Consider the following 112,041-nt stretch of genomic DNA (forward strand, 5'->3'; position numbering starts at 1 on the left):
CCAGCAGCGTGCGCTAACCGAAACACCGCAAACCCTGTGTGGGAGCGGGCTCGCTCTCACATTGGTTTCTTGTGGTATCAGGTCTAGCGGCGGAAGGGTCATCCGCCATTTGCCGTTTTTTTCACATCGTCTCTGGATAATTCCGCGGATCCGGGCCTCCCAGCCGGCCCACTTGTGCTATTACCTTTAGCCTGAATTTCTGGAACGGACCCTGAATGGCCACCCAACCGCTGCCCACTTTCAAAACTGCCCGTCGCTCACGGTTCGTCTTGCGTTGGTATATCTGGCTGCTGGTGGCGGCCATCGCATACGGCGTCGCCTTTGCGATGCATTGGGATGATCGCGGCGTACTCTGGGTGAAAGAGCAATTCAAGAGCCCGGCCGAGCGTCAGGCCAGTGTCTGGCTACCGGATTACCGAGCGGTGATCGACGGTAAATTGCTGCCGGGTATGGAAAAGGACGAAGCCTCGGACCTGGCCTACGATCCACAGACCAAGACTCTGTTTTCGGTCATGGGCAAGAACCCGTTCCTCGTCGAGCTGACCCTGCAAGGCGACGTGCTGCGCAAAATGCCTTTGGTGGGCTGGAGCAACCCGGAAGGCGTCACCGTACTGGGCAATGGCCTGCTGGCGATTGTCGATGAGCGCTCGCACTTGATTACTATCGTCAAGGTCGATGCCGACACCCGTGAATTGAACATCGCCAATTTTACGAAGTACGATCTTGGGCCTTCGAAAGACCAGAACAAGGCCTTTGAAGGTGTCACCTGGGATTCGCAAAACCAACAGCTGCTGCTGGGCGAAGAGCGTCCGCCGGCATTGTTTGCCTGGAAAGGTGACGGCCGAGTCCTTACCGGTGACAAGCTGAAGCTGGCCAGCCATGCGCTGGACATGCGCAACTTGTCGGCCCTGGCCATCGACCCGCGCACCGGCCACATGCTGGTGCTGTCCGCCGACTCTCACATGTTGATGGAGCTGGACAAAAAGGGCGAACAAGTCAGTTTCATCGCCCTGTTGGGTGGCTTCAACGGCCTGAAGAACACCATTCCACGCGCCGAAGGCGTGACCATGGACGAGGCGGGTAACTTGTATATGGTGAGTGAACCGAACCTGTTTTACCGCTTCGAAAAACAGAAGTAATCGCCACAATCCTGCTGTTGTGGTCGCAAGCCACTGGCCATTAAGCTTGAGTTCACACGGGCGTGATATTTCATCCGCCCGTTTTGTTTTCGAGCTCGCCTGAATGCGTCGACTTGCGCGTCCCAAACCCCTCCTTTTGATCCTGTCAGTGATTACGCTGATCGCTCTGGTTGCGGTCGGCCAATACATGCGCTTGTTCGAGCGTGCGTGGTTCAACCTGAATACGCTTTGGCAGCCGCAGAGCAGCGAATCCATCGGTCTGGATCAATTCCGAGTGGACATTGACGCGCGGGTGATCGACGGGCTGGACGATAATGTCTCCGCGCTGACGTTTGATCCGGTGCGTAAAAGCCTGTTTACGGTCACCAACAAAAAATCAGAGCTGGTCGAGCTGTCCCTTGAAGGCAAAATCCTGCGGCGCGTGGCGTTGATTGGTTTTGGCGACCCGGAAGCGGTGGAATTCATCAGCGCCGACACCTACGTGATCACCGACGAGAGCCAGCAACGGCTGATCAAGATTCACCTTGAGAAGGACACGGCGTTCCTCGATGCTGCGGATGCCGAGCAGATGATCCTCGGCGTGCACATGGGCAGCAACAAGGGCTTCGAAGGCCTGGCTTACGACTCGGTGGGCAAGCGTCTGTTTGTGGCCAAGGAGCGCGACCCGATGTTGATCTACGAGGTGCAGGGCTTCCCGCATTACACCCCGGAGAAATCCTACGCCGTGCACGTGGTCAACAACCCCAAGCGTGATGCCGGAATGTTCGTGCGAGACCTGTCGAGCCTGCAATACGACAAGCACAGCGGCCATTTACTGGCGCTGTCCGACGAGTCGCGATTGATTCTGGAGCTGGATGTCGATGGGCGACCACTCAGCACCCTGTCCCTGAGCAAGGGGCGTCAAGGGCTGGAAAACTCAGTGCCGCAAGCGGAGGGCATCGCCATGGACGACGACGGCAACCTGTACCTGGTGAGCGAACCCAACCTGTTCTACGTCTTCAAAAAACCAGCACAGCCCTGAGCAACACCCCAAAACCACTGTGGGAGCGGGCTTGCCCGCGATGAGGCCGTGTCAGTCGATAAAGATTATGACTGATAGGCCACCATCGCGGGCAAGCCCGCTCCCACAGGTCATTCATTCGCCGATGAATCCAGGCGATTTCACTTATTGGGCGCGCAGGGTTTTCACGCCTTCGCTGGTGCCCAGCAGCAGCAGATCCGCCGGACGTGCCGCGAACAAGCCGTTGGTGACCACGCCAACAATGGCGTTGATCTGCTTCTCCAGCTCTACCGGGTTGGTGATCTGCATGTTGAAGACGTCGAGGATGATGTTGCCGTTGTCGGTCAGCACGCCTTCACGGTAAACCGGGTCGCCGCCAAGTTTCACCAGTTCGCGGGCCACGTGGCTGCGGGCCATCGGGATCACTTCGACCGGCAGCGGGAACGCGCCGAGTACCGGTACCAGTTTGCTGGCGTCGGCGATGCAGATGAAGGTCTTGGCCACGGCGGCCACAATCTTCTCGCGGGTCAGGGCTGCGCCGCCGCCCTTGATCAGGTGCAAGTGCTCGTCGCTTTCGTCGGCGCCGTCGACGTAGAACTCCAGGTCGCTGACGGTGTTCAGTTCATACACCGGAATGCCGTGGCCCTTGAGGCGGGCGGCGGTGGCTTCGGAACTGGCGACGGCGCCATCGAACGCGCCCTTGTGCCGGGCCAGGGCATCGATGAAGCAGTTGGCGGTGGAGCCGGTGCCGACCCCGACGATGCTCTTGTCGTCGAGTTTCGGGAGGATGAAGTCGACGGCGGCCTGAGCCACTGCCTGTTTGAGTTGATCCTGGGTCATGCGGGCTCCGAAGCGGGCAAGGGGAACGGAAAGGCCGGCATTATAGCCCCTTGCCCGGCTAAAACCTCTGGATTCGTGTGGTCGCCCAGCCGAAAGGCGGGTTAGACTCGTTGGCCCTGCCCAACCCGCTCAGTGATGCTTTCCGATGCTCGAACAGTACGTCAAAAAGATCCTCACCTCGCGCGTTTATGACGTTGCCGTAGAAACCCCATTGCAGACTGCCCGTCAGCTCTCCGAGCGGCTGGGCAACAGCATCTGGCTCAAGCGCGAAGACTTGCAGCCGGTGTTCTCGTTCAAGATTCGCGGCGCTTACAACAAGCTCACGCAGCTGAGCGATGAAGAGCGCGCACGCGGCGTGGTCACCGCATCGGCGGGCAATCACGCGCAAGGCCTGGCCCTGGCGGCGAAAGTGCTGGGCGTGAAAGCTACCATCGTGATGCCCAAGACCACCCCGGAAATCAAAGTCGAAGGCGTGCGCTCCCGTGGCGGCAAAGTGGTGCTGCACGGGGATTCGTTCCCCGAGGCCCTGGCCTACTCACTGAAACTGGTCGACGAAAAAGGCTACGTCTACATCCACCCGTATGACGATCCGCACACCATTGCCGGGCAGGGCACGGTGGCGATGGAAATTCTGCGTCAGCACCCAGGGCGTCTGGACGCGATTTTCGTTCCGGTCGGTGGCGGCGGCCTGATCGCCGGCATCGCGGCGTATGTGAAATACCTGCGCCCGGACATCAAGATCATCGGCGTCGAGCCGGATGACTCCAACTGCCTGCAAGCGGCCATGGCAGCCGGTGAGCGCGTGATTCTGCCGACCGTGGGTATCTTTGCCGATGGCGTTGCGGTGGCCCAGATCGGTCAGCACACCTTCGACATCTGCAAAGACTATGTTGATGATGTCATCACCGTCAGCACTGACGAGATCTGCGCGGCAATCAAGGACATCTACGACGATACCCGCTCGATCACTGAACCTGCCGGCGCGTTGGGCGTGGCGGGGATCAAGAAGTACGTCGAGCTCAATGGTGTCACCGGGCAGACCTTCGTGGCCATCGACTCGGGCGCCAACGTCAACTTCGACCGCTTGCGCCATGTCGCCGAGCGCGCCGAGCTGGGCGAGGGCCGTGAAGCCATTATCGCGGTGACCATCCCTGAGAAGCCGGGCAGTTTCAAGGCGTTCTGCGAAGCCATCGGCAAGCGCCAGATCACCGAATTCAACTACCGCTACAACACCGGCAGCGAAGCGCACATCTTTGTTGGCGTGCAGACGCATCCGGAAACCGACCCGCGCAGCGCACTGATCGCCAGTCTCGGCGAGCAGGGTTTCCCGGTGCTGGACCTGACCGACAACGAACTGGCCAAACTGCACATCCGCCATATGGTGGGCGGTCGTGCGGCCCACGTGGTCGATGAAGTGATTCTGCGCTTCGAGTTCCCGGAGCGTCCGGGTGCGCTGTTCAACTTCCTCAACAAGCTGGGCGGGCGCTGGAACATTTCAATGTTCCACTACCGCAACCATGGCGCTGCGGATGGTCGTGTGGTCGCGGGTCTGCAAGTGCCGCACGATGAGCGTCACCTGGTGCCGGCAGCACTTGAGGAAATCGGCTACCCGTACTGGGACGAAAGCGACAACCCGGCCTATCAGCTGTTTCTCGGCTGAGCGGCTACGCTGATGGGCAGCCCATAAGGAAATCGAACAATGGAAACGTTAACCGCCCTGAAAGTGGCTCACGTCGTGTCGACGGTCGTGTTGCTGCTGTGTGCACTGGGCATGGGGATCTGGGTCTGGCGTACGCGGCGTAATGGCGATCCGACGGCGCCCGCGCGCGCATTGCAGCGGCCGCAAGGGCTTATCTGGCTGCTGATGGGGCTGGCATTGCTGAGCATGCCGGTCACGGGATGGTGGATGGTGCACCTGGTGGGCTGGCCATTGGGACAGACCTGGTTGCTGGCGTCCAGCGTGCTCTACACCGTGGCGGCCTTGGGCTGGTTCTGGCTGCTGGTGCGGCTTAACAAGCTGCGCAAGGCGCAGGTCGGTAATGGCAAGTTCACTTTTGCCCTCGCGCTGTTCAGCTTTGTCTGCTTTATCGCTATTGCCGGATTGATGGGTGCCAAGCCTGTTTAAGGCTTGAAACCGAGTCGACCCAATCGCGAGCAGGCTCACTCCCACATTGGAATGCGTTCCCCTGTAGGAGTGAGCCTGCTCGCGATAGCAGTTTCAGTCGCGCAACGAAATTACCGGCCAGCCACGCTTTTCGGCTTCAGCGCGCAGATTCGGATCAGGATCGACCGCAACCGGATTCGCCACTTCCTCCAGAAGTGACAAATCATTCATCGAGTCGCTGTAGAAGTAACTGTCTTCCAACGAATGCCCGGTCTCTTCCAGCCAGCGATTGAGCCGCGTCACTTTGCCTTCGCGAAAGCACGGAACATCGGTGCTGCGCCCGGTATAACGGCCATCGACCATTTCGCATTCCGTGGCGATCAAGGTTTCGACGCCCAGTCGCTGGGCAATCGGCCCGGTCACAAAGCGGTTGGTGGCCGTGATGATCACCAGTTTGTCGCCGGCCTCACGGTGTTTGGCCAGCAGCTCGATGCCCTTGGGTAGCACGATCGGTTCGATGCAATCGCGCATGTAATCCAGGTGCCATTGGTCCAGCGTGGCCATCTCGGTGCGGCCGAGGACCTCCAGGCAGAAGTTCAGGTAAGCGTCGTTGTCCAGCTTGCCGGCCAGGTAATCCTGATAGAACTCGTCATTGCGAGCCTTGTAGGCCACGGCGTCGAGAAAGCCTCGCTCACACAGGTAATCGCCCCAGGCGTGGTCGCTGTCGCCGCCCAGGAGGGTGTTGTCCAAGTCGAATAAAGCCAGGCGCATTGCAGTTACTCGCTGAAAAGTCTGTAGAAAGGTGCCCAGAATACGGACTTTTCACAAGAGTGCACATAAGCTCGGTCGGCTCGTTGCTGCCTTCACAACCTTTGTGGAACAATGCGGCGACATGCGTTTGCGAGGTTGTTGCCGTGATCGACCCCGATGGTTTCCGCCCCAATGTCGGGATCATTCTCACGAATGATGCCGGACAGGTGCTATGGGCTCGCCGTATCAATCAAGATGCCTGGCAGTTTCCACAGGGTGGAATCAACCCTCAGGAGACGCCAGAAGACGCCTTGTACCGCGAGTTGAACGAAGAAGTGGGGCTTGAACGAGAAGATGTTGAAATTCTCGCCTGCACCCGGGGCTGGTTGCGCTATCGTTTGCCGCAACGTCTGGTCAGGACGCACAGCCAACCGTTGTGCATCGGCCAGAAACAGAAATGGTTTCTCCTGCGCCTGATCTCCAACGAGCAGCGGGTGCGGATGGATTTGACCGGTAAACCGGAATTCGATGGCTGGCGCTGGGTCAGCTATTGGTATCCGTTGGGCCAGGTGGTGACATTCAAGCGCGAGGTGTATCGACGCGCTCTCAAAGAGCTTGCCCCGCGCCTTTTAACGCGCGACTGACGACGGAGTTCGACCCCGAGCCATGCTCAATACGCTGCGCAAGATCGTCCAGGAAGTTAACTCCGCCAAGGATCTCAAGGCGGCGTTGGGCATTATTGTATTGCGCGTCAAAGAGGCCATGGGCAGCCAGGTCTGCTCGGTCTACCTGCTTGACCCTGAGACCAACCGCTTCGTGCTGATGGCCACCGAGGGCTTGAACAAGCGCTCGATCGGCAAAGTCAGCATGGCACCCAACGAAGGTCTGGTCGGCCTGGTCGGCACGCGTGAAGAACCCCTGAACCTCGAAAATGCCGCGGATCACCCGCGCTACCGTTACTTCGCCGAGACCGGTGAAGAGCGCTACGCTTCCTTCCTCGGGGCGCCGATTATTCACCACCGCCGCGTCGTCGGCGTGTTGGTCATTCAGCAAAAGGAACGCCGCCAGTTCGATGAAGGTGAAGAAGCCTTCCTCGTGACCATGAGCGCACAACTCGCCGGTGTAATTGCGCACGCCGAGGCCACCGGTTCGATCCGTGGCCTGGGCCGTCAGGGCAAAGGCATCCAGGAAGCCAAGTTCATCGGCGTACCGGGTTCGCCGGGTGCGGCGGTCGGTACTGCGGTGGTCATGCTGCCGCCGGCCGATCTGGACGTGGTGCCGGACAAGACCATTGCCGACATCGACGCCGAACTGGCGTTGTTCAAGACCGCCATCGAAGGCGTACGCGCCGACATGCGAGCGTTGTCGGCCAAATTGGCCTCGCAGCTGCGTCCCGAAGAGCAGGCCTTGTTCGACGTCTATTTGATGATGCTCGACGATGCCGCGCTGGGCAACGAAGTCACGACCGTGATCAGGACTGGCCAGTGGGCCCAGGGTGCGTTGCGCCAAGTGGTCACTGAGCACGTCAACCGTTTCGAATTGATGGACGACGCCTACCTGCGTGAGCGCGCCTCGGACGTCAAGGACCTTGGCCGGCGTTTGCTGGCGTATCTGCAGGAAGAGCGTCAGCAGAATCTGGTTTACCCGGAAAAAACCATTCTGGTCAGCGAAGAGCTGACGCCGGCAATGCTCGGCGAGGTGCCGGAAGGCACGCTGGTCGGTCTGGTCTCGGTCCTCGGCTCGGGTAACTCCCACGTCGCGATACTCGCCCGGGCGATGGGCATCCCGACGGTGATGGGTCTGGTCGACCTGCCGTACGCCAAGGTCGATGGGATCGAATTGATCGTCGATGGCACCCGCGGCGAGGTCTATACCAACCCAAGCGAAGTGTTGCGCAAGCAATTCGCCGAGGTGGTGGAAGAAGAGAAACAACTGGCGCTCGGTCTCGACACCCTGCGCGACCTGCCGTGCGTGACCCTCGATGGCCACCGCATGCCACTGTGGGTCAACACCGGCCTGCTGGCGGACGTGGCGCGGGCGCAGAAGCGCGGTGCCGAAGGCGTCGGTCTGTACCGCACCGAAGTGCCGTTCATGATCAACCAGCGGTTCCCCAGCGAAAAGGAGCAGTTGGCGATCTATCGCGAGCAGCTCGCGGCTTTCCACCCGCAACCGGTGACCATGCGCAGCCTGGACATCGGCGGTGACAAGGCGCTGTCGTACTTCCCGATCAAGGAAGACAACCCGTTCCTCGGCTGGCGCGGCATTCGCGTCACCCTCGACCACCCGGAGATCTTCCTGGTCCAGACCCGCGCGATGCTCAAGGCCAGCGAAGGCCTGAACAACCTGCGGATTCTGCTGCCGATGATCTCCGGCACTCACGAACTCGAAGAAGCCCTGCACCTGATTCACCGGGCCTGGGGCGAAGTCCGCGACGAAGGCACCGACGTGCCGATGCCGCCGATTGGGGTGATGATCGAGATTCCGGCGGCGGTGTACCAGACCAAGGAACTGGCGCGGCAAGTGGACTTCCTGTCCGTGGGTTCCAACGACCTCACCCAGTATTTGCTGGCCGTGGACCGCAACAACCCGCGAGTGGCCGACCTCTACGATTACCTGCACCCGGCAGTGCTTCAGGCGTTGCAGAACGTGGTGCGCGATGCCCACGCCGAAGGCAAGCCGGTGAGTATCTGCGGTGAGATGGCCGGTGACCCGGCAGCTGCCGTGCTGTTGATGGCGATGGGTTTCGACAGCCTGTCGATGAACGCCACCAACTTGCCGAAAGTGAAGTGGATGCTGCGTCAGATCAATCTGAGCAAGGCCAAGGAATTGCTGGCGGAGCTGATGACCATCGACAACCCGCAAGTTATCCACAGCTCGCTGCAACTGGCGCTGAAGAACCTCGGGTTGGCGCGGATGATCAATCCGGCGTCGGTCAAACCCCTTTAAAAGGCTGATGGCCCCATCGCGAGCAAGCTCGCTCCCACATTCGATCTTCAGTGAACACATTATTTGTGAACACCAGAGACCAATGTGAGAGCGAGCTTGCTCGCGATGGGGCCAGTCCAGTCACCAACGATCTAAACCCTGATCTCCACTTCCCCCAAGTGCCCGCCGTACGGCCCGAAGCTTCTTTCGACCATATGCCGCGTCCCGTCCGCCTGAACAATCAGCGCAGTGCTCGCCCGCGTCCCATAAGTCGGACTGGCAATAAACACACTCGACAACAACGTCTCAGTCGCCAAACCCACCCCGGTATCCGGCAAATCGGCAAAGGGCGCTGTCTGCGGATCATTCAGCAAGGCCAACAAAGCCTGGGGCTGCGGATCTTCCAGCGCTGTCTCCAGCGCCGCTCGCGCCCTGAGCAGTTTTGGCCACGGCGTATCCAGACCGGCGTTCGACAACCCATAGACGCCCGGTGGCAGCATCACCGCCTCAGTCTCCCGGGCATTGAAGTGCCACAACTCATTGGAGTTGCCGATCAGCAGGTTAAATCCGGCGTATTCCAACGAACGTCTGACAACGTCGTTTAAGTAGTCATCAATCGACAGGTCACCCAACAGAAAACCCGCCACCAGCTCACCCCGCGATTTGCGTGACGGCGGTTGGTGCGGATCGCGAATATTGGTCAGCGCCGCGAAGCGTCCATTGGCGCCGATGCCGAGCCAAGTGCCGCCAGCCTCCAGGTCGCGACCAGCATAGACATGAGGCGCATGCGGCCATTGCGCCAGCGGCAGGCTGGGACGGGCATAGAACTCGTCGCGGTTGGCCGCGACGATCAGCGGTTGGGCATGACTCGGTCGCCAGGCGAAAACAATCAGGCACATAAGGTGGTCCTTGTGTGTTTTTTGCTCACTTTACGCAGACATCTTGCTTCTATCCATCGCCATCCAGTGGAGCCTTGGCCCCTGCATCCGTTACCATGCCGCAGCTTTTTTTGAGAAGCACATAGGGAAGGTCATGGAATTTCTGCTCTATCTGGCGCTGGGCGCCTGTGCAGGCGTGCTGGCCGGGCTGTTCGGGGTTGGCGGCGGGATCATTATTGTCCCGGTGCTGGTGTTCAGTTTTACCTTGCAAGGCTTCGATCCATCGATCCTGACCCACCTGGCGGTTGGTACGTCCCTGGCCACGATTATCTTTACATCGGTCAATGCGGTGCGCGAACACCATCGTCGCGGCGCCGTGCGCTGGCCGATTTTTGTCTGGCTGACCGTCGGTATTCTGATTGGTGCCGGTTTCGGCGCGCTGACGGCGCAAGCTATCTCCGGCCCGAACCTGCAAAAGATCATCGGCGTGTTCGCCTTGATCATCGCCGCGCAACTGGCCCTGGATGTCAAACCCAAGGCCAGCCGAACGGTGCCGGGTAAAGTGGGTCTGACCGTGGCCGGCAGTGTGATTGGCTGGGCCTCGGCGATTTTCGGCATTGGCGGCGGCTCGCTGACCGTGCCGTTCCTGACCTGGCGTAGCGTGCCGATGCAGCAAGCCGTGGCGACGTCATCAGCCTGCGGGCTGCCGATTGCCCTGGCCAGTGCACTAAGTTTCATGATTCTTGGGTGGCACGATCCATTGCTGCCGGCCCATAGTCTCGGTTTCATTTATTTGCCGGCGTTGTTGGGGATTGCCCTGACCAGCATGTTCTTCGCCCGCATTGGCGCGCGACTGGCCCACAGGCTGTCGCCGAAGTTGCTGAAAAGACTGTTCGCCGGTTTGCTGTTCTGCGTGGGCCTGAACTTTCTGCTCTGACGTCTACCGCAATCCTGGCTTAATCCTGGCGTGACAGCGTCGCCCGGGAATTTTGAAGGTTTCAACTCTAACAAGGAGTCGCAATGCTGCCTTACCCGCAGATCGACCCGGTGGCCCTGGCCATCGGTCCGCTGAAAATCCACTGGTACGGTCTGATGTACCTGATCGGCATTGGCGGTGCGTGGCTGCTGGCGTCACGCCGGCTCAACCGCTTCGACCCGACCTGGACCAAGGAAAAGCTTTCCGACATGGTCTTCTGGATGTCGATGGGCGTCATTGTCGGCGGCCGCCTCGGTTATGTGCTGTTCTACGATCTGCACGCTTATCTCGCCAACCCGACACTGATTTTTGAAGTGTGGAAGGGCGGCATGTCGTTCCATGGCGGGTTTATCGGCGTGATGCTGGCAGCGTTGTGGTTCGGGAGAAAGAACGGCAAGTCGTTCTTCCAGCTGATGGACTTTGTCGCGCCGATGGTGCCGATTGGCCTGGGCGCCGGGCGTATCGGCAACTTCATCAATGCCGAGTTGTGGGGCAAACCGACCGATGTGCCGTGGGCGATGATCTTCCCGCCGTTCAGCGATCCGGCGCAGTTGCCGCGTCACCCGTCGCAGTTGTATCAATTCGCACTGGAAGGTGTGGCGCTGTTCCTTATCCTCTGGCTGTTCTCGCGCAAGCCGCGACCAACCATGGCCGTGTCCGGGATGTTCGCGCTGTTTTACGGCATCTTCCGTTTCATCGTCGAATTCGTCCGCGTGCCAGATGCGCAACTGGGCTATCTGGCCTGGAACTGGCTGACCATGGGCCAGGTGCTCTGCGTTCCGATGATCGTCGGCGGGCTGTTCCTGATCTGGCTGGCCTATCACCGCGCCCCGGCGGCCCCAGCGGCGGCAGTATAAATTCGATCCCGGGGCGTTGGCCCCGGGTTCAAGGACACAGGTAACTCATGAAGCAATATCTCGAACTGGTCGCCCACGTCATCAAGAACGGCACCAAGCAGGCCAACCGCACTGGCGTAAACACCATCAGCTTCCCCGGCGCGATGCTGCGCTATGACCTTAAGGAAGGTTTCCCGGCGATCACCACCCGCAAAATGGCCTTCAAGTCGGCCATCGGCGAGATGTGTGGTTTCCTGCGTGGGGTGAACAACGCCGCCGAATTCCGTGCGCTGGGCTGCAAGGTCTGGGATCAGAATGCCAACGAAAACGCCCAGTGGCTGGCCAACCCGTTCCGTCAGGGCGAGGATGACCTCGGCGAGATCTACGGCGTGCAATGGCGCAAATGGCCTGCGTACAAACAGATTCCGGTCAGCAATAAAGCCGCCATCGAACAGACCCTGAGCCAGGGTTATCGTCAGATCGCTGAAGGCGAAGAAAACGGTCAGGCCTATGTGGTGCTGTACAAGGCCATCGACCAGATTCGCCAGTGCGTCGACACCATCATCAAGGACCCGGGCAGCCGGCGCATCCTGTTCCACGGCTGGAACGTTGCGCAGCTCGATGAAATGGCCCTGCCGCCGTGCCACTTGCTCTACCAGTTCCACCCGAATGTCGAGACCAAAGAGATCTCTTTGACGCTCTACATCCGCTCCAACGACCTGGGCCTTGGCACGCCGTTCAACCTCACCGAAGGCGCTGCGCTGCTGAGCCTGATCGGTCGCCTGACCGGTTACACGCCGCGCTGGTTCACCTATTTCATCGGTGATGCCCACGTTTACGAAAACCACTTGGACATGCTCAACGAACAGCTAAAGCGCGAGCCGTTCCCGCTGCCGAAACTGGTGATCAGCGATCGTGTGCCGGAATTCGCCAAGACCGGTGTTTATCAGCCGGAGTGGCTGGAGTTGATCGAACCGGGCGATTTCTCGCTTGAGGGTTATCAGCACCACGCTCCAATGACCGCGCCGATGGCGGTCTAAAGCTCTGACGCGATGATCGTTCCCACGCTCTGCGTGGGAATGCCGCCATGGACGCTCCGCGTCCACTGTGACGCAGAGCGTCACGGGATTCATTCCCACGCAGAGCGTGGGAACGATCATGCGGTGTTTTAGTGGCCGTGGCTGCGGCCCACATGGGAGTGCTCCACTTCCGTTGATACAACCCCGCCGCTCACCTCCAGCCGCTGCAAAATCCCGCATTGATCGATGTCCGGCCCTTCGCCACAGCGTTGGCGCAGGTCGAGCAATTGCGCCTGCAATGCCAGCAGCCCGTCGATCCGCAACTTGACGTGATGAATGTGTTCGTCGATCAACGCGTTGACGTTTTCGCACTGATCCTGGGGGCTGTCGCGCAATGCCAGCAGGCTGCGGATTTCTTCGAGGGTCATGTCGAGGGTGCGGCAATTGCGGATAAAGGTCAGGCGCTCGGCGTGGGCCTGGGTGTAGACGCGGTAGTTGCCATCGCTGCGGGCCGGCTCCGGCAGCAGGTTTTCACGCTCGTAATAGCGGATGGTTTCGACAGCGCAGTCGGTCAGTTTGGCCAGTTCTCCAATCTTCATCGCGACAATCTCCAAATGGTTGCTTGACCCTATAGTGGCTACAGGGTCTTTACTTGGCAACAGGCACCTTTATGGACGCGACCAATGAGCGATTCCCTTCACACCCACAAACCCGAGGCTGATCACGATCACGATCACGATCACAGCCACAAGCTGCAGCCTGTGCAAAAGCACGAGCACGGCGGCCACGGGGACGCCTGCTGTTCAGCCAAAGTGGCAGCACCGTCGCGGGTCTTGCTGAGCGAAACCCCGACCGCCGGCGCGCGGCTGAGCAGTTTTCGCATCGATGCGATGGACTGTCCGACCGAGCAGACGCTGATCCAGAACAAACTGGGCAAGCTTTCGGGTGTGCAGCAGCTGGAATTCAACCTGATCAACCGCGTATTGGGCGTCACCCACGACCTGCGGACCACGGCGCCAATCATCGAGGCGATCAAGTCGCTGGGCATGGTCGCCGAGCCGATGGATCAGGGCACCGAAACGCCGGCACCCATTCCTGAGAAAAAACACTGGTGGCCCCTGGCGCTGTCCGGTGTCGCTGCGCTCGCCGCTGAAGTTATCCACTTCACTAACGCGGCGCCGACCTGGGTCGTAGCAATCATCGCGCTGGTTTCGATCCTCAGCGGCGGCCTGACCACTTACAAAAAGGGCTGGATCGCACTCAAGAACCTCAACCTGAACATCAACGCATTGATGAGCATCGCGGTGACCGGTGCGATCTTGATCGGCCAATGGCCCGAAGCGGCGATGGTGATGTTCCTGTTCACCGTGGCCGAGTTGATCGAAGCCAAGTCGCTGGACCGGGCCCGCAACGCCATTGGCGGCCTGATGCAAATGGCGCCGGAACAGGCCACGGTGCTGCTGGCCGACGGGAATTGGGTTGCGCAAGACGTCAAAACCATCGAACTGGGCGCGCGGGTGCGAGTGCGTCCCGGCGAGCGCGTTGGCCTGGACGGCGAAGTGGTGTTGGGCAGTTCGACCATCGATCAGGCGCCGATCACCGGCGAAAGCCTGCCGGTGGAGAAAACCGTTGGTGACAAAGTCTTCGCCGGCACCATCAACCAGTCGGGCTCATTGGAATACACCGTGACCGCTGCGGCCAATAACTCGACCCTGGCGCGGATCATCCACGCGGTGGAGCAGGCCCAAGGCGCGCGGGCACCGACCCAACGCTTCGTCGATCAGTTCTCGAAAATCTATACCCCGTCGGTGTTCATCCTGGCCTTGGCTGTCGCGGTCATCCCGCCGTTATTCATGGGCGCCGTCTGGTTCGACTGGATCTACCGGGCGCTGGTGTTGCTGGTGGTCGCCTGCCCATGCGCACTGGTGATTTCCACGCCGGTGACCATCGTCAGCGGCCTCGCCGCGGCGGCGCGTAAAGGCATTCTGGTCAAGGGCGGCGTCTATCTGGAGGGCGGTTACAAGCTCGATTACCTGGCCTTGGACAAGACCGGCACGATCACCCACGGCAAACCGGTGCAGACCGATTACCTGTCACTTGATCCGACCGCCGAGGAAACCGCCCCGGCGATTGCCGCTGCGTTGGCCGGTCGCTCGGATCACCCGGTGTCGTTGGCCATCGCCAACGCGGCTGTGGATAAACAGTCCATGCCGCTCGTTGTGGATAACTTCGAGGCTCTGGCCGGGCGTGGTGTACGGGGCGAGATCAACGGCCAGGTCTACCACCTCGGCAACCACCGCTTGGTAGAAGAACTGAACCTGTGCTCACCCGCGCTGGAAGAAAAGCTGTTTGCGCTGGAGAAACAGGGCAAGTCCGTGGTGTTGTTGCTCGACAAGTCTGGCCCGCTGGCGCTGTTCGCCGTGGCCGACACTGTGAAGGAGTCCAGCCGCGAGGCGATCCGGCAACTGCACGACTTGGGCATCAAAACCCTGATGCTGACCGGCGACAACGTCCACACCGCGCAGGCGATTGCCGAGCAAGTGGGTATTGATGTCGCCAGAGGCGATCTGCTGCCAGCTGACAAACTGCAAGCCATCGAAGCGCTTTATGCCCAAGGCCACCACGTCGGTATGGTCGGCGATGGCATCAACGATGCGCCAGCGCTGGCCCGGGCCGAGATCGGTTTCGCCATGGCTGCCGCCGGTACCGATACCGCCATCGAGACTGCTGATGTCGCCCTGATGGACGATGATCTGCGCAAGATTCCGACGTTCATCCGCCTGTCGCGGCAAACCTCGAGCATCCTCAAACAGAACATTGCCCTCGCGTTGATCATCAAGGTGATCTTTCTTGGGGTAACCTTCGCCGGGATCGCCACCATGTGGATGGCGGTGTTCGCCGACATGGGCGTGAGCCTGTTGGTGGTGTTCAACGGTTTGCGCCTGTTGCGCAAATAAACGATGGGGGAAGGGTGTGCTGAGTGCCGAGCTGAAGGCGTTTTACATGGTGGCCCGCCTGGGCAGCATCACTTTGGCGGCGAAAAAGCTTGGTCTGAGCCAACCCACCGTGACAACGCAGATCCGCAACCTGGAAAGCCAGTACTCGGTTGAGCTGTTCTACCGGGGCGGCCGCCGCCTCAGCGTCAGCGACGAAGGCGCGCGGCTGCTGCCGATGGTCAAGGCGCTGTTGCAACAGGAAGCCGACATCGAGTTTTTCCTGCGCAACAGCGGCCAGGTCCAGGGCACGCTACGTATCGCTGCCACCGCGCCGTATTACATCCTCGATCTGGTGAAGACCTTCCGCGAGCGTTTGCCGCACGTGGAAGTGTCGGTGGAAATCGGCAACTCCCAGCAAGTGCTCGAAGCGCTGGAGGAATACCGCGTGGACGTCGCGGCGTCTTCGCAATTGCTCGACGATGCGCGCTTGATTCGTCGGGTGCTCGGCAGTGATCCGCTGGTGCTGGCGGTGCATCGCAATCATCCGCTGGCGGTGCATGACCATGTGCCGCTCAGTGCGTTGGCCGGGCACACGTTGTTGATGAGGGAGCCGGGCTCCACCACCCGGCGCCTGACCGAGGAATTGCTGGCCAATGCAGGCGTGAGTTTCGGGCCACTGCTGGAGATTGGCAGCCGTGAATCGATTCGTGAAGCGGTGCTGCGCAACATCGGCATCAGCATCATCGCCCGCCAGGAAGTGCCTCACGACCCGCAATTGCGCGTGCTGACCCTCGAGAATGCGCCGCAGATTCCCGAATATCTGTATTGCCTCAAGGAGCGAAAAGGCGCGCGGTTGCCAGCGGCGTTTCTCGGGGTGGCGCAGGAAATGGCGCCTGCCTGATATCTCGGTTGCCTTGTCTGGCCTCATCGCGAGCAAGCTCGCTCCCACATTTTGAAATGCGTTCCCCTGTGGGAGCGAGCTTGAACTCGCGATGGCGTCAGTTCAGGCGCCACCTGACCTGAACCCAAATCCTTGAATACCACTATCAGCCGTTTTTGCCTCACTGCCACATGACGGACGCATTACATCCCTAGGATGGCCTTCATCTGCTTGATGAGGCCTGTCCATGAACCACTCGATCGCAACTGCCTTGACCAACCCCGGCGCCCCGATGAAGGTGCGTGGCGTGCAGAAACGCTTTGGCGCGTTCACCGCGCTGGATAACGTTTCCCTCGACGTGGCCGCCGGTGAACTGGTGTGCCTGCTTGGCCCGTCGGGCTGTGGTAAAACCACGTTGCTGCGGTGCATCGCCGGTCTGGAAAAACAGGACAGCGGCGAGTTGTACCTCGGTGATCGCGACGTTTCCCACCTGGCGCCGCAAGCCCGGGACTACGGCATTCTGTTCCAGTCCTACGCGCTGTTCCCCAATCTCACCGTCGAAGCGAACATTGCCTACGGCCTTGCCGGCAGTGGTCGCGATGAAGTGCGTCAGCGTGTCGGTCAAATGCTGGAACTGGTCGGCCTGATCGGCAGTGAGAAAAAATACCCGGGCCAATTGTCCGGCGGCCAACAGCAGCGAGTTGCACTGGCCCGCGCCTTGGCGCCGGCACCGTCCTTGTTGCTGCTGGACGAACCGATGTCCGCCCTCGACGCTCGGGTCCGCGAGCACCTGTGCACCGAACTGCGCCAACTGCAACGCAACCTCGGCGTCACCACCCTGATGGTCACTCACAATCAGGACGAGGCCATGCTGATGGCCGACCGCATCGCCGTGATGAACAACGGCAAGGTCGAGCAATACGCCACGCCACAGGAAATTTATGATCGTCCGGCCACACCGTTTGTGGCTGAGTTCGTGGGTCAGGGCAACTGGTTACCTTTCCGGCGCAGCAGCGACAGCCATGCACAGGTCGGCGGGATGAACATGCGCCTGGCCGATGGCAGCGCCAAAACCGCGTCGGGCCGTTTGTTCTGCCGTCCGGAAGCCATCAACGTCAACCCGCCGGTGCATGAAGAGAACCTGTTCCCGGCCAAGGTTCGCGAAATCACGTTCCTCGGTAACCGCTGCCGCATGAGCTTCGAGCTCGATCAATTGCCAGGCCATGCACTGCTGGCGGAATTGGCGCCGCAAGACATGCCGCGTCTGGGCGCGCAGCAGATCATGGTCGCCTTGCCGCCACGCAGCCTGCAGGTGTTTGCCTGATGAGCGCGAACATCGCGCTGCCGATACCGCACAAGCAGGTTCGGCAGACCTCCCGTGCCGAGATTGGCGACCGGGTGTTCGTGGTCGGCGGCAAGGTGCTGTTGCTGGTGCTGCTGGGCGTTGCGGTGTTGATGCCGTTGCTGGCGATCTTCTGGCGCGGCTTCAGTTCCGAAGCCGGGCAGGGCGGAGGCCTGGTCGCCGCCCGTGAACTGGTGACCAGTGCGAACTTCCACTGGTTGCTCGGCAACAGCCTGAAAGTTTCTCTCAGTGTCGCAGCCATCGTCGTACCGTTGGCTTACCTGTTTGCCTACGCGCTGCAACGCACATTGATCCCCGGCAAGGGCATCTGGCGCGGCATGTCGCTATTGCCGTTGATGGCGCCGTCGATGTTGCCGGGCATTGCGCTGGTGTATCTGTTCGGTAATCAGGGCCTGTTGCGCGGTTTGCTCTCGGACAACATCTACGGGTTCTGGGGCATTGTGCTCGGTGAAGTGATCTACACCTTCCCACACGCCTTGATGATTTTGCTGTCGGCGTTGTCCCTGGCGGATGCGCGACTGTTCGATGCCGCCTCAAGCATGGGCGCCAGCCCGGCCAAAGCCTTTCGCAGCATCACTTGGCCGGCCACCCGTCAGGCCGTGTTCGCCGCATTCTGTCTGGTGTTCACCCTGACCATCACCGACTTCGGCGTGCCCGTGGTGGTCGGTGGTGACTATCAAGTCCTGGCGCTGGAAGCCTACAAAGCCGTGGTCGGCCAACAACAGTTTGGTCGCGGCGCGTTGATCGGCATGGTCTTGTTGCTGCCGGCGTTGTTCAGTTTCGGGGTCGATGCGTGGCTGCGTCGGCGTCATGGCGACGCCATGAGCGGTCGCGCACAAGTCTTCCAACCGGCACCGTCGAAGCTGCGCGACGGTTGCTACCTGGCCATCGTGCTGCTGATTTGCGCGGTGTTGCTGCTGGTGTTCGGCATGGCGGTGTTTTCGTCGCTGGTGAAATTCTGGCCGTACAACCTGTCGCTGTCGCTCAACCATTACCAGTTCAACGACACGGCGGGCGGCGGTTGGCTGGCCTACGGCAACAGCGTGAAGATGGCCGTGTGCACGGCGTTGATCGGCAGCGTGCTGATCTTTACCGGCGCCTACCTGATGGAAAAAACCAAGGGCCAGCGCGGGCTGAACCTGGCGCTGCGCATGCTCAGTTTCGTACCGATGGCAGTGCCGGGTCTGGTGCTTGGCCTGGGTTACGTCTTCTTCTTCAACCTCAACGGCAACCCGCTGCATGTGCTCTACGGAACCATGACGCTACTGGTGGTCTGCACCATTGCGCATTATTTGACCACCGCGCAAATGACAGCCACCACCGCGCTACGTCAACTCGATGCCGAGTTCGAAGCCGCTGCGCTTTCGCTCAAGGCGCCGCTGTATCGGCATTACCTGCGCGTCACCGTGCCGATCTGCCTGCCGGCGCTGCTGGACATCGTGCGCTACCTGTTCGTCTCGGCCATGACCACCGTCTCGGCGGCGATCTTTCTCTACAGCCCCGACACCATCCTCGCGGCGGTGGCGGTGCTGAACATGGACGACGCCGGCAACGTCGGCGGCGCGGCGGCGATGTCGACCCTGATTCTCTTCACCTCGGCGGGCGTGTCCTTGCTGCTGGCCTGGGCCTCGCGCGGTTTGCTGCGTCGCTCCCAGGCCTGGCGACAGACCGCGCCCGGTCATTGATTCCGTACAACCCCTCAACTCAAAAACAGGAAAAGATCATGTTCAAGCCCCTGGCCCTGGCCGCTGCTGTCCTCACCGCTTTCAGCCTGAACGCCTTCGCGGCGAAAACCGAGTTGACGGTGTACACCGCCCTCGAAGCCGAACAACTGAAGACCTACAAGGATGCCTTCGAAAAGGCCAACCCTGACGTCGAGATCAAGTGGGTACGCGATTCCACGGGGATCATCACCGCCAAGCTACTGGCCGAGAAAGCCCGCCCACAAGCCGACGCCGTCTGGGGCCTGGCCGCGTCGAGCCTTGCGATCCTCGACCAGCAAGGCATGCTGCAAAGCTACGCGCCGAAGGACCTCGGCAAGATCGGCGGCAACTACCGCGATGCCGCCAATCCGCCGGCCTGGGTCGGGATGGACGTCTGGGCCGCCACCATCTGCTTCAACACGGTCGAAGCCGAGAAGCAGGGCCTGAGCAAACCAGTCAGTTGGCAGGACCTGACCAAGCCTGAGTACAAAGGCAAGATCGTCATGCCCAACCCAGCCTCGTCCGGCACCGGTTTCCTCGATGTCAGCGCGTGGCTGCAAACCTTCGGCGAGAAACAGGGCTGGGCGTACATGGACGGTCTTCACCAGAACATCGGCCAATACGTTCACTCCGGTTCCAAGCCTTGCAAACTGGCAGCGGCGGGTGAATTCCCGATTGGCATTTCCTTTGAATACCCGGCCGTTCAGCTCAAGCGCCAAGGCGCGCCGCTGGACATCATCCTGCCGAAAGAAGGCCTGGGTTGGGAGATCGAAGCAACGGCTGTGATCAAGGGCACCCCCCATGAAGACGCCGCGAAAAAACTCGCTGACTTCTCTGCCAGCCCGGCGGCGATGGAGCTTTACAAAGAGAACTTCGCCGTCCTCGCACAGCCGGGCATTGCCAAGCCACAGACCGAATTGCCGGCGGATTATGAGCAGCGCCTGATCAAGAACGACTTTGCCTGGGCCTCGAAAAACCGCGACGAGATCCTGACCGAATGGCGCAAGCGCTATGACGGCAAGTCCGAGAAAGTAGTCGCCAAGTAAGCTCTTCATCGGCTGACAGGGCCCCATCGCGAGCAGGCTCGCTCCCACAGGTTTTGTGACCGACACGGACCCTGTGGGAGCGGGCTTGCCCGCGATAGCGGTCTTGAATCCAGGGAAAACCCCATGACACAACACAACGACATGTTGATCGTCGGTGCCGGCATCCTGGGCCTGTCCCACGCTTACGCCGCCGCCAGACGCGGCCTCAAAGTCAGCGTTTTCGAGCGCAGCGAGACACCCTTGGGCGCCTCGGTTCGCAACTTCGGCCAGGCGCTCGTCACCGGCCAACCTCCGGGCGTTATGCTCGAACTGGCCAAGGCCAGCCGTGAGATCTGGGGCCAGTGGGCACAACTTGCCGGCCTGCAACTCAAGCGCAACGGCTCATACCTGTTCGCCCGAACCGAAGCCGAGGAACACCTGCTGCAAGCGTTTTGCAACGGTCGCGCCGTGGAGCACAACTACAACGTCGAACTGCTGCGCGGTGCCGCGCTGCGGGATTTGTACGGCGGCCAGTTCAGCCATCACCGCGCCGCGTTGCACGGCATGGACGATCAGCAGTTGTATTCGCGCGAAGCGATTCCGGCACTGATCGACTTCCTGCGCCGCGAACTCGGCGTCGAGTTTCACTTTTCCACGCTGGTGCGCGACATTGAGCCGGGCCGCCTGCACAGCACCGCCGGCAGCTTCAGCGCCGAGCACATCATTGTCTGCTCCGGCCACGATTATCAGACCTTGCTGGCCGACCCGATCGCCGAACTCAATCCGCAAATCTGCCGCCTGCAAATGCTCCGGGCCCGTCCGAAAATCAACCTCAATCTGCAACACGCGTTGCTCACCGGTTTGAGTTGCGTGCACTACGGCGCCTTCGCCGATCTGCCGGAAGCGGCGGCCGTGCAGGCAAACATCTTGCGAGACGAACCTCACCTGCATGAACACGGCATCCACCTGCTGATCAGCCCGACGCCTCACGGTGAGCTGATCATCGGCGATTCCCACCACTACGGCAGTGATCCGTCACCGTTCAATGCCGAACAAGTGGACAACTGGATGCTTGAACTGGCCGAGCAGACATTGGGCTGCAAGGTGCAAGTGGTCGAGCGCTGGCAGGGCGTCTATGGTTCACGGGGCCCGGGACCGTTCTCGTTTTTGCGTCCGCTGCCGGGTGTGAGCGTGGCGCTGATGCACACCGGTGTCGGCATGAGCGTCGGGCCGGCGATGGCTGATCGCAACATTGCACAGTTGTTGGGGGAAGGTTGATGGCGCGTCATGAACAAATAATCGCCGACGTCTTCGGACTGTATGAGCGCTTTGGCGACAGTGATTACATCGGTGAACCGGTGTCGCAGATCGAGCACATGTCCCAGGCCGCCGAACTGGCGATGGCCGAAGGCTTCGATGATGAAGTGGTGCTGGCCGCTTTTTTCCACGACATCGGGCATATCTGCGCCGAGAGCGCCGAAAACATGGAAGGCTTCGGCGTGGTCAGTCACGAGCGTCTGGGCGCCGATTACCTGCGTCGCGCAGGGTTCAGCGAACGCCTGGCGCGACTGGTGGAATATCACGTGCAGGCCAAGCGTTATCTGACACTCAAGGAGCCGGGATACTACGAGCGCTTGAGTGAAGCCAGTCGCCGCACGCTGGCATATCAGGGTGGAGTGATGACCGAATCCGAGGCCGAGGCGTTCGAGAAAGATCCGTTGTGTGCCGTCAGTCTGCGGATGCGCCAGTGGGATGAACGGGCCAAGGAGATGTGGGTGCCGGTGATTGATCTTGAGATCTTGAAGCGCAAGGCCGTCATGCTGTTGTCTGGCGAGGCGCGCTGAGTTGTCTCACACCGGATAGGGAAACGGTTGATGGAGCCGCCTGCAACAAGGGCTCAGTCTGGACGTTTCGAACAGGAGCGCATGGATGCGTTATTTGAAAGTGATTGCACAGGATGTAAGCGGGAAGGGCCAGGCAGACACGCTTGATTTTCGGTTTCACGAAGATGAACACGTACTGCGCGAGGCAACGGAGACTGATCGTCACCGGCTCAAGGCCTTCGGCAAAACGTATTTGAAATGTGCCTGGTTCAACGCCGGGGAAAGTGAAGAGCGGCATTTGCGGATCTTTGCTGAAAACACGACCGGAGACGGTACGCCGGAAGCTGTACGACTGCATTTTCATGAAGGACCGACGATTGCCTACAAGGCAGCGGCTCGTGATCTTGATAACGATGGGGATTTCGAGCTGATGTTGAGTTCGGATGTCGACAATGACGGGCGTGCGAATCGCACCGATCGCAATCGTGTCAGGTCGTTGGCGCGAGAGTTTTTGAAGCTCGACTGGTAACGTTCCTCCGGATACCGAGTCACGGCCATCGCGAGCAGGCTCGCTCCCACAGGGATTTTGCGTCGCTCGTAGTTCTAATGTGGGAGCGAGCCTGCTCGCGATGGGGCCAGTCCAAACACCACAGTCACCAAGGTTGATCGTTCCCACGCTCTGCGTGGGAATGCCTCAAGGGACGCTCTGCGTCCAGTGACGCGGAGCGTCACGGGCTTCATTCCCACGCGCGAGCGTGGGAACGATCAGGCTCAGAGCTGTTGCGCCAATGCTTCGATTTGCTCCTGCCGTTCAGCCTGGCTCAACTTGGACTGCTTATTCAGCGACGACCACTGCGGATGCGCCCGAGCCTTGTTCAGCGCTTCGGGCAGTTTCCCTTCGCGCCAGGTCTTGTCTTGGGGCGTGGCGAGCTTGATGCTGTCCATCGCGGCATGGCCACGCGCGTTCAGTGCCTGCAAAAGCTGTCGCTGGCGCAACGCCAACAGGCGCAACACGCTGTCGTCAACGGTCAGCTCCCGCTGGCCCTTGATCTTGCCCATCAACCGACTGCCATAACTGCGCGCGGTTTGCAGGGCGCCGCCGGCAATTGCGCCGGCCAAGGCTGCCGCCCCCAGAGTCAGACCACCCACCAGCAAATCGACGCCAGCGCCGGCTGCCGCGCCCGCCGCAATACCTCCGCCGACCCGAACGCCCAGTTGCTTCAGGGTTTCGGGGTTGAACAAGTCATCGCCCCAACGGCCATCGAGCAATGGCAGGTCACTGGCTGCGGCGTCCTGTGGACGAAAGGCGTACAGCTTGAGCAGCGCTTCGACGCAGCGTTGTTCCCGTTGTCGAACGGCTTTGCGCAATTCGCTGATGGCCTGCTGTTCTTGCTCGGCATCGCTGACCACACTACGCCGGCACGCCGCGCAATCGATCAATAATTCGGCAATCAGTCGCGCCGCACTTTGCTGCCGGGCCAGGCGCTGGGCCTGTTGATCGGCGATCAAGCGTTCCAGTTGTTCCCGTGAGCCCTCCAGCAGCAGGGCGAGGCTTTCATAGAGTCGACGTTCGCCATCTTCCGGCGGTGCCACGCTGTCGAAACGCACCAAGGCGTGCAGGCCCAGGCGCGCCAGCGCTTCACGCCAGTCCGGCTCGCGGTGATTGGCGCTGCTGACGAAATTGAGCACCGGCAGCAGCGGTTTGCCGCAACTGGCCAACACTTCCAATTCGTCGCGGTACTTGGCCAGCACCGGCTCCCGGGCATCGATCACGTAGAGACCGGCGTCGCAGGTGAGCAGTTGTCGCAGCACCTTGGCTTCCTGTTCGAACCGTTGCCGCGCTTCGCTGCCGTCAAGGAAACGCGCCAAGCGTGCCGGGCCGTCGAGGCGTTCGCCGGGACGTTCCAGGCGTTCGAGGTAGTCGAGCAGGGCGATCGCGTCCTCCAGGCCCGGCGTGTCGAAGAGGTCGAGCAAGGGCTCGCCGTCCACCGACAACCGTGCGCCTTCGACATGGCGCGTGGTGCTGGGGCGATGGGACACTTCGCCGAACCCGACATCCCGGGTCAACGTGCGCAGCAATGAGGTTTTGCCGACATTGGTGTGGCCGACCACGGCGAGCTTCAACGGCGCTTTCCACGGATTAGTCATGGCCGCTCTCCAGCCAATTCATCGGCGCACAGTCGGCGAAAGGCAAATTCAGCTGTTGCAATGCCACGTGCCAGTCGCCCAAACGTTCGGAATCCAGCGCTTCACCATCGGGCGCTTGCAGCAACCAGACTCGCGTCGCGGCCGCGTTGCGCGCCAGCTCGGCAATGAGCGCCAGGCTGCCACGGTCCGGCGAACGCCGTGGATCACAGGCGATGGCCAACCGCTCGGGCGGGAAGCGACTCAGCTGTTCGAGGAGTTTGTGGCGAGATTCACGACTGTCGAGAATGCCGGCGTTGTTCACGTTTTTGGGCAGTTTCGGCGGCCACGGGCGTTGATTGTCCAGCTCGATGGCCACTAGCAGCGCGCCATCGCTGTGCAGTTCGCGGGCGCTGCTTTCGATCTGATGAAGGTTGTCCGGTGCGGCATCGCTGATGCCCAGGCGTTCGCTGGTGGGCATCAGGCGCTCACGCAATTGGGCGTAGCCGGGCAGGTTCAGGTCCAGGCGCAAGGCGGCTTGCCCGGTTATCCAGCGCCACAGGCAAAACAGCGCGAGCAGCAGGCGCGGCAACACACCGTAAACCACCAGCACACCGACCAGCCATGTGGCCCAGGCCTGGCGGGCACTTTCTATATTGAGCGCGGTGTCGCCGCTGGCGCGGATCATTTCCACCGTCGGGACGTTGAAACCGAGCATGGAAGGCAGAGTGCCGAGGGCTTGGGTCATGGCCACGAAGGTGTCGGCGCTGAGCAGGGTAGTTTCCCAGACGAAACCGTAGCGCCGGGTCGCCATCAACGTCAGCAGAATCGCCAGGGCGCTGAGCATCGCCAGCGACCACAGGCTGTTGACCAGCACGCCGATTGCCCAGCGATTGAGTTTCTGGCGTTGTAATAACAAGAGCAGGGCCGGCGCCAGTTGCGCTGCTTTGGCGTCGCGGGCGAGTTTCTCGCTGAGCCATAACCACAAGCGCCCAAGGGTGTCGCCGTGTTCGCCAGCGAACATCAGGCCCAGCGCCCAGCTCAGCAAAAGAATCAGGTTCAGCCCGAGCAGACTGCCCAAGGCCCAGAACACATTGACCGGCGTCTGTCCGTCGCCCAGCGCGGCAAACCCCAGGCCGGCGCCGCTGATCACGGCCAGCACCGCCAAGACGATCAGCGCCAGTCGCGCGCCTTGCAGCCAATGTTTGAGGGCAGCGGCAAGGCCGTCACGTTCAGCCAGCCATAGGGCCCGATGCTGAATCCGCGTCGGCAGGTCGCCACCGGCGCTGCGGGCCAGTCGGTTGGCTTCCAGATCCTCCAGGGGGCCGGCGTGTTCTTCACGTAGGCGCACGGTTTCGGTCAACCAGAGGTTTTGCAGTGGCGTCAGTTCAGTCACGCGACATTCCGTTGCTCAATTGAGCTGTGAGCATAACCGCTGTGGCGCTTATCGGGGTACGCGAGGCTCTGGTATCCTCGCCGACATGACTAAATCACTCCCCCTCAGCCTGATCGCAGCCCTCGGTGAAAACCGTGTGATCGGCGTCGACAACAGCATGCCCTGGCACTTGCCGGGGGACTTCAAATACTTCAAGGCCACCACCCTGGGCAAGCCGATCATCATGGGTCGCAAGACCTGGGATTCCCTCGGTCGTCCGTTGCCGGGCCGATTGAACATCGTGGTCAGCCGTCAGGCGGATCTGGTGCTGGAGGGCGCGGAGGTTTATCCGTCGCTGGAAGCTGCGGTGGTTCGCGCCCAAGCATGGGCGCAAGAGCAGGGCGTCGAGGAGTTGATGCTCATTGGCGGGGCGCAGTTGTATGCGCAGGGGTTGGCTCAGGCGGATCGGCTTTATTTGACGCGCGTCGCGCTCTGCCCGGAGGGGGATGCGTGGTTTCCGGAGTTTGATTTGACGGAGTGGAAGCTGGTGTCGAATGTTCCGAATCCGGCAGAGGGCGACAAGCCGGCATACAACTTCGAAGTGTGGGAACGTACCTGAGATCGTTCCCACGCTCTGCGTGGGAATGCAGCCCCTGACGCTCCGCGTCACTGGACGCGGAGCGTCCCTTGAGGCATTCCCACGCGGGAGCGTGGGAACGATCAGTAGCCGCTGAAAGACTTAAGCGTGAGCCAACTCCGCATGCTCATCCGCATCCAGCAATTCTTTATCGGTCTGCTGCATGATCTGGCTGGTAATCGCCCCGGCCGTGATCGAGCCGCTGACGTTCAACGCCGTACGACCCATATCAATCAGCGGTTCTACCGAAATCAGCAACGCCACCAATGACACCGGCAACCCCATCGCCGGCAGTACGATCAGCGCCGCAAAGGTCGCACCACCGCCCACGCCCGCCACGCCCGCCGAACTCAGCGTGACAATCGCCACCAGCGTCGCAATCCACAATGGGTCCAGCGGATTGATGCCGACAGTCGGCGCCACCATCACCGCCAACATCGCCGGGTACAGGCCAGCGCAGCCGTTCTGGCCAATGGTTGCACCAAACGAAGCGGCGAAACTGGCGATGGACTGCGGGATGCCCAAGCGACTGGTCTGGGCTTCGATGCTCAGCGGGATCGTCGCCGCGCTTGAGCGGCTGGTGAAGGCAAAGGTCAGCACCGGCCAGATCTTGCGGAAGAAGCGCAGCGGATTGATCCCGGCCGCAGACACCAGCAGGCCATGGACCACAAACATCAGGCCCAGGCCGATGTAAGAAACCACCACGAAACTGCCCAGCTTGATGATGTCTTGCAGGTTGGAGCCGGCGACCACTTTGGTCATCAGCGCCAATACGCCGTAAGGCGTCAGCTTCATCACCAGGCGTACCAGGCGCATCACCCAGGCTTGCAGGGTGTCGATGGCGTTGATCACTTTCTGACCTTTTTCCACGTCATCTTTCAACAGTTGCAAGGCGGCGACACCGAGGAACGCCGCGAAGATCACCACGCTGATGATCGAGGTCGGCTTGGCGCGAGCCAGGTCGGCAAACGGGTTTTGCGGAATGAACGACAGCAGCAGCTGCGGCACATTCAGGTCGGCCACCTTGCCAGCGTAGTCGGTCTGAATGGTTTGCAGGCGGGCCATTTCCTGAGTGCCGGCCACCAGGCCTTCAGCGGTCAGGCCGAACACGTTGGTCAAGCCGATGCCGATCAGCGCCGCTATCGCGGTGGTGAACAACAAGGTGCCAATGGTCAGGAAACTGATCTTGCCCAGCGACGACGCGTTGTGCAGCCGCGCCACGGCGCTGAGGATCGAGGCGAACACCAGCGGGATCACGATCATTTGCAGCAACTGCACATAACCGTTGCCCACCAGATCGAACCAGCCGATCGAGGCTTTCAGCACCGGGTTGCCAGCGCCGTAAACGCCGTGCAGGGCAACGCCGAACACCACACCCAACGCGAGTGCGAGCAGGACTTTTTTCGCCAGGCTCCAGTTCGTGTGACGGGTTTGCGCCAGGCCAAAGAGCAGGGCGAGGAACACCAGCAGATTGAGGATCAGCGGCAGATTCATGGGAAAGCTCCGATAGGGCATGTGCCAGTCACCTTCCGGGGTGACTGCGACCGGCAAGCCTAACAGCTTGATTTACAATGAATTAATATCAAAAACGTATGGAATCCGTCGTTTTTGGAATAAGCACGCGTCGCTCTCAGGGATGCAGTTGGCGCAATAGGGACGTGAGCGGTCGCTGACAGACGAGGACTGTCACACTTATTTGTTAGCGTCGATGCCTCTACATCAGGATCTTTTAATAAGGGAATCATGCCGATGAAGTTCGCACCGAAATTTCTGGCTGCTGCGTTGGGATTGAGTTTTGGCCTTGGCCTCGCCGGTCAGGCTTTCGCCACGGATTTGAAGCATTGGCCTGCGGATCAGGCCAAGGCACTGGACGCGATGATTGCGGCCAACGCCAACAAAGGTAATTTCGCGGTGTTCGACATGGACAACACCAGTTACCGCTACGACCTCGAAGAATCGTTATTGCCGTTCATGGAAAACAAGGGCCTGATCACCCGCGAGAAACTCGACCCCTCCCTGAAACTGATCCCGTTCAAAGACACCGCCGACCACAAGGAAAGCTTGTTCAGCTACTACTATCGCCTCTGCGAAGTCGACGACATGGTCTGCTACCCATGGGTCGCCCAGGTGTTCTCCGGTTTCACCCTCACCGAGCTCAAAGGGTATGTCGATGAGTTGATGGCCTCCGGCAAGCCGGTGCCCACCACGTATTACGACGGCGATGTGGTCAAGACCCTCGACGTCAACCCGCCGAAAGTCTTTACCGGCCAGGCTGAGCTCTATAACAAGTTGATGGAGAACGGCATCGAGGTCTACGTGATGACCGCCGCCTCCGAAGAACTGGTGCGCATGGTCGCAGCCGATCCGAAGTACGGCTACAACGTCAAACCGCAGAACGTGATCGGCGTGAGCACGATGCTCAAGGATCGCAAGACCGGCGAGCTGACCACCGCGCGTAAGCAAATCACCGCGGGCAAATATGACGAGAAGGCCAACCTGGGCCTGGAGCTGACGCCGTACCTGTGGACACCTGCTACCTGGATGGCCGGCAAGCAAGCCGCCATCCTGACCTACATCGACGAGTGGAAAAAACCGGTATTGGTCGGCGGCGATACCCCGAGCAGCGACGGTTACATGCTGTTCCACAGTGTTGACGTGGCCAAGGGCGGCATCCACTTGTGGGTCAACCGCAAAGACAAATACATGACCCAGATGAACGGTATGATGGCCAAAAACGCGGCAGCCCAAGCCAAGGAAGGGTTGCCAGTGACGGCGGACAAGAACTGGGTGATCGTCAAGCCGGAAGAGATTCAATAAAGGCCACGATAATCGCCCCCGCACAGTGTGTGGACGCGACAGGCCCCGCCAATGCGGGGCTTTTTTTGTTCGCAACAGCGACGCGCAGTAGCGGTCTGCTGCCTATATTCATTGGTTAATCACTGGGTGATATGGCGCTGGGCAGTTCGCTCGGGCGACGACCGAAGGAACCGGGGCATGCGACGATTACACCGGGTCTTTATCGCGTGGATGATCGCCACGCTGAGCGGATTTGGCTGGCTTTGCACGAGTGCGGCTGCTGAGTTGATGCCGGGTAATGATCACGTCATTTCACCAGGTGTGCCTCAAGGGGCTGCGACCCTGAACTTGAGTAAGCTGGTGGGCAAACTAAAGGCCTCGCGCAATACGTCGATCAGTATTGTGCAACTGGGCGACTCTCACACGGCTGCCGATTTGTTCACAGGCGAAATGCGTCGCCTGTTCCAGAAACAATACGGCGCCGGCGGCATAGGCTTCATCGCGGCGATGCCTGTACCAGGTACTCGTTACGATCAGATTGTTTTGTCGACGGTAGATGGGCAATGGCGTCTGGTTTCCAGTCGCAATCAGTACAGCGACGAGTTTCCATTGGGAGGTTATCTGTCGCTACCCGTGGGCCCGAAGGCAGGGATACATATCGAATCACGCGCGTCGAATGACGGCGTATATCGAATTTCGGCGCTGTACCGTGCGCTCTCCGATAATCGACTGACCGCCAGTGCTGGAGGGAGCTCTGCCAGTGTCGAGTTGTTGCCGACATCTGGACAGTGGCGTTTCAGCCCGGCTATCCAGCCCGTAAACCTGCCGATGGACCTGATGATAGCCTCGAATCAGGACGTAGAACTGGGAGGCTGGAACATCGAGTCTTTGACGGAGAATGGCGTCACGTACTCTGCACTAGGTGTTAATGGTGCGATGTTGAAGATTCTCGACAAGTGGCAAGACGGCTGGCTAAGCACGCTGCAAGCCTTGCGCCCGGACTTGCTGGTACTCGCGTACGGGGGTAATGAAGCATTTGATGACGATCTGGACCTGACACTTTATGAGGCTGACCTGAGCGAAAAGCTTGCCCTGTTGCGACGCGCCTTGCCTGATACCGTGATCTTGCTGGTCGGGCCAGCAGACTCGATAAAACAACGGTCCGCTGACTCATGCGCCGGGCGCCAGCCGGCAAAACTGGCTCAGATCATTCAAATTCAAAGACAAGCAGCACTGAAGGCCGCGGCCTTGTTCTGGGACTGGCAAGGTTACATGGGCGGCGCCTGTTCAATTGAGCGCTGGCAGGCAGCGCATCTGGCTCAAAATGATCTGATTCACCTGAATGCTGAAGGTTATAAAAAAAGCGCCGGCGAACTTTACGAGTATCTGCAATCCCTGCTGCTGGGGCCTTAAAGCGAGATCTCATCATCATAAAAAAGCCCCGCACTTGGCGGGGAATGATCGGCAAAAAAAATACCCCGCCAAGTGCGGGGTATTTTTTTGTTCGACGGTTAAGGGTTACAGCCCGTCGAGCATTGCCTTGTTACGCACAGCACCTTTGTCGGCGCTGGTCGCCAGCAGGGCGTAGGCTTTCAGTGCCGTGGTCACTTTACGCGGACGTTTTTCCACTGGCTTCCAGCCTTTCTGGTCCTGCTCGGCACGGCGTCCCGCCATCTCTTCGTCGCTGATCAACAGGTTGATCGAGCGGTTCGGAATGTCGATCAGCACTTTATCGCCGTCCTGCACCAGACCAATCGCGCCGCCCGCCGCCGCTTCCGGAGAAGCGTGGCCGATGGACAGGCCTGAGGTGCCGCCGGAGAAACGGCCGTCGGTGAGCAGGGCGCAAGCTTTGCCCAGGCCTTTGGATTTCAGGTAAGACGTCGGGTACAGCATTTCCTGCATGCCCGGGCCGCCTTTCGGGCCTTCGTAACGAATGATCACGATGTCGCCGGCCTTCACTTCGTCAGCGAGGATGCCGCGTACGGCGCTGTCCTGGCTTTCGAAGATCTTCGCGTTGCCTTCGAAGACGTGGATCGATTCGTCGACGCCGGCGGTTTTAACCACACAGCCGTCCAGCGCGATGTTGCCGTAGAGAACGGCCAGGCCGCCTTCTTTCGAATAAGCGTGTTCGACACTGCGGATGCAGCCGTTTTCACGGTCGTCATCCAGGGTTTCCCAGCGGGTCGACTGGCTGAACGCGGTCTGCGTCGGAATGCCCGCAGGACCGGCCTTGAAGAAGTGATGCACCGCTTCGTCGTTGGTCTGGGTGATGTCCCACTTGGCAATGCCTTCGGCCAGGGTCTTGCTGTGCACGGTCGGCAGTTCAGTGTGCAGCAAGCCGCCACGGGCCAGCGAGCCGAGGATGCTGAAGATCCCGCCGGCACGGTGCACGTCTTCCATGTGGTACTTCTGGATGTTCGGCGCGACTTTGCACAGTTGCGGCACGTGACGGGAGAGACGGTCGATGTCGCGCAGGTCGAAATCGATCTCCGCTTCCTGGGCTGCAGCCAGCAAGTGCAAGATGGTGTTGGTGGAACCGCCCATGGCGATGTCCAGCGTCATGGCGTTTTCGAAAGCCTTGAAGTTGGCGATGTTGCGCGGCAAGACCGACTCGTCGTTCTCGCCGTAGTAACGCTTGCACAGCTCGACGATGGTGCGGCCGGCCTGCAGGAACAGCTGTTCGCGGTCACTGTGGGTGGCGAGGGTCGAACCGTTGCCCGGCAATGCCAGGCCCAGGGCTTCAACCAGGCAGTTCATCGAGTTGGCGGTGAACATGCCGGAGCACGAACCGCATGTCGGGCAAGCGCTGCGTTCGTACTCGGCGACTTTCTCGTCGGACGCGCTGGAGTCGGCGGCGATCACCATGGCGTCGACCAGATCGAGGCCATGGGAGGCGAGTTTGGTCTTGCCGGCTTCCATCGGGCCGCCGGAAACGAAGATCACCGGGATGTTCAGGCGCAGGGCGGCCATCAGCATGCCGGGGGTGATCTTGTCGCAGTTGGAGATGCAGACGATGGCGTCGGCGCAGTGGGCATTGACCATGTACTCGACGGAGTCGGCGATGATCTCGCGGCTCGGCAGCGAATACAGCATGCCGTCGTGGCCCATGGCGATGCCGTCATCCACGGCGATGGTGTTGAATTCCTTGGCGACACCGCCAGCGCGTTCAATCTCGCGGGCAACCAGTTGACCGAGGTCCTTGAGGTGGACATGGCCCGGTACGAACTGGGTGAAGGAGTTGGCAATGGCGATGATCGGCTTCTTGAAGTCGTCATCTTTCATCCCCGTGGCGCGCCAAAGTGCGCGGGCACCGGCCATGTTGCGGCCGTGGGTGGATGTTTTCGAGCGGTAATCAGGCATGAAGCACTCCGGGCGGCTAATCAGGTATCAAAAGGGAAGTGAGCTTCTATTGACGTCTGGAACACCCAGAAATGGCCGTGTGTCCGGAAGTTGCCGATAACTTTGCGGGATCGCCGCGCGCTTCAGCTTGAGCTCATAAACCCGCCGGGGGATGACTGGCGATGAATGTCGCGATTCTACACGGCTGGCGTCAGGAGGGAATGCCAGGAAGCGTTGTTCTGGCGGTGACGAGGCGTGCGGGATGACGACTGGCGGGTATCAGCCGGTACTCATAGCCTGATGCCGTCGGCTGATCAGCGCATTGAGGCCTATCCCCACGCTGCTCAACAGGAGAAAACTGAAGGCAAGCGTCACCTGCAGATGACTTGCGCTCAAGTTGATCAGTGCGCTGACCAGTCCACCGAAGACAAATACCAGGGTGTTGCCGACCGAGGCCGAAGTGCCGGCGTTGCCGGGGAATATGTCCATGGCTTTGGACGTCGCAACCGGACGGGCGATGGTTGTGCCTGCAGTGCAGACGATCATCGGGATGAGTATTGTCTGGGTCGAAAGCCCCATCGTTGCCGATAGCCAGAGCATCAAGATCCCCGACAGGAAGATCAGGCCAAGACCCACAATGATTTGCGTGTTAGGTGCGATCCGGTTGGCAAGCACTCGAGCGATAACTCCGCCGAACAGGTAGGCCACGCCGTAGAACAGCAGGGTCAGGGAGAATTCGTACGGAGAAAGCTGCAGCTGCTCCATGAAGATCAGCGGCGAGATGACAATGAAGGAAAAGTGGCAGGTGAAGGCAATGGCGGCGATCAGCCAATAGCCGAGGAAACCGGCGTCGGCACAGATCATTCGGTACGACTGGAACATGCCTTGGCTGGGTGCGGTAGCGGGGCGCAGGTTTTCAAGAAAGAAACAGGCCTTGAGGAACACCGCGGCGGCCAACGCGATAAAGGCGATAAAGCTCCCCGGCCAGTCCATGGCATGTTGCAGCACGGTGCCTGCCAGTGGCGAAACTGAAATGAAGATGCCGCTGGCAGTGACCATGAGAATTCGCAGTTGATCGCGTTCCTTGCCGTCGAACAGGTCCTGAACCAGCGCCTGCGAGAGAACAAAACAGCCACAGCCGATGGCCTGGACTAACCGGAACATCAGGAACCAGGCGTACTCGGTCGACATCACGCAACCCAGTGCGCCAATGATGGAGACCACCATGCCCGCCAGCAGTAAGCCCTTGCGCCCGATGACATCCGAGAGCGGTCCGATCAGCAGTTGAGACAGCGAGATGCCGATCGCGAACAGGCTGATGGAGAGGGCGATGTCGGCTGGCGTGGTCCGGAAATGGTCAGCCAGCGCCGGGAAGGAAGGCAGCAATACATCGAGTGGAAATACACCGAGCAATACCATCGTCAGCAACAGAATGACCGCCGCTCGACGTTTTTTTATACCCACGCTCGCTTTGCCTTCACTCATCGAAAAGCCCTGCCCTGGAGAACAGCTGACGGTTGGCGGGCAAGTCGAAGAATCCCGCTTTGTTCAATGCGTTCAACGTGGCGCCAGCACCTGATCGAGCACGGCGCTGGCAGGCGGACGGTGACGTCAGCTCGCGCAGTATCTCTACGACAAACGCCTCACCGAGACCGGTGCTGCGCAGGCTTTCGCCAAGCCAGCGTTCATCCGCTTCAAAGAAAACCAGCAGGATTTCCAGGAGCAACCTGGCGGTGAACGTGCGTTGGCCGCTGCTGAGTTGCAACCACAGGTAATGAAACACTTCACAAAAATAACGGCTGTGTCGCGCCTCGTCGGCGAGGTGGTCTCTAAGCATTGCCTGAACGCTGCACACCAGTTCGTCTCGACAAACCTCGAGCAATTCCTTGGCAATGATCGTCTCCGAAACGAACCCGACGAGAAACCAGGCCAGCGCTTTGTGTTTATCCGGTGCGCCATCGATGAGGGTGTTCAACCGGGCTATCCGGTGAGGCATGACCGGTCGATCGGTGATGCCGTAGCAGTCGGCAATTTGTTCGGCGAGTTGATTGGAAAACAGTGCGTGATAACCCTCGTCCGTGTAGAGCTGCAGCGCGGCCGTTTTCATTCGGGGAGCAATGGTGACGCCGAGTTCATTGTGGATGATGGTTTCAACGGATCGGTTGACGATCCGGTGCTCAAGCAAGGTGGTGTAGTCGAGGAAATACACCAAATGGTTGGCGGACAGGCGATGAGCAAGCGTTTTACCGGCTGCCTTGATCTGCGGGTGGTTCAGGTAAGGCAGAAAGGCTGGTGGAAACCAGTGGCGGGTTTCCAGTTGTTGCGCCAGATCCAGAGGTAACCGGTAGTTGTGTTCGCTGGTTCTTACCGAGGCTCGGGTATTCCAGTCGCCCAGGGTGAAACGCTGTGCCCACGAGGTGGGGGCGTAGGCCGGCGCGTTAAGGGCGCCGGTCATTGTTCCTGCCCCGGGACGCTCAACAGCGCTTTTAGCTCCATGCACATCACCTGCCCGTCGCTCTGGCCACAGCCGACAAAAAACAGCGGCTGCTCCGCGCTGTCTTCAAGTCCCAGCAGTGCTTCGACCTGATTGTCCGTCAATGCGCCCGTTAACCAGGTGTGCAACCCCAGCGCAGTGGCCACCAATTGAAACGTCTGGGAGATATGACCGGCCTCGACGTAGGCCATTCGGTAGGCGCGCGAGTGTTCGTATTTCCACCACAGCTTGTCGAAGCGGCTGGTGATGAACAGCCCGACGGGCAGGTTGTTGATGAAATGTTGGCCGCAAAGCAGCTGCCCCAAAGCCTGAACAGGCAATGGTTTGATGAAGCTCAGCGCGTGTTCGGCGGGGCGATAGGCATAGAGGCCAGGTTCGAGGCCAATGACGTTTTGCACCAGAAGAAAACCTTCGCAGGCATTCAGCCCGCCGCCGGAGGGGCTGCTTCGCCGTGCGCCGAGGCCTTCGATGACGCTGTCGTCGATGTCGTTTTCACGTTCATGCAGGTAGCCAAGAGACAGGTATAAAAGCGTGCTGACTGCCTCCAGGGAAACGGCTTCACCGCTGAAGGCGCGACAGGTCTTTCGCTCGATCAGAGCTTCTGCCAGCGAGCCTCGCGGCAGGCTGCAAGGTTTTGGCAGGACCGTCAGCGCGTCTGCCGAGCGTTCGCAGGCCCGGGCCTGCGGTGCGGGTGTGGTCAACACCTCGGTGCAATGGTCGAGATACTGTTTCGACCATTCATGAATATCCTGTGGAACATGATCGCAAGGTATGTTCTTGGTGCCGATATGAAATATCTTCGACAGTTCATCCCAACCCCATTCAATAGTGATGGGCGCTACCGTTGATACGATGCCTGCACTTAGAAGTTGTGCATCAATAGTATGTTGGTCATTGAAGTTGTTCGGGTTGTCGATAAGTTCGGCGAGTCGGGTTGAATACTTAAGGTCAAGTTCAAATTGTTTGTGATTCTTGTAATCCCAGACAATTTGACCGGGCGTGCGCGGAAGTATGAATAGATGAGGGTTTATATACATGTGGATCGCGCTCTCTCTGGACACTGCGTCGGAAACGCTGGGTAGCCGGCACTCCCCAGCGCTTTATCTACTTAGCGGGCTTTTGGAGCAACCAGAAAAGCCAGGTTGGCGATTTTGTTAGCTTCCAGAGTAATTGCTTTCATGTTGGAACTCCTTGTAATTGAAAGTGAGTGCCACCTCGTGGTGACAACTCAATCATAGATAGTAATGGAGGCTTATCAAGGAGATATTAGGTAAGAGGCTTCTAGTAATTGTGTCGGATCGATCCTACAGAACAATGAATTTTGTAAGTTCTATCCGGCAAAGCAAGAAACACAGCGAAACTTCCTGCAGCCCAGTAAGGCTGCCAGGGTAGGACGCTAGAGAATTTAATAGCAGATAACAGAAGGGGAGCCGATTGGCTCCCCCCTTCAAAACCGGCTTGATCAGCTGTTTGGCAGCAGACGGCAGGTAATGCTTTTGATGTAGCGGGTTTCGGCGATGGCCGGGTGAACCGGATGATCCGGGCCCTGACCGCCACGCTCCAGCATCTGGATGTTGCGATCCAGGTGACGGGCACTGGTCAGCAGGATGTTCTGCAGGTCATCTTCGGGCAGGTGCATCGAGCACGAAGCGCTGACCAGGATGCCGTCCTTGCTGAGCAGGCGCATGGCTTGCTCGTTCAGGCGACGATAAGCGCCTTCACCGTTCTTCATGTCTTTCTTGCGTTTGATGAACGCCGGAGGATCGGCGACGATCACGTCGAAACGTTCTTCGCTGGCTTTCAGCTCTTTCAGGGCTTCGAACACGTCGCCTTCGATGCAGGTCATTTTCTCGGCGAAACCGTTCAGCGCGGCGTTGCGCTCGACGCCGTCGAGGGCGAAGGCGGAGGCGTCGACGCAGAACACTTCACTGGCGCCGAAAGCCGCCGCTTGCACGCCCCAGCCGCCGATGTAGCTATACAGGTCCAGTACGCGTTTGCCTTTGGCGTAAGGGGCCAGGCGCGCGCGGTTCATGCGGTGATCGTAGAACCAGCCGGTTTTCTGGCCCTGGATGACCGGCGCTTCGAATTTCACGCCGTTTTCTTCCAGTGCTACCCACTCCGGCACCAGGCCGAACACGGTTTCGACGTAACGGTTGAGGCCTTCGGCGTCACGGGCCGCGGAGTCGTTCTTGAACAGAATGCCGCTCGGCTTGAGCACTTGAGTCAGCGCCGCGATCACGTCTTCTTTATGGGCTTCCATGGTCGCCGAAGCGATCTGCACCACCAGGATGTCGCCGAAACGGTCGACCACCAGGCCTGGCAGCAGGTCCGAGTCACCGTAGACAAGACGGTAGAACGGCTTGTCGAACAGACGGTCGCGCAGGGACAGGGCGACGTTCAGGCGGTGCACCAGCAGCGATTTGTCCAATGGCAGCTTGATGTCGCGCGACAGCAGGCGGGCGCAGATCAGGTTGTTCGGGCTCATGGCAACGATGCCCAGCGTCTTGCCGCCAGCCGCTTCGAGGATCGCCTGGTCTCCGGCCTTGAAGGCGTGCAAGGGGGTCGCCGCTACATCGATTTCGTTGCTGTAGACCCACAAGTGGCCGTTTCGCAGGCGACGGTCGGCGTTGGCTTTGAGGCGCAGGCTAGGCAGGGACATGACGTCGCTCCGGAAAAAAGAGCGGGAGTATAGCGTGTTGAGGCTTGCGGCGGGCCGGGCGGGCGATGAAACGCTGATGGCCCCATCGCGGGCAAGCCTCGCTCCCACGGGTTTGGGTTGAAATTCAATTTCTGCGATTGACACAAAACCCGTGGGAGCGGGCTTGCCCGCGATGTGGACTGAAATGAAACTTCGGGCGATGTCGCCGCCAAGGTGTCGGATCCAACTTTATAAGGGTTAGAATCGCCGCCTGACCCAGAGTGTGTACTTATGTCCCAAGAGCTGACGACCGAACAGATCCAACAGTCCCTGCAAGGCATCAGCGTGCCGGCTCAACCGCAGATCATGGTGGATTTGCAGATGGAGCAGTACATGCCCGACCCTGACCTGGAGGTGATCGCCAAGCTGATCTCCCAGGACCCGGGACTCTCTGGGGCTTTGCTGAAGATCATCAACTCGCCGTATTACGGCTTGAGCAACAAGATTGCCTCGATCCAGCGTGCGGTGAATCTGCTGGGTAGCCGCTCGGTCATCAACCTGATCAACGCGCAGTCGATCAAGGGCGAGATGAACGACGACACCATCGTCACCTTGAACCGGTTCTGGGATACGTCCCAGGACGTGGCAATGACGTGCCTGACCCTGGCCAAGCGTATTGGCGCCCAGGCGGGTGACGAGGCGTATGCGTTGGGTCTGTTCCACGACTGCGGCGTGCCGTTGATGCTGCAGCGCTTCCCCAATTACATGACCGTGGTGGAGGAGGCTTACGCCAACGCCAGTGCCGAGTGCCGAGTGGTGGACACCGAAAATCGGATGTTCAATACCAACCATGCCGTGGTCGGGTACTACACCGCCAAATCCTGGCGTCTGCCGGAACATGTGAGTGCAGCCATCGCCAATCACCATAATGCGTTGGCGATTTTCAGCGACGAGTCTTCGCGCAACGCCCAGCTCAAAAACCTCTTGGCGATCCTGAAAATGGCCGAACACATTTGTGCGTCGTACCGGGTGCTGGGTAATCAGACCGAAGACCATGAATGGAATAGCATCGCGCCTCTGGTTCTCGATTATGTCGGCCTCTCGGACTACGACTTCGACACCCTCAAACAAACGATCCGCGACATTGGCACTCACCGCTGAGTGTCGTACAGCCTGAGTCGAGAACAGCATGCCTGAACTGCCAGAAGTCGAAACCACTCGCCGCGGGATTGCGCCACACCTGGAAGGCCAACGCGTCAGCCGGGTGATCGTGCGTGACCGCCGTTTGCGCTGGCCGATTCCTGAGGACCTCGATGTGCGGCTGTCCGGCCAGCGCATCGTGCTGGTGGAACGACGCGCCAAGTACCTGTTGATCAATGCCGAGGTCGGTACGCTGATCAGCCATTTGGGCATGTCGGGAAATCTGCGGCTGGTGGAAGTCGGCATGCCGGCGGCCAAGCATGAGCATGTGGACATCGAGCTGGAGTCAGGCCTGGCCCTGCGTTACACCGACCCGAGACGGTTTGGCGCGATGCTCTGGAGCCTCGATCCGCTCAATCACGAACTGCTGATCCGCCTGGGGCCGGAGCCGTTGACCGACCTGTTTGATGGTGAGCGTCTGTTCCAGCAGTCGCGCGGACGCTCCATGGCGGTCAAGCCGTTCATCATGGATAACGCGGTGGTAGTGGGGGTCGGCAATATCTATGCGACCGAAGCGTTGTTCGCCGCCGGTATCGATCCGCGCCGCGAGGCCAAGAGCATTTCCCGGGCGCGCTATTTGAAGCTGGCAATCGAGATCAAGCGCATTCTGGCCGCCGCCATCGAGCGCGGTGGCACCACGTTGCGCGACTTTATTGGCGGCGACGGTCAGCCGGGTTATTTCCAGCAGGAATTGTTTGTCTACGGCCGTGGCGGCGCACAGTGCAAAGTCTGTGGCACAGAGCTTCGGGAAGTGAAACTGGGACAGCGCGCCAGCGTCTTTTGCCCGCGATGCCAGAGCTGATACGTCCCAGGGTCTATAGTCAGTGTTCTAACTGCCTAGCCGAAGGACCGTGCCATGAATTCGTTTCGAACCCTTGTCGTTGCGCTGCTGCTGAGCATCGGTGCACCCGCGCTGGCGGCCAGCAACGGCAGCGGTGACCCGCGCTACACCATCCAGAATCCCCCGGCGTACGCCATGATCGGTGACTTGCTGATTGCCCGACCTTTGCTGGTCGTGGCGACGGTGATCGGTGCCGGGGTGTTTGTCGTGTCGTTACCGTTCACCGCGCTGGGCGGTGGCGTCGGCGATGCCGGGCAGGCGCTGGTGGTGGATCCGGCGAAAGCGGCGTTCGTGCGGTGCCTGGGGTGTATCGGGGAGGGGTTTGAGCAGCGGGAGTGAAGGCAGTTGGATTTTTTGTGTTGCTGATGGCCTCATCGCGGGCAAGCCCGCTCCCACAGTTGATCGCGGTCTAATGTGGGAGCGGGCTTGCTCGCGATGAGGCCGGCACAGTCGCTACAAAACTATCTGATCAAGCCTTGCCAGTAAGCTTGCGATATTTCTCCATCAACTGCTCTTCAGTCTCCGGATGCGCCTCGTCCAGCGGAATGCAATCCACCGGGCAGACCTGCTGGCACTGAGGTTCGTCGTAGTGACCGACACACTGCGTGCACAGGTTCGGGTCGATCACGTAGATCTCTTCGCCTTGGGAAATGGCGGCGTTCGGGCACTCGGGTTCGCAGACGTCGCAGTTGATGCAATCGTCGGTGATGATCAGGGACATGCTAACTCCAGCCGGGGCGCAGAGCCCTGGCGCAATAAACCAATGCGCGCAATTGTGCCGCATTGGCGCCCGCAGTGCACGCGGGCGCCGCTTGAGCGGTCGTTACTTCTTGAAGCGCTCGGTGAGGGCATCCGCCACCGCAGGGTGGACGAACTTGGTGATATCACCACCCAACGCCGCGATTTCACGGACCAGCGTCGAGGATATGAACGAATAACGCTCGGACGGTGTAAGAAACAGACTTTCCACATCCGGCGCCAATTGACGGTTCATGTTGGCCAGCTGGAATTCGTATTCGAAGTCCGACACCGCGCGCAAACCACGCAGGAACACGTTGGCGTTCTTCTCTTTGGCGAAGTGCGCGAGCAGCGTCGAGAAACCGACGACTTCAACGTTCGGCAAATGTTTAGTGACCTCGCGGGCCAGCTCCACACGCTGTTCCAGGGGAAACAACGGGTTTTTCTTCGGGCTGGCAGCGACGGCGATGATCACATGATCGAACAGGCGCGCGGCGCGTTCGACCAAGTCGCCATGGCCCTTGGTAATAGGGTCGAAGGTACCTGGGTACAACACTCGGTTCATCGCGTCGTCCTGGCGGGAGTCCGTTGGGGAGTCGGATGGTATCGCAGCCTTCCCGGTCGGCCAAGTCGCCTGTTGGGTAAGAAAGCACTATAGACGATGGGAATATTCGCCCTTTTCATGGGTTTTTCAAACGTTCGGTGAGCAAAGTCGCGAGTTGCGCCGTCAGCCCGTAGACCGACAATTGCGGGTTTGCGCCAATGCTGGTGGGGAATAGCGAGCCATCGTGGATCGACAGATTGCTCAGTTGATGATGACGACCGAGGCTGTCGGTCACCGCGTTTTTCGGGTCTTCGCCCATGGCGCAACCGCCCATCACATGAGCGCTGCCCAAGCGTGTGCGGTACAGCTCCAGGCTCAAACCGTCGATCAGCGTGCGCGCGTCGGCCAGGGTCTTCACGTAGCGAGCGTCGGCGTGCATTGGCATGACGGCGCTGGCGCCCCCGGCGAACTGGATCTCGGCCATGCTGTGGAAGGCACGACGCAAACCGTCCCAGGCATACGCTGAAACCTGATAATCGAGCACCGGCGTGTTGTCACCGCGTAACTCGACGCTGCCGCCGGGGCTGTCTGGGTGGAACCCGTCGCGCAACAACGCCAGCATGGCGTGGGTATGGGGCAGGTTTTCCATGTGCCGGGCGTTTTCCTCGCCGAAACCACCGAGTAACGTGGTCGCCAGCGCCGGGTGCAGCGGTGGTACTTCAAGTTTGTAGGACATCTTGCCGGTGGTGCCGTCCTGCCATTGGAAATGGTCGGAATAGATCGACTGCGGCGCGCCGTAGAACGGGTTGATGACGTCGTCGAACAGCCCGGCGGACATGTTCACCAGGTGCAGGAACGTGCGCTTGCCCAAGCGTTTGTGCGGATCGGGTGCGTTTGAGCGCAGAAGCAGCGCCGGGCTGTTGATTCCGCCGCCGGCCAGTACGTAATGCCGCGCCTTGACCGTGATCGTCTTGCCGGTAGGCGCAACGCAGCGTTCATCCATCGCGACACATTTGAGCCCTGAGACCTTGCCGTCCTTGATCGAGAGCGTTTCAGCGCGGGCCAGATAAAGCAGTTCTCCGCCGTTTTCCAGGGTCGCCGGAATGGTCGTCACCATCATGGATTGCTTGGCGTTGGTCGGGCAGCCCATGCCGCAATAGCCGAGGTTCCAGCAGCCGCGCACGTTGCGCGGGATCACGTGCCAGCTGTATCCGAGCTTTTCGCAGCCTTTGCGAATCACGTCATTGTTGGCATTGGGCGGCACCCTCCACGGCGCGACGCCCAGGCGTTGTTCCATTTTTTCGAACCAGGGCGCCATCTCGGCGGGGCTGTGGCCTTTGACGTCATGCTCCTTGGCCCAGTGTTCGAGGGTCGGGTCCGGGGTGCGAAAGCTCGAGGTCCAATTGATCAGCGTGGTTCCACCGACCGCACGGCCCTGGAGGATGGTGATCGCGCCGTCCTTGCTCATGCGCCCGATGCCTTCCTGATAGAGGCTGGTGTAGGCCTGGTCTTCAAGCATCTTGAAGTCGCTGCTGGTCTTGAGCGGGCCTTCTTCGATCAGCAGCACCTTGTAGCCGGCGGCGCTGAGGATTTCGGCGGTGGTCCCGCCACCAGCGCCGCTGCCGATGATTGCCACGTCCGCTTCGAGGGTCAGGTCCTGGGTCAGTTGCGAGCCGTTGTGGGTTTTCCAGCCACGGGCCATGCCTTCGCGGAACGGATCGGGTACGGGCATTCTCAGGTTCTCTTATTGTTTTGGATTCGGTTGTGACGCATCTGACGCCTTCGCGGGCAAGCCCGCTCCCACAGGTTTTGAGGTGGGCCACCCTTTTGTGAGCGATTCAAATCCTGTGGGAGCCGGGCTTGCCCGCGATGGCGTCGACTCGGTTTTTAGACCGTAGGCGGCCCCGGATACCCGCAGTGCACCCACGACTCCGCACGGCTGTACCACGCCATCATCACCAGTTGCAGCAACGAGCTATGCCCCATGCGCAACAGGCTCAACGAACTGTTTTCCCAGCGATCGAGGAAGTGCCGGATCTCATCGGCACTGGCGTTTTCCCAGCTGCCCCAGATCCCGGTGAGCGGCCCGCGCGTCACGGCCATCCCCAGCACATCGAACAATTGTTGAGTCAGCTTGAGCATTTCCGGCGACAAGTGATTCAGGGCGTTATCCAGGCAGTGCAGGGTGTCAGCGACTGCCGTGGGCATTTTCTCGACGGCCACCGAGCCGTTGAGCATCACCGGCACCAGCGCCCGAAGAAACAGCAGGTCGGCGCGGCGCAGGATCGCAAAACCGTCGGCCGCGATACTGGACGAGCAGCCGCTGAGGCTCGCACCCAATCCGGCCGTGGCCAGAAAAGCGCTCGCTCCGAGGCTGAATTTAAGCAGGCCGCGCCGGGACAGCGCGGGTGTTGCAGGCAGGCTTGGGCTCATTATTGTTATTACCCGGCAGAGGTGAGCGTTAGCGGATAAACAGCTTCTGGATCAGTTTCTGAATGGCTTTGCCATACGGCGGATAAATCAGTTTCGCCGCGTTGAAGCGCTGTTTGATCAGCACACCCTTGGCCTTGCTGAAGGTCAGGAAACCTTCGTGACCGTGGTAATGGCCCATGCCCGAGGCACCGATGCCACCGAACGGCATGTCGTCCTGAGCGACATGCAGCAGCGTGTCGTTGAGGCAAACACCCCCGGAATGTGTCTCGTGGAGCACACGCTGTTGTTCGCGTTTGTCGTAGCCGAAGTAATACAACGCCAGCGGGCGAGGGCGCTGGTTGATGTAGGCAAAGGCCTGGTCCAGATTCGCGTACGGCACGATGGGCAGCACCGGGCCGAAGATTTCGTCCTGCATCACAGTCATGTCGTCACTGACGTTAAGCAACACGCTGTGGCTCATGCGTCGGCCCTGGCCTTGATCGAACAGTGGAATCAACAACGCACCCTTGCTGGTGGCGTCACTGATATAGCCATTAAGCCGCGCCAGTTGCCGGTCGTTGATGATGGCGGTGTAGTCCGGGTTGTCGGCCAGTGTCGGATAAAACCCGCGCACCGCCTGACGATAGGCTTCGACGAATCCGCCTACGCGATCCTCCGGCACCAGCACGTAGTCCGGGGCAACACAGGTTTGCCCGGCGTTCAGGGTTTTGCCAAACGCGATGCGCTCGGCTGCGTCCTTGAGCGGCACATCGCGCGAAACGATGGCCGGGGATTTGCCGCCGAGTTCGAGGGTCACGGGGGTCAGGTTTTCGGCCGCCGCGCGCATCACGTGTTTACCGACGCTGGTGGCGCCGGTGAACAGCAGGTGATCGAAACGCAATCTGGAGAAGGCCACGCCGACATCGGCTTCGCCCAATACCACGCAAACCAGGTCTTCGGGGAAGATCCTGGCGAATAAATCCTTGAGCAGCAAACCGGTGGCAGGGGTCGACTCACTGAGTTTGAGCATCACCCGATTGCCTGCCGACAGCGCACCCACCAACGGACCGATGGCCAGGTACAGCGGGTAGTTCCACGGCACAATCACGCCGACCACGCCAAGAGGTTGGTAGACAACTTTGGCCGACGCCGGCTGAAAAGCGATGCCGACCTTGCGCCGCGAAGGTTTCATCCAGCCTTTGAGGTGCTGACTGGCGTAATGAATGCCGTGCAGGCTGGGCATCAGTTCGGCGAGCAGGGTTTCATCGGCACTGCGGTGGCTGAAGTCCTGACTGATGGCATCGATCAGCACCTCGCGCTCATGGCTCAACATATCCCGCAGCGCCTTGAGCCATTGCTGGCGCTGGGCAGCCGGCGGCATCGGGTTGGCGGCGTAGGCTGCACGTTGCGCGTCGAACAGGGTTTGGAGAGCCTCCAGGGGCTGCTGCGAATTCTGCAGGTAGGCGATGTCAGCAGTCATGATCGGCTCCGGATTTATTGTAATCAGCACTTTTTAGAGTCTATGCTCTATAAAGTCAAATGACATCCTGGTGCAGCTTTGTTTATCCACCCGCGGATAGGTCGTAAGATGCCCGTCAACGCACTCTGAATTAAAGCTCAAGCCATGGCCCCTCGGATCAAAACCAGCGAGCGCATCGTGCAGAACAGCCTGGAGCTGTTCAATCAGCAGGGTGAGCGCAGCATCAGCACCAACCACATTGCTGCCCACATGGAAATTTCCCCGGGCAACCTGTACTACCACTTCCCTAACAAGCAGGCGATCATCGCCGTGCTGTTCAGTGAGTACGAAAGCCTTGTGGACAGCTTCCTGCGCCCACCCCAGGGCCGTGCTGCCACCGTCGAGGACAAGCGTTTCTACCTTCAGGAACTGCTGGCCGCGATGTGGCGCTACCGCTTCCTGCACCGAGACCTTGAGCACCTGCTCGACAGCGATCCGGAGCTGGCTGCCCGTTATCGGCGTTTTTCCCAGCGCTGCCTGATCCACGGCACGCACATCTACGCGGGCTTCGTCGAGGCCGGCATCCTGCAAATGGACAAGGTTCAGATCGAGTCCTTGACGCTCAATGCCTGGATCATTCTGACGTCCTGGGTGCGTTTCCTGTGCACCACACGGGAAAACTCCAATCACCTGAGCGAGCAGGCAATCAAGCGTGGCGTGTATCAGGTGCTGGTGCTTGAGGCCGGGTTCGTCACGGACCAGGCTCGCGATGCCGTGGATGCGCTGTACGAAGAGTTTTACGTGCCGTTGGCCCAGGCCCTGGAAGAAGTGCAGTAGGATTTGAAACCGTCTTAGTCACAGGAGCCCGTTATGCCCATTGCGCAACTGATCAGCCCGCAAGCACTGGACCTGAAAAAGGACCAGCCTGGGCTGGTGATTCTGGATTGTCGTTTTGCCCTCGAAGACCCGGACTACGGTCAGCGCAGCTATGCCGAAGGGCATATCGCCGGGGCCAGGTTCGCCGATCTGGAGCGTGACTTGAGCGGGCCGGTGGTCAAGGGCGTGACCGGACGCCATCCGTTGCCCAAGCCTGAAGAGTTGATCGAGCGCCTGCAGGCCTGGGGCATCAACGCCGACAGCGAAGTGGTTTTGTACGACGACGGCCCCGGTGCCTTTGCGGCGCGGGCGTGGTGGTTGCTGGCCTGGCTGGGCAAGCGTGAGGGCGTGTTTATCCTCGATGGTGGGCTCAAGGCCTGGCATGCTGCGGGTTTGCCGCTGAGTCTGGATGCGTGCGACACCCGGCGCGGCACTTTCGCCGGGACGCCGGACAGTGCGCTGGTCCTGAGCGCCGAGCAGCTTCAACAGCGTCTCGGCCAACCGGCGCTGACCCTGCTCGATGCCCGCGCGTTGCCGCGCTTCAAAGGCGAAGTCGAGCCGATCGACCCGATTGCCGGGCACATCCCCGGCGCACAATGTGCGGCGTTCACCGACAACCTGGGCAGTGACGGGCGCTTCCTGCCGGCCGATCAGCTCAAACAGCGGTTTGCCGCGAAGCTTGGCAGTCGCTCACCCAGCGATCTGGTGGCGTATTGCGGTTCGGGTGTGACGGCGTGCCACAACCTGTTTGCGCTATGCCTAGCGGGTTATCCGTTGGCCTCGTTGTATGCCGGATCGTGGAGCGAATGGATCAACGATCCATCGCACGGCATCGCTACCGGGGAGTAGCCACCAATCCAAATGTGGGAGCGAGCCTGCTCGCGATAGCGGTGGATCAGTCAGCAGATATGCTGAATGTTAAACCGCTATCGCGAGCAGGCTCGCTCCCACAGGAGGCATTGTGGCTTGGGCTATCACCGCAACCGGGCACTGCGATACGCCCCCGGCCCAACCCCGTAGACCTGCTTGAACTGCCGGCTCAGATGACTCTGATCGGCAAACCCCAATTGCATCGCCACCTCCAGCGGCAAACAACCACCCTGTAACAACCCCCTCGCCCGGGCGATGCGTTGCTGCATTAGCCAGGTGTGCGGCGGCATGCCCGTGGCACGGCGAAATACCCGGGCGAAGTGGAACGGTGACAGGTTGACCGCCGCCGCCAGTTCTTCCAGCGAAGGCGGTGCCGCCAACTGCGCTTGCAGCAGATCCTTGGCTCGCGTCACCGCCCGGTGTTCCTTGCCCGGTTTGCCGGCAATCGGCACGGCTGCGTGACGTTGCAGCAGCGACAGCATCATCTCCCGCCAAACCGTCTGCTGTTGCAATGCTGTGGAGGGACTTTCCAGCAAGCGATGCAATTGGCAGAAGCCCTTCACCAGGTCTGGATCGCGGTACAAGGTGGCGCCAAAGGCCGGCAGGTTGTTGCTCGGCAATTCCAGTTCATCCAGCAGCGAGAGAATCTGAGTGCTGTCGGGATAAAACGCCCGGTACAGCCAGCCGTCCTCCGTGCCTTTGTGGCCGGTGTGCAGTTCGTTGGGGTTGATCAACACCAGCGTGCCGCTGCCAGCCAGATGTTCGGCGCCGCGATAGCGATAACGCTGAGCCCCGGCCATGATCATGCCGATCACATAGCCGTCATGCACATGGGGCGCGAAGCGGTGCTCGATGTAGCGCGCGGACAACAGCTCGACTCCCACCAAGGGCGCTGTTTGCCAGAAGCGGATCGACTCGCCTTGATCGGTTTCCATGACCTACTCGCGGCCCGCGGCGCTCAGCCACTGGGGGATGCGCCGTTCCAGGTAATAACCCGGATGCCGGAACGAGCCATCGACAAAGCCGACATGCCCGCCTTTGGCCTGCAATTCGAATTGCGTGCAATCGGACAATTCTTGCGGTTGCGGCAGGCTATGTGGAAAGACAAAGGGATCGTCAGCCGCATGGATGATCAAGGTTGGCGTGCGAATTTCGCCTAGGAAATAGCGGCTCGAAGCGCGGCGATAGTAATCCTCGGCATCGACGAAACCATTCAGCGGTGCCGTGACCCGGCCATCGAAGTCCCAGAAGGTGCGCATGTTTTCCAGCGAGCCCAGCGCCGCCAGGGCTGCCAGTCCTTCTTCGTGCCCGTCATGCTGGAACTGGCGCTGCTTGTTCTTGATGTAAGCCACCATCTCGCGCATGAAATGCGCCTGATAGATCTTCGAAAAACCCTGGCCTATCCGATCCGCGCATTGATCGAGGCGAAACGGCACCGACACCGCCACTGCGCCGAGCACGCCGCTGTCACTGCCGGTTTCGCCCAAGTGCTTGAGCAGGACGTTGCCGCCCAGGGAATAGCCGACCGCATACAACGGTGCGAGAGGGCGCTTGGCACGCAGGTGTTTGATGGCTTCGGCCAGGTCTTCGCTGGCGCCGGAATGGTAGCTGCGTGGTAATAGATTGGGTTCGCCGGAGCAGCCGCGCCAGTTCAGCGCGACGCTGGCCCAGCCTTGGGCACCGAGTGCTTTCTGCACCCCGGCCACGTAAGGCGAATTCGAAGAGCCGGTCAGACCGTGCAACACCAGCACCAGCGGCGCATTGGCGGTGTGCGGGCCGTGCCAGTCCATGTCGAGAAAGTCGCCATCCTCAAGCCACAAGCGTTCGCGCTCGCGTTCGATGTGCGTGGTTTTGCGCCACAGCGGTCCCCACAAGGTTTGCAAGTGCGGATTGCCGAGGCCGAAGGCGGGGGTGAAACGTTCAGGCGGATGGGGCACGTTTATTCTCGATGCAGCGGTGCGCAACCAGTGCGCACCTTTTTCAGGCCGATCGGTTAACCGGCGATCTCTGCCATACGTTGCCACAGCGCGTAATACACCCGCCCGGATTTCTGCTCCCGGTGCAGGCGCCAGTTGCCTGGCAAGCCAAGGCTCGATGGCGCATTCTCGCTTTCAGTGTAGATCCAGGCCTCGTCGGCCAGCCACTGACGCTCCTCCAGCAATGCACAGACGCCGGGCAGCAGGTTCTGGTTGAACGGCGGGTCGAGGAACACCAGGTCGTAGGCCGTTGCGGCCTGGGTTTCCAGGTAGCGCAAGGCATCGGCGGTCTGGATCTGGCCGGTGGTGCAGCGCAGCGTGCCCAGATGCTCCTTGATGCTGGCGACCGCAATGTTGCTGGCGTCCAGCGCCTGGCCCATGGCCGCGCCACGGGACAAGGCTTCGAGGAACAACGCGCCGCTGCCGGCGAACGGGTCGAACACTTTGGCCCCGGCCACGTACGGCGCGAGCCAGTTGAACAGGGTTTCACGCACCCGGTCCGGGGTCGGGCGCAAGCCCGGTGCGTCGGGGAAACTCAGTTTCCGGCTGCCCCATTCGCCGCCAATGATGCGCAATTGGTTCACGCCGTTATGTACGTTGTGAACAGGTTTTTTTGGACGAGTGGCCATTAATGCTCCGGAACCCCGAGCGGCTGCTCGGCAGGTTTATCAGATGGGGCCGGTAACGGCTTTTGCGGCACGGTCGGGCCAGCGCTGACGACGACCATTTTGTCCGTGCTCAAGTGTTTGTTCAGTGCGGCTTTGACCTGCTCGACAGTCAGGCTCTGGGACTCGCGCATAAAGTCATCCAGATAGCTCAGCGGCAGGTTGTAGAAACCCATGGCGCCGATTTGGCCGACAATGTCGGCATTGCTGGCGGTGGACAGCGGGAAGCTGCCGGCCAGTTCACGCTTGGCGTCGTCGAGTTCTTTCTCGGTCGGTCCGGTTTTAAGGTAGTCGGCGAGCACATCCTGCACCAGCTTGAGCGTACCTTCGCTCATCTCGGCGCGGGTTTGCAGGTTGATCATGAACGGGCCGCGAACCTGCATCGGAGTGAAACCCGAATACACGCCGTACGCCAAGCCGCGCTTCTCGCGCACCTCACTCATCAATCGCGTGCCGAAACCACCGCCGCCGAGGATCTGGTTGCCCATGGACAGCGCTGCGTAGTCCGGGTCGTCACGGTCGATGCCCAGTTGCGCGAGCATCAGGTTGGTTTGCTTGGACGGAAACTCGATGTGGCCGACGCTGGCTTTGGGTTCTTGCGGTTGTGCGATTTTCGCCAGCGCCGGACCTTTTGGCAGCGCGCTGGAGACCTGGGCGGCAATGGCCTCGGCCTCGGCGCGGGACAGGTCGCCGACCAACGCAATCACCACGTTGCCAGCGGCGTAGGCTTTTTGGTGGAACGCCTTGAGTTGCGCCACGGTAATCGCTGGAATGGATTTCGCCGTGCCGTCACTGGAATGCGCGTACGGATGGTCGCCGTACAAGCGATTCATCAGTTCCAGGCTCGCCAGTTTGCCCGGGTTCTGTTTTTGGTACTCGAAGCCGGCCAGCATCTGGTTCTTGATGCGCGCGAAGGAATCGGCCGGGAAGGTCGGTTTGCCGATGACTTCGGAGAACAGCTTCAGCGCAGGCTCGCGTTTGTCTGCGGCGCTGAGGCTACGCAGCGAAGCCAGCGCCATGTCCTTGAATGCGCCGTTGCCGAAGTCGGCCCCGAGGCCTTCGAAGCCCTGAGCAATCGCGCCGACATCCTTGCCGGCCACGCCTTCGTTGAGCATGCCGTTAGTCATCACGGCCAGGCCTGGGGCGTCACCGTCTTGGCTGCTGCCGGCGGCAAAGATCAGGCGCAGGTCGAACATTGGCAATTCGCGGGCCTCGACGAACAGCACCTTGGCGCCTTCGGCGGTGTTCCAGGTTTGTACGTCGAGGGAGCGGTGGCTGGGGGCCTTGCCGTCCAGCTCGGTCAGCGATTGCAGCTTCTGGCTGGACTTGGCCTTGTCGAGGACTTCGCTGGCCTTGGGGTCTTGGCTTTTCGAGAAATAAAATGCGGTGGACCCGATCAGGGCAACGGCAATCAGGCCGATCAGGGCCAAACGTGATTTCTTACGCTCACTCATGAGTCGTCTCCGGTGGCAGGACATGGGCGACGCTGAGACGTTCGCGGGTGAAATACAGCTTGGCGGCCTTTTGAATATCTTCCGGGGTCACGCCTTCTAGGTCGGCGAGTTCGGTGTCCATCAGTTTCCAGGACAGGCCGACGGTTTCCAGTTGGCCAATGGAAGTGGCCTGGCTGGTGATCGAATCACGCTCATAAACCAGGCCCGCGATGACTTGAGCCCTTACGCGCTCCAGTTCTTCAGCAGACGGCGCGGTGGTTTTCAGCTGTTCGAGCAGTTTCCACAGGCCCGCTTCGGCCTGAGCCATGGTTTTCTTTTTCTGGGTATTGGGCGTCGCCGACAACGTGAACAGGCTGTCGCCACGGGTGTAGGCGTCGTAACTCGACGAACCGCCGGACACCAGCTCTTCGCCGCGCTCCAGTTGTGTCGGGATACGCCCGCTGTAGCCGCCGTCGAGCAGGGCCGAGATCAGGCGCAAGGCATTGACCAGGCGTTTGTCTTCGGCGGTGGCGATGCTCGGCACGTTGAAGCCCAGCATCAGGCTCGGCAGTTGGGTCTGCACGTGCAGGGTGATCTGGCGCTCGCCAGGCTCGGCCAGCTCCACCGGGATTTTCGCGGGTGGCACGTCACGTTTGGCGATCGGGCCGAAATAGCGCTGGGCCAGGGTTTTGACTTCGTCCGGGGTCACGTCACCCACCACCACCAGCGTGGCGTTGTTGGGCACATACCAGGATTGATACCAGTGACGCAGCTCCTCGACCTTCATGCGGTCCAGGTCAGCCATCCAGCCGATGGTCGGCGTGTGGTAACCGCTGGCCGGGTACGCCATGGCCTTGAAGCGTTCGTAGGCCTTTGACATCGGCTTGTCGTCAGTGCGCAGACGACGTTCTTCTTTAATCACTTCGATTTCGCGGGCGAACTCGTCAGCCGGCAGGCGCAAGTTGGCCATGCGGTCGGCTTCCAGTTCAAAGGCCACGCCCAGGCGGTCACGGGCCAATACTTGATAGTACGCAGTGAAGTCGTCACTGGTGAACGCGTTCTCTTCGGCGCCCAGATCGCGCAGGATCAGCGACGCTTCGCCGGGACCGACTTTCTCACTGCCCTTGAACATCATGTGTTCCAGGGCGTGGGACAGACCGGTCTGGCCTGGCGTCTCGTAGCTTGAGCCGACCTTGTACCAGACTTGGGAAACCACCACCGGCGCACGATGGTCTTCGCGCACAACCACCTTCAAACCGTTGTCGAGGGTGAATTCGTGAGTGGGTTGTGGGTCGGCGGCGAGGGCCGAGAGGGGCAGACAAACTGTGCTGAGCAGCAGGCCTGCAGCGCGGCGGGCTAGAGCATTCATTCGTTTTTAAACCTGTTGGGCTGCCCGCTTGGTCTTAGCGTCGGCGGGCGAGAGGGTGCTAGGATACTGGTCCGTTTTACTGGCGGCCACGCCTATCAGGCCTTTGATCGGCCGGAAGGTTGCATGGGTTACCTGCGGAAGCTTTGAATTTGTCAGCTAAACTCAGCGTTTTCGCCGACGATGCCGTTCCAGTCCTTCGTATTAGTCGACCTTTGAAGTGCCGTGGGCACTTCGACAAAATGTTGCGCGTGAACAAGCTGGGTCAATCGCAGTCTGTTCTGCATCGAATATTTATTTGCCGAGGCGCCCTTTGGCGCGTCGCTACCGTGAGATAGCCGTCCTCCATGTTTGGTTCCAACGACGACAAGAAGACCCCAGCTGCGGCTGGCGAGAAGAAAAGCCTGTTCGGATGGCTGCGCAAAAAGCCGCAGGAACCCGTCGTCGAACAGCCACAACCACTTCCTGAGCCAACTCCTGCGCCGGTTCCGGTTATAGAAGAAGAGCTCGCACCGATAGTCCTGCCGACCGCCGAGCCAGTGTTGCAGCCAGTGGTCGAGGCCAAGCCTGATCTGGTCGCCGAAGTCGTGACCCAGGTGCCGCTGGCGCCCGTCGCCGAACCGTGGCTGACATTGCCGGTGGCCGAAGAGCCGGTGGCGTTGGTTGAAGACGAGTTGGCGCCGCACGTTACCCCGCCAATTCCAGCACCGGCTGCATTTTCACCCGAGCCTGTTCAGGTTCCAGTGGTTGAGCCGGTTGTAACACCGGTCGTCGTGGCTCAGCCCGCGCCGGTTGTTCCTCCGCCCGCTCCGCAGCCCCTTGCGCCTGCATTTGTAGCTCCGACAGCTCCAGCACCTGCACCTGTGGTCGCTCCAGCAGTCGACGCGCCTGTCGCTCCGGTTGAAACACCGGCCCAAACCAAAGCCGGCTTCTTCGCTCGCCTCAAGCAAGGTCTGTCCAAGACCAGCGCCACCATTGGCGAGGGCATGGCCGCCCTGTTCCTGGGCAAGAAGATCATCGATGACGAGCTGCTCGAAGACATCGAAACCCGCCTGCTGACCGCCGACGTTGGCGTCGAGGCCACCTCGGTGATCATTCAACGCCTGACCCAGAAAGTCGCGCGTAAAGAACTGGCCGATGCCGATGCGCTGTACAAGTCCCTGCAAGCTGAACTCGCGGCGATGCTCAAGCCTGTCGAACAGCCGCTGAAAATCACCTCGCAAAACAAGCCGTTCGTGATTCTGGTGGTTGGCGTCAACGGCGCCGGCAAGACCACCACCATCGGCAAGCTGGCGAAGAAGCTGCAGCTCGAAGGCAAGAAAGTCATGCTGGCGGCCGGCGATACCTTCCGCGCCGCAGCGGTCGAGCAATTGCAGGTCTGGGGCGAGCGCAACAAGATCCCGGTCATCGCCCAGCACACCGGCGCCGACTCGGCTTCGGTTATCTTCGACGCCGTGCAAGCCGCCAAGGCCCGAGGCATTGATGTGCTGATCGCCGACACCGCCGGTCGCCTGCACACCAAAGACAATTTGATGGAAGAGTTGAAGAAGGTCCGCCGGGTCATCAGCAAACTCGACGCCGATGCGCCGCACGAAGTGCTGTTGGTGCTCGACGCCGGGACCGGGCAGAACGCGATCAGCCAGGCCAAGCAATTCAACCAGACCGTCGAACTGACCGGCCTGGCGCTGACCAAGCTCGACGGCACCGCCAAGGGTGGGGTGATTTTCGCCCTGGCCAAGCAGTTTGGCCTGCCGATTCGCTATATCGGCGTCGGTGAAGGCATCGATGATTTGCGAACTTTTGAAGCAGAACCCTTTGTCCAGGCATTGTTTGCCGAGCGGGAGCGTTCATGATTCGTTTCGAACAGGTCGGTAAACGCTACCCGAACGGTCACGTCGGCTTGCATGAGCTGAGCTTTCGAGTCCGTCGGGGCGAATTCTTGTTTGTAACCGGCCATTCCGGTGCCGGTAAAAGCACTTTGTTGCGCCTGCTGCTGGCGATGGAGCGTCCGACCACCGGCAAATTGCTGCTGGCCGGCCAGGACCTCGCCACCATCAGCAATGCGCAGATTCCCTACCTGCGCCGGCAGATCGGCGTGGTGTTCCAGAACCACCAATTGCTGTTCGATCGCACGGTGTTCAATAACGTCGCGTTGCCATTGCAGATCCTTGGCTTGTCTAAGGCCGAGATCGTCAAGCGCGTGGATTCGGCGCTTGAGCGCGTGGCGCTGTCGGATAAAACCGATCTGTACCCCGGCGACCTGTCGACCGGCCAGCAGCAGCGCGTCGGCATTGCCCGCGCCATCGTTCACCGGCCGGCCTTGCTGCTGGCGGACGAACCGACCGGTAACCTCGACCCGCGGCTGGCGGCCGAGATCATGGGCGTGTTCGAAGACATCAACCGTCTGGGCACCAGCGTGCTGATTGCCAGTCACGACCTGGCCCTGATAGCCCGTATGCGTCATCGCATGCTGACCCTGCAGCGCGGCCGATTGATCGGCGATGGGGAGGCTGGCGTATGAGTGCGACACGCAGCCCCAAGGTCTCCGAGCGCGTTGCCCCCAAGGCCGCCGATCCGCAGCCGCAGAAGAAAAAGCGCGACGATGACGACGGCCCGGACTTCGCCACGCTGTTTCGTGCCTGGGTTGAAAGCCATCGCGCCAGTCTTATGGACAGCTTGCGCCGTCTGGGCAAACAGCCGATTGGCAGCTTTTTCACCTGCATGGTGATGGCGGTTGCCCTGAGCTTGCCGATGGGCCTGTCACTTTTGTTAAGTAACGTCGAGCGCCTGGGCGGGTCCTGGCAGCGTGCGGCACAGATTTCGTTGTACCTGAAAATCGAGGCCAGCCCTGCCGAGGGCGAGTCGTTGCGGGAGCAGATCAAAGGCATGCCCGGTGTGGCGGATGCTGAATATGTCGGTCGCGACCAGGCGCTGGAAGAGTTCCAGCAACAGTCCGGTCTGGGCGAGGCGCTCAAGGAGTTGCCGGAAAACCCGTTGCCCGGCGTGGTTCTGGTGACACCTAAAGAGGTCGACAAGCCGGCCCTTGAAGCATTACGACAAAAACTTTCCGAGCTGCCGAAGGTACAACAGGCGCAACTTGATCTAGTCTGGGTCGAGCGTCTGGCGGCAATTCTCAAGCTGGGTGACCGTTTTGTCTTCGGTCTGACCGTGCTTCTGGTTTCTGCATTACTTTTGGTGATAGGCAATACCATTCGTCTTCATATTGAAAACCGCCGCACAGAGATAGAAGTGATTAAACTCGTGGGCGGCACTGACAGCTATGTGCGCAGGCCCTTTCTGTATATGGGTGCGTTGTATGGCTTCGGTGCGGGGATACTTTCCTGGGGCGTATTGGCGTTTGGGCTGAACTGGCTCAACGAGGCGGTGGTCGGGCTGGCCGGTTTGTATGGCAGTAATTTTGCGCTGGCCGGCGTGCCGGTTGCCGACGGTCTGTCTCTCTTGCTTGGCGCGGTGCTGTTGGGGTATATCGGTGCATGGATTGCAGTCGCACGCCACCTGAGGGAGCTTGCGCCTAAGTAGTATCATTTTGCTCGTATTGACCTTTCAGCGTTTATGGGAACTTGTCTTTCGGTTTCCGGTCAATTTTCGCAGTGCTGAACTGCACGAGTTTGTAAGTCGGAGGTTTTTTCGTATGACCAATTCTTTGCAACCTGCATATGCTCTGGTCCCGGGTGCGAACCTGGAGGCCTACGTGCACACCGTCAACAGCATTCCATTGCTGACGCCGGAGCAGGAGCGTGAACTGGCCGAGAGTCTCTATTATGAGCAGGATTTGGGGGCGGCTCGGCAGATGGTGCTCGCCCACCTGCGTTTTGTCGTACATATCGCCCGTAGCTATTCCGGCTACGGCTTGGCTCAGGCTGACCTGATCCAGGAAGGCAACGTCGGCCTGATGAAGGCCGTGAAGCGCTTCAACCCGGAGATGGGTGTGCGCCTGGTGTCGTTCGCTGTGCACTGGATCAAGGCGGAAATTCACGAGTTCATCCTGCGCAACTGGCGCATTGTGAAAGTCGCGACCACCAAGGCCCAGCGCAAGCTGTTCTTCAACCTGCGCAGCCAGAAGAAGCGTCTGGCGTGGCTGAACAACGAGGAAGTCCACCGTGTGGCGGAAAGCCTCGGTGTAGAGCCTCGGGAAGTGCGTGAGATGGAAAGTCGCCTGACCGGCCATGACATGGCCTTCGATCCGGCTGCGGAAGCAGACGATGACAGCGCTTTCCAGTCGCCGGCCAACTATCTGGAAGACCACCGGTACGACCCGGCCCGTCAACTGGAAGATGCCGACTGGAGCGACAACTCCAATCACAACCTGCACGAAGCGCTTGAAGTGCTCGACGACCGCAGCCGTGACATTCTCTACCAGCGCTGGTTGGCTGAAGAGAAAGCCACGCTGCACGACCTGGCGCAGAAGTACAACGTGTCGGCCGAGCGCATTCGTCAGCTTGAGAAAAGCGCGATGAACAAGCTCAAGTTGTCGATCGCGGCCTGACCTGCGCACCGGCAATAAAAAACGCCCCGATCATTGATCGGGGCGTTTTTGTTTGTGCCTACTCATCCAGTCTGACACCGCCCCCTGTAGGAGTGAGCCTGCTCGCGATTGCTATTGATCAGTCGACATTTATAGCGACTGACCTGGCGCTATCGCGAGCAGGCTCACTCCCACAGGGGATCTCCAGTGTTACTGGGCCCACGGCGCCCGGCGCGAATTGTTGAGCTCCAGCAGATAGCTTTCACCACCCAACTGACTCATTTGCTGCCGAATCCACCCGGCCCGACGTGCAACATAGTTGGTCGGATGGCTGGCGCTCCACATTCGCGGGTTTGGCAGTACGGCGGCCAGCAAGCTTGATTGTTGACGGCTGAGACCTTTAGCGCTGACACCAAAGTGATGCCGGGCAGCCGCTTCGGCACCGAACACTCCGTCATCCCACTCGACGCTGTTCAGATACACCTCAAGAATTCGTTGCTTGGGCCAGAACACTTCGATCAGGCCGGTAAACCAAGCCTCCAGGCCTTTACGCAGCCAGCTGCGGCCGGACCACAGAAACAGGTTCTTCGACACTTGCTGGCTCAAGGTGCTGGCGCCACGAATCGATCCACCGAGTTCGTTGTGGGCCAACGCAGCCTGGATCGCGCCGAAGTCAAAGCCCCAATGCTCCGGGAATTTCTGATCCTCGCCGGCCATCACCGCGACTTTCAGGTCATCGGAGATTTCATCCCAAGGCTGCCAGGTGCGTTGCAGGTCGATGGGTTCGCCGTCGAACCAGGATTCGACCTTGCGTTCGACCATCAGCGCCGTTCCCGGCGGTGGCACCACGCGAAAAATCAGGACCAGCACTATGCTGCCGCCCGCGAACCACAGCAGGGCTTTGATGAATCGTTGCAAAAATAAACGCAGCATAGAGATGGCTTGGCCGAACCCGTTGAGCGGGCCATTATACAGACCCTGTTGATCGAGTCTGACTGGAGTTCTTCATGCTGCGTGGCTTTTTGATGCTGGCCGCTTTCTTCGGCTTCACCGGCGTTGCCCTTGGCGCGTTCGCCGCCCACGGCCTGAAAAACCGTCTGACCCCTGAATACCTGGCGATTTTCCATACAGGCGTCACTTATCAGCTGGTGCACACCCTGGCATTGCTGGGCGTCGCGCTCCTGGCCACGCAGATGCCGGGTCGCCTGATCACTTGGGCCGGCGCGTCCTTTGCCATCGGCATCTTGCTGTTTTCCGGCAGTCTGTACCTGCTGACCATCACCGGTGTCGGCAAGCTCGGGATCGTCACCCCCTTCGGTGGCCTGGCATTTCTGGTGGGCTGGTTCTGCCTGGGGCTTGCCGCCTGGCGGTTGAGCTGACCGGGCAGTCCATTTCATGACGAATGGCTTGGGTCGCCAAGACTGATCGGGCTAGAATGCCAGCCCCTAAAAATGATGGCGGCATTTGGTATGCGCATTCAGTTGAACGGCGAATCCCTTGAACTGCCCGACGGTGAAACCGTTGCGGCCCTGCTGACCCGTCTGGAACTGACCGGACGCCGGGTGGCGGTCGAACTCAATCTGGATATCGTCCCGCGCAGCCAGCATGCCGACACCGTTCTCAACAACGGCGACAACGTCGAAGTCGTGCACGCCATCGGCGGCGGCTAGTCGCCTGGCCCGCGAGGGCACAGAATTCTGCAAGAACCTCACCCCTACAGAGGATTTCCCATGAGCATCGTTCGTAGCGACAAGCCTTTCGTCCTGGCCGGTCGTACTTACCAGTCGCGTTTGCTGGTGGGTACCGGCAAATACCGCGACATGGAAGAAACCCGCCTGGCCATCGAGGCCTCGGGTGCCGAGATCGTCACATTCGCCGTGCGCCGTACCAACCTTGGCCAGAACCCGGGCGAACCGAACCTGCTTGAAGTCCTGTCGCCGGATCGCTACACCTTCCTGCCGAACACTGCAGGTTGCTTCGACGCTACCGAGGCCGTGCGCACCTGCCGCCTGGCCCGCGAACTGCTCGGCGGCCACAACCTGGTGAAGCTGGAAGTGCTGGCCGACCAGAAAACCCTGTTCCCCAACGTGATCGAAACCCTCAAGGCCGCCGAAGTGCTGGTCAAGGAAGGCTTCGACGTGATGGTTTACACCAGCGATGACCCGATCATTGCTCGTCAACTGGCGGAAATCGGTGTTATCGCGGTGATGCCGCTGGCCGGCCTGATTGGTACAGGCCTGGGGATCTGCAACCCGTACAACCTGCAGATCATCCTTGAAGAAGCCAAGATTCCCGTGCTGGTCGACGCCGGTGTCGGTACGGCTTCCGACGCGACCATCGCCATGGAACTGGGTTGCGAGGCGGTGCTGATGAACTCGGCCATCGCCCACGCCCAGCAGCCGATCATGATGGCCGAAGCCATGAAACACGCCATCGTCGCGGGCCGCCTGGCCTACCTCGCCGGCCGCATGCCGAAAAAACTCTATGCCAGCGCCTCTTCGCCGCTGGATGGTCTGATCAAGTAAGAGCCATTGATGACTGAATCAAACGACACGCCAATCCAGACGGAAGAAGGCGACGAGCGCCAACACCGCCGCATCAAGAGTTTCGTGATGCGCGCCGGGCGCATGACCGAAGGCCAGCAAAAAGGCCTTGAGCAGGGCACGCCGCTGTTTGTCCTGCCATTGGCCGATGCGCCGGTGGACTTCGACCAGGTGTTCGGCCGTTCGGCGCCACGCTCCCTGGAAATCGGTTTTGGCATGGGCCATTCGCTGCTGGAAATGGCCGCGGCCTCGCCGGAACAGGATTTCATTGGCGTGGAAGTCCACCGTCCAGGTGTTGGCGCGCTGCTCAATGGCGTGCTGACCCAGGGCCTGACCAACCTGCGAGTCTACGATTGCGATGCGATCGAAGTGCTCAACCATTGCATTGCCGACAACAGCCTCGATCGCCTGATGCTGTTTTTCCCGGATCCGTGGCACAAGAGCCGTCACCACAAGCGTCGTATCGTTCAGGCGTCGTTCGCTGAACTGGTGCGCAGCAAGTTGAAAGTGGGCGGCATTCTGCACATGGCCACCGACTGGGAACCGTACGCCGAGTACATGCTGGAAGTGATGAGCGTCGCGCCGGGTTATCGCAACCTGGCCGAAGACGGCAAGTGCGTCCCGCGCCCGACCGAACGCCCGATCACCAAGTTCGAACGCCGCGGCGAACGTCTTGGACATGGCGTGTGGGATTTGAAGTTCGAAAAACAGTCTTAAGCGATACGCAATGATCGTTCCCACGCTCTGCGTGGGAATGCCTCAATGGACGCTCTGCGTCCGCTGTTGGGACGCGGAGCGTCCCGGGCTGCATTCCCACGCAGAGCGTGGGAACGATCGTCAGCCCTCAGCGGCGGTCGGCGACTACGCCGATGAGCACCAGCACCACCAATAACACTGGCGCCAGGCTGTAGTTGTTGAACTGGCTCAGGCCTTTGATGATCCATGGCGTGGCGTAGATCAGCGCGACGCCGCTGCCGACCATGCACACCAGAGCCATCAGCGGGACGCGCAAGGCGCCGGCGATGCTGCCCAGGCGTTGGTCGATCCAGCCTTTGATGTCGGCGCCGAACAGCACCAGCAAGCAACCCACCAGTGCCAGAGCAATCTCCGACAGGTTGCTGCGACTCCAGCGGGACGCGGTGGCGAGCAGGTCGAGTATCAAATCCATTCGTTTTCCCTTAAGGCTGAAATCAGCTCAGAAATGTCTGCAGCAAGTCATTGAGAAAGAGTTGTCCGCGCATCGTGGCCGCCAGACGTGACGGTTCGACCTGCAACAAGCCACTTTGTTCGGCTTCGCGGCGGCCTTCGGCGAGGCTGTCCAGGCTCAGCCCGGTGCGCTGCGGATACAACCGCGACTCGACACCCTCGGTCAGGCGCAAGGCGTTCATCAGGAATTCGAACGGTAGCTCATCGTTGGTCAGCGCTTTCTCGCCAGCCTTGAAGCTTTTGGCCGGGTTGAGGTAATCCTTCGGCAATCGCGTCTTCCAGGTGCGCACAATGCGGCCGTCCGGATGGCTGAGTTTGCCGTGGGCGCCGGCGCCGATGCCGATGAAGTCGCCGAAGCTCCAGTAATTGAGGTTGTGCCGCGCCGCACGACCGGGCTGGGCATAGGCCGAGACTTCGTATTGCGCGTAACCGTGTTCAGCGAGCAAGGCCTGGCCGGCTTCCTGAATGTCCCACAGCGTGTCGTCTTCCGGCAGCGTCGGCGGCTGGTTCCAGAACACCGTGTTCGGCTCCAGCGTCAGCTGATACCAGGATAGATGCGTCGGCTTCAGGGCGATGGCCTGGCGCAGGTCGCTCAGTGCGTCCTCCAGCGATTGATCGGGCAAGCCGTGCATCAAGTCCAGGTTGAAGTTATCGAACCCGGCCTGACGCGCCATGCCGGCGGCGCGCACCGCTTCGTCGCCGTTATGGATACGGCCCAGGGCTTTGAGTTTCTCTTCCTGGAAGCTCTGGATGCCGATCGACAGGCGATTGATGCCCAGCGCACGGTAGGCGACGAACTTCTCTTGCTCGAACGTTCCCGGGTTGGCTTCCAGAGTGATTTCGATGTCGCTGGCAAACGGAATGCGCTGCTCGACGCCCCTGAGCAAACGACCCAAGGCATCGGCGCTGAACAGGCTCGGCGTGCCGCCACCGAAGAAAATCGAGCTCAGTTCGCGACCGTAAACGGCATGAAGGTCCTGATCGAGGTCGGCCAGCAACGCGTCGACATACTCTTCTTCCGGCAGCACGGGGCTCGCGGTGTGGGAGTTGAAGTCGCAATAAGGACATTTGCGCACACACCACGGGATGTGGATGTACAGCGCCAGGGGCGGCAGCACGGGGAGCGCGGCCCGAGGCGATTGGGCGGCACCGCCGAAGATCAGCGGCGACGCGGAGGAATCGTGGGTCATTTCAAGCCCAGACGCTGGCGCAACAGATCCATTGCACGAGCGCGGTGGCTGATGAGGTTCTTGTCGCTCGGGCTCAACTCGGCGCTGGAGCAATCGCGCTCCGGTACCCAGAACAGCGGGTCGTAACCAAATCCGTGTTCGCCACTGGCCTGGGTCAGGATGCGCCCGTGCCACAAGCCTTCGCAGAGGATCGGCAACGGGTCATCGGCGTGACGCACCAGCGCCAGGACGCAGACGAACTGCGCACCGCGCTCGGCTTGCGGCACGTCTTTCAACGCGTCGAGCAATTTGGCGTTGTTCGCCGCATCGCCTTTGCCATCGGCATAACGAGCGGAATAGATGCCCGGCGCACCGCCAAGGAAATCCACCGCCAGCCCTGAATCGTCGGCCAATGCCGGCAACCCGGAAATGCGCGCGGCGTTGCGAGCCTTGAGGATGGCGTTCTCGACAAACGACAGGCCGGTTTCTTCAGGCTCGACGCTGCTGAACTCGCCGATCGAGCGCAGTTGCACCGATTCGCCGAGCATGGCCTGGAGTTCCTTGAGTTTGCCGGCGTTGTGGCTGGCCAATACGAGTTGCGTGAAGTTGATCATTCGCCGGGGAAGAGCTCTTGGTTGAAATTGATGGTGTTGATTTTGTCGCCGTTCTGCACCTTGATCTCGAAGGTGCGGATTTCCTGCTGATCGACCGGGTATTGCGCGATGTAGTAGATCGCGCCCTGTTCGGTGATCTGTTTGAATTTCAGCGGCACGCTCTGGCTGGTCAGGTCTTTCACCGAGCCACTCACCTGCGCCATCTGCGGCTTGCCGTCCTTGATCACCGACACGTTGATCACGCCCTGGTTCTTGCTGCGGATCAGCTCGGCAGCCTTGGCGATGTCCGGTGTCAGATAAGTCGAGTTGAAGGTGTTGTAGTGCACTGTTACATCGCCAAATGTTTCCTGGCGTTCGCTTTTGATGACGTCGGCAGCCATGGCGGTGACGCTCAGGCAGGCAGTAAGTACAAACAGCGCTAGACGACCCATGATCGTTCTCCTCGAAGTGTCGTGACTCAGACCGCGACCTTGTGGTCTTGCAGCCCGGGGCTGCTGACGCGGTAAATACCGATTTCACCTAATAGATTAGGCCATAGCTTACTGGCCCACCCGTGACGGTGCTGTTGATCCACGGCAAGCCGATCAATGACCTTGGCTTCACGTTCGCGGCATAACGCTTCAAAGTCTTCGAAGGTGCAAAAGTGGATGTTGGGCGTGTTGTACCAGGTGTACGGCAGGAACTCGGAAACCGGCATCCGGCCCTTGCTCGCCAGGTACCAGCGGCAGCGCCAGTGACCGAAGTTGGGGAAGGTGATGATGCACTGGCGTCCGACGCGCAGCATTTCGTCGAGGATCTTGTCCGGGTAATGCACGGCTTGCAGCGCCTGGGTCATGACCACGATGTCAAAGCTGTTGCTGGCGAAGTTGCCCAGGCCCTTGTCCAGGTCCTGCTCGATCACGTTGATGCCCTTGGCCACGCACTCGGCAATGTTGTCCGGGTCGTTTTCCAGGCCATAGCCGCTGACTTGCTTGTGGTCGCGCAACCAGGTCAGCAGCTCGCCGTCACCGCAACCGAGGTCGAGCACGCGGCTGCCGGCGGGGATCCATTCCTGGATGATTTCCAGATCGGCTCTCATGTCTTCCTCAAAGCGAAATACGGTTCATGTAATTGCGGAAGGCCTGCAAGTAGCGCGGGATCGGAATCAGGAAGGCGTCGTGGCCTTGCGGAGCATCGATCTCGAGGTAGCAGACGTCTTTCTTGGCCGCCATCAGCGCGTCCACCAGTTCCCGCGAGCGGGCAGGGGAGAAGCGCCAGTCGGTGGTGAAGGACATCACGCAGAACTTGGCCTGGGCGTTGGCGAAGGTTTTCGCCAGGTCATCGTCGAAATTTGCCGCCGGGTCGAAATAGTCCAGGGCCTTGGTCATCAACAAGTAGGTGTTGGCATCGAAACGCCCGGAAAACTCTTCGCCCTGATAGCGCAGGTAGCTTTCGACCTGGAACTCGACGCTGTGGAAGTCGTAGTTGAGCTTCTCGCTTTTGAGCCCACGGCCGAATTTCTCGCCCATCGAGTCATCCGACAGGTACGTGATGTGGCCAACCATCCGCGCAAGCATCAAGCCGCGCTTGGGGATCACGCCCGCTTCCTGGAACGAGCCGCCGTGAAAGTCGGGGTCGGTTAGGATCGCTTGGCGTGCAACTTCGTTGAAGGCGATGTTCTGCGCCGACAGCTTGGGCGCAGATGCGATGGCCAGGCAATGACGAATGCGATCAGGGTAAGTGATGCTCCATTGCATCGCCTGCATGCCGCCGAGGCTGCCGCCAATCACCGCGGCCCATTGTCGGATGCCGATGCGATCGGCCAGGCGCGCCTGGCTGTGCACCCAGTCTTCAACGGTCAGCACAGGGAAGTCGGCGCCGAAGGGCTTGCCGGTTTCCGGGTTGATGCTGCTCGGGCCAGTGGAGCCGTTGCAACCGCCGAGGTTGTTCAGGCTGACCACGAAGAATTTGTTGGTGTCGATCGGCTTGCCAGGGCCGATGCAGCTGTCCCACCAGCCGGGTTTGCGGTCGTCGGGGCCGTGGAAGCCAGCCGCGTGATGGTGGCCCGACAAGGCATGGCAAATCAGTACGGCGTTGCTCGCCGTGGCGTTCAGCGTGCCGTAGGTCTCGTAAATCAGGTCGTAGGCTGGAAGCGAACGGCCACAGGCCAAGGCCAGGGGCTCGCTGAAGTGCGCCACTTGCGGCGTCACCAGACCAACAGAATCGGCGGGAAAGGCAGTTGGCATCGACCCTGCTCTCGTTGAAATGAGGCGTAAGTCTAAAGACCGCTGCCCCGAGCAGCAAGCGACTACCCGTGATCGTTCCCACGCTCCGCGTGGGAATGCAGCCCGGGCCGCTCCGCGTCCCCTGCCGAAGCGGACGCAGAGCGTCCATTGAGGCATTCCCACGCAGAGCGTGGGAACGATCAGGGACGGGTCAAGCCAGGCAAATCCGGCAGATTCTTCGGCGAACAGATTCGTACGCGCTTCTGCCGGTTCAACTCGCCGCTGATCAAGCTGACCTGGCTCTTGGAGACTCCGAACGCCTTGGCCAGGAACGCCATCAAATACGCATTGGCCTTGCCTTCAACAGGCGGCGCGGTCAGGCGAATTTTCAGGCGATCGCCGTGCAGCCCGCAGAATTCATCGCTGCGGGCCGCCGGTTGCAGGTGACATTCCAGAATCAGATCATCACCGTCCCAACGGAAGTAGCTCATCAGATCAGGCCAAGCAGCCCCTGCGGCATGAAGGCAAAGTACGCCAGGCGTGGGATCAGCCAGCTTTGCAGCAACTGGATCGCGATAAACGCAAAGATCGGCGAAATATCGAGGCCACCCAGGTTCGGAATGATCCGACGGAACGGGGCGAGCACCGGTTCAGTAATCTGCGCGACCAGCTCAGCACCGGGATTGTGGCTGCCAGGGGCGACCCAGGACAGGATCACGCTGATGATCATGGCGTAGAAAATAATGTTCAGGAACAGCGAGAAAAGCGCGATCAGTGCCCAAGGTATCAGCAGCACCCAGTCGACCAGGAAGCCCTTGAGGAACAGGATGACCGCGATCAACAGCATTTGAATGATCAGCGCCAGTACCAGCGACGACATGTCCAGCCCGAACATGCTCGGGATGACCCGGCGCAGAGGCTTGAGCAACGGTTGAGTGGCTTTGACAATGAACTGGCAGAGCGGGTTGTAGAAGTTCGCCCGAACCAGTTGCAGGATGAAGCGCATCAGCACGATCAGCAGGTACAGGCTGCCTAAGGTTTTAATGATGAAAACGGCAGCGTCATTGAGTCCGAGCATCTTTGATTCCTTTATAAGAGCTGATTAGCGACCGAGTTGCTCAGCCATCTCGGCCGAGCGATGTGCGGCGGCGCCGAGTGCTTTTTCGACCAGCGCTTCGAAGCCGCCGGCCTGGAATGACTTGATTGCAGCTTCCGTGGTGCCCGCCGGCGACGTCACGCGACGGCGCAGTTCGGCAGCATCGACATCGCTGGCGACGGCCATGTGAGCGGCGCCCAGTGCGGTTTGCAGGGTCAGTTGGGCGGCGATGTCCGCTGGCAGGCCGAGTTTCACGCCGGCAGCGGTCATGGCTTCGATCAGCAGGAAGAAGTACGCAGGACCCGAGCCGGAAACTGCGGTGACGGCGTCCAGTTGCTGCTCTTCGTCCAGCCACAGGGCAACGCCCACGGCTGACAGCAGCTCTTGAGCCTGCTGGCGTTGTTGCGCGTTGACTTGGGCGGTGGCAAACAAGCCGCTCACGCCTTGGCGCAGCAACGCCGGGGTGTTGGGCATGCAACGCACGATCGGCTGGGCGCCGAGCCAGGTGTTCATGCTCGCGCAGGTAATGCCCGCGGCAATCGAGACCACCAGTTGATTCGGCTTGAGGTGTGGACGAATCGCTTCGCACACAGCCTTCATGGCCTGGGGTTTGACCGCCAGCACGACCACGTCAGCGCCTTGAATGGCATCAGCGTTGTCGGCGAATACTTCGATACCGTGTTCGGCGCTCACTTTGGCGCGGGTTTCGGCGCCCGGATCGCTGGCGCGGATTTGCGCGGCGTCCAGACCCTTGGCGCGCAGGCCGCCGATCAGGCTGGCGGCCATGTTGCCGGCACCGATAAAGGCAATACGTGTCTTGCTCATGTCAGGTCCTTATAGAGAGATGTGTCAGCCATGGTTCATGGTTGACCGTAGTCGCGGGCGCCAAACAGGGCCGTACCGATGCGGACCCAGGTGGCCCCCATGGTGATGGCCGACTCAAGGTCGTGGCTCATGCCCATGGAAAGTGTGTCGAGCGGCAGGTTCAGGCTGGCTTGCGTGCTTTTGATCAAGTCGCGCACGGCAGCAAACGCGGCATCCTGGGCGGCGCGATCGTCGGTCGGCTCGGGGATCGCCATCAATCCGCGCAGCGTGATGCGCGGCAGTTCGCTGATGGCCTTGGCCAGGGCGGGCAGATCGGCCGGCGTGCAACCGGATTTGCTGGCTTCACCGCTGACGTTGACCTGGATGCAGATGTTCAGTGGCGGCAAATCGGCAGGACGTTGTTCGGACAGGCGTTGTGCGATTTTCAAACGATCCACGGAGTGCACCCAGGCGAAGTGCTCGGCGATAGCACGAGTCTTGTTCGATTGAATGGGGCCGATGAAGTGCCAGATCAAGGGCAGGTCGGCCAGTTCGAGCTGTTTGCCCAATGCTTCCTGCAGGTAGTTCTCGCCAAAGTCGCGCAGGCCTGCGGCATACGCCTCGCGCAGGGCCTCGGCGGGCTTGGTCTTGCTTACGGCCAGCAACTGGACGCTGTGCTCGTCGCGGTGGGCGGCGAGGGCGGCGGCACGGATGCGTGAACTAACCAGGGCTATGTTGTCTGCTATCGTGGACATTCGATCCTGCCTGAAAAGTGCCTGCACTCGATCATGCGGCGTTAAAACTCGACTCAGAATGCTCATTGACTGACGTCAACTCCGCTTCTTCGCCGACTTTTGCCTTGCCTGATCATCGCTTGGCGACTTTTCAGACTAGGATCAAGGCGCCAGCGGGTCTGAGGTTGGCGGCATTCTACTGGAATTGAGGAGCGCTATGGATATCACTGAGCTGCTGGCCTTCAGCGCTAAACAGGGCGCGTCCGACTTGCACCTGTCCGCCGGCCTGCCACCGATGATTCGTGTCGACGGCGATGTGCGGCGCATCAACTTGCCGGCCCTGGACCACAAGCAGGTGCACGAGCTGATCTACGACATCATGAATGACACCCAGCGGGTGGACTTCGAGAAACACCTGGAAACCGATTTTTCCTTTGAAGTGCCCGGCGTCGCGCGCTTTCGGGTTAACGCCTTCAACCAGAATCGTGGTGCCGGCGCCGTGTTCCGGACCATTCCGTCGAAGGTCCTGAGCATGGACGAGCTGGGCATGGGCGAGGTGTTTCGCAAAATTACTGAGGCGCCTCGCGGGCTGGTGTTGGTCACGGGCCCGACCGGCTCCGGCAAATCCACCACCCTGGCGGCGATGATCGATTACCTGAACAACCATCGGCATCACCATATCCTCACCATCGAGGACCCGATCGAGTTCGTCCATGAATCGCGCAAATGCCTGATCAACCAGCGCGAAGTCCATCGCGACACCCGCAGCTTCGCCACGGCGCTGCGCTCGGCGCTACGGGAAGACCCGGACGTGATTCTGGTGGGTGAGATGCGTGACCTGGAAACCATTCGCCTGGCGCTGACTGCAGCCGAGACCGGTCACCTGGTGTTTGGCACGCTGCACACCACATCGGCGGCGAAAACCATCGACCGGGTCGTGGATGTATTTCCGGGCGATGAGAAGTCGATGGTGCGTTCGATGCTGTCCGAGTCGTTGCTGGCGGTGGTGTCGCAGACACTGATCAAGAAAATCGGCGGCGGGCGGGTTGCGGCGCACGAAATCATGCTCGGTACTTCGGCGATTCGGAACCTGATCCGCGAAGACAAGGTGGCGCAGATGTACTCGTCGATTCAGACCGGTGGGTCGCTAGGGATGCAGACGCTGGATATGTGCCTGAAGGATCTGGTGACCAAAGGCGTGATCAGCCGCGAGCATGCGCGGGAGAAGGCGCGGTCGCCGGATAATTTTTAGGATGAGAGATTGATCGTTCCCACGCTCTGCGTGGGAATGCAGCCCGGGACGCTCCGCGTCCCTTTCAGAGCCGAACGCGGAGCGTCCGTTGAGGCATTCCCACGCAGAGCGTGGGAACGATCATCCCGGGACAGGCCCGGGATTTCAATTCAGCGCTGAACGACGCGCATCTGATTCGGTTCTTTAGGCAGAACCCGCTTGGCAACCACGTAGTGGCTTTCCCAGTACGGCTTCTTCAAGGTGTCGATAGTGACCGACTTGCCACGACGGGGTGCGTGGATGAAGCGGTCGTTGCCCAGGTAAATGGCGACGTGATTGACCCGACGGCTCTTGATGTTGAAGAAGATCAGGTCGCCCGGCTTCAAATCGTTACGATTGACCTTCTCGCCATGACCGCTGGCCATCGCGTTGGATGTGCGCGGCAGGTCGAACGTGGCGTCGTTGAACGCGTATTTCACCAGGCCACTGCAATCGAACCCTTTACTTGGGGTGCTGCCGCCCCAACGATAAGGTGTACCGAGGACATTCACGGCGCGGCTCAACACATTGCTGCTTGTCTTGGTCGCCATCGGCGGAACAAGTTTGCTGTTGGCTTTGCTCAACTGCGGGGACAATTTCGCATTGTGTTTGTTTTTGCTCGAAGGAGCAGAAACGTGGGATTTTGGGGTGTAACCATTAACGTTTGGAAGACGTTGCTCACGATTGGTGGCGTGGGCGGCCAGTGGCATCAAAAGGCAAATGGTTAGCCATGTCTTGAAAAATGGACGCATTAGGCAGGGCTCATATGGGGAAGCGCGCAACTTTATAACAGCTTTTTTGTCCCTTCCGAGGCCGTTGGTCGATTCAACCTAGGGGGGAACGGAACCAAATAAGCGGCAAATGGACGCAATTGTCTGACAGGAGTCAGGTGCTACAAGGCTTTGACGGGAAACAGAGTAGCATTTGCCATACGTCGGCAACCTGTAAAAAAGTCACAAAGAATTCAAGAATATTTATCTATCGCGTGATTCGAGGTCCTTCATGAACACCTATCAACAGGCTGGCCCGCATCAAGATACGCACAGCAAGGTGATCGGTTACCTGCTGTGGATTTTCGGATTCACCGGGGCTCATCGGTTCTACTACGGCAAACCGGTCACGGGGACAATCTGGTTCTTCACGTTCGGTTTGTTGGGTATCGGCTGGCTGATTGACGTATTTCTGATCCCTGCCATGGACCGCGAAGCGGACCTGCGGTTCACTGCCGGGCCCATTGAATACAACGTGGCGTGGATTCTGCTGACGTTTCTGGGGGTATTCGGTGTACACCGGATGTATCAGGGGAAGTGGATCAGCGGTCTGCTGTACCTGGTGACGGGCGGGTTGTTCTTCGTCGGGGTGCTGTATGACTTCTGGACCTTGAATGACCAGGTATCTGTGCGCAACGCGCAGAACAGAGGCACTTTCCAGTAAGCCATCTTGAGCAGGCTCGCTCCCACAGCGATTAGATCCATGTGGGAGCGAGCCTGCTCGCGATTGAGTACAACGCGGTCTTACGCCTGGTGGCTAATCCGCCCATCCACCAAGGTGTAACGCACCACACCTGGCAGGCTATGGCCAATGAACGGGCAGTTCTCGCCCTTGGACAGCCAGTTTTCACCGGCAATGGTCGACGCCGCAGGGTCGAACAGCACGATGTCCGCAGGCCCACCTACCGCCAACTTGCCCGCAGGCAGGCGCAACGCCTCGGCAGGCCCGGTGCTCAAGCGTGCGAGCAACGTCGGCAAGTCCAGCAACCCATCTTCCACCAGCGTCATCGCCAGCGGCAGCAACAGTTCAACGCTGCTGATGCCCGGCTCGGTCGCGCCGAACGGTGCCAGTTTGGCATCCCGTTCGTGCGGCTGGTGATGGCTGGAGATCGCGGACACAACTCCGGACTTCACGGCTGCACGCAGGCCGTCGCGGTCGGCGCGGGTGCGCAGCGGCGGCTGGACGTGATAGAGGCTGCTGAAGTCGATCAGCGCTTCGTCGGTCAGAATCAGCTGATACAGCGCCACATCGGCGGTCACCGGCAGGCCGCGAGCCTGAGCCTGAGCAATCAGCGCCACACCGCGCGCGCTGGTGAGCTGGCTGAAGTGCGCGCGTACGCCACTTTGCTCGACCAGCAGCAGGTCCCGGGCCAGGGCCACGGTTTCCGCCGTTTCCGGAATGCCCGGCAAACCGAGGAAGCTGGCGGTCGGGCCTTCGTGAGCCAAACCACCTTCGGCCAGGTCATGGTCCTGCGAGTTGAAAATAATCGTGAGGTCGAACGTCGCTGCGTATTCCAGCGCCCGGCACAGCGTGCGGGTGTTGCGGAAGCTCTCCAGACCGTTGCCGAAAGCCACGCAGCCGGCATCGCGCAAGGCGACCAGTTCGGCCAGTTGTTCGCCGTCCAGGCCTTTGCTCAGCGCGCCGACCGGGAAGACTTTGGTGTTGCCGGCCTCGCGAGCGCGGTCGAGGATCAACTCGGCCACCGCCGAGGTGTCCAGCACCGGCTTGGTTTTCGGCGGGCAGCACAGGCTGGTCACGCCACCGGCAGCGGCGGCGCGGGTTTCGCTGACAATCGAGCCTTTGCGGCTGTAGCCCGGCTCACGCAGGGCGACGTTAAGGTCAACCAGGCCCGGGGCTGCCACCAGACCCTTGGCATCAATGGTGTCGACGGGGACAAAACCGGCCGGAGCGGCGCCCAGGGCGACGATCTTGCAGGCTTCAACATGGATATCAGTCACTTGATCCAGGCCGCTGGCAGGATCGATAACACGGGCGCCGAGAATGCTGAGCTTCACTGGGCGTTCTCCTGCTCAAATTGGCGCTGGGCCGTTTGCCCGCTCATGGCCATGGACAGCACGGCCATACGAATGGCGATACCGTAGGTCACCTGATTGAGGATCACCGAATGCGGACCGTCGGCCACCGCCGACTCAATTTCTACCCCACGGTTGATCGGTCCCGGGTGCATGACGATGCAGTCTGGCTTGGCCCCGGCCAGGCGTGCGGTGGTGAGGCCGAACAAGCGGTAGAACTCACCTTCGCTCGGCAGCAGGCCGCCGGTCATGCGCTCACGTTGCAGGCGCAACATGATCACCACGTCGACATCTTTCAGGCCTTCGGTCATGTCGGTGTAAACCTTCACGCCGTATTGCTCGATGCCAATCGGCAGCAGGGTTTTCGGCGCGATCACGCGGATGTCCGGGCAACCCAGGGTTTTCAGCGCGAGCATGTTCGAGCGCGCGACGCGTGAGTGCAGGATGTCGCCGACGATGGCCACCGAGAGGTTTTCGAAGCCGCCCTTGTGCCGACGGATGGTCAGCATGTCGAGCATGCCCTGGGTCGGATGCGCGTGACGGCCATCGCCGCCGTTGATGATCGCCACTTGCGGGCAGACATGCTCGGCTATGAAGTGCGCCGCGCCCGAGTCACCGTGACGTACGACGAACATGTCGGCGGCCATCGCTTCGAGGTTGCGCAAGGTGTCGAGCAGGGTTTCGCCCTTGCTCGCCGACGACGTCGACACGTTCAGGGTGATCACGTCGGCCGACAGCCGTTGGGCCGCCAGCTCGAAGGTGGTGCGGGTGCGGGTGGAGTTTTCGAAGAACACGTTGCACACGGTCTTGCCGCGCAGCAACGGGACCTTCTTCACCGCCCGGGCGCCAACTTCGAGGAATGAGTCGGCGGTGTCGAGGATTTCCGTCAGCAGCTCGCGGCGCAAACCGTCGAGCGAGAGGAAGTGGCGCAGCTGGCCCTGATCATTGAGCTGCAGCGGGCGCTTGGTATGTAGAGGCGTCATCGCGAGGGGGACTCTCAATAGGGCGAATTAAAGGGCGAGGTCTTGCAGTTCGAGCTTGAGTTCGGGGCCGGACAGCTTCACGCGCTCGTGGGCCGGCAGGGACAGGGTCGCACCGACCACGTTCGGGCGGATCGGCAGTTCGCCGGCGTCCAGGTCCAGCAGGCACACCAGCGTCACACTGGCCGGGCGGCCGTAGTCGAACAGTTCATTCATCGCGGCGCGGATGGTGCGGCCACTCATCAACACGTCGTCAATCAGCACCAGGTGCTGGCCTTCGATCTCGAACGGCAATGCCGAAGGGCGCACTTGCGGGTGCAGGCCGTTCTGGCTGAAGTCGTCACGATAGAAGGACACGTCCAGGGTGCCGAGCGGCGCATCGCTGCCCAGCTCATCGAGCAACGCCTGGGCGACCCAGACGCCACCGGTGCGAATACCGATGTAACGCGGTGCGCTGATGCCACGGTGTTCCAGGTATGCCTTGAGACGGATCGCCATCTGGCTGATCAGTTCGGCGGGATTGGGCAGGCTCATGGTTGCTCCTTCTTGGGCCCGAGCCGGATGTTGCTTGAGTGATGGCTCGGGTTGTCGCTATAGAGAGTCGCTTGCGGCGGCTCTTCAGAATTAGATGCAGTCAGGACTCGAACAGCGCGCTGTTTTCGTCGAGCCAGCCTTGCAGCAGCAGGGCTGCGGCGATGGCATCGACCGGGTTATCGCGGTAACTGCCCTTTTGCCCGCCGCGATCACGGCGCTCGCCCTTGGCTTCGAACGTGGTCAGGCGCTCATCGTGGGTATAGAAGGGCAGGTTGTAGCGGCCGTTCAAGCGGCGGGCAAATTTCTCGGCGCGCAGGCACATGTCGCTGGGCGTGCCGTCCATGTTCAGCGGCAGGCCGACCACCACGGCATCGGGTTTCCATTCCTTGATCAGCGCTTCGACCTGATTCCAGTCGGGAATGCCGTTTTGCGCCTTCAAGGTGCACAGTTCGCGGGCCTGGCCGGTAATCACCTGGCCGACCGCCACGCCGATCTGTTTGGTGCCGTAGTCGAAACCCAGAATCAGGCGCAGGGCCATCAGGCGTGCCCCGCCTGACTGGTGAGCAGGCTGAGGTTGACGCCGAGGCGCTTGGCCGCTGCTTCCAGGCGAAGTTCGCTGCTGGTGTTGAACAGGATGGCGGCATCGAACGGGCAGGTCAGCCAGGCGTTCTGTGCCAGCTCGGCCTCCAGTTGCCCGGCTTCCCAGCCGGCATAACCGAGGGCAATCAGGCTTTTCGGTGGGCCGACGCCATCGGCAATGGCGAACAGCACGTCCTGGGAGGTCGACAAGGAAAGATCGCCCTCCAGATCAACGGTCGCCTGAAACGTCTTGCCCGAGGGGTGCAGGACAAAACCGCGATCGGTCTGCACAGGGCCGCCGATGAAGATCGGCACATGCTGGCAGAGCGTCGGCGGTTCGATATCGGGGCGCAGTTGCTCGAGGATATCGGCCAGATTCAAGTCTTGCGGACGGTTGACCACCAGCCCCATGGCGCCATTGGCCGTGTGCTCGACGATGTAGGTCAAGGTGTGCGCAAAATTCGGGTCGGCCATGTGAGGCATGGCGATCAGGAAGTGATGCTTGAGGTAGCTGGGGCTGACGTTCTTCATGTGCGCTAGTGTGGCGTTGGAGGGGCAAACTGACAAGCTGGGGATGCACAGGAAATGCCGCAATTTGGTAGTCGACGCAGATCAAATGTGGGAGCGAGCTTGCTCGCGATGACGGATTTACATTCAGCATTGATGTCGAATATAGACCGCTATCGCGAGCAAGCTCGCTCCCACAGGGGTTATGTGGTGGTCAGTTACTGGATAGCCTGTCCCCAGGGGCAAACTTCCACGTGCGGATGATTTCCAGCCGGTCGATATCCGACAAATCCCCGGTAAACGGTGAAAACGGTGCCGCCAGTCGCACAATTCGCTGGGCCGCCTGATCCAGCAGCGGTTGCCCGGAGGATTCGAGCACCAACACTTCATACAGCGAGCCGTCGCGGTTGATCGAGACCATCAGTCGCAAATTGCCGTAGATCTGCTTGCGCCGCGCTTCGTCGGGGTAGTTCAGGTTGCCGATACGCTCGACCTTCTTGCGCCATTCGTCTTTGTACCAGGCGCCCTTGTCGCGCATGGTCGAGGCCGCGCTCAGGCGGTGAATGCGCGGGCGCTTGGCGTATAGCTGCTGTTCGTTGGCCAGTTCCGCTTCCAGGCTGGCGATGTCACTGGACAGTTGTTCACTGTCGAACGTCGGCGCGGCCACGGCGGGTTTGGTCTGGGGTTTGACCTCTTCTGTCTTGGCGGCGGCTTTTTTCGGCTTCGGCGCGATGGTCGTCACAGCTGCCTTGGGCGGCGCTTCCTGCACTTCGGGCTTGGCGGCTGGCGGCGGGGTGACTTTTTGCACCTTGTTGTCCTGGAAAGGCGCGATCTCGGTGGTCTTGGGGATGGCCTTTTTATCCAGGGTGCCGCTGCCTTCCTGATTTTCCTGGGCAAGGAAATCGGCTTTCGCAGGCTTCTTTTCGCTTTTGAAGGTGGCGAGGGTGATTTCCAGGGTTTTGCTGATCTGCTTGGGTTCGACCATCGTAAAGCCGACGCCCAGCAGCAAGGCCAAGTGAATCAGCGCCGCGAGAAACAGGGTAAATCCGAGGCGATCGGCCGGGCGCACGCCACGATGGGCGAGTTCAACGGGAAGATCGGACGGGAGTGTCATGACAAGAAAACCAACATCGCGTTTTTCACAAGCCGCGCATGATAACGCAATGTTGGTTGCACCTTGGCTGTTCTATATCAACGAGCCTTGAGCTTCTGATCGATGGCATCCATCAGCAGGCCACCGATGTCGGTGCCGAAGGCATTATCAATCTCGCGAATGCAGGTTGGGCTGGTGACGTTGATCTCCGTCAGGTGCTCGCCGATCACGTCCAGGCCGACGAACAGCAGGCCTTTTTCACGCAGGGTCGGGCCGACTTGCGCGGCGATCCAGCGATCCTTGTCGGTCAACGGACGCGCTTCGCCACGGCCACCGGCCGCGAGGTTGCCACGGGTTTCACCCGCCGCCGGAATCCGTGCCAGGCAATAATCCACCGGCTCGCCGTCGATCATCAGGATGCGTTTGTCGCCATTGACGATTTCCGGCAGGTAACCCTGGATCATGATCTGCTGCTTGCCATGCAAGGTCAGGGTTTCAAGGATCACCGACAGGTTCGGGTGACCGGCGGTGTGACGGAAGATCGACGAACCGCCCATGCCGTCCAGCGGTTTGAGAATGACGTCGCCGTGGTGATCGGCGAACTCGCGCAGTACGTCCGGGCGACGGCTGACGATGGTCGGCGGCGTGCATTGCGGGAACAACGTGGCAAACAGCTTTTCATTGCAGTCGCGCAGGCTCTGCGGCTTGTTGACCACCAGCACGCCCGCGCGCTCGGCTTGCTCGAGCAGGTAAGTGGAGTAGACGAACTCCATGTCGAATGGCGGATCCTTGCGCATCAGGATCACGTCCAGATCGCTCAACAGGGCGTCGGTCTCGGCGTCCAGTTCGAACCATTTTTGCGGATCGGCGAACACTTTCAGCGGACGCATCCGCGCCCGGGCTTCGCCCTCGGCCTGGTACAAATCGGCCTGTTCCATATAGAACAGTTCCCAGCCACGCTTCTGCGCGGCCAGCAGCATGGCCAGCGAACTATCCTTTTTATAGGAAATGCTGGCGATAGGGTCCATGACAATCCCGACGCGAACGCTCATGGGTTTTTCCTCGAAATAGGGTGGTCCGAATGGACACGAAAAAGTGGCGTCAGATTGGCGCCCACCGTGTTCCCGGTCAAGGAAAAACCACCGCGCAGGTCACCCGATAGATTGCATTTGGAGACTGTGCTAAAAAGGCTGCCATGTCATGCTGGCCCTTGAGTATCAAGGGTTTCGAGCCACCGAAGATCCGTAATCGGACAAATTGATTCGCAAAGGCGACGGTAGAGCATTTATGGAACAGCATTCCAGCGCCTTGAAGGTCATGGTGATCGACGATTCGAAAACGATTCGCCGCACCGCCGAAACGCTGTTGAAGAATGTGGGTTGTGAAGTCATCACGGCCATCGACGGTTTTGATGCCCTGGCCAAGATTGCCGACAACCACCCTGGCATTATCTTTGTCGACATCATGATGCCGCGCCTGGATGGCTATCAGACCTGCGCTTTAATCAAGAACAACAGTGCGTTCAAGTCCACGCCAGTGATTATGCTGTCGTCCAAGGACGGGCTGTTTGACAAGGCCAAGGGGCGCATTGTCGGCTCCGACCAGTTTTTGACCAAGCCTTTCAGCAAGGAAGAACTGCTGAACGCGATCCAGGCCCATGTTCCGGGCTTTGCCGCCGTTTTGCCGCAGTAGGACACTCACAGTGACGCTCGGCCAGTGGGTCCGGCGTCGACAAGAATGGGGAAGACCATGGCACGTATTCTGATCGTCGATGACTCGCCGACCGAAATGTACAAACTGACCGGCATGCTGGAAAAGCACGGTCATGAAGTGTTGAAAGCCGAAAACGGCGCCGACGGCGTGGCCCTGGCTCGTCAGGAAAAACCGGACGCGGTCCTGATGGACATCGTCATGCCCGGCCTCAATGGCTTCCAGGCGACCCGTCAGCTGACCAAAGACCCGGAAACCGGGCACATTCCGGTGATCATCATCACCACCAAGGATCAGGAAACCGACAAGGTCTGGGGCACGCGCCAGGGCGCCAGGGACTACCTGACCAAACCGGTCGACGAAGACACCCTGATCAAAACCCTGAACGCCGTGCTACCTGATTGATTGCCCCGTCATGACCGAGTCGCTGACGGCGTTCGAACGGCTGCTGCAGATTGATCAGCGCTGTCGCCTGCTGGCGGCGGATTTGCCGTCGCAGCCGACCCGACAGGACCGTTGGAGCGGTATCGGGTTTCGTCTGGGCGAGGCCTGGTATGTCGCGCCGATGGGCGAAGTCAGCGAGGTCCTGCATGAACCGCGCTTCACTCAGCTTCCAGGGGTGAAACCCTGGGTCAGGGGCGTGGCCAACTTGCGCGGGCGATTGCTGCCGATCATGGACTTGTGTGGTTTCTTTGCGGGTAATGAAACCAGCCATGAACTGTCAGCGGTGCGCAAACAACGTCGCGTGTTGGTGGTGGAGCATAACGAGGTGTTTGCCGGGTTGCTGGTCGATGAAGTCTTCGGCTTGCAGCACTTTGACCAGGACAGCCTGAAGCCGGCAGCGACCTTGAGTGGCTCGATAGCTCCGTTCATCAAAGGCCGTTTTCAGCGTGAACAGGATTGGCAGGTGTTCAGCCCGTTTGCGTTGGCGCAATCGCAGAGCTTTATGCATGTGGCGGTGTAACTGAATCGCCCTCTATTTAATGTGGGAGCGAGCCTGCTCGCGATTCAGGCACCGCTGACATCAGATCTACCGCGTTATCGTTCAATCGCGAGCAGGCTCGCTCCCACCGGGGATCTTCGGTGGGTTCTAAAGGTTGGTTAACAGGCGAGGACCGATGATCAAAACAACAACAGGCAAGCCGGAAGCATCGCGCAGCCGCTCGCAGATCATCGTGCTGTTCATCGCGCTGATCATCTTCATCATGCTGCTGTTCGCCAACTTCGCTTACCTCAATACGCAAGCCTCGTACGACAAGCAGTACATCGGCCACGCCGGCGAGCTGCGCGTGTTGTCCCAGCGCATTGCCAAGAACGCCACCGAAGCCGCCGCCGGCAAGGCAGCGGCGTTCAAGTTGCTAAGCGATGCGCGCAACGATTTTGCCCAGCGCTGGGGTTACCTGAAGAAGGGCGACCCGGCCACCGGTCTGCCGCCAGCACCGTCCACCGTGCGCCCGGAAATGCGCGCCGTGCAGCAGGACTGGGAGCGTCTGCTGAAAAACACCGATGCGATCCTCTCCAGCGAGCAGACCGTGCTGTCGCTGCATCAGGTCGCCGCGACGCTGGCCGAAACCGTGCCGCAGTTGCAGGTCGAGTACGAAAAAGTCGTCGAAATCCTCCTGCAACGGGGTGCTCCGGCCGCTCAGGTGGCCATGGCCCAGCGTCAGTCGTTGCTGGCCGAACGTATTCTGGGTGCGGTCAACACCGTGCTGTCCGGCGATGAAAACTCGCAGCAAGCCGCGGACGCGTTCGGTCGTGACGCCGCGCGATTCGGCCAGGTGCTCAATGGCATGCTCCAAGGCAATTCGGCGCTGCGGGTCAGTCAGGTCGAAGACCGCGATGCGCGCGCTCGCTTGACCGAGATTTCCGAGCTGTTCGAGTTTGTCTCCGGCTCGGTGGATGAAATCCTCGAAACTTCGCCAGAGCTGTTCAAGGTTCGTGAATCGGCGACCAATATCTTCACCCTGTCGCAAACCTTGCTCGACGAAGCCTCGCACCTGGCCACCGGATTCGAGAACCTTGCCGGCGGGCGCGACACCGATACCCTCGGCGGCTACGTGCTGGGCTTGTTGGCGCTGATGTCGATCATCCTCATCGGCCTGGTGATGGTGCGCGAAACCAATCGCCAGCTGCGTGAAACCGCCGAAAAGAACGAGCGCAACCAGACCGCGATCATGCGCCTGCTCGACGAGATCGAGGATCTGGCCGATGGCGACTTGACCGTGACCGCCTCGGTGACCGAAGACTTCACCGGAACCATCGCCGACTCGATCAACTATTCCGTCGATCAACTGCGTGATCTGGTCGCGACCATCAACCTCACCGCCGGCCAAGTGGCCGCTGCCGTGCAGGAGACCCAGGCCACCGCCATGCACCTGGCCCAGGCCTCGGAGCATCAGGCGCAACAGATCAGCGAAGCGTCCACCGCGATCAACGACATGGCCCAGTCCATTGATCAAGTGTCGGCCAACGCCGCCGAATCCTCGGCGGTAGCCGAGCGCTCGGTGGAAATCGCCAACAAGGGTAACGAGGTGGTGCACAACACCATCCACGGCATGGACAACATTCGCGAACAGATCCAGGACACCGCCAAGCGCATCAAGCGTCTTGGCGAGTCTTCTCAGGAAATTGGCGATATTGTCAGCTTGATTGACGACATTGCCGACCAGACCAACATCCTCGCGCTCAACGCGGCCATTCAGGCTTCCATGGCCGGTGACGCCGGGCGCGGTTTTGCGGTGGTGGCCGACGAAGTGCAGCGCCTGGCCGAGCGCTCGTCCGCCGCGACCCGGCAGATCGAAACCCTGGTGCGGGCGATTCAGGCTGACACCAACGAAGCGGTTATTTCGATGGAGCAAACCACCACCGAAGTGGTGCGTGGCGCGCGTCTGGCGCACGATGCCGGAGTGGCCCTGGAAGAAATCGAAGGGGTGTCCAAGACCCTGGCGGCGCTGATCCAGAGCATTTCCAACGCCGCGCAGCAGCAGACGTCTTCGGCCGGTCAGATTTCCCTGACGATGAACGTGATCCAGCAGATCACCACGCAGACCTCGTCGGGTTCTACCGCCACCGCCGAAAGCATCGGTAATCTGGCGAAAATGGCCAGCCAGCTGCGGCGTTCAGTGTCCGGTTTCACCTTACCGGCCGCCACGGTGCAGGCTGCGGACAAAGTGTGACGCGCCGCTGGGCGAATGCTTTTTCTTGAGTAGAGCAGTGATTTGGAGTGGTTATGGGTGATCGGCACGACTATGTGGCCCTTGAATGGGTCAAAGGCGAGATTGCCGAAACGCTGAAAGTGGCTCATCAGACTATCGAAAACCTGCTGGATGACCCGCAGGCGACGCACATGCTGAGCGATTGCCTGGCGTGCATCCACCAGGTTCACGGCAGTTTGCAGATGGTCGAGTTCTACGGCGCGGCCTTGCTCGCCGAAGAGATGGAGCAACTGACAAGCGCCTTGCTGAACAACCGCGTCAGCCATCGCGACGAGGCGATTCATCTGTTGATGCAAGCACTCGGACAACTGCCGATCTACCTCGACCGGGTACAAGGCGCGCGCCGCGATCTGCCCTTGGTCGTGTTGCCGTTGATCAATGACCTGCGCAGCGCCCGAGGCGAAAGCCTGTTATCGGAAACCAGTCTGTTCAGCCCGCAGTTGCCGGACCTGCCGCCGCTCGACGAAGAATCGCTGGCACTGCTGGAGCCGGCGGATCTGCCGAATGTGCTGCGCAAGTTGCGACAAATGTTGCAGATGGCCCTGGTTGGATTGCTGCGCGAGCAGGATGGCGAGACCAACCTCGATTACCTGGCCAAGGTTTTTTCACGCCTGGAAGGGCTGTGCGCCGATGCGCCGCTGAGCCCGTTGTGGCATGTTGCCTCGGCGCTGGTCGAAGGCATGCACGCAGGCGTGATCGCCAACAGTCCGGCCTTGCGCAGCCTGTTCAAGGACGCCGACAAAGAACTCAAGCGCCTGCTTGAACAAGGCATGAGCGCAATCAATCAGCCGGCACCGCCGGAGCTGCTTAAAAGTTTGCTGTTCTACATTGCCAAAGCCGAACACCCCACCGGGCAGATGCTGACCATGAAAGATCGCTACGGACTGGACGACGCGCTGCCTGACAGTGCAATGGTCGACGAAGAACGCGCACGCCTGGCCGGCCCCGACCGCGATGCCATGCGCTCGGTCCTGGCCGCGCTTTGTGAAGAACTGGTGCGGGTCAAGGAACGCCTTGACCTGTTCGTGCGCAGCGACCGCCAGCACACCTCGGACCTTGGCAACCTGCTGGCGCCGCTGCGGCAAATTGCCGACACCCTGGCGGTGCTGGGTTTCGGCCAGCCGCGCAAAGTGATCATCGATCAACTGGCGGTTGTGCTGAGCCTCGCTCAGGGCCAGCGCGAACCCAACGACGCGATCCTGATGGACGTTGCTGGCGCCTTGCTCTATGTCGAAGCAACGCTGGCCGGCATGGTCGGCACCGTCGAACCGGAGAGCCGCGAAGACAGTCACCTGCCAACCATCGACCTGACGCAGATCCATCAGATCGTGATCAAGGAAGCCCGCATCTGCCTGCAACAGGCCAAGGACATGATCGTCGACTACATCGACGCCGACTGGGACCGCCAGCAGTTGCAGGCATTGCCGGCGTTGCTGACCCAAGTGCGCGGCGCGCTGTCGATGATTCCGCTGAGCCGTGCGGCGAGCCTGATCGAAACCTGCAATCACTTCATCCGCGAGCATCTGCTGCTGGAACCGGGCCAGCCCGGTTGGCAGGAACTGGACAGCCTCGCTGACGTTATCACCAGCATCGAGTATTACCTTGAGCGGCTGAGCGACGACCCCGAAGCGCCGGGCGAACAACTGCTCGACGTGGCGGAAAAAAGCCTGGCCTCACTCGGGTTTTTCCCCAGCGAACAGCACGTGCCGATGCTCGAAGACGTGCTCAGCCCGACTGAAGCCCAGGTCATGCAGGACTTGCAGGCGCTGGATGATCCCGACACCGTCAAGTCGCTCGCCGATGTCCTGGCCAGCCCGGTATCGTCGGTCAATCCGCCCGCGCTGAACATTCCCGGCAGCCTGTTGCCGCCGCCCGCCGGTGAGGAACCGGTGGACGATGAACTGCGCGAAGTGTTCCTCGAAGAAACCGATGAAGTGCTGGAAGTCCTCCGGGATTATTTGCCGCGTTGGCTGGCCAATCCCGACGATCAGGCCGCCTTGAGTGAATTGCGCCGCGCATTCCACACCTTGAAAGGCAGTGGCCGGATGGTGCGTGCGCTGGTGCTGGGCGAGCTGGCCTGGGCGATGGAAAACCTGCTCAACCGCGTGCTGGAGCACAGCGTTGCGCCTGGCCCTGCTGTCCAGCAACTGCTTGGCGAGGCTTTGAAACTGCTGCCGAAACTGGTGGCCGAATTCGCCGCCAACGCCCAGCGCCAAAGCAACGAAGTCGACCATCTGGCTGCTCGCGCCCACGCCCTCGCCAAGGGCGAGACGCCTGCCAGCGATGAAGATACCCAGGACGTCGCGGCCCTCGATCCGCTGTTGCTCGAGATCTTCCGCAAGGAAGCCGAAACCCATCTCGCCAGCCTCAACCGCTTCCTCGATCAGGCCGCCGAGCATGTGCCGTTGCAGGCCAGCGACGAGTTGCAGCGGGCGCTGCACACCTTGAAGGGCAGCGCCTCGATGGCCGGCGTGTTGCCGGTCGCCGAACTGGCCACACCCTTGGATCAACTGGCCCGTGAATACAAAGCCCACCTGATCGCCCTCGATCTGGATGAAGTCGAGTTGCTGTTGGAAGCCGAAGGGTTGTTCCGCCTCGGGCTGCGGCAACTCAAGGATGATCCGCTGGCCGAGATTGCGGGCGCTCCTTCGTTGATCGAACGCACAAAATCGTTGCTCGCCGAACGCCTGGAAGCGCTCTTGAAGGCGCCGAGCACGGCACAACGCACCAAGCGTGATCCGCAGCTGATCAATAACTTCCTGGCCCAGGGCATGGACATCCTGCTGGACGCCGAGAGCCTGTTGCAACGCTGGCAACAACACCCCGGCGAGCGTCAGGAACTCAGCGCGTTGCTCGACGAATTGACCACCTTGGGCGAAGGCGCACACTTGGCCGATCTGCATCCGGTAGATGAACTCTGCGAAGCCTTGCTCGACCTGTACGGTGCTGTGGAGGAGAGCAGCCTGGCGGTCAGCGAGCGGTTTTTCCACGAGGCGCAAAGTGCCCATGAAGCGCTGATCAACATGCTAGACGAACTGGCTGCCGGCCAGGAAGTCAGTCCGCAACCGGAACGCATCCGGGCCTTGCGCGGCTTGCTCGATGAAAGCCTTGATCCGTCGTCCATGGGCCTGATCCGCAGCGATGGCAGCCGTACGCTGAGCATTCGCGAACTCGGCAGCGCCACCGCCGAACTGCAACAGACGGCGACTCAGGTCGAGCTGGACGATGAGATTGTTTCGATCTTCCTCGAAGAAGCGGTGGATATCCTCGAGAGTGCTGGCCAGGCCTTGCAGCGCTGGCTGGGCGATCCGGACAACGCCGCGCCGTTGTCATCCTTGCAGCGGGATTTGCACACCCTCAAGGGCGGCGCGAGGATGGCTGAGGTCGAGCCGGTCGGCGATCTGGCCCATGAACTGGAAAGTCTTTACGAAGGCTTGGTGGACCGCCGTTACAGTCACAGTGAAACCCTTGCGCAGCTGCTGCAACAGAGCCATGACCGGCTCGCGGTGCTGCTTGATCAACTGCAGAACCAGCACACGCTGAGTGCCCCGGACGATCTGATCGAGGCGATTCGCACGTTCCGACAAGGCAACGTCATCGGCGCTGACGCAGCGCATCCCGCGCCGGCCAACGACTCGCCGGGCCATGACCCCGAGCTGCTGGAGATCTTCCTCGAGGAAGGTTTCGACATCATCGAAAACTCGGGCGCGGCACTCGTGCGCTGGCAAGCCGAACCGACCAACCGCCAGGAGGTGGAAACCCTGCTGCGCGACCTGCACACGCTCAAGGGCGGCGCGCGGATGGTGGAAATTGCCCCCATCGGCGACCTGGCTCATGAACTGGAGTTTCTATACGAAGGCCTGTCCGCCGGCGTACTGCAACCGACCCCGGCGCTGTTTGCCCTTCTGCAAAGCAGTCACGACCGACTGGCGCAAATGCTCGATGCCACTCGCGCCGGGCAACCCCTGCCACCGGCCGATCGGTTGATCGATGCGATCAAGAATTTCAGTCATCCCGCTGGCCTCGATACGCCGGTGGTGGCGCCCGCCATGCCCAAGGCCGAGATTGCCTCGCCACTGAGCGAGGCCGGCGCGGACATGGTCAAGGTCTCGGCGGAACTGCTCGACGACCTGGTCAACCTGGCCGGTGAAACATCGATCTTCCGTGGCCGTGTCGAACAGCAGGTCAACGATGCGCGCGTGGCCCTGAACGAGATGGAAACCACCATCGAGCGCATGCGCGATCAACTGCGCCGGCTAGATACCGAAACCCAGGGACGGATTCTCAGCCGTCAGCAAGTCGACGCCGAACGCCTGGGCTATGAAGAATTCGATCCGTTGGAAATGGACCGTCACTCACAGTTGCAGCAACTGTCGAGGGCGTTGTTCGAGTCCGCTTCCGACCTGCTCGACCTCAAGGAAACCCTCGATCGGCGCAATCAGGACGCGGAAAACCTGCTGCAACAGCAGGGCCGCATCAACACCGAATTGCAGGAAGGCCTGATGCGCACGCGCATGGTGCCGTTCGAACGCATGCTGCCGCGCTTGAAACGCATCGTGCGCCAGGTGTCCAGTGAACTGGGCAAAGACGTTGAGTTTGTGGTCGGCAACGCCGAAGGAGAGATGGACCGCAACGTGCTTGAGCGCATGGCGGCGCCGCTGGAGCACATGCTGCGTAACGCCGTGGACCACGGCCTGGAATCGACCGAGGCGCGGATTGCGGCCGGTAAACCGGCTCAGGGTCGCATCACCCTCGACCTATCCCGAGAAGGCGGCGACATCATTTTCGACATTCGCGACGACGGCGCCGGCGTGCCGTTGGAAGCTGTGCGGCGCAAGGCGATCAAACGCGGGTTGCTGGCGCCGGACGCCGATCTCAGCGACCACGACGTGTTGCAATTCATCCTGCAGCCGGGGTTCTCCACCGCCGAGAAAATCACCCAGATCTCCGGGCGTGGCGTGGGCATGGACGTGGTCCACGAAGAAGTCCGGCAGCTCGGCGGCACCATGAGCATCGATTCGGTGCCTGGGCAGGGTGTGCACTTTCGCATTCGTCTGCCGTTCACCGTTTCAGTCAACCGGGCGCTGATGGTGCAGTGCCTGGACGATCTGTACGCGATTCCACTCAACACCATCGATGGCATAGTTCGCGTGTTGCCCAACGAACTCGAAGGCCATTACCGGCTCGATCCGCCGACCTACCAATACGCCGGGCAGACGTATGAGCTGTGCTACCTGGGCGAACTGCTGAAAACCAGTACACGCCCGAAATTGCTGGGCCAGAGCCTGCCGCTGCCGGTATTGCTGGTGCAATGCAACGAACGGCACATCGCCGTGCATGTCGACGCCATGGCCGGAACCCGCGAGATCGTGGTGAAGAGCCTCGGCCCGCAGTTTGCCGCGGTGCAGGGTTTGTCCGGGGCAACGATTCTGGGGGACGGGCGGGTGGTGCTGATTCTCGACTTGCTGGCACCGATTCGTGCCATGCAGGCGCGCGCGCCACAACGGCCGATGTCGGAAGATGTCGAGGTCGAACCGCATAAACCGCTGCTGGTGCTGGTGGTCGACGATTCGGTTACCGTGCGCAAGGTCACCAGCCGACTGCTCGAACGTCACGGCATGAACGTGCTGACCGCCAAGGACGGCGTCGACGCCATGCTGCTGCTCCAGGAGCACATGCCCGACGTGATGCTGCTGGACATCGAAATGCCGCGCATGGACGGCTTTGAAGTGGCGGCCCAGGTGCGCGCTGATGAACGCTTGCAACACCTGCCGATCATCATGATCACCTCGCGCACCGGGCAGAAACACCGCGACCGCGCCATGGCCATCGGCGTCAACGACTACCTTGGCAAGCCGTACCAGGAATCGGTGCTGCTCGAAAGCATCGCCTTGTGGAGCAAAACCCATGCATGAGCATCGCACCAGCAACCTCACCGGTCTGCTGTTGCCTCTGGCCGACCGCAACCTGATCCTGCCCAACGTCGCGGTGGCGGAGCTGATCGACTATCAGCCGGGGGCGTTCGATCTGGATTCACCACCGTGGTATCTGGGGTTGGTGGCGTGGCGGGACCGGCAGATTCCGTTGCTCAGTTTCGAGTCGGCGTGCGGCCAGAAAATCGTCATCGGCGAACGGGCACGAATCGTCATTCTCAATGCCCTCGGCGGTCGACCAGAGCTGAAATTCATCGCGCTGCTGGTGCAAGGGATTCCGCGCTCTTACAAGCTCGACAGCCAGTTGAGCTATGTGGATGTGCCGTTGTGTCCACTGGAACAGGCGGCGGTGCAGGTCGGGGAGCAAGTGGCCAAGGTGCCGGATTTGCTGGCGCTGGAGGAGTTGCTTGTTAAAGCAGGGTTGATCTGACTGGCCCCATCGCGAGCAGGCTCGCTCCCACATTGGATCTGCGGCGCACGCAAATCCCCCTGTGGGAGCGAGCCTGCTCGCGATGGCGGCCTTTAATTCACTGCAGCCCCGTCTGTTAAGCGTCGGCCTGAACCTTCAGCTGCGATACCTCATGGTGATCCAGCGCCCGCTCCACCAACAGGTGCACACCATCGGCCATTCGGCTGAGCGCCAGGGCTACCGACCGGCGTGATCCTTCCACATCGTCCGCCAGATCGGCCGCAATCGCGCTGATGGAAAGCAAATCTTCGGAGGCATTGGCCAGCAAGGCTTCGGTGTCGATATCGGGGGAAACGGTGAACAGGTGGTGTTTGCGGCGCTTGCCCGGTTTTTCGTGGGCCGGAGGGAAGTAGTGGGCGAAGGCGCGGTCGTCGGCTTCCTTGAGTTTTTCGACTTCGAGGGATGCGTCGGAACCGGTATCGGTTTCCGGGGGATTGGGAGTGGCTTTGAACATTGTGAATCTCCAGTAATGAGTTTCAGCTGCTCCATCGGTTCCACGCGAAGGGGTGGCAGCTGTACGCAGGTTGGAACCCGAGGTGGAGAAAACCCGGCAGACCCGAAGGTCTCCCGCGCACAGCCGCCATAACTGAGTGCACACATTAAAGGTGCGCAAGCATACGTCATGAGGGGCGCTTTTGCGCCTTCACCACCGCGGGGTTCCACGCCCGGTCGCTGAATTGGCAGCGACCCACAAACGATAAAGCTCAACACAAAACCCCACCAGTCAGCGGCTTCCGGCATTGCTGTAGGTGGCGACGTCACGCCGTGTAGCCTCCCACCGTTCCAGCGGACAAACTTTTAAACACAAACCTCCAATCGACCGGCAAAGATTGATCGTTCCCACGCTCTGCGTGGGAACGATCATGACAAAACCTCAATCCACTGGCGAAAGTTGAAGATTCCCAAAAAGGGACCTATCGTTCCCTTTTTGGGACTCATTAGTTGCCACTGTGAAAAACCTTTCCCTCAGCGATGCTTTGTTCACCACCACTCAGCAAAAAGTGCTGGGCTTGTTGTTCGGCAAACCCGATCGAAGTTTTTACGCCAACGAAATCGCCCGCTGGGCTCAAGTGGGTAAAGGCAGCCTCATGCGCGAGCTGGACCGGTTGCAACAGGCAGGCGTGTTGACCCTGAGCCGCCAAGGCAACCAGACCCACTATCAGGCCAATCCGCAATGCCCGATCTATGCCGAGCTGTTGGGCATCGCCCGCAAAACTTTTGGCATCGCCGAGCCTCTGCGCCAAGCGCTTCAACCCTTTGCAGAACAGATCTCGTGGGCATTTGTGTATGGCTCTATCGCCAAGGATCAGGCAAACGCATCCAGTGACATTGATCTCATGCTGATCGGCGAAGGCCTGCACTACAGTGAAGTGATGGAGCGGCTTATGCCTCTGGAGGAGCAACTAGGCCGCGTCCTCAACCCGACGCTCTACACCCCTGATGACTGGGCCGCAAAACTGGCGGCTGAAAACAGTTTCGTCGTGCGGGTAGCGCAGCAGGACAAGATCAACCTGATGGGGGAAAACCCTTTGGAGTCCAAGGATGGGCAGCGACGAGAATCTGGAGAACCTGTTACGTAGCGGTGGACTGAAAGCTGAGCCACCGGATCGCAGCAGCAGATGGCTCGGCTGTAATTACTCCTCCTTGGAAACTGCGGCGATTGTTAGGGCCTCATCGCGGGCAAGCCCGCTCCCACAGGTATTGTGGTTGCCTCAGGTAGTGGGCTCAGCACGGACACTGTGGGAGCGGGCTTGCCCGCGATGGCGTCCGTCCGAGCAACCATTACTCCAAGCGTAACGATCCGTCTCTGTGCTTGATTGATGCCGTCCACCCAACGCTCCTAAGGTGACACCCACGACAGCGAACCCGTGGAGTGGTCATGACAACAACAATATCCCCCGACTCGCGATGGACGCGGCGGCGCAGCGAAAAGCAGCGGCGTCTGGCGCTTGTGCGAGATCTGGCCGACGGTGTGGTGCTGCCCACCGACAAAATAGTCGCCGCGCTGGAGGCGTTGATCCTGCCCGGCGACCGTGTGGTGTTGGAGGGCAATAACCAGAAGCAGGCGGATTTTCTGTCCCGCTCCCTGGTCAAGGCCGATCCGGCCAAGCTGCATGACCTGCACATGATCATGCCCAGCGTCGGTCGCTCAGAGCACCTTGACCTGTTCGAACGCGGCATTGCCCGCAAGCTCGATTTCTCCTTCGCCGGCACCCAGAGCCTGCGCATCAGCCAGTTGCTGGAAGACGGCCTGCTGGAAATCGGCGCGATCCACACGTACATCGAACTCTATGCGCGACTGGTGGTGGACCTGATCCCCAACGTCGTGCTCTCCGCCGGTTTCATGGCCGACCGCGCCGGCAACATCTACACCGGCCCCAGCACCGAAGACACCCCGGCATTGATTGAACCGGCGGCCTTCAGCGATGGCATCGTCATCGTTCAGGTCAACCAATTGGTGGACGATGTCAGCGACCTGCCTCGCGTCGACATCCCCGCGTCCTGGGTCGATTTCGTGGTGGTGGCCGACAAGCCGTTCTACATCGAGCCGCTGTTCACCCGCGACCCACGCCACATCAAGCCTGTGCACGTGTTGATGGCGATGATGGCGATCCGTGGGATCTACGAAAAACACAACGTCCAGTCGCTGAACCACGGCATCGGCTTCAACACCGCCGCCATCGAATTGATCCTGCCGACCTACGGCGAATCCCTGGGTCTCAAAGGCAAGATCTGCCGCAACTGGACCCTCAATCCGCACCCGACCCTGATCCCGGCCATCGAAAGCGGTTGGGTAGAAAGTGTGCATTGCTTCGGCACCGAACTGGGGATGGAAAACTACATTGCGGCGCGGCCGGATGTGTTCTTCACCGGGCGCGACGGCTCGTTGCGGTCCAACCGGATGTTCAGTCAGCTGGCCGGGCAATACGCGGTGGACCTGTTCATCGGTGCGACCCTGCAAGTCGATGGCGATGGCCACTCCTCCACCGTGACACGCGGGCGCCTGGCCGGTTTCGGCGGGGCGCCAAACATGGGCCACGACCCGCGTGGTCGCCGCCACGGCACCCCGGCCTGGCTCGACATGCGCCACACCGACGTGGCCGAGCCGATGCTCGAACGCGGTAAAAAGCTCGTGGTGCAAATGGTCGAGACCTTCCAGGAAGGCGGCAAACCGACCTTCGTCGAAACCCTCGATGCCATCGACGTGGCGAAAAAAAGCGGCATGCCGCTGGCGCCGATCATGGTCTACGGCGACGACGTCACTCACCTGCTGACCGAAGAAGGCATCGCCTACCTGTACAAGGCGCGCTCGCTGGAAGAGCGCCAAGCGATGATCGCTGCGGTCGCCGGTGTGACGGTCATCGGCCTGCGCCATAACCCCAAAGACACCGCCCGCATGCGCCGCGAAGGCCTGATCGCCTTGCCCGAAGACCTCGGTATCCGTCGCACCGATGCCACCCGCGAACTGCTCGCCGCCAAGAGCGTGGCCGATCTGGTCGAGTGGTCCGGTGGCCTCTATAACCCGCCCGCCAAGTTCAGGAGTTGGTAATGCACGCATTCAACCTGCAACCGAAAACCCTCACCCTGGCTGAACGGCTGGCGGACATGGCCGTGGATGCGCTGATCGACGAAGCGGACCTGTCGCCGAAACCGGCGCTGGTCGACCGTCGCGGCAATGGCGCGCATACCGATTTGCACCTGGGCCTGATGCACGCCTCGGCACTGTCCTTGTGGCCGGCGTTCAAGGAAATGGCCGAAGCGGCCATCGCGTTTGGCGAGGTCGGTCTGCCACTGCGCGAAGCGATTGGGCAGATTGGTCGTGAAGGGGAGCAAGAGATGCTCACCACCACGAATGGCGTGAACACCCATCGTGGGGCGATCTGGGCGTTAGGTCTTTTGGTCACTGGCGCCGCGCTGGAACCTCAATCCAGTGGCGCCGGCGCGGTCACTTTGCGCGCTGCACGCCTGGCCTTGCTCGACGATCGTTACGCGCCATGTCCTTTGAGCCACGGCGCCCAGGTCGCCCAACGTTACGGTGCACGCGGCGCCCGTGAAGAAGCACAACAGGGTTTCCCGGCGGTGATTCAACGCGCGCTGCCACAACTCAAACGCAGCCGTGCAGCCGGTCACGGCGAACAGAACGCCCGGCTCGATGCATTGCTGGCGATCATGACCCAACTGGCCGACACCTGCGTGCTCTACCGCGCGGGCGAACAGGGCCTGCACACCATGCAACTCGGTGCTCAAGCCGTGCTCGACGCAGGCGGCAGTGCCAGCCTCGCCGGTCGCCGCCGTCTGCATGAGCTGGACCAACAATTAATCGCATTGAATGCCTCGCCCGGCGGCGCTGCCGACTTGCTCGCAGCCTGTCTGTTCATCGACCGTATCGAGTCCTGCGACGGCGTTATCCAGGGAGCTTTTTGATGGAAACCTTATCCTTTGAATTTCCTGCCGGTCAGCCATCACGTGGCCGCACGCTGGTGGGCTGTGTCGGCTCGGGCGATCTGGAAGTGATGATCGAACCGGGTCAGGCCGGCACACTGACGATCAAGGTGCAGACCTCGGTCAATGGCGCCGAACAACGCTGGAAGCAGCTGTTTGCGCGGATGTTCGACGGCCAGACACCGTCGGCGATGGCCATCGATATCCACGATTTCGGTGCGACCCCGGGCGTGGTGCGTTTGCGTCTGGAACAAGGCTTCGAGGAGATCAGCCATGACTGACCATGCAGAACTCCTCCACAAACACAGCTTCGTCGAACTCGGTGCCCGACAACGGGCCAGAGCCTTGCTCGACGCCGGTACTTACCGCGAGTTGCTCGACCCGTTTCAACGGGTCATGTCGCCGTGGCTGTCGCGTCAGGGCGTGGTGCCGCAGGCCGATGACGGCGTGGTAATCGCCAAGGGCAGCATCGATGGTTTGCCGGTGGTCATCGCCGCCATTGAAGGCGCGTTCCAGGGCGGCAGCCTGGGCGAAGTCGGCGGGGCGAAGATGGCCGGCGCCTTGGAACTGGCCGCCGAAGACAACCGCAACGGCATTCCGACCCGCGCCGTGTTGCTGCTCGAAACCGGGGGTGTGCGCTTGCAGGAAGCCAATCTCGGGCTGGCGGCGATTGCCGATATTCATGCGGCGATTGTCGATCTGCGCCAGTACCAACCGGTGGTGGGCGTGGTGGCCGGCAGCGTTGGTTGCTTTGGCGGGATGTCGATTGCTGCCGGCCTGTGCAGCTATTTGCTGGTGACCCAGGAAGCGCGTCTGGGCCTGAACGGTCCGCAAGTGATCGAACAGGAAGCCGGGCTTGAAGAGTACGACTCACGGGATCGTCCTTTCATCTGGAGCCTGACCGGTGGCGAGCAACGTTTCGCCAGCGGTTTGGTGGATGGTTTTGTCGCCGACGACGTGGCGCAGGTGCAACAACAGGTCAGCCAATTGCTCAAGCGCGGTTTGCCAGCGCAGCAACGCAGCCGTCAGGCCGAGTTGTACCTGCAACGCCTGGCCCGTCTGGACGCCGCACCGCAAATCGAGCCGTCAGTGGTTCGCGATCTGTATCAAGGAGAGCGCTCATGAGCACGTATTCCCTGAGAGGCCTGAACTGGTTTAACGCCTTGAGTGCGGGCGCGAAACCTGTGGAGGGTTTGCCGGCTTCATTGAAAGTGGCTGACGGTGTTTTGGGTGACCAGCCTGTTCGCTTCATCGCCGTGGTGGCTGATCCTGACAACCGGTTCGTCCGTGCGCGCAATGGCGAGGTCGGGTTGCTGGAAGGCTGGGGCTTGGCCAAGGCGGTGGATGACGTCATCAGCGCTGATGCTGACAAAGCGCACAAGCGAGCCTTGATCGCCATCGTCGATGTGCCGAGTCAGGCCTACGGTCGGCGCGAAGAAGCACTCGGCATTCATCAGGCATTGGCCGGTGCGGCGGACAGTTATGCCCGCGCCCGACTGGCCGGCCATGCGGTGATCGGTTTGCTGGTGGGCAAGGCGATGTCCGGCGCATTTCTGGCTCATGGGTATCAGGCCAATCGGCTGATCGCGCTGCGTGATCCGGGCGTGATGGTGCATGCCATGGGCAAGGCGTCGGCGGCGCGGGTGACGTTGCGCAGCGTCGAGGAGCTTGAAGTGTTGGCCGCCAGCGTGCCGCCGATGGCCTATGACATCGACAGCTACGCCAGCCTTGGACTGCTGTGGGAAACCTTGTCGGTGGAGCAGATTGAACAACCGACATCGGCAGATCTGGCGCGGGTTTGTGAATGCCTGAACCTGGCGATTGACGATGTCGCCGCCAGCGGTCGCGACTTGAGCTGCCGCTTGGGCGCCACCAATCGCGCGGCGTCGAGCACGGTTCGCCAATTGCTGAGAGCGCAGTGGTGAACACGCTTCTGGCCCACGACCTGCTTTGGGGCATGACCCCGGAGCAGCTGCCTGCGGGCGCGCCTTCATGGGTGATCGAATCGCTCAGTGCGGGGCATCCAGTGGTGGTGCGGCGCGCATTGAGCGCGCCGGGCCATGTCGCGGTCGGGGTGCGTGGGCGGTTGCGTGAGCAGCGCCATGCAACGGTGATGTCGGTCGATGTGATTGCCCGTTGCGTGAAACCGGAAGCGCTTTGTCACGTCTCGATTGATCGGGATTTACCGGCCGTACGCGCCCTCCATCAACTGCGGCCACTGCTTGATGGTTGTGGTTGGGTGTGGGGCGTCAGCGGCAGCGCCGGGTTTGAGTTGGCCAGTGGTGTTCAGGCCTTGCACGAGGGCAGTGATCTGGATTTGATCCTGCGCACGCCGCAACCCTTGGCGCGTTCTCAGGCGCAGGAATTGCTGAGGATGCTTGAAGCGGTCGTGTGCCCGGTGGACATGCAGCTACAGACGCCTTTCGGCGCCGTCGCGCTGCGTGAATGGGCCGGTTCTGCTCGTCGCGTGTTGCTGAAAAATGCCGGTGAAGCTTTCCTGGTGATTGATCCGTGGAACCCGCAGGAGCAAGCAGCATGAGCAGTTTGCTGGTGTTCCCCGGCCAAGGCGCGCAGCAGCCGGGCATGCTCCACGGTTTGCCTCGCGAGACGTTGATCGAGGCAAGCGAGGTGCTGGGCGAGGATGCGTTGTTGCTCGATTCTGCCGAGGCGTTGAAGTCGACACGGGCGGTTCAACTCTGCCTGTTGATTGCCGGTGTCGCGGCGTCGCGCCAATTAGCGATGGCCCCGGATTACGTCGCGGGATTGTCCATCGGTGCCTACCCGGCAGCGGTGGTGGCGGGGGCCTTGAGCTTCAGCGATGCGTTGCGGCTGGTGCGCCTGCGCGGTGAGTTGATGCAGCAAGCTTATCCACAGGGCTACGGCATGACCGCGATCCTCGGCCTGGAGCTGGCGACCGTGGAAGGTTTACTGGCGCAGGTTCACAGCGTCGACAGGCCGGTGTATCTGGCCAATATCAACGCCGATAACCAAGTGGTCATTGCCGGCAGCGATGGCGCGATGGAAGCCGTCGCGCAGTTGGCAAGAAGTCGCGGTGCTGGCCTGGCCAAGCGCCTGGCAGTCAGCGTGCCGTCGCACTGCCCTTTGTTGGACGCCCCGGCCAAAACCCTGGCCGAAGCCTTCGCCAGCGTGCAGTTGAAAACACCGACATTGGGTTACCTGAGCGGCAGTCGCGCCCGGCCCGTCATCAACATTGATGCCTTGCGCGACGACCTGGCGTTCAACATGTGCCGCGTGGTGGATTGGCGCGGCACGGTGCAAAGCGCCTACGAGCGTGGCGTACGCCTACAGATCGAACTGCCGCCCGGTGCGGTGTTGACCGGGCTGGCGCGCCGGGTATTCGAGCAGGGCACCGTGATTGCCTTCGACGGTGCGCGTCTCGATACCTTGCAAGCGCTGTTGCGTGAGGAGGGAAGCCGCCAACCTTAAACACCGACTCAGGCCTTCGAACAACAAAAACAACATTCGACGATGCACTTTGAGGACTACAACAATGATTATTTACGGTGTGGCGCTGTTGGCGATCTGTACGCTGGCAGGGGTGATATTGGGTGACCTGCTGGGTGTGTTGCTGGGCGTGAAATCAAACGTGGGTGGCGTCGGGATCGCGATGATCCTGCTGATCTGCGCGCGGTTGTGGATGCAAAAACGCGGCGGCATGACCAAGGATTGCGAAATGGGCGTCGGTTTCTGGGGCGCGATGTACATTCCGGTGGTGGTCGCGATGGCCGCGCAACAGAACGTCGTCGCCGCCCTGCACGGTGGCCCGGTGGCGGTGCTGGCGGCCATCGGTTCGGTCGTGATTTGCGGCTGCACCATTGCCTTGATCAGCCGGACTCACAAAGGTGAACCTTTGCCCGATGAACCGGTGGACATCACACCGGTCGGCACCCCAGTAGGAGGCCGCTGATATGTGGGAGCTCATTCAGAAGGGCCTGGTGAATAACAGTCTGATCACTGCGTTTGCCTTTATCGGCGTGATCATGTGGGTGTCGGTGGTGTTGTCCAAGCGCCTGACGTTCGGACGGATTCACGGTTCGGCGATTGCCATTGTGATTGGCCTGGTATTGGCCTGGGTCGGCGGCACCATGACCGGTGGGCAAAAAGGCCTGGCTGACCTGTCGCTGTTTTCCGGCATCGGCCTGATGGGCGGCGCCATGCTGCGAGACTTTGCCATCGTTGCGACGGCGTTCGAAGTGCAAGCCACCGAAGCGAAAAAGGCCGGTTTGATCGGCGCGATTGCGCTGTTGCTGGGCACGATTCTGCCGTTCATTGTCGGGGCAAGCATTGCCTGGGCGTTCGGTTACCGCGATGCGATCAGCATGACCACCATTGGCGCGGGTGCGGTGACTTACATCGTCGGGCCAGTGACCGGTGCGGCGATTGGCGCGAGTTCGGATGTGGTGGCGTTGTCGATTGCCACCGGGCTGATCAAGGCGATTTTCGTGATGGTCGGCACGCCGATGGCGGCGAAATGGATGGGCCTGGATAACCCGCGCTCGGCGATGGTCTTTGGCGGCCTGGCCGGGACGGTGAGTGGCGTGACGGCCGGGTTGGCGGCAACGGATCGGCGGCTGGTGCCCTATGGCGCGTTGACGGCGACGTTCCACACCGGGCTTGGGTGCCTGCTGGGGCCGTCGTTGTTGTACTTCATTGTTCGCGGGATTGTCGGTTAAGCCGGTAGATCATCGCTGAGTGTTCCGACGCCATCGCGAGCAAGCTCGCTCCCACAGGAGAACGCATTCCAATGTGGGAGCGAGCTTGCTCGCGATGGGCGCGACACGGTTTCAGACTTGCCGATTGGCATACATCCGACACTCCGCCAACAGCGCCAGCAAGTTCGGGTCGCGCTCCTTGGCCTTCAAGAACACCACGCCGATGTGCTGCTGTAACCGATACTTTTCCTGCAACGGAATCAGCTTCACCCGATTCTCATACACCGCCGCAATCCTGCCTGGCAGCAACGCATAACCGACCCCGGAGCTGACCATGCTCAGCAGGGTGAAGATGTCGTTGACCTGCATCGCCACCTTCGGTTCGAACCCCGCCTGCTTGAACACCCGGTTGCCGTCCTGATGCGTGGCAAACCCCTGGGTCAGGGTAATGAACGTCTCGTCGCGGACCTCGGCGAGGTCGACTTCCGTGCGTTGGGCGAATTTCGAATCCGCCGGCGTGGCGAGGAAAATATCATCGGAAAACAGCTGAATCTGCTCGCAGTCCGGGTCGTTGACGCTGTCGTCCAGGGACACCAGAATCGCGTCGACTTCCATGTTCTTGAGCTTGTACAACAGGTCGAAGTTCGAGCCGAGGATCAGGTCGATGTTGAGCTCGCTGCGACGGATCTTCAGGCCCATGATCAGCTGCGGCACGGTTTTCACGGTCAGCGAATACAGCGAGCCAAGCTTGAAGCGTTCAGCGGAGAACCCGGCGGCTTCGCGGGTCAGGCGCACGGTTTCAACCACGTCCTGAATCAGCTTTTGCGCCCGTTCTTCCAGGACATAAGCGCTTTCCAGCGGTGTGAGGTTGCGCCCTTCGTGTTTGAACAGCGGGCAGCGCAGGGCGCTTTCCAGTGAATGGATGGCACGGTGCACGCTGACGTTGCTGGTCTGCAACTCGGCGGCGGCCCGGGCCAGGTTGCCGGTGCGCATGAAGGCCAGGAACACCTCGAGTTTTTTCAGGGTCAACTCTTCATCGATCAGCATGGCGCGGACTCTTTTTGGAATGAGTTGATTGTGCCCAATTGAGCCGCTGTTGGCTCAGGGGATTGGTGGCGCGACAATCAGAAACATTGCGCTTTTAATCTTCAGGCCTGAGCCTTGCGCAATGTTGTAGCGAATTCAGAGGTGAGCAACACATGTATCACGGGGAAAGATTGAATGCCTGGACGCATCTGGTCGGCGCGGTGGCGGCGACGGTCGGGGTGGTGTGGATGCTGGTGATTGCCAGCATGGACGGCAGCCCATGGAAGATCGTCAGCGTGGCGATTTACGGGTTTACCTTGATGGTGCTTTACAGCGCGTCGACCGTGTATCACAGCGTGCGCGGGCGCAAGAAAGCGATCATGCAGAAGGTCGATCACTTCTCGATCTACCTGCTGATTGCCGGCAGTTACACACCCTTCTGCCTGGTCACCCTGCGCGGGCCGTGGGGCTGGACGTTGTTCGGGATTGTCTGGGGTCTGGCGTTGATTGGCATCCTGCAAGAGATCAAACCGCGCTCGGAAGCGCGAATTTTGTCGATCGTGATTTACGCCGTGATGGGCTGGATTGTGCTGGTGGCGGTCAAGCCGCTCTTGGCTGCGCTGGGCACTGCCGGGTTCGCCTGGCTGGCGTCGGGCGGGATTTTGTACACCGTGGGGATTATCTTTTTTGCCCTGGATCATCGCCTGCGGCATGCGCACGGGATCTGGCATTTGTTCGTGATTGCCGGGAGTTTGCTGCACTTTGTGGCGATTCTGTTTTATGTCTTGTAGACCGAGGTGCGGCCATCGCGGGCAAGCCCGCTCCCACAGGTACGGCGGCGTCCTTGTGGGAGCGGGCTTGCCCGCGATAGCGTCTTAGAAGTCGCCCCAAAGCTGCTGGGCAACCGCCAACGCTACTACTGGCGCAGTCTCAGTGCGCAACACCCGAGGACCGAGTCGGGCTGCGTGAAAACCGGCAGACTGAGCCTGATCCACTTCAGCATCCGACAGTCCACCTTCCGGTCCGATCAGGAACGCCAAGGTCGCGGGCTTGGCATGACTCACCAACGGCTCAGCCACTGGATGCAGCACCAACTTCAGTTCAGCCTCGGTCTGCTTCAACCAGTCCGCCAGTAGCAGCGGTGGGTGAATGACCGGCACCCGTGAACGCCCGCATTGTTCACATGCGCTGATTGCCACCTGGCGCCAGTGCATCAGGCGTTTGTCGGCGCGTTCGTCCTTGAGCCGGACTTCGCAGCGGTCGCTGAAGATCGGGGTGATTTCAGTGACGCCCAGTTCGGTCGCCTTCTGAATCGCCCAGTCCATGCGTTCGCCACGGGACAAGCCCTGGCCAAGATGAATGTGCAAGGGCGACTCGACCTGTCCGGCGAAGCTCTCATCGATCTGTACCACGACGCGCTTCTTGCCGACTTCAACCAGCGAGGCGCGAAACTCGTGGCCCGAGCCGTCGAACAGCTGCAACGCATCACCTTCGGCCATGCGCAGCACGCGGCTGATGTAATGGGCCTGGGCCTCGGGCAACTCGTGTTCGCCAGTGCTCAAGGGGGCGTCGATAAAAAAGCGGGACAGTCTCATGCGGGTTCTCTTTGAATTGATCGTTCCCACGCTCTGCGTGGGAATGCCTCACTGGACGCTTTGCGTCCGCTTTTGGGACGCAGAGCGTCCCCGGCTGCATTCCCACGCGGAGCGTGGGAACGAGCGTTGCTCACCTAGCCCGGATCGCGGAAGCCCGGATGAAAGTCTTTCGGCACCGAAACGCTGACGCTGTTACGGGTCGCGATGTCGATGCCTTCGCTGGCCACTTCGGCCAGAAAGTCGATCTGCTCAGGCGTAATCACGTACGGCGGCAGGAAATACACCACGCTGCCCAATGGACGAAGTAAAGCACCGCGCTCCAATGCATGCTGGAACACCTTCAAGCCGCGACGTTCCTGCCACGGATAAGCTTCTTTCGTTGCTTTGTCCTTGACCATCTCGATGGCCAGCACCATGCCGGTCTGGCGCACTTCCGACACATTCGGGTGATCGACCAGATGCGCGGTGGAGGAGGCCATGCGCTGCGCCAGGGCTTTGTTGTTTTCGATGACGTTGTCTTCTTCGAAGATATCCAGCGTCGCCAAGGCTGCCGCGCACGCCAGCGGATTGCCGGTGTAGCTGTGCGAATGCAGAAAGGCGCGCAGGGTCGGGTAGTCGTCGTAGAAAGCGCTGTAGACATCGTCGGTCGTCACGCACGCCGCCAGCGGCAGATAACCGCCGGTCAGGGCCTTGGACAGGCAGAGGAAGTCCGGACGGATGCCCGCCTGCTCACAGGCAAACATCGTCCCGGTGCGGCCGAAGCCGACGGCGATTTCGTCGTGGATCAGGTGCACGCCGTAGCGGTCGCAGGCTTCGCGCAGCAGTTTGAGGTACACCGGGTGATACATGCGCATGCCGCCGGCGCCCTGGATCAGCGGCTCTACGATCACCGCGGCGACGGTATCGTGATGCTCGGCCAGGGTCTGTTCCATGGCGGCGAACATGTTGCGCGAGTGTTCTTCCCAGCTCATGCCTTCGGGGCGCAGGTAGCAATCGGGACTCGGCACCTTGATGGTATCGAGCAGCAGCGCCTTGTAGGTCTCGGTAAACAGCGGCACGTCGCCCACCGACATCGCCGCCATGGTTTCGCCGTGGTAGCTGTTGGTCAGGGTGACGAAGCGCTTCTTGTTCGGCTGGCCGCGGTTGAGCCAGTAGTGAAAGCTCATCTTCAGCGCGACTTCGATGCAGGACGAACCGTTATCGGCGTAGAAGCATCGGGTCAGGCCTTCCGGGGTCATCTTCACCAGGCGCTCGGACAGCTCGATCACCGGCTGATGGCTGAAACCGGCCAGAATCACGTGCTCCAGCTGGTCGACCTGATCCTTGATGCGCTGGTTGATGCGCGGGTTGGCGTGGCCAAACACGTTGACCCACCAGGAGCTGACAGCGTCGAGGTAGCGTTTGCCTTCGAAGTCTTCCAGCCAAACGCCTTCACCGCGCTTGATCGGGATCAGCGGCAGCTGTTCGTGGTCTTTCATCTGGGTGCAGGGATGCCACAACACGGCGAGATCGCGTTGCATCCACTGATTATTCAGGCCCATTTTCAGTCTCCTCGAGGCGGCTCGCGACAGGCGCGGGCAAACAATCGCGCAAGCCTATGCAATGCGTCGCCTGGGGACAACCTATTGTGTGGTTTGAACTACTTTGTATAGGGAGATAGACGTCGCTGGCGGCCTTTTGATGGCTGACGTATTCTTCGCGGTTCTTTGAGTCGTCTGGCTCCTAAAACCGCTATTTCCTCGTGTATTTCCGGAGTTCGCTGAATGTCTGCTGGTTGGCTGCGCGCCTGTGCGCTGGTGATGTTGGGGCTGTTCAGCGTATCTGCGCTGGCCAAGGATAAAACCGCGATCGTGATCGGCGGCGGGCTCTCAGGCCTGACTGCGGCTTACGAACTGCAGAACAAAGGCTGGCAGGTGACCCTGCTGGAAGCCAAGCCGAGCCTGGGCGGTCGCTCCGGCATGGCCACCAGTGAGTGGATCGGCAACGAAAAGACCCAGCCGGTCCTTAACAAATACGTATCGACCTTCAAGCTGAGCACCACGCCAGCCCCTGAATTCGTACGGACGCCGGGCTACCTGATCGACGGCGTGTATTACACCGCTGCCGACCTGGCGACCAAGGAACCGGCCACCAGCGATGCGCTCAAGCGCTACGAAAAAACCCTGGATGACCTGGCACGCTCGATTGAAGACCCACAGAATCCGGCCGCCAACAGCACCTTGTTCGCGCTGGACCAGATCAACGTGTCCAACTGGCTCGATCGTCTGAACCTGCCCGCCACTGCACGTCAGCTGGTGAATCAGCAGATCCGTACCCGTTATGACGAGCCTTCGCGCCTGTCGCTGCTGTACTTCGCACAGCAAAACCGCGTCTACCTTGGCGTCTCCGACCGTGACCTGCGCGCTTCGCGTCTGCTCGGTGGTAGCCCGGTGTTGGCCCAGGCCCTCGTCAAACAGCTGAAAACCATCAAGACCAGTTCCCCGGTGTCGAGCATCACGCAGGACAAGGACGGCGTGACTGTCAAAGTCGGCAGCGTTGGCTATCAGGCGGATTACGTCGTGGTTGCCGTGCCATTGCGTGCCCTGAGCAAGATCCAGATGACCCCGTCCCTGGATGCTCAACACATGGGCGCCATCAACGGCACCAACTACGGCTGGCGCGACCAGATCATGCTGAAGTTCAAGACGCCTGTGTGGGAAAGCAAGGCGCGCATGTCCGGTGAGATCTACAGCAACACCGGCCTGGGCATGTTGTGGGTCGAGCCGGCCCTGAAGGGCGGCGCCAACGTGGTGATCAACATTTCCGGCGACAACGCGCGGGTGATGCAGGCCTTCGGCGACAAGCAGATGGCCGATCAGGTGCTGATTCGTCTGCACGCGTTTTATCCACAGGCACGTGGTTCGTTTACCGGTTATGAAATCCGCCGCTACAGCACCGACCCGTCGATGGGTGGCGCTTACCTGGCCTTCGGTCCGGGCCAGATCAGCAAATACTGGCGCTTGTGGGAACGTCCGCTGCAACGCGTAGCGTTCGCCGGTGAGCACACTGACACCTTGTACCCGGGCACTCTGGAAGGCGCATTGCGCACCGGTCAGCGTGCAGCCAGTCAGGTTGAAGACCTGGCCGCCGGCAAGTCGTTTGAGCCTGCGAAGGTGGTTCCGGCAGCGACGGCTGTGGCGGCCGGCGCGGTAGCGGCGAAGAAAGGCAACTTCTTCACCAACCTGTTCAGTGGTTCGTCGAGTGACGACAAGAAGCCGGAGCCGGTCAAGGCACCAGAGCCTGTAACCCCGCCAGCACCGACGCCTGCTCCAGTGCCAACACCGGCCCCTGCGCCAGTGGAAGCACCAAAGCCTCCTGTGGCACCGGTCAAAGCCGAACCTGCTAAAAAAGCCGCAACCAAACATGCTACGAAGAAGCCGGCGGCCAAAACCGAGGCTAAAAAGGCAGCGGCCAAACCAGCGGCCAAGAAACCCGCGGCTAAACCTGATGCGACTGCCCCTGCAGCGACTGAAACCAAAGCGCAGTAAGGCTTTGGGGTGAAGAAAAGCGCGGCACAGATGCCGCGCTTTTTTTATGCCCGAAGAAAACCAGGTGCAAGGGATCGAATAAACCGAGTGGCGCAGGTGTTCATTAGGTGGACTTCAATTTTTTCCGCACACTGGGTCTTTAATCTTTCCTTAACAGATGCCTTACAGACTCTTGATCGTATTTCTCGATATTTCAAAGCGAAATTTTCCGCTTTAATTCGATAAGTAAATCGATAGTCTTGGGCCAGCACTTACAGGGACTCGGCAATGCAACTACGAAACTCTACTTCTCGCTACGGCTGGGTCAGCATCTTCATGCACTGGGGCGTAGCGCTGGCAGTGTTTGGTTTGTTCGGCCTGGGTTTGTGGATGGTCGGTCTCGGCTACTACGATCCTTGGCGCAAGGCAGGACCGGATCTGCACAAGAGCATCGGTTTGATCTTGCTGGGTGTCATGATATTGCGCGTGTTGTGGCGTTTCATCAGCCCACCGCCGCCTACGCTGAGCAGTTACAGTCGCATGACGCGCCTTGGCGCCAAGTTCGGACATGCCTTTTTGTATCTCTGTCTGTTCGCTGTGATGATTGCCGGTTACCTGATTTCCACCGCCGAAGGTGTCGGGATTCCGGTGTTTGACTGGTTTGAAGTGCCTGCACTGGTTTCCGGGCTACCGGACCAGGCAGATAACGCAGGTGCGATTCATCTCTACCTGGCCTGGTTGCTGGTGATTTTCTCCGGTCTCCATGCGTTGGCAGCATTGAAGCACCACTTTATCGATCGTGATGTGACCCTGAAACGAATGCTGGGTCGTAAAGCCTGACGTTCAACTTAGCCCCTCAAGGAATACAAGACATGTTGAAAAAGACTCTCGCCGCTCTGGCAATCGGTTCTGCACTGTTGTCCGCCAACGTGATGGCGGCTGACTACGTTGTCGACAAAACCGGGCAGCACGCCTTCGTCGACTTCAAGATCAGCCACCTGGGCTACAGCTACATCACCGGTACCTTCAAGGACATCGACGGCAAGTTCAGCTTCGACGCTGCCAAGCCTGAAGACAGCAAGATCGAGTTCAACGTGAACACCGCCAGCGTGTTTACCAACAACGCTGAACGCGACAAGCACATCTCCAGCAAAGATTTCCTGAAAGTGGCTGATTTCCCTAAAGCCACGTTCGTGTCCACCAGCGTTAAAACCACCGGCAAAAACGCCGACGGTAAAGTCACTGCCGACGTGGCCGGCGACCTGACCATTGCGGGTGTCACCAAGCCAGTTGTGGTCAAGGCCACTTTCCTGGGTGAAGGCAAGGATCCATGGGGCGGCTACCGTGCCGGTTTTGAAGGCACTACCAGCATCAAGCGTTCTGATTTCGGCAAGATGATGGACCTGGGTCCACAGTCTGATGCTGTTGAACTGTACGTCACCTTTGAAGGTGTCAAAGCGAAGTAACTCTTTCGCCTGACACAAAAACGCCCCTGGCCTCACGGTCAGGGGCGTTTTTTATTGCCTGCCGAAAGAATTGGCACCGCAGATCCCTTGTGGGAGCGAGCTTGCTCGCGATGGCGGACTTCCATTCAACATCGATGCTGAATGTGATGGCCTCATCGCGAGCAAGTTCGCTCCCACAGTGGGTTAGTGTCGGCCAGAAAAAATGCCCCGGATCTTGCGATCAGGGGCATTTTTCATTGCGGCGATAACTCAGCGATTGCGGGTCAGCAAGGCTGGTTTTTCACCGCGAGGACGGCCTGGCAGTTGATCAAGTTGCTCAGGAGTCGGGAAACGATCGGTTTTCGACTCCTTGTGAATGATCTTCGGTGCCGGGCCGCGCGGGTTTTGCACAGCCGGTTCCGAACGCGGCTGATCGTCACGAGCCGGGCGGCGGTTGCGGGACTCTTCACGACGGGCCTGGCCGTCACGTGGAGCGCCGTTGCGTGGGCCGCTGCGCTTGGCTGGCGGTGTGCCAGTGGTCGCGCCGTCGCTGCTGCGTGGACCGCTCTGGCGACCTTGAGGCTTGCCGCCCGTGCGCGGAGCACCTGCGCCAGCTGCCGCGCCTTGTGCCGGAGCACCCGGACGGCGGCCACGGCCCTGGGCCGGTTTGGCCTGAGGCACGTAATCGACGCGGTTACCGAAGTTGTCCACGTCGTCGTCCAGGAACTCGTCCGGGGCACGATCAGCGGCAGCGCGTGGCGCCGGACGCTGTTGCTCGCGAGCCGGTGTGCCTTCGCGTGGCTTGTGTTCACGGGCCGGGCGATCGCCGCGACCGGTGGCCGCCGGTTTTTCCTTGCCGCCCTTGTCCTTGCCCTTGTCTTTACGACCGCCGCCACCGCCAGTGCCGGTCGGACCGTCGCCGCGCGGGCCACGTGGGTTGCGCGGGTTACGCACATCCGGACGCTCGCGGACTTCAGGTTTCTCGGCTTCTACGGCGCTGGAGTCGAAGCCCATCAGATTGCCGTCGGCAATCTTTTGCTTGGTCATGCGCTCGATGCTTTTGAGCAGCTTTTCTTCGTCGGGAGCGACCAGCGAGATCGCCTCGCCTGAACGACCGGCACGGCCAGTACGACCGATACGGTGGACGTAATCTTCATCGACGTTCGGCAGTTCGAAGTTGACCACGTGCGGCAACTGGTCGATGTCCAGACCGCGAGCGGCGATGTCGGTGGCGACCAGGATGCGCACTTCGCCAGCCTTGAAGTCGGCCAGGGCTTTGGTGCGTGCGTTCTGGCTCTTGTTGCCGTGGATCGCGACGGCGGAGAGGCCGTGTTTGTCCAGGTACTCGGCCAGGCGGTTGGCGCCGTGCTTGGTGCGGGTGAACACCAGCACCTGTTCCCAGGCGCCTGCGGTGATCAAATGCGCCAGCAGCGAACGCTTGTGGTTGGCCGGCAGACGGAATACGCGCTGTTCGATGCGCTCGACCGTGGTGTTCGGCGGCGTGACTTCGATGCGTTCCGGGTTGTGCAGCAGCTTGCCGGCGAGGTCGGTGATGTCTTTGGAGAACGTCGCCGAGAACAGCAGGTTCTGACGTTTGCTCGGCAGACGGGCCAGGACCTTCTTCACGTCATGGACAAAGCCCATGTCGAGCATGCGGTCGGCTTCGTCCAGCACGAGGATTTCCACGTGGGACAAATCGACGCTGCCTTGGCCGGCGAGGTCGAGCAGGCGGCCAGGGCAGGCCACCAGCACGTCGACACCACGGGACATGGCCTGAACCTGTGGGTTCATGCCAACGCCGCCGAAGATGCAGGCGCTGACGAACTTCAGGTCACGGGCATAGACCTTGAAGCTCTCGTGCACTTGAGCCGCGAGTTCGCGGGTAGGGGTCAGGACCAATACGCGTGGTTGGCGCGGGCCGTGACGCTGGGATTTGTCCGGGTGACCGTTGGGGAACAACCGCTCCAGAATCGGAAGGGCAAAGCCGCCGGTTTTACCAGTACCTGTCTGTGCCGCGACCATCAGGTCGCGACCTTGCAACACGGCGGGAATGGCCCGCTGTTGCACCGGAGTAGGCTCGGTATAGCCCGCTGCCTCGATGGCGCGGACTAAAGCCTCGGAGAGACCGAGGGAAGCAAAGGACATGAGTAATCCTGTTTTAGTTAGGGCTTGGCCCAATGGGAGTCTTGCCTGGCGCGAATGGCGTTTAAGAGGAACGCAATCCCGTCCGGTCCTGCTGGGTTTCGAAGGCTCGTCTGGAGCGCTCGCGCGGGCTGAAAAGCTGCGCTGTAGCGGGGTCGAGATGCCTTGAACGATTCCGAGCGTCCGGGCGTGAGCCTGGCGGGAAGGCCGGAGTATAACAGAGCAATCACTGCGCGCCGCTTTCCTGCTGCTCAACGGTTTTTACGGTGGTCGAGGAGGCGCTGGCCGCTTTCACACTGTTGACCGGATCGGCGCCGTAACGGGCGCTCAGCTCGGCGTAGGCGGGCTCGCGCTTGAAGCGCTTGAGTTCGGCACCGAAGCGCTGCACCAGCAAATCCATGCCGGCATTGCGGCGTACCGCCAAAAACTGGCTCTGGTGGCTGATGACGGTGGGGTTTTCAGTGATCTTGTCGCGGATGCCCAGTTCATCGAGCAAATGCTGACCGACCCTGCGATCAGTGATCAGCAGGTCGATGCGCCCGCGCACCAGCTTGCCGAAGTTGGCTTCGTGAGTCGGCGCCGGTTCCCGTGTGAACAAGGTCGATTCCCTGAAGTCCTGGCTGTACAGATAACCGGGCGAGGTGCCGATGGTCAGGCCTTTGAGGTCGTCCAGGGTGCGGAATGGATGCGGGTGCTCGTTGGCGTAGAACATCACGAACTCGACTTCCGACAGCGGTTCGCTGGGGTAGAGCAACGTCGCGTCGCGTTCGTCACTGTGGAAAATATCCAGCGCACCGTCCGCTTGACCCGTTTCAAGCATTGAAAGGCAGCGTTTCCACGGCAGGAACTGCCAGTCCACCTCGATCCCCAGTCGTTTGAAGACAATGGCCGTGGTTTCGTAATCCAGGCCCAGGGATTTGCCATTTTCCTCATACACGTACGGCGCCCACGGTTCCGTGACAATGCGCAGCTTCTCGCCCCGGGCGGCAAAGCTCAGGCAAGTGAAAACAAACAGGGTGAGTAACTGCGCGATTAGAGGCATGGCTTGAGATTACGACGAGAAACCATAAAGAGCCAGAAACTGGATCCAGAAGCTCTGGCTCGGGGCGCATTCCATAAAAAAGGCCCTGGGTTTCGCCAGAGCCTTATTGGAGTGCTGCACTGTTTCAGCGCGGCAACTTCAGGTTGTTCCACACCGCCAGACTCGCTTCAGCCTGATTCAGTGTGTAGAAGTGCAGGCCCGGTGCGCCACCTTGCAACAGACGTTCGCACATTTCGGTGATGACTTGCTCACCAAAGCGTTGAATGCTCTGGGTGTCGTCGCCGTAGGCTTCCAGTTGCTTGCGGATCCAGCGCGGGATTTCCGCACCGCAGGCGTCGGAGAAGCGCGCGAGCTTGCTGTAGTTGGTGATCGGCATGATGCCTGGCACGATCGGGATGTTCACGCCCTTCGCCCGTACACGCTCGACGAAGTAGAAGTAGCTGTCGGCGTTGAAGAAGTACTGGGTGATGGCGCTGTTGGCGCCAGCGTTGGCCTTGCGCACGAAGTTGTTCAGATCGTCTTCGAAATTGCGCGCTTGCGGATGCATTTCCGGGTAGGCGGCGACTTCGATATGGAAATGATCACCGGTTTCTTCACGAATGAATTCAACCAGGTCGTTGGCGTGGCGCAATTCGCCGCTGGCCATGCCCATGCCCGACGGCAGGTCACCGCGCAGGGCAACGATACGGGTGATGCCTGCCGCCTTGTACTGGGCCAGCAGACCGCGCAAGTCGTTTTTGCTGTCGCCAACGCAGGACAAATGCGGTGCGGCAGGGACTTTGACTTCGCTTTCGAGCTGCAACACGGTGTTTAGCGTGCGATCACGGGTCGAACCACCAGCGCCGTAGGTGCAAGAGAAGAAGTCAGGATTGTAGGTCGCCAGATGACGGGCCGTAGCAATCAGTTTTTCATGCCCAGCATCGGTCTTCGTAGGGAAGAACTCGAAGCTGTAGCGACGTTCTTGGGACATGGGAATACCCTTTGCAATCGCAAAAGGCGGGCCGGTGATGGCCGGCCCGCCTGGTCAGGATCGGCGGGCGCAAAGCCCGCCGGGTCCAATCAGTAGCGGTAAGCGTGCGGCTTGAACGGGCCTTCGACGGTCACGCCGATGTAATCGGCCTGGGTCTTGGTCAGTCGAGTCACTACGCCGCCGAAACCGCGGACCATTTCCAGGGCCACTTCTTCGTCGAGTTTCTTCGGCAGTACTTCAACGGTCAGGCGCTCGGCTTTCTGGGCTGGCGACAGGTCGGCGTACTTTTGACCGAACAGGAAGATCTGAGCCAGCACCTGGTTGGCGAACGAACCGTCCATGATGCGGCTTGGGTGACCGGTGGCGTTACCCAGGTTAACCAGACGGCCTTCGGCCAGCAGGATCAGGTAGTCGTCGTTCTGGGCGTCGAACGCGCCAGGACCGGTACGGTGGATTTTGTGAACCTGTGGCTTCACTTCTTCCCATGCCCAGTTCTTGCGCATGAAAGCGGTGTCGATTTCGTTGTCGAAGTGGCCGATGTTGCAGACAACAGCGCGCTTCTTCAGGGCTTTGAGCATGTTCGCGTCGCAAACATTGACGTTGCCGGTGGTGGTCACGATCAGGTCGATCTTGCCCAGCAAGGCTTTGTCGATGCTGGCTTCGGTGCCGTCGTTGATGCCGTCGATGAACGGCGAAACCAGTTCGTAGCCGTCCATGCAGGCTTGCATGGCGCAGATCGGGTCGACTTCGGAGACTTTAACGATCATGCCTTCCTGACGCAGGGACTGGGCGGAACCCTTGCCCACGTCACCGTAACCGATGACCAGCGCTTGCTTGCCGGACAACAAGTGGTCGGTGCCGCGCTTGATCGCATCGTTCAGGCTATGACGGCAGCCGTACTTGTTGTCGTTCTTGGACTTGGTCACCGAGTCGTTGACGTTGATGGCCGGGATTTTCAGCTCGCCCTTGGCCAGCATGTCCAGCAGGCGGTGAACGCCAGTGGTGGTTTCTTCGGTCACGCCGTGGACGCGGTCCAGGATGGCCGGGTATTTCTTGTGCAGCAGCTCGGTCAGGTCGCCGCCGTCGTCGAGGATCATGTTGGCATCCCAAGGCGCGCCATCTTTGAGGATGGTTTGCTCCAGGCACCACTCGTACTCTGCTTCAGTCTCGCCTTTCCAGGCGAAAACCGGGATGCCGGCAGCGGCGATAGCGGCAGCGGCCTGGTCTTGAGTCGAGAAAATGTTGCAGGACGACCAGCGTACTTCGGCACCCAGGGCAACCAGGGTTTCGATCAGCACGGCAGTCTGAATGGTCATGTGGATGCAGCCGAGGATTTTCGCGCCTTTGAGCGGCTGCTCACCGGCGTATTTGCGGCGCAGACCCATCAGGGCAGGCATTTCGGATTCGGCGATGATGGTTTCGCGACGGCCCCAGGCAGCCAGGGACATGTCGGCCACTTTGTAATCGTTAAAATCTGCAGGCGTGATAACAGCGCTCATGAAGAGCCTCCATTCGTAATGTATGCGAATGGGCGCCGTTGTGCGTTTAGTGTCCGGCCGATCATGGCCAGTCAACGCCCCATCCGAGCCTGACAGGTCGAACCTGCTGCAGCGCCCCTCGGACAGGTGGCGGGAAAACGGTATCAGTGCAACGTTACCGTTTTGAAACGGTGGCGATTATAGCCGTCTAGACTGATCTTCCAAAGGGTTTCTGTCGGCCAGATGAAGATCGCTAATGGCGACCATAGTAGAAGCCGCATGGAGCATGACCGCTCAGTCTGCCAAGATGGCGCCAATATTCGGCAAGACGCTCAGGAGTGAAGATGAATTTCCACACCCGCAAATGGGTAAAACCCGAAGACCTGAACCCCAACGGCACCCTGTTCGGCGGCAGCCTGCTGCGCTGGATCGACGAAGAAGCGGCGATCTACGCCATCGTCCAGTTGGGCAATCAGCGCGTGGTGACCAAGTACATTTCCGAGATCAACTTCGTCAGCGCCTCGCGCCAGGGCGACATCATTGAACTGGGGATCACCGCCACCGAATTTGGCCGCACCTCGATTACCCTGACCTGCGAAGTGCGCAACAAGATCACCCGCAAGAGCATCCTGACCGTCGAGCGGATGGTCTTCGTCAACCTCGGCGAAGACGGGCTGCCGGCACCGCACGGGCGCACCGAGATCAAGTACGTCAAAGACCAGTTCAAGGAAGATGAATTGGTCACCAAGTAACCTCGGCGGCGGCTGATCGTTGATCGTTCCCACGCTTTGCGTGGGAATGCAGCCCGGGACGCTCCGCGTCCCAAGAGCGGACGCAGAGCGTCCATTGAGGCATTCCCGCGCAGAGTATGAGAACGATCTGTTGAGGGCAGTGAACAGCTCCGAACCCCGCGTGTCGTACCTTCATGACACACCACTGGTTCCGGAGCTTTATGGACACGCAAAAAGACGGCAAGACCCCGAACCTCTCGCCTGAAGAGCAGCAAGACGTCGACAGGAACCAGCCGCCGCGCGCGGCGGTGCTGCACGAGATCATTCGCACCCAGGGCGATCAGGAGCTGGAACGCAGTGTCGCTGCCTTGTGGTGGTCGGCGTTGGCTGCCGGCCTGACCATGGGGTTGTCGTTGATGGCCATGGGGCTGCTCAACTCTCGCTTGCCTGACGGCGAAGCCTTTAAAGTGATCGCCAGTTTCGGCTACTGCGCCGGGTTTCTCGCGGTCATCCTCGCCCGTCAGCAATTGTTCACCGAAAACACCCTGACGGCCGTGCTGCCAATCATGACCAAACCCACCTTGAGCAATGTCGGCCGGTTGCTGCGCTTGTGGAGCGTCGTGCTGGTCGGCAACCTCTGTGGGACCTTGCTGGTGGCCTACGTGATGTTGCATTTGCCGATTTTCGACAGCAAGACCGACCTGGCCTTTCTCGAGATCGGTCGCAAGATCATGGAAAACAGCGCCAGCCAGATGTTCGCCAAAGGCATCGTCTCGGGCTGGATGATTGCCACCATGGTCTGGATGATTCCCTCCATGGAAAGCGCCAAGATGTGGATCATCATCCTCATCACCTACCTGATGGCGCTGGGGGATTTCACCCATATCGTGGTCGGGTCTGCCGAGGTTTCTTACCTGGTGTTTGCTGGCGAGTTGCCGTGGAAGGATTTCTGGCTGGTGTTTGCCGGACCAACACTGGCGGGCAACATCATCGGCGGCAGCTTCATCTTCGCGCTGATCAGCCATGCGCAGATCCGCAGCGAAAGCGGACCGCCGAAGAACACTGCGAATCAGGGCTCGGCCCCGAATTCGCAGAAACGCAAAAACTGATCAGTGATGCTCGGCCTGTGCCGCTGGCGCAGGCTCATCCCGGGTCACGTACTTGACCAGTTTGCCAATGCTCAGGCCCTGCAACAGGATCGATGACAGCACCACGATGTAGGTGATGCTCAGCAGCAAGTCACGCTCCGGTCCCAACGGCAGGGCCAGGGCGAGCGCAACCGAAACACCGCCGCGCAAACCACCCCAGGTCAGAATCCGGATCGTTCCGCGCGGCACCGTGCGCCAGCGCCGCAGCAGCAAGATGGCAGGTGCGACTGTCAACAGGCGCGACAGCAGAATCGCCAGCGCCAGCAAACCCGCGGCCAGCGCATGCAGCCAACTGAACGGCAGCAGCAACAATTCCATGCCGATCAGGGCGAACAGCAGGGCGTTGAGCATGTCGTCGAGCAATTCCCAGAAACCGTCCAGGTACTTTCGGGTCATGTCGTTCATCGCCAGGTTGCGGCCCAGGTTGCCGATGATCAGCCCGGCGACCACCATCGCGATCGGTGCGGACACATGCAGCTCCGACGCCATGGCCGAACCGCCGATCACCAGCGCCAGGGTCAGCATGACTTCGATCTGATGCTGCTCGATGCTGTTGATCATCAGGTACACCAGATAGCCAATCAGCCCACCGAACAGCACGCCGCCAATCGCCTCATGAGCGAACAGCATCGCCGTGGCGCCGACGGTCGGGGTTTCGCCGAGTTGAGCAATGCCCAGCAGCACGGTGAAGACCACCACGGCGGTGCCGTCGTTGAACAGCGACTCACCGACGATGGTGGTTTTCAGCGGCTTGGACGCATTGGCGGTCCGTAGCACGCCGAGCACTGCGATCGGGTCGGTGGGAGAAATCAACGCACCGAACAGCAGGCAATAGAGGAAGCTCACGTGCCAGCCGAACAGGGCAAAAATGTAATAGGCGAGGCTGCCAATCACTGCGGTGGCGATCAATACGCCGAACGTCGCCAGCAAGCCGATGGGCCAGCGGTAGTCGCGCAGGTCATTGAGGTTGACGTGCAGGGCGCCGGCAAACAGCAGGAAGGACAGCATCCAGTTCATCAACAGATCGCCAAAGTCGATCTGGCTGATCAACTGCTGGATCCGATCTTCGAGGCCGGGGTAACCGAGCAGACTCAGGCCTTGCAGCAGCAGGGAAAACATCAGGGCCGTGACCATCACGCCAATGGTCGGGGGCAGGCCGATGAAACGGAAGTTTACGTAGGTGAGGAGCGTGGTGAGGCAAATGAATGCAGCGACAAGTTCAAGCATCCGGGGTCCTTGGATGGGGGGTAGGAAATAGCGATTGCGTAAATCGGCAGGTTTACCGCGTCAGCTTCATCGCGAGCAGGCTCGCTCCCACAGGGATCTACGCAGTCCAAGCGGGAACGAGCTTGCACGACGCAATGGTTCAGCCGGACACATTGACCGCAGCCGCGCTGCGACGTTGCAGGTAAATAAAGAAAAGCGCGGTCAGCACGGTCAAGCCACTCACAAAGGCGCCGGTCCATGGCAGGTCCGCCAGATCCGCACCGCTGGCCACCACGAGTCCGCCGATCCAAGCACCAGCCGCGTTGCCAAGATTGAAGGCGCTCTGGTTCAGCGTTGAGCCCAGGTTCGGTGCTTCATGCGCTTGGTCGATGATCAGCAATTGCAGGATCGGGCACAGTGCAAAAGCGAAGATGCCCCACAACACCAGCGTGATCGCCGCCGGAATGACCGAGTGGCTGGTCTGGCTGAAAGCCGCCAATACAACCGCTACGGCCAGCGCCATGCCCACCAGCGAGGGCAGCAATCGGCTGTCCGCCAAACGCCCGCCCAGCATGCTGCCCGCTGTCAGACCGACCCCAAACAACAGCAGCATGATGGTCACGCCATGCGGGCTGACACCGGTGATGTCCTGCAGGATCGGCGCGATGTAAGTGAACACGCTGAACAGACTGGTCGACGCCAGCAC

The 112,041-nt window shown here is 60.4% G+C and carries 109 protein-coding genes and 1 riboswitch (2 of these 110 only partly in view); of the genes, 58 read left to right on the plus strand and 51 right to left on the minus strand.

The genetic code is table 11. The annotated features are described in order from the left end of the window. The 3 genes from ACM6I0_RS17470 to ACM6I0_RS17480 all read left to right on the plus strand — a co-directional run. Positions 1–17 carry the end of a fumarylacetoacetate hydrolase family protein gene (locus ACM6I0_RS17470; RefSeq protein ID WP_285432928.1) on the plus strand. It extends 649 nt beyond the left edge of the window, so the window shows 17 of its 666 coding nt (coding positions 650–666); its start codon lies beyond the left edge, outside the window; the stop codon is at positions 15–17. 198 nt (positions 18–215) lie between these two features. Further along, positions 216–1,139 carry an SdiA-regulated domain-containing protein gene (locus ACM6I0_RS17475; RefSeq protein ID WP_414922890.1) on the plus strand — a complete coding sequence of 308 codons (924 nt, stop codon included), beginning with the start codon at positions 216–218 and terminating at the stop codon, positions 1,137–1,139. Between the two features lie 103 nt (positions 1,140–1,242). Continuing rightward, positions 1,243–2,160, plus strand: coding sequence for an SdiA-regulated domain-containing protein (locus ACM6I0_RS17480; RefSeq protein WP_414922891.1), 918 nt, complete (start codon positions 1,243–1,245; stop codon positions 2,158–2,160). Between the two features lie 144 nt (positions 2,161–2,304). Here ACM6I0_RS17480 and rpiA read toward each other — a convergent pair whose 3' ends face one another. Beyond that, the gene (gene rpiA / locus ACM6I0_RS17485) at positions 2,305–2,979 is read right to left on the minus strand and encodes a ribose-5-phosphate isomerase RpiA (protein ID WP_414922892.1); all 675 of its coding nucleotides are present in this window, start codon (positions 2,977–2,979) and stop codon (positions 2,305–2,307) included. A 145-nt stretch (positions 2,980–3,124) separates the two neighbouring features. Here rpiA and ilvA point away from each other — a divergent pair, with 145 nt between their 5' ends. Both ilvA and ACM6I0_RS17495 read left to right on the plus strand, forming a co-directional pair. Continuing rightward, positions 3,125–4,639 carry a threonine ammonia-lyase, biosynthetic gene (gene ilvA / locus ACM6I0_RS17490; RefSeq protein ID WP_285432923.1) on the plus strand — a complete coding sequence of 505 codons (1,515 nt, stop codon included), beginning with the start codon at positions 3,125–3,127 and terminating at the stop codon, positions 4,637–4,639. Between the two features lie 39 nt (positions 4,640–4,678). Next, positions 4,679–5,104, plus strand: coding sequence for a DUF2269 domain-containing protein (locus ACM6I0_RS17495; RefSeq protein ID WP_414922893.1), 426 nt, complete (start codon positions 4,679–4,681; stop codon positions 5,102–5,104). Between the two features lie 93 nt (positions 5,105–5,197). On the opposite strand, the gene ACM6I0_RS17500 is transcribed toward ACM6I0_RS17495, so the two are convergent. After that, positions 5,198–5,854, minus strand: a complete 657-nt coding sequence (locus ACM6I0_RS17500) for an HAD family hydrolase (protein WP_285432919.1) — start codon at positions 5,852–5,854, stop codon at positions 5,198–5,200. 143 nt (positions 5,855–5,997) lie between these two features. Here ACM6I0_RS17500 and ACM6I0_RS17505 point away from each other — a divergent pair, with 143 nt between their 5' ends. Together ACM6I0_RS17505 and ptsP are read left to right on the plus strand one after the other, a co-directional pair. Further along, entirely contained in the window at positions 5,998–6,477 is a 480-nt protein-coding gene (locus ACM6I0_RS17505; protein WP_007945562.1) for an RNA pyrophosphohydrolase, read from the plus strand. A 22-nt stretch (positions 6,478–6,499) separates the two neighbouring features. Continuing rightward, a complete protein-coding gene (gene ptsP, locus ACM6I0_RS17510) occupies positions 6,500–8,779 on the plus strand; it encodes a phosphoenolpyruvate--protein phosphotransferase (protein ID WP_414922894.1) in 2,280 nt (759 codons plus the stop codon). Between the two features lie 131 nt (positions 8,780–8,910). On the opposite strand, the gene ACM6I0_RS17515 is transcribed toward ptsP, so the two are convergent. Next, positions 8,911–9,657 (minus strand): NRDE family protein, encoded by a 747-nt coding sequence (locus tag ACM6I0_RS17515; RefSeq protein ID WP_414922895.1) that lies wholly within the window; start codon positions 9,655–9,657, stop codon positions 8,911–8,913. Positions 9,658–9,790: 133 nt separating this feature from the next. Here ACM6I0_RS17515 and ACM6I0_RS17520 point away from each other — a divergent pair, with 133 nt between their 5' ends. The 3 genes from ACM6I0_RS17520 (at position 9,791) to ACM6I0_RS17530 (ending at position 12,488) form a co-directional block, all read left to right on the plus strand. Next, complete coding sequence (locus tag ACM6I0_RS17520; protein ID WP_414922896.1) at positions 9,791–10,573, plus strand: sulfite exporter TauE/SafE family protein; 783 nt, start codon at positions 9,791–9,793, stop codon at positions 10,571–10,573. Positions 10,574–10,656: 83 nt separating this feature from the next. Next, on the plus strand, positions 10,657–11,469 hold the full coding sequence (gene lgt / locus ACM6I0_RS17525) for a prolipoprotein diacylglyceryl transferase (protein WP_285432898.1): 813 nt from the start codon (positions 10,657–10,659) through the stop codon (positions 11,467–11,469). Positions 11,470–11,516: 47 nt separating this feature from the next. Beyond that, complete coding sequence (locus ACM6I0_RS17530) at positions 11,517–12,488, plus strand: thymidylate synthase (RefSeq protein WP_414922897.1); 972 nt, start codon at positions 11,517–11,519, stop codon at positions 12,486–12,488. A 128-nt stretch (positions 12,489–12,616) separates the two neighbouring features. Here the strand turns inward: ACM6I0_RS17530 and cadR are convergent, their stop codons facing one another. Further along, a complete protein-coding gene (cadR, locus tag ACM6I0_RS17535; protein ID WP_285432895.1) occupies positions 12,617–13,066 on the minus strand; it encodes a Cd(II)/Pb(II)-responsive transcriptional regulator in 450 nt (149 codons plus the stop codon). Between the two features lie 84 nt (positions 13,067–13,150). Between cadR and ACM6I0_RS17540 the strand changes: the two genes are divergently transcribed. From ACM6I0_RS17540 to ACM6I0_RS17575, 8 genes are all read left to right on the plus strand, one after another. Continuing rightward, positions 13,151–15,424, plus strand: coding sequence for a heavy metal translocating P-type ATPase (locus ACM6I0_RS17540; protein ID WP_414922898.1), 2,274 nt, complete (start codon positions 13,151–13,153; stop codon positions 15,422–15,424). Positions 15,425–15,440: 16 nt separating this feature from the next. Then, positions 15,441–16,304 carry a LysR family transcriptional regulator gene (locus ACM6I0_RS17545; protein ID WP_090178475.1) on the plus strand — a complete coding sequence of 288 codons (864 nt, stop codon included), beginning with the start codon at positions 15,441–15,443 and terminating at the stop codon, positions 16,302–16,304. Between the two features lie 226 nt (positions 16,305–16,530). Next, a complete protein-coding gene (locus ACM6I0_RS17550; RefSeq protein ID WP_285432891.1) occupies positions 16,531–17,607 on the plus strand; it encodes a putative 2-aminoethylphosphonate ABC transporter ATP-binding protein in 1,077 nt (358 codons plus the stop codon). Next, entirely contained in the window at positions 17,607–19,331 is a 1,725-nt protein-coding gene (locus ACM6I0_RS17555; RefSeq protein ID WP_414922899.1) for a putative 2-aminoethylphosphonate ABC transporter permease subunit, read from the plus strand. The genes ACM6I0_RS17550 and ACM6I0_RS17555 overlap by 1 nt, the downstream gene beginning before the upstream one ends. Before the next feature lie 38 nt (positions 19,332–19,369). Continuing rightward, a complete protein-coding gene (locus ACM6I0_RS17560; RefSeq protein WP_285432887.1) occupies positions 19,370–20,395 on the plus strand; it encodes a putative 2-aminoethylphosphonate ABC transporter substrate-binding protein in 1,026 nt (341 codons plus the stop codon). A 123-nt stretch (positions 20,396–20,518) separates the two neighbouring features. Then, positions 20,519–21,652: a TIGR03364 family FAD-dependent oxidoreductase gene (locus tag ACM6I0_RS17565; protein WP_414922900.1), complete on the plus strand. Its 1,134-nt coding sequence runs from the start codon at positions 20,519–20,521 to the stop codon at positions 21,650–21,652. Further along, positions 21,652–22,218, plus strand: a complete 567-nt coding sequence (locus ACM6I0_RS17570; RefSeq protein WP_414922901.1) for a phosphonate degradation HD-domain oxygenase — start codon at positions 21,652–21,654, stop codon at positions 22,216–22,218. The genes ACM6I0_RS17565 and ACM6I0_RS17570 overlap by 1 nt, the downstream gene beginning before the upstream one ends. Before the next feature lie 85 nt (positions 22,219–22,303). Continuing rightward, positions 22,304–22,726, plus strand: coding sequence for a hypothetical protein (locus tag ACM6I0_RS17575; protein ID WP_414922902.1), 423 nt, complete (start codon positions 22,304–22,306; stop codon positions 22,724–22,726). A gap of 242 nt (positions 22,727–22,968) precedes the next feature. Here ACM6I0_RS17575 and ACM6I0_RS17580 read toward each other — a convergent pair whose 3' ends face one another. Together ACM6I0_RS17580 and ACM6I0_RS17585 are read right to left on the minus strand one after the other, a co-directional pair. Further along, a complete protein-coding gene (locus ACM6I0_RS17580) occupies positions 22,969–24,345 on the minus strand; it encodes a GTPase/DUF3482 domain-containing protein (protein ID WP_414922903.1) in 1,377 nt (458 codons plus the stop codon). Next, positions 24,338–25,717 (minus strand): DUF2868 domain-containing protein, encoded by a 1,380-nt coding sequence (locus ACM6I0_RS17585; RefSeq protein WP_414922904.1) that lies wholly within the window; start codon positions 25,715–25,717, stop codon positions 24,338–24,340. Before ACM6I0_RS17585 ends, ACM6I0_RS17580 begins: the two co-directional genes overlap by 8 nt. Before the next feature lie 85 nt (positions 25,718–25,802). On the opposite strand from ACM6I0_RS17585, the gene ACM6I0_RS17590 reads away from it, so the two are divergent. Continuing rightward, entirely contained in the window at positions 25,803–26,315 is a 513-nt protein-coding gene (locus tag ACM6I0_RS17590; RefSeq protein WP_414922905.1) for a dihydrofolate reductase, read from the plus strand. Between the two features lie 120 nt (positions 26,316–26,435). On the opposite strand, the gene ACM6I0_RS17595 is transcribed toward ACM6I0_RS17590, so the two are convergent. Continuing rightward, positions 26,436–27,827: an L-cystine transporter gene (locus tag ACM6I0_RS17595; protein ID WP_414922906.1), complete on the minus strand. Its 1,392-nt coding sequence runs from the start codon at positions 27,825–27,827 to the stop codon at positions 26,436–26,438. Between the two features lie 255 nt (positions 27,828–28,082). Between ACM6I0_RS17595 and ACM6I0_RS17600 the strand changes: the two genes are divergently transcribed. Beyond that, positions 28,083–29,150 (plus strand): haloacid dehalogenase-like hydrolase, encoded by a 1,068-nt coding sequence (locus ACM6I0_RS17600; protein ID WP_285432871.1) that lies wholly within the window; start codon positions 28,083–28,085, stop codon positions 29,148–29,150. Between the two features lie 177 nt (positions 29,151–29,327). Continuing rightward, positions 29,328–30,542: an SGNH/GDSL hydrolase family protein gene (locus ACM6I0_RS17605; protein ID WP_414922907.1), complete on the plus strand. Its 1,215-nt coding sequence runs from the start codon at positions 29,328–29,330 to the stop codon at positions 30,540–30,542. A gap of 105 nt (positions 30,543–30,647) precedes the next feature. On the opposite strand, the gene ilvD is transcribed toward ACM6I0_RS17605, so the two are convergent. The 5 genes from ilvD to ACM6I0_RS17630 form a co-directional block, all read right to left on the minus strand. Continuing rightward, a complete protein-coding gene (gene ilvD, locus ACM6I0_RS17610; protein ID WP_285432868.1) occupies positions 30,648–32,489 on the minus strand; it encodes a dihydroxy-acid dehydratase in 1,842 nt (613 codons plus the stop codon). 258 nt (positions 32,490–32,747) lie between these two features. Beyond that, positions 32,748–33,953 (minus strand): MFS transporter, encoded by a 1,206-nt coding sequence (locus tag ACM6I0_RS17615; RefSeq protein ID WP_285432866.1) that lies wholly within the window; start codon positions 33,951–33,953, stop codon positions 32,748–32,750. Continuing rightward, positions 33,946–34,923: a diiron oxygenase gene (locus ACM6I0_RS17620; RefSeq protein WP_285432864.1), complete on the minus strand. Its 978-nt coding sequence runs from the start codon at positions 34,921–34,923 to the stop codon at positions 33,946–33,948. Before ACM6I0_RS17620 ends, ACM6I0_RS17615 begins: the two co-directional genes overlap by 8 nt. Continuing rightward, positions 34,920–35,999, minus strand: coding sequence for a SagB family peptide dehydrogenase (locus tag ACM6I0_RS17625; protein WP_285432863.1), 1,080 nt, complete (start codon positions 35,997–35,999; stop codon positions 34,920–34,922). Before ACM6I0_RS17625 ends, ACM6I0_RS17620 begins: the two co-directional genes overlap by 4 nt. Positions 36,000–36,424: 425 nt before the next feature. Further along, positions 36,425–37,621, minus strand: coding sequence for a class I SAM-dependent rRNA methyltransferase (locus tag ACM6I0_RS17630; RefSeq protein ID WP_222588866.1), 1,197 nt, complete (start codon positions 37,619–37,621; stop codon positions 36,425–36,427). Between the two features lie 324 nt (positions 37,622–37,945). On the opposite strand from ACM6I0_RS17630, the gene ACM6I0_RS17635 reads away from it, so the two are divergent. Genes ACM6I0_RS17635 through ACM6I0_RS17645 form a run of 3 tightly spaced genes read left to right on the plus strand, consistent with a single transcriptional unit; the run spans position 37,946 to position 39,980 of the window. Further along, positions 37,946–38,761: an HDOD domain-containing protein gene (locus ACM6I0_RS17635; protein ID WP_285433001.1), complete on the plus strand. Its 816-nt coding sequence runs from the start codon at positions 37,946–37,948 to the stop codon at positions 38,759–38,761. A 28-nt stretch (positions 38,762–38,789) separates the two neighbouring features. Continuing rightward, complete coding sequence (gene mutM, locus ACM6I0_RS17640; RefSeq protein WP_090178527.1) at positions 38,790–39,602, plus strand: bifunctional DNA-formamidopyrimidine glycosylase/DNA-(apurinic or apyrimidinic site) lyase; 813 nt, start codon at positions 38,790–38,792, stop codon at positions 39,600–39,602. A 54-nt stretch (positions 39,603–39,656) separates the two neighbouring features. Then, entirely contained in the window at positions 39,657–39,980 is a 324-nt protein-coding gene (locus ACM6I0_RS17645; protein WP_090178530.1) for a multidrug transporter, read from the plus strand. 130 nt (positions 39,981–40,110) lie between these two features. On the opposite strand, the gene ACM6I0_RS17650 is transcribed toward ACM6I0_RS17645, so the two are convergent. The 5 genes from ACM6I0_RS17650 to ACM6I0_RS17670 form a co-directional block, all read right to left on the minus strand. After that, positions 40,111–40,362, minus strand: a complete 252-nt coding sequence (locus tag ACM6I0_RS17650) for a YfhL family 4Fe-4S dicluster ferredoxin (protein WP_008150569.1) — start codon at positions 40,360–40,362, stop codon at positions 40,111–40,113. Between the two features lie 102 nt (positions 40,363–40,464). Beyond that, positions 40,465–40,944, minus strand: coding sequence for a pantetheine-phosphate adenylyltransferase (coaD, locus tag ACM6I0_RS17655; RefSeq protein WP_007945531.1), 480 nt, complete (start codon positions 40,942–40,944; stop codon positions 40,465–40,467). A gap of 115 nt (positions 40,945–41,059) precedes the next feature. After that, on the minus strand, positions 41,060–42,655 hold the full coding sequence (locus tag ACM6I0_RS17660) for a GMC family oxidoreductase N-terminal domain-containing protein (RefSeq protein WP_414922908.1): 1,596 nt from the start codon (positions 42,653–42,655) through the stop codon (positions 41,060–41,062). Positions 42,656–42,810: 155 nt separating this feature from the next. Then, the gene (locus ACM6I0_RS17665) at positions 42,811–43,356 is read right to left on the minus strand and encodes a twin-arginine translocation pathway signal protein (RefSeq protein ID WP_414922909.1); all 546 of its coding nucleotides are present in this window, start codon (positions 43,354–43,356) and stop codon (positions 42,811–42,813) included. A gap of 28 nt (positions 43,357–43,384) precedes the next feature. After that, a complete protein-coding gene (locus tag ACM6I0_RS17670) occupies positions 43,385–44,815 on the minus strand; it encodes a coniferyl aldehyde dehydrogenase (protein ID WP_414922910.1) in 1,431 nt (476 codons plus the stop codon). 144 nt (positions 44,816–44,959) lie between these two features. Here ACM6I0_RS17670 and ACM6I0_RS17675 point away from each other — a divergent pair, with 144 nt between their 5' ends. Then, the gene (locus ACM6I0_RS17675; RefSeq protein ID WP_285432853.1) at positions 44,960–45,631 is read left to right on the plus strand and encodes a TetR/AcrR family transcriptional regulator; all 672 of its coding nucleotides are present in this window, start codon (positions 44,960–44,962) and stop codon (positions 45,629–45,631) included. A gap of 33 nt (positions 45,632–45,664) precedes the next feature. After that, positions 45,665–46,519, plus strand: a complete 855-nt coding sequence (locus tag ACM6I0_RS17680) for a sulfurtransferase (protein ID WP_414922911.1) — start codon at positions 45,665–45,667, stop codon at positions 46,517–46,519. A gap of 125 nt (positions 46,520–46,644) precedes the next feature. On the opposite strand, the gene ACM6I0_RS17685 is transcribed toward ACM6I0_RS17680, so the two are convergent. The 5 genes from ACM6I0_RS17685 to ACM6I0_RS17705 are packed head-to-tail and all read right to left on the minus strand — an operon-like array spanning position 46,645 to position 51,983. After that, positions 46,645–47,475 carry an AraC family ligand binding domain-containing protein gene (locus ACM6I0_RS17685; protein ID WP_414922912.1) on the minus strand — a complete coding sequence of 277 codons (831 nt, stop codon included), beginning with the start codon at positions 47,473–47,475 and terminating at the stop codon, positions 46,645–46,647. A 3-nt stretch (positions 47,476–47,478) separates the two neighbouring features. Continuing rightward, the gene (locus ACM6I0_RS17690) at positions 47,479–48,477 is read right to left on the minus strand and encodes a hydrolase (RefSeq protein ID WP_414922913.1); all 999 of its coding nucleotides are present in this window, start codon (positions 48,475–48,477) and stop codon (positions 47,479–47,481) included. A 56-nt stretch (positions 48,478–48,533) separates the two neighbouring features. Further along, positions 48,534–49,145: a 16S rRNA (guanine(966)-N(2))-methyltransferase RsmD gene (rsmD, locus tag ACM6I0_RS17695; protein ID WP_414922914.1), complete on the minus strand. Its 612-nt coding sequence runs from the start codon at positions 49,143–49,145 to the stop codon at positions 48,534–48,536. Then, positions 49,145–50,635, minus strand: a complete 1,491-nt coding sequence (locus ACM6I0_RS17700; protein ID WP_414922915.1) for a M16 family metallopeptidase — start codon at positions 50,633–50,635, stop codon at positions 49,145–49,147. Before ACM6I0_RS17700 ends, rsmD begins: the two co-directional genes overlap by 1 nt. Next, positions 50,628–51,983 (minus strand): M16 family metallopeptidase, encoded by a 1,356-nt coding sequence (locus ACM6I0_RS17705; RefSeq protein ID WP_285432847.1) that lies wholly within the window; start codon positions 51,981–51,983, stop codon positions 50,628–50,630. The genes ACM6I0_RS17700 and ACM6I0_RS17705 overlap by 8 nt, the downstream gene beginning before the upstream one ends. 344 nt (positions 51,984–52,327) lie before the next feature. Between ACM6I0_RS17705 and ftsY the strand changes: the two genes are divergently transcribed. From ftsY to rpoH, 4 genes are all read left to right on the plus strand, one after another. Beyond that, complete coding sequence (ftsY, locus tag ACM6I0_RS17710; RefSeq protein WP_414922916.1) at positions 52,328–53,833, plus strand: signal recognition particle-docking protein FtsY; 1,506 nt, start codon at positions 52,328–52,330, stop codon at positions 53,831–53,833. Then, positions 53,830–54,501, plus strand: coding sequence for a cell division ATP-binding protein FtsE (ftsE, locus tag ACM6I0_RS17715; protein ID WP_010466809.1), 672 nt, complete (start codon positions 53,830–53,832; stop codon positions 54,499–54,501). The genes ftsY and ftsE overlap by 4 nt, the downstream gene beginning before the upstream one ends. Beyond that, a complete protein-coding gene (gene ftsX / locus ACM6I0_RS17720) occupies positions 54,498–55,520 on the plus strand; it encodes a permease-like cell division protein FtsX (protein WP_259153754.1) in 1,023 nt (340 codons plus the stop codon). Before ftsE ends, ftsX begins: the two co-directional genes overlap by 4 nt. A 112-nt stretch (positions 55,521–55,632) precedes the next feature. Then, on the plus strand, positions 55,633–56,487 hold the full coding sequence (gene rpoH / locus ACM6I0_RS17725; RefSeq protein ID WP_007897890.1) for an RNA polymerase sigma factor RpoH: 855 nt from the start codon (positions 55,633–55,635) through the stop codon (positions 56,485–56,487). Positions 56,488–56,676: 189 nt separating this feature from the next. On the opposite strand, the gene mtgA is transcribed toward rpoH, so the two are convergent. After that, a complete protein-coding gene (mtgA, locus tag ACM6I0_RS17730) occupies positions 56,677–57,399 on the minus strand; it encodes a monofunctional biosynthetic peptidoglycan transglycosylase (protein ID WP_414922917.1) in 723 nt (240 codons plus the stop codon). Positions 57,400–57,473: 74 nt separating this feature from the next. On the opposite strand from mtgA, the gene ACM6I0_RS17735 reads away from it, so the two are divergent. The 4 genes from ACM6I0_RS17735 (at position 57,474) to trmB (ending at position 59,726) form a co-directional block, all read left to right on the plus strand. Continuing rightward, entirely contained in the window at positions 57,474–57,845 is a 372-nt protein-coding gene (locus ACM6I0_RS17735) for a DUF423 domain-containing protein (protein WP_285432841.1), read from the plus strand. A gap of 90 nt (positions 57,846–57,935) precedes the next feature. Next, positions 57,936–58,136, plus strand: a complete 201-nt coding sequence (gene thiS / locus ACM6I0_RS17740) for a sulfur carrier protein ThiS (RefSeq protein ID WP_285432839.1) — start codon at positions 57,936–57,938, stop codon at positions 58,134–58,136. Between the two features lie 60 nt (positions 58,137–58,196). Further along, a complete protein-coding gene (locus ACM6I0_RS17745) occupies positions 58,197–58,991 on the plus strand; it encodes a thiazole synthase (protein WP_008068101.1) in 795 nt (264 codons plus the stop codon). A 9-nt stretch (positions 58,992–59,000) separates the two neighbouring features. Beyond that, the gene (gene trmB, locus ACM6I0_RS17750) at positions 59,001–59,726 is read left to right on the plus strand and encodes a tRNA (guanosine(46)-N7)-methyltransferase TrmB (RefSeq protein ID WP_285432836.1); all 726 of its coding nucleotides are present in this window, start codon (positions 59,001–59,003) and stop codon (positions 59,724–59,726) included. Positions 59,727–59,853: 127 nt separating this feature from the next. Here trmB and ACM6I0_RS17755 read toward each other — a convergent pair whose 3' ends face one another. The 10 genes from ACM6I0_RS17755 to ACM6I0_RS17800 form a co-directional block, all read right to left on the minus strand. Then, positions 59,854–60,177 carry a DUF3392 domain-containing protein gene (locus ACM6I0_RS17755; RefSeq protein ID WP_285432834.1) on the minus strand — a complete coding sequence of 108 codons (324 nt, stop codon included), beginning with the start codon at positions 60,175–60,177 and terminating at the stop codon, positions 59,854–59,856. Positions 60,178–60,199: 22 nt separating this feature from the next. After that, the gene (gene hemW / locus ACM6I0_RS17760) at positions 60,200–61,405 is read right to left on the minus strand and encodes a radical SAM family heme chaperone HemW (RefSeq protein ID WP_414922918.1); all 1,206 of its coding nucleotides are present in this window, start codon (positions 61,403–61,405) and stop codon (positions 60,200–60,202) included. Further along, positions 61,402–61,998, minus strand: coding sequence for an RdgB/HAM1 family non-canonical purine NTP pyrophosphatase (gene rdgB / locus ACM6I0_RS17765; RefSeq protein ID WP_090178590.1), 597 nt, complete (start codon positions 61,996–61,998; stop codon positions 61,402–61,404). The genes hemW and rdgB overlap by 4 nt, the downstream gene beginning before the upstream one ends. Then, positions 61,995–62,429, minus strand: a complete 435-nt coding sequence (locus ACM6I0_RS17770; protein WP_285432831.1) for a DUF4426 domain-containing protein — start codon at positions 62,427–62,429, stop codon at positions 61,995–61,997. The genes rdgB and ACM6I0_RS17770 overlap by 4 nt, the downstream gene beginning before the upstream one ends. A 26-nt stretch (positions 62,430–62,455) precedes the next feature. After that, positions 62,456–63,076, minus strand: coding sequence for a methionine biosynthesis protein MetW (metW, locus tag ACM6I0_RS17775; RefSeq protein WP_414922919.1), 621 nt, complete (start codon positions 63,074–63,076; stop codon positions 62,456–62,458). A gap of 7 nt (positions 63,077–63,083) precedes the next feature. Next, the gene (gene metX, locus ACM6I0_RS17780; protein ID WP_285432828.1) at positions 63,084–64,223 is read right to left on the minus strand and encodes a homoserine O-succinyltransferase MetX; all 1,140 of its coding nucleotides are present in this window, start codon (positions 64,221–64,223) and stop codon (positions 63,084–63,086) included. Positions 64,224–64,402: 179 nt separating this feature from the next. Then, complete coding sequence (locus ACM6I0_RS17785; RefSeq protein WP_285432826.1) at positions 64,403–64,693, minus strand: DUF167 domain-containing protein; 291 nt, start codon at positions 64,691–64,693, stop codon at positions 64,403–64,405. Next, entirely contained in the window at positions 64,693–65,280 is a 588-nt protein-coding gene (locus tag ACM6I0_RS17790; protein WP_208671040.1) for a YggT family protein, read from the minus strand. The genes ACM6I0_RS17785 and ACM6I0_RS17790 overlap by 1 nt, the downstream gene beginning before the upstream one ends. Positions 65,281–65,304: 24 nt before the next feature. After that, positions 65,305–66,123: a pyrroline-5-carboxylate reductase gene (gene proC, locus ACM6I0_RS17795; protein ID WP_414922920.1), complete on the minus strand. Its 819-nt coding sequence runs from the start codon at positions 66,121–66,123 to the stop codon at positions 65,305–65,307. A 35-nt stretch (positions 66,124–66,158) separates the two neighbouring features. Continuing rightward, a complete protein-coding gene (locus tag ACM6I0_RS17800; protein WP_285432823.1) occupies positions 66,159–66,857 on the minus strand; it encodes a YggS family pyridoxal phosphate-dependent enzyme in 699 nt (232 codons plus the stop codon). Between the two features lie 196 nt (positions 66,858–67,053). Here ACM6I0_RS17800 and ACM6I0_RS17805 point away from each other — a divergent pair, with 196 nt between their 5' ends. Further along, complete coding sequence (locus tag ACM6I0_RS17805) at positions 67,054–68,088, plus strand: type IV pilus twitching motility protein PilT (RefSeq protein ID WP_222588842.1); 1,035 nt, start codon at positions 67,054–67,056, stop codon at positions 68,086–68,088. 149 nt (positions 68,089–68,237) lie between these two features. Here ACM6I0_RS17805 and ACM6I0_RS17810 read toward each other — a convergent pair whose 3' ends face one another. Beyond that, the gene (locus tag ACM6I0_RS17810) at positions 68,238–68,858 is read right to left on the minus strand and encodes a C40 family peptidase (protein ID WP_285432821.1); all 621 of its coding nucleotides are present in this window, start codon (positions 68,856–68,858) and stop codon (positions 68,238–68,240) included. Positions 68,859–69,108: 250 nt separating this feature from the next. Here ACM6I0_RS17810 and ACM6I0_RS17815 point away from each other — a divergent pair, with 250 nt between their 5' ends. After that, positions 69,109–69,540 carry an NINE protein gene (locus tag ACM6I0_RS17815; RefSeq protein ID WP_090178619.1) on the plus strand — a complete coding sequence of 144 codons (432 nt, stop codon included), beginning with the start codon at positions 69,109–69,111 and terminating at the stop codon, positions 69,538–69,540. 80 nt (positions 69,541–69,620) lie between these two features. Here the strand turns inward: ACM6I0_RS17815 and ACM6I0_RS17820 are convergent, their stop codons facing one another. From ACM6I0_RS17820 to gshB, 7 genes are all read right to left on the minus strand, one after another. Beyond that, positions 69,621–70,892, minus strand: coding sequence for a dihydroorotase (locus tag ACM6I0_RS17820; RefSeq protein WP_414922921.1), 1,272 nt, complete (start codon positions 70,890–70,892; stop codon positions 69,621–69,623). Continuing rightward, positions 70,889–71,893 (minus strand): aspartate carbamoyltransferase catalytic subunit, encoded by a 1,005-nt coding sequence (locus ACM6I0_RS17825; RefSeq protein WP_285432817.1) that lies wholly within the window; start codon positions 71,891–71,893, stop codon positions 70,889–70,891. Before ACM6I0_RS17825 ends, ACM6I0_RS17820 begins: the two co-directional genes overlap by 4 nt. A gap of 27 nt (positions 71,894–71,920) precedes the next feature. Continuing rightward, entirely contained in the window at positions 71,921–72,424 is a 504-nt protein-coding gene (pyrR, locus tag ACM6I0_RS17830) for a bifunctional pyr operon transcriptional regulator/uracil phosphoribosyltransferase PyrR (protein ID WP_285432816.1), read from the minus strand. Between the two features lie 100 nt (positions 72,425–72,524). Further along, the gene (gene ruvX, locus ACM6I0_RS17835; RefSeq protein ID WP_090178626.1) at positions 72,525–72,962 is read right to left on the minus strand and encodes a Holliday junction resolvase RuvX; all 438 of its coding nucleotides are present in this window, start codon (positions 72,960–72,962) and stop codon (positions 72,525–72,527) included. After that, the gene (locus ACM6I0_RS17840; RefSeq protein WP_090178629.1) at positions 72,962–73,534 is read right to left on the minus strand and encodes a YqgE/AlgH family protein; all 573 of its coding nucleotides are present in this window, start codon (positions 73,532–73,534) and stop codon (positions 72,962–72,964) included. The genes ruvX and ACM6I0_RS17840 overlap by 1 nt, the downstream gene beginning before the upstream one ends. Before the next feature lie 190 nt (positions 73,535–73,724). Next, a complete protein-coding gene (locus ACM6I0_RS17845) occupies positions 73,725–74,624 on the minus strand; it encodes an energy transducer TonB (RefSeq protein ID WP_285432811.1) in 900 nt (299 codons plus the stop codon). Between the two features lie 77 nt (positions 74,625–74,701). Further along, on the minus strand, positions 74,702–75,655 hold the full coding sequence (gene gshB / locus ACM6I0_RS17850; protein WP_285432809.1) for a glutathione synthase: 954 nt from the start codon (positions 75,653–75,655) through the stop codon (positions 74,702–74,704). Positions 75,656–75,890: 235 nt separating this feature from the next. Between gshB and pilG the strand changes: the two genes are divergently transcribed. From pilG to ACM6I0_RS17880, 6 genes are all read left to right on the plus strand, one after another. Then, a complete protein-coding gene (gene pilG / locus ACM6I0_RS17855; RefSeq protein WP_008152601.1) occupies positions 75,891–76,295 on the plus strand; it encodes a twitching motility response regulator PilG in 405 nt (134 codons plus the stop codon). Between the two features lie 57 nt (positions 76,296–76,352). Then, entirely contained in the window at positions 76,353–76,718 is a 366-nt protein-coding gene (pilH, locus tag ACM6I0_RS17860; RefSeq protein WP_090178641.1) for a twitching motility response regulator PilH, read from the plus strand. 10 nt (positions 76,719–76,728) lie between these two features. After that, complete coding sequence (locus ACM6I0_RS17865; RefSeq protein ID WP_285432806.1) at positions 76,729–77,277, plus strand: chemotaxis protein CheW; 549 nt, start codon at positions 76,729–76,731, stop codon at positions 77,275–77,277. A 154-nt stretch (positions 77,278–77,431) separates the two neighbouring features. Continuing rightward, positions 77,432–79,489, plus strand: a complete 2,058-nt coding sequence (locus tag ACM6I0_RS17870; protein ID WP_414922922.1) for a methyl-accepting chemotaxis protein — start codon at positions 77,432–77,434, stop codon at positions 79,487–79,489. Between the two features lie 53 nt (positions 79,490–79,542). Beyond that, on the plus strand, positions 79,543–85,443 hold the full coding sequence (locus tag ACM6I0_RS17875; RefSeq protein ID WP_414922923.1) for an Hpt domain-containing protein: 5,901 nt from the start codon (positions 79,543–79,545) through the stop codon (positions 85,441–85,443). Beyond that, complete coding sequence (locus ACM6I0_RS17880; protein WP_414922924.1) at positions 85,436–85,891, plus strand: chemotaxis protein CheW; 456 nt, start codon at positions 85,436–85,438, stop codon at positions 85,889–85,891. The genes ACM6I0_RS17875 and ACM6I0_RS17880 overlap by 8 nt, the downstream gene beginning before the upstream one ends. Positions 85,892–86,006: 115 nt before the next feature. Here the strand turns inward: ACM6I0_RS17880 and ACM6I0_RS17885 are convergent, their stop codons facing one another. Then, the gene (locus ACM6I0_RS17885) at positions 86,007–86,384 is read right to left on the minus strand and encodes a DUF6124 family protein (protein WP_414922925.1); all 378 of its coding nucleotides are present in this window, start codon (positions 86,382–86,384) and stop codon (positions 86,007–86,009) included. 496 nt (positions 86,385–86,880) lie between these two features. Between ACM6I0_RS17885 and ACM6I0_RS17890 the strand changes: the two genes are divergently transcribed. From ACM6I0_RS17890 to madM, 10 genes are all read left to right on the plus strand, one after another. Continuing rightward, the gene (locus tag ACM6I0_RS17890; RefSeq protein WP_414922926.1) at positions 86,881–87,510 is read left to right on the plus strand and encodes a transcriptional regulator; all 630 of its coding nucleotides are present in this window, start codon (positions 86,881–86,883) and stop codon (positions 87,508–87,510) included. A gap of 299 nt (positions 87,511–87,809) precedes the next feature. Then, positions 87,810–89,480, plus strand: coding sequence for a malonate decarboxylase subunit alpha (mdcA, locus tag ACM6I0_RS17895; RefSeq protein ID WP_090178660.1), 1,671 nt, complete (start codon positions 87,810–87,812; stop codon positions 89,478–89,480). Next, positions 89,480–90,355: a triphosphoribosyl-dephospho-CoA synthase gene (locus tag ACM6I0_RS17900; RefSeq protein ID WP_414922927.1), complete on the plus strand. Its 876-nt coding sequence runs from the start codon at positions 89,480–89,482 to the stop codon at positions 90,353–90,355. The genes mdcA and ACM6I0_RS17900 overlap by 1 nt, the downstream gene beginning before the upstream one ends. Then, positions 90,355–90,654 (plus strand): malonate decarboxylase subunit delta, encoded by a 300-nt coding sequence (locus tag ACM6I0_RS17905; RefSeq protein ID WP_414922928.1) that lies wholly within the window; start codon positions 90,355–90,357, stop codon positions 90,652–90,654. The genes ACM6I0_RS17900 and ACM6I0_RS17905 overlap by 1 nt, the downstream gene beginning before the upstream one ends. Further along, a complete protein-coding gene (locus ACM6I0_RS17910; protein WP_285432792.1) occupies positions 90,647–91,498 on the plus strand; it encodes a biotin-independent malonate decarboxylase subunit beta in 852 nt (283 codons plus the stop codon). Before ACM6I0_RS17905 ends, ACM6I0_RS17910 begins: the two co-directional genes overlap by 8 nt. Then, on the plus strand, positions 91,495–92,298 hold the full coding sequence (mdcE, locus tag ACM6I0_RS17915) for a biotin-independent malonate decarboxylase subunit gamma (RefSeq protein WP_285432790.1): 804 nt from the start codon (positions 91,495–91,497) through the stop codon (positions 92,296–92,298). The genes ACM6I0_RS17910 and mdcE overlap by 4 nt, the downstream gene beginning before the upstream one ends. Continuing rightward, positions 92,292–92,912, plus strand: coding sequence for a malonate decarboxylase holo-ACP synthase (locus tag ACM6I0_RS17920; RefSeq protein WP_285432789.1), 621 nt, complete (start codon positions 92,292–92,294; stop codon positions 92,910–92,912). Before mdcE ends, ACM6I0_RS17920 begins: the two co-directional genes overlap by 7 nt. Next, positions 92,909–93,820: a malonate decarboxylase subunit epsilon gene (gene mdcH, locus ACM6I0_RS17925; protein ID WP_414922929.1), complete on the plus strand. Its 912-nt coding sequence runs from the start codon at positions 92,909–92,911 to the stop codon at positions 93,818–93,820. The genes ACM6I0_RS17920 and mdcH overlap by 4 nt, the downstream gene beginning before the upstream one ends. 64 nt (positions 93,821–93,884) lie before the next feature. Then, positions 93,885–94,301: a malonate transporter subunit MadL gene (madL, locus tag ACM6I0_RS17930; RefSeq protein WP_208671061.1), complete on the plus strand. Its 417-nt coding sequence runs from the start codon at positions 93,885–93,887 to the stop codon at positions 94,299–94,301. A 1-nt stretch (position 94,302) separates the two neighbouring features. Next, positions 94,303–95,067, plus strand: coding sequence for a malonate transporter subunit MadM (madM, locus tag ACM6I0_RS17935; protein WP_285432787.1), 765 nt, complete (start codon positions 94,303–94,305; stop codon positions 95,065–95,067). A 111-nt stretch (positions 95,068–95,178) separates the two neighbouring features. On the opposite strand, the gene ACM6I0_RS17940 is transcribed toward madM, so the two are convergent. Further along, a complete protein-coding gene (locus ACM6I0_RS17940) occupies positions 95,179–96,093 on the minus strand; it encodes a LysR substrate-binding domain-containing protein (RefSeq protein ID WP_285432786.1) in 915 nt (304 codons plus the stop codon). A gap of 152 nt (positions 96,094–96,245) precedes the next feature. Between ACM6I0_RS17940 and trhA the strand changes: the two genes are divergently transcribed. Continuing rightward, positions 96,246–96,863 carry a PAQR family membrane homeostasis protein TrhA gene (gene trhA, locus ACM6I0_RS17945; RefSeq protein ID WP_285432785.1) on the plus strand — a complete coding sequence of 206 codons (618 nt, stop codon included), beginning with the start codon at positions 96,246–96,248 and terminating at the stop codon, positions 96,861–96,863. A gap of 84 nt (positions 96,864–96,947) precedes the next feature. Here trhA and ACM6I0_RS17950 read toward each other — a convergent pair whose 3' ends face one another. Both ACM6I0_RS17950 and ACM6I0_RS17955 read right to left on the minus strand, forming a co-directional pair. Next, entirely contained in the window at positions 96,948–97,667 is a 720-nt protein-coding gene (locus ACM6I0_RS17950) for a 16S rRNA (uracil(1498)-N(3))-methyltransferase (protein ID WP_285432783.1), read from the minus strand. 134 nt (positions 97,668–97,801) lie between these two features. Then, positions 97,802–99,208, minus strand: a complete 1,407-nt coding sequence (locus ACM6I0_RS17955) for an adenosylmethionine--8-amino-7-oxononanoate transaminase (protein WP_285432781.1) — start codon at positions 99,206–99,208, stop codon at positions 97,802–97,804. A 222-nt stretch (positions 99,209–99,430) separates the two neighbouring features. On the opposite strand from ACM6I0_RS17955, the gene ACM6I0_RS17960 reads away from it, so the two are divergent. From ACM6I0_RS17960 to ACM6I0_RS17970, 3 genes are all read left to right on the plus strand, one after another. Next, positions 99,431–101,194: a flavin monoamine oxidase family protein gene (locus ACM6I0_RS17960; protein WP_285432780.1), complete on the plus strand. Its 1,764-nt coding sequence runs from the start codon at positions 99,431–99,433 to the stop codon at positions 101,192–101,194. Between the two features lie 267 nt (positions 101,195–101,461). Continuing rightward, complete coding sequence (locus ACM6I0_RS17965) at positions 101,462–102,013, plus strand: cytochrome b (protein ID WP_414922930.1); 552 nt, start codon at positions 101,462–101,464, stop codon at positions 102,011–102,013. Between the two features lie 32 nt (positions 102,014–102,045). Then, complete coding sequence (locus ACM6I0_RS17970) at positions 102,046–102,639, plus strand: YceI family protein (RefSeq protein ID WP_285432778.1); 594 nt, start codon at positions 102,046–102,048, stop codon at positions 102,637–102,639. 249 nt (positions 102,640–102,888) lie between these two features. Here the strand turns inward: ACM6I0_RS17970 and ACM6I0_RS17975 are convergent, their stop codons facing one another. The 4 genes from ACM6I0_RS17975 to ahcY all read right to left on the minus strand — a co-directional run bounded on the left by ACM6I0_RS17975 (position 102,889) and on the right by ahcY (position 108,271). Further along, the gene (locus ACM6I0_RS17975; RefSeq protein WP_208671069.1) at positions 102,889–104,763 is read right to left on the minus strand and encodes a DEAD/DEAH box helicase; all 1,875 of its coding nucleotides are present in this window, start codon (positions 104,761–104,763) and stop codon (positions 102,889–102,891) included. Between the two features lie 223 nt (positions 104,764–104,986). Beyond that, positions 104,987–105,802, minus strand: a complete 816-nt coding sequence (locus ACM6I0_RS17980) for a substrate-binding periplasmic protein (protein WP_285432776.1) — start codon at positions 105,800–105,802, stop codon at positions 104,987–104,989. A 124-nt stretch (positions 105,803–105,926) separates the two neighbouring features. Further along, positions 105,927–106,772, minus strand: a complete 846-nt coding sequence (metF, locus tag ACM6I0_RS17985; RefSeq protein WP_285432775.1) for a methylenetetrahydrofolate reductase [NAD(P)H] — start codon at positions 106,770–106,772, stop codon at positions 105,927–105,929. Positions 106,773–106,861: 89 nt separating this feature from the next. Continuing rightward, positions 106,862–108,271, minus strand: a complete 1,410-nt coding sequence (gene ahcY / locus ACM6I0_RS17990; RefSeq protein WP_285432774.1) for an adenosylhomocysteinase — start codon at positions 108,269–108,271, stop codon at positions 106,862–106,864. A 23-nt stretch (positions 108,272–108,294) separates the two neighbouring features. Further along, positions 108,295–108,397: riboswitch (S-adenosyl-L-homocysteine riboswitch) on the minus strand. Between the two features lie 197 nt (positions 108,398–108,594). On the opposite strand from ahcY, the gene ACM6I0_RS17995 reads away from it, so the two are divergent. Both ACM6I0_RS17995 and ACM6I0_RS18000 read left to right on the plus strand, forming a co-directional pair. Further along, positions 108,595–109,002 carry an acyl-CoA thioesterase gene (locus ACM6I0_RS17995; RefSeq protein WP_090178712.1) on the plus strand — a complete coding sequence of 136 codons (408 nt, stop codon included), beginning with the start codon at positions 108,595–108,597 and terminating at the stop codon, positions 109,000–109,002. A 200-nt stretch (positions 109,003–109,202) separates the two neighbouring features. Next, the gene (locus ACM6I0_RS18000; RefSeq protein ID WP_285432771.1) at positions 109,203–110,090 is read left to right on the plus strand and encodes a formate/nitrite transporter family protein; all 888 of its coding nucleotides are present in this window, start codon (positions 109,203–109,205) and stop codon (positions 110,088–110,090) included. On the opposite strand, the gene ACM6I0_RS18005 is transcribed toward ACM6I0_RS18000, so the two are convergent. Together ACM6I0_RS18005 and ACM6I0_RS18010 are read right to left on the minus strand one after the other, a co-directional pair. After that, entirely contained in the window at positions 110,091–111,356 is a 1,266-nt protein-coding gene (locus ACM6I0_RS18005; RefSeq protein WP_285432770.1) for a cation:proton antiporter, read from the minus strand. Positions 111,357–111,495: 139 nt separating this feature from the next. Next, positions 111,496–112,041, minus strand: partial view of an MFS transporter gene (locus ACM6I0_RS18010; protein WP_222588807.1) — the end only. Its footprint extends 624 nt past the window's final position; 546 of the gene's 1,170 nt are visible here — the last part of the coding sequence; its start codon lies beyond the right edge, outside the window; it ends in the stop codon at positions 111,496–111,498.

It is taken from the genome of Pseudomonas sp. IT-P294, assembly GCF_949767865.1.
GTDB lineage: Bacteria > Pseudomonadota > Gammaproteobacteria > Pseudomonadales > Pseudomonadaceae > Aquipseudomonas.

Bases quoted from the DNA above. Each gene is read 5' to 3' on its own strand.
- ACM6I0_RS17475 (WP_414922890.1), top strand. From the start codon at position 216: ATGGCCACCCAACCGCTGCCCACTTTCAAAACTGCCCGTCGCTCACGG.
- ACM6I0_RS17480 (WP_414922891.1), top strand. From the start codon at position 1,243: ATGCGTCGACTTGCGCGTCCCAAACCCCTCCTTTTGATCCTGTCAGTG.
- rpiA (WP_414922892.1), bottom strand. From the start codon at position 2,979: ATGACCCAGGATCAACTCAAACAGGCAGTGGCTCAGGCCGCCGTCGAC.
- ilvA (WP_285432923.1), top strand. From the start codon at position 3,125: ATGCTCGAACAGTACGTCAAAAAGATCCTCACCTCGCGCGTTTATGAC.
- ACM6I0_RS17495 (WP_414922893.1), top strand. From the start codon at position 4,679: ATGGAAACGTTAACCGCCCTGAAAGTGGCTCACGTCGTGTCGACGGTC.
- ACM6I0_RS17500 (WP_285432919.1), bottom strand. From the start codon at position 5,854: ATGCGCCTGGCTTTATTCGACTTGGACAACACCCTCCTGGGCGGCGAC.
- ptsP (WP_414922894.1), top strand. From the start codon at position 6,500: ATGCTCAATACGCTGCGCAAGATCGTCCAGGAAGTTAACTCCGCCAAG.
- ACM6I0_RS17515 (WP_414922895.1), bottom strand. From the start codon at position 9,657: ATGTGCCTGATTGTTTTCGCCTGGCGACCGAGTCATGCCCAACCGCTG.
- ACM6I0_RS17520 (WP_414922896.1), top strand. From the start codon at position 9,791: ATGGAATTTCTGCTCTATCTGGCGCTGGGCGCCTGTGCAGGCGTGCTG.
- lgt (WP_285432898.1), top strand. From the start codon at position 10,657: ATGCTGCCTTACCCGCAGATCGACCCGGTGGCCCTGGCCATCGGTCCG.
- ACM6I0_RS17530 (WP_414922897.1), top strand. From the start codon at position 11,517: ATGAAGCAATATCTCGAACTGGTCGCCCACGTCATCAAGAACGGCACC.
- cadR (WP_285432895.1), bottom strand. From the start codon at position 13,066: ATGAAGATTGGAGAACTGGCCAAACTGACCGACTGCGCTGTCGAAACC.
- ACM6I0_RS17540 (WP_414922898.1), top strand. From the start codon at position 13,151: ATGAGCGATTCCCTTCACACCCACAAACCCGAGGCTGATCACGATCAC.
- ACM6I0_RS17550 (WP_285432891.1), top strand. From the start codon at position 16,531: ATGAACCACTCGATCGCAACTGCCTTGACCAACCCCGGCGCCCCGATG.
- ACM6I0_RS17555 (WP_414922899.1), top strand. From the start codon at position 17,607: ATGAGCGCGAACATCGCGCTGCCGATACCGCACAAGCAGGTTCGGCAG.
- ACM6I0_RS17560 (WP_285432887.1), top strand. From the start codon at position 19,370: ATGTTCAAGCCCCTGGCCCTGGCCGCTGCTGTCCTCACCGCTTTCAGC.
- ACM6I0_RS17565 (WP_414922900.1), top strand. From the start codon at position 20,519: ATGACACAACACAACGACATGTTGATCGTCGGTGCCGGCATCCTGGGC.
- ACM6I0_RS17570 (WP_414922901.1), top strand. From the start codon at position 21,652: ATGGCGCGTCATGAACAAATAATCGCCGACGTCTTCGGACTGTATGAG.
- ACM6I0_RS17575 (WP_414922902.1), top strand. From the start codon at position 22,304: ATGCGTTATTTGAAAGTGATTGCACAGGATGTAAGCGGGAAGGGCCAG.
- ACM6I0_RS17580 (WP_414922903.1), bottom strand. From the start codon at position 24,345: ATGACTAATCCGTGGAAAGCGCCGTTGAAGCTCGCCGTGGTCGGCCAC.
- ACM6I0_RS17590 (WP_414922905.1), top strand. From the start codon at position 25,803: ATGACTAAATCACTCCCCCTCAGCCTGATCGCAGCCCTCGGTGAAAAC.
- ACM6I0_RS17595 (WP_414922906.1), bottom strand. From the start codon at position 27,827: ATGAATCTGCCGCTGATCCTCAATCTGCTGGTGTTCCTCGCCCTGCTC.
- ACM6I0_RS17600 (WP_285432871.1), top strand. From the start codon at position 28,083: ATGAAGTTCGCACCGAAATTTCTGGCTGCTGCGTTGGGATTGAGTTTT.
- ACM6I0_RS17605 (WP_414922907.1), top strand. From the start codon at position 29,328: ATGCGACGATTACACCGGGTCTTTATCGCGTGGATGATCGCCACGCTG.
- ilvD (WP_285432868.1), bottom strand. From the start codon at position 32,489: ATGCCTGATTACCGCTCGAAAACATCCACCCACGGCCGCAACATGGCC.
- ACM6I0_RS17615 (WP_285432866.1), bottom strand. From the start codon at position 33,953: ATGAGTGAAGGCAAAGCGAGCGTGGGTATAAAAAAACGTCGAGCGGCG.
- ACM6I0_RS17620 (WP_285432864.1), bottom strand. From the start codon at position 34,923: ATGACCGGCGCCCTTAACGCGCCGGCCTACGCCCCCACCTCGTGGGCA.
- ACM6I0_RS17625 (WP_285432863.1), bottom strand. From the start codon at position 35,999: ATGTATATAAACCCTCATCTATTCATACTTCCGCGCACGCCCGGTCAA.
- ACM6I0_RS17630 (WP_222588866.1), bottom strand. From the start codon at position 37,621: ATGTCCCTGCCTAGCCTGCGCCTCAAAGCCAACGCCGACCGTCGCCTG.
- mutM (WP_090178527.1), top strand. From the start codon at position 38,790: ATGCCTGAACTGCCAGAAGTCGAAACCACTCGCCGCGGGATTGCGCCA.
- ACM6I0_RS17645 (WP_090178530.1), top strand. From the start codon at position 39,657: ATGAATTCGTTTCGAACCCTTGTCGTTGCGCTGCTGCTGAGCATCGGT.
- ACM6I0_RS17650 (WP_008150569.1), bottom strand. From the start codon at position 40,362: ATGTCCCTGATCATCACCGACGATTGCATCAACTGCGACGTCTGCGAA.
- coaD (WP_007945531.1), bottom strand. From the start codon at position 40,944: ATGAACCGAGTGTTGTACCCAGGTACCTTCGACCCTATTACCAAGGGC.
- ACM6I0_RS17660 (WP_414922908.1), bottom strand. From the start codon at position 42,655: ATGCCCGTACCCGATCCGTTCCGCGAAGGCATGGCCCGTGGCTGGAAA.
- ACM6I0_RS17665 (WP_414922909.1), bottom strand. From the start codon at position 43,356: ATGAGCCCAAGCCTGCCTGCAACACCCGCGCTGTCCCGGCGCGGCCTG.
- ACM6I0_RS17670 (WP_414922910.1), bottom strand. From the start codon at position 44,815: ATGACTGCTGACATCGCCTACCTGCAGAATTCGCAGCAGCCCCTGGAG.
- ACM6I0_RS17675 (WP_285432853.1), top strand. From the start codon at position 44,960: ATGGCCCCTCGGATCAAAACCAGCGAGCGCATCGTGCAGAACAGCCTG.
- ACM6I0_RS17680 (WP_414922911.1), top strand. From the start codon at position 45,665: ATGCCCATTGCGCAACTGATCAGCCCGCAAGCACTGGACCTGAAAAAG.
- ACM6I0_RS17685 (WP_414922912.1), bottom strand. From the start codon at position 47,475: ATGGAAACCGATCAAGGCGAGTCGATCCGCTTCTGGCAAACAGCGCCC.
- rsmD (WP_414922914.1), bottom strand. From the start codon at position 49,145: ATGGCCACTCGTCCAAAAAAACCTGTTCACAACGTACATAACGGCGTG.
- ACM6I0_RS17700 (WP_414922915.1), bottom strand. From the start codon at position 50,635: ATGAGTGAGCGTAAGAAATCACGTTTGGCCCTGATCGGCCTGATTGCC.
- ACM6I0_RS17705 (WP_285432847.1), bottom strand. From the start codon at position 51,983: ATGAATGCTCTAGCCCGCCGCGCTGCAGGCCTGCTGCTCAGCACAGTT.
- ftsY (WP_414922916.1), top strand. From the start codon at position 52,328: ATGTTTGGTTCCAACGACGACAAGAAGACCCCAGCTGCGGCTGGCGAG.
- ftsE (WP_010466809.1), top strand. From the start codon at position 53,830: ATGATTCGTTTCGAACAGGTCGGTAAACGCTACCCGAACGGTCACGTC.
- ftsX (WP_259153754.1), top strand. From the start codon at position 54,498: ATGAGTGCGACACGCAGCCCCAAGGTCTCCGAGCGCGTTGCCCCCAAG.
- rpoH (WP_007897890.1), top strand. From the start codon at position 55,633: ATGACCAATTCTTTGCAACCTGCATATGCTCTGGTCCCGGGTGCGAAC.
- mtgA (WP_414922917.1), bottom strand. From the start codon at position 57,399: ATGCTGCGTTTATTTTTGCAACGATTCATCAAAGCCCTGCTGTGGTTC.
- ACM6I0_RS17735 (WP_285432841.1), top strand. From the start codon at position 57,474: ATGCTGCGTGGCTTTTTGATGCTGGCCGCTTTCTTCGGCTTCACCGGC.
- thiS (WP_285432839.1), top strand. From the start codon at position 57,936: ATGCGCATTCAGTTGAACGGCGAATCCCTTGAACTGCCCGACGGTGAA.
- ACM6I0_RS17745 (WP_008068101.1), top strand. From the start codon at position 58,197: ATGAGCATCGTTCGTAGCGACAAGCCTTTCGTCCTGGCCGGTCGTACT.
- trmB (WP_285432836.1), top strand. From the start codon at position 59,001: ATGACTGAATCAAACGACACGCCAATCCAGACGGAAGAAGGCGACGAG.
- ACM6I0_RS17755 (WP_285432834.1), bottom strand. From the start codon at position 60,177: ATGGATTTGATACTCGACCTGCTCGCCACCGCGTCCCGCTGGAGTCGC.
- hemW (WP_414922918.1), bottom strand. From the start codon at position 61,405: ATGACCCACGATTCCTCCGCGTCGCCGCTGATCTTCGGCGGTGCCGCC.
- rdgB (WP_090178590.1), bottom strand. From the start codon at position 61,998: ATGATCAACTTCACGCAACTCGTATTGGCCAGCCACAACGCCGGCAAA.
- ACM6I0_RS17770 (WP_285432831.1), bottom strand. From the start codon at position 62,429: ATGGGTCGTCTAGCGCTGTTTGTACTTACTGCCTGCCTGAGCGTCACC.
- metW (WP_414922919.1), bottom strand. From the start codon at position 63,076: ATGAGAGCCGATCTGGAAATCATCCAGGAATGGATCCCCGCCGGCAGC.
- metX (WP_285432828.1), bottom strand. From the start codon at position 64,223: ATGCCAACTGCCTTTCCCGCCGATTCTGTTGGTCTGGTGACGCCGCAA.
- ACM6I0_RS17785 (WP_285432826.1), bottom strand. From the start codon at position 64,693: ATGAGCTACTTCCGTTGGGACGGTGATGATCTGATTCTGGAATGTCAC.
- ACM6I0_RS17790 (WP_208671040.1), bottom strand. From the start codon at position 65,280: ATGCTCGGACTCAATGACGCTGCCGTTTTCATCATTAAAACCTTAGGC.
- proC (WP_414922920.1), bottom strand. From the start codon at position 66,123: ATGAGCAAGACACGTATTGCCTTTATCGGTGCCGGCAACATGGCCGCC.
- ACM6I0_RS17800 (WP_285432823.1), bottom strand. From the start codon at position 66,857: ATGTCCACGATAGCAGACAACATAGCCCTGGTTAGTTCACGCATCCGT.
- ACM6I0_RS17805 (WP_222588842.1), top strand. From the start codon at position 67,054: ATGGATATCACTGAGCTGCTGGCCTTCAGCGCTAAACAGGGCGCGTCC.
- ACM6I0_RS17810 (WP_285432821.1), bottom strand. From the start codon at position 68,858: ATGCGTCCATTTTTCAAGACATGGCTAACCATTTGCCTTTTGATGCCA.
- ACM6I0_RS17815 (WP_090178619.1), top strand. From the start codon at position 69,109: ATGAACACCTATCAACAGGCTGGCCCGCATCAAGATACGCACAGCAAG.
- ACM6I0_RS17825 (WP_285432817.1), bottom strand. From the start codon at position 71,893: ATGACGCCTCTACATACCAAGCGCCCGCTGCAGCTCAATGATCAGGGC.
- pyrR (WP_285432816.1), bottom strand. From the start codon at position 72,424: ATGAGCCTGCCCAATCCCGCCGAACTGATCAGCCAGATGGCGATCCGT.
- ruvX (WP_090178626.1), bottom strand. From the start codon at position 72,962: ATGGCCCTGCGCCTGATTCTGGGTTTCGACTACGGCACCAAACAGATC.
- ACM6I0_RS17840 (WP_090178629.1), bottom strand. From the start codon at position 73,534: ATGAAGAACGTCAGCCCCAGCTACCTCAAGCATCACTTCCTGATCGCC.
- ACM6I0_RS17845 (WP_285432811.1), bottom strand. From the start codon at position 74,624: ATGACACTCCCGTCCGATCTTCCCGTTGAACTCGCCCATCGTGGCGTG.
- gshB (WP_285432809.1), bottom strand. From the start codon at position 75,655: ATGAGCGTTCGCGTCGGGATTGTCATGGACCCTATCGCCAGCATTTCC.
- pilG (WP_008152601.1), top strand. From the start codon at position 75,891: ATGGAACAGCATTCCAGCGCCTTGAAGGTCATGGTGATCGACGATTCG.
- pilH (WP_090178641.1), top strand. From the start codon at position 76,353: ATGGCACGTATTCTGATCGTCGATGACTCGCCGACCGAAATGTACAAA.
- ACM6I0_RS17865 (WP_285432806.1), top strand. From the start codon at position 76,729: ATGACCGAGTCGCTGACGGCGTTCGAACGGCTGCTGCAGATTGATCAG.
- ACM6I0_RS17870 (WP_414922922.1), top strand. From the start codon at position 77,432: ATGATCAAAACAACAACAGGCAAGCCGGAAGCATCGCGCAGCCGCTCG.
- ACM6I0_RS17875 (WP_414922923.1), top strand. From the start codon at position 79,543: ATGGGTGATCGGCACGACTATGTGGCCCTTGAATGGGTCAAAGGCGAG.
- ACM6I0_RS17880 (WP_414922924.1), top strand. From the start codon at position 85,436: ATGCATGAGCATCGCACCAGCAACCTCACCGGTCTGCTGTTGCCTCTG.
- ACM6I0_RS17885 (WP_414922925.1), bottom strand. From the start codon at position 86,384: ATGTTCAAAGCCACTCCCAATCCCCCGGAAACCGATACCGGTTCCGAC.
- mdcA (WP_090178660.1), top strand. From the start codon at position 87,810: ATGACAACAACAATATCCCCCGACTCGCGATGGACGCGGCGGCGCAGC.
- ACM6I0_RS17900 (WP_414922927.1), top strand. From the start codon at position 89,480: ATGCACGCATTCAACCTGCAACCGAAAACCCTCACCCTGGCTGAACGG.
- ACM6I0_RS17905 (WP_414922928.1), top strand. From the start codon at position 90,355: ATGGAAACCTTATCCTTTGAATTTCCTGCCGGTCAGCCATCACGTGGC.
- ACM6I0_RS17910 (WP_285432792.1), top strand. From the start codon at position 90,647: ATGACTGACCATGCAGAACTCCTCCACAAACACAGCTTCGTCGAACTC.
- mdcE (WP_285432790.1), top strand. From the start codon at position 91,495: ATGAGCACGTATTCCCTGAGAGGCCTGAACTGGTTTAACGCCTTGAGT.
- mdcH (WP_414922929.1), top strand. From the start codon at position 92,909: ATGAGCAGTTTGCTGGTGTTCCCCGGCCAAGGCGCGCAGCAGCCGGGC.
- madL (WP_208671061.1), top strand. From the start codon at position 93,885: ATGATTATTTACGGTGTGGCGCTGTTGGCGATCTGTACGCTGGCAGGG.
- madM (WP_285432787.1), top strand. From the start codon at position 94,303: ATGTGGGAGCTCATTCAGAAGGGCCTGGTGAATAACAGTCTGATCACT.
- ACM6I0_RS17940 (WP_285432786.1), bottom strand. From the start codon at position 96,093: ATGCTGATCGATGAAGAGTTGACCCTGAAAAAACTCGAGGTGTTCCTG.
- trhA (WP_285432785.1), top strand. From the start codon at position 96,246: ATGTATCACGGGGAAAGATTGAATGCCTGGACGCATCTGGTCGGCGCG.
- ACM6I0_RS17950 (WP_285432783.1), bottom strand. From the start codon at position 97,667: ATGAGACTGTCCCGCTTTTTTATCGACGCCCCCTTGAGCACTGGCGAA.
- ACM6I0_RS17955 (WP_285432781.1), bottom strand. From the start codon at position 99,208: ATGGGCCTGAATAATCAGTGGATGCAACGCGATCTCGCCGTGTTGTGG.
- ACM6I0_RS17960 (WP_285432780.1), top strand. From the start codon at position 99,431: ATGTCTGCTGGTTGGCTGCGCGCCTGTGCGCTGGTGATGTTGGGGCTG.
- ACM6I0_RS17965 (WP_414922930.1), top strand. From the start codon at position 101,462: ATGCAACTACGAAACTCTACTTCTCGCTACGGCTGGGTCAGCATCTTC.
- ACM6I0_RS17970 (WP_285432778.1), top strand. From the start codon at position 102,046: ATGTTGAAAAAGACTCTCGCCGCTCTGGCAATCGGTTCTGCACTGTTG.
- ACM6I0_RS17975 (WP_208671069.1), bottom strand. From the start codon at position 104,763: ATGTCCTTTGCTTCCCTCGGTCTCTCCGAGGCTTTAGTCCGCGCCATC.
- ACM6I0_RS17980 (WP_285432776.1), bottom strand. From the start codon at position 105,802: ATGCCTCTAATCGCGCAGTTACTCACCCTGTTTGTTTTCACTTGCCTG.
- metF (WP_285432775.1), bottom strand. From the start codon at position 106,772: ATGTCCCAAGAACGTCGCTACAGCTTCGAGTTCTTCCCTACGAAGACC.
- ahcY (WP_285432774.1), bottom strand. From the start codon at position 108,271: ATGAGCGCTGTTATCACGCCTGCAGATTTTAACGATTACAAAGTGGCC.
- ACM6I0_RS17995 (WP_090178712.1), top strand. From the start codon at position 108,595: ATGAATTTCCACACCCGCAAATGGGTAAAACCCGAAGACCTGAACCCC.
- ACM6I0_RS18000 (WP_285432771.1), top strand. From the start codon at position 109,203: ATGGACACGCAAAAAGACGGCAAGACCCCGAACCTCTCGCCTGAAGAG.
- ACM6I0_RS18005 (WP_285432770.1), bottom strand. From the start codon at position 111,356: ATGCTTGAACTTGTCGCTGCATTCATTTGCCTCACCACGCTCCTCACC.